Origin of the sequence: Rhodococcus sp. 27YEA15 (genome assembly GCF_049739425.1) — a bacterium.
In the GTDB taxonomy this organism is placed as follows: Bacteria; Actinomycetota; Actinomycetes; order Mycobacteriales; family Mycobacteriaceae; genus Rhodococcus_F.
In genome coordinates, this window is the sequence record NZ_JBMHHW010000001.1 from 2,668,187 (window position 1) to 2,783,529 (window position 115,343).

The window sequence follows — 115,343 nt, forward strand, 5'->3', positions numbered from 1 at the left end:
CGGACACTGTTTGTTCGGACGTGACTAGATCGGACACCGGGCACCTCCCGCACCGTCGTGATCCCCCGAGTCACCGGTGGTGCTCGCTTCCCTTCGAGCATCACCGGTGCCCGTTGTCGAACATTTGTTCGACCTATTCAATATAACTGCACCCACCGACACATCGTCAAGAGAATGAGGTGAGACCGGTCGATCCGCAGACCGCCTGGACACCGCGCACCGTCGACCTGGACCGTGCGGCATTCACGCATCGACTCCACGAGGCGCTCGCCGTCTACGTCACCGCGATGGACTACCCACGCGGCACCGAGTTCCACCGTGCCCCCATGTGGCAGGAACACTCGAACCGTCCCGGCTGGAAGGCCGTATGCACCCTCGCGGTACCCGACGACCGAGCGGTAACCGACCACCTCGCAGTTCCCGATGCACCTCTCGTCGGCATCGCCTACGGCTACCGCGGCGGCCCCGGGCAGTGGTGGCACCAACAAGTCCTACGTGGCCTGCAACGGGCCGGCCGGCCGCAAGCCGAGATCGACGCGATCATGAGCGACTACTTCGAGCTCACCGAACTGCACGTCCATCCGAGCAGCCAGGGTCATCGGGTCGGGGAAACGCTGCTTCGACGTCTTGTCGCGGATCTGCACGAGCGCTCGGTTCTGCTCTCGACCCCCGAGGTGTTCGAAGAGGGTAATCGCGCGTGGCGACTGTATCGACGCCTCGGATTCCAGGACGTCCTTCGACGATTCCGGTTCGCAGGCGACAACCGCCCCTTCGCCGTTCTCGGCCGCGGACTCCCACTGTGACGGCGGTTCTGGACGCCGTCGTCATCGGAGCGGGACACAATGCGCTGGTAGCCGCCGCGTACCTGGCTCGCGCCGGCCGAACCGTCGAGGTGCTCGAGCGTGACACCGTTCTCGGTGGCGCGGTCTCGACGGTCGAACGGTTTCCCGGATATCGCGTCGATCGCGGATCGTCGGCGCACATCATGATCCGACATACCGGGATCGTCGAGGAGTTGGGACTCGCCGCCCACGGGCTGCGCTACATCGACTGCGATCCGTGGGCATTCGCGCCCCCCGCCCCGGGAACCGACGAACCTGCGATCGTCTTCCACCGCGACCTCGACGCGACCTGTCGATCGATCGAGGCCGCGTGTGGCCGCAGGGACGCCGACGCCTACCGGAACTTCGCCCGTGTCTGGTCCGAGCGCAGCCGACGGGTGATGCGGGCATTCTCCGCGCCGCCGACAGGCCGCAATCTGCTGAGCTCGTTCTGGGGCCTCGACACCGGAGGCGGAGGTAGCGATCTGTCCCGCCAATTCCTGAGCACCGGCGACGGCCTCCTCGACGAGTACTTCGACAGCGAGCGACTCAAAGCGGCACTCGCGTGGTTCGGGGCGCAGTCGGGTCCGCCCATGTCCGAGCCGGGGACGGCGCCGATGGTGGGCTTTGCCGCTCTCATGCACGACCTCCCTCCTGGTCGGGCTGTGGGTGGTAGCGGCGCGTTGAGTGCCGCGCTGGCGTCGAGGATGGCCGTCGACGGTGCCGCGATATCGCTGGGCGACGCGGTCACGGCGATCCGTCGTGACGACCCCGGGTGGTCGGTGACGACAGCGAGCGGCCGCGTCGTGCGGGCACGAAGTGTCGTCGCCGGATGTCACATCCTGACCACCCTCGACCTTCTCGGCGGCGGCGGTTTCGACACCACCACCCTCGACCGCTGGCGGCGGCGCATCCGCGTGGGGCCCGGTATCGGGATGGTGATCCGACTCGCGACGTCGGATCTTCCCCGCTACACCGGGGCGCACAGTTCCGCCGAAAGCACTTCGGGCCTACAGCTTCTCGTCACCGACCGGGCTCATCTGCGCACCGCGCACGGTGCTGCGCTGGGCAGCGAGCTTCCACCGCGGCCGGCAGTCCTGGGAATGAGTTTCAGCGGCATCGACCCGACCATCGCGCCCGCCGGTAAGCACCAGGTGACGTTGTGGTCGCAGTGGCAGCCGTATCACCTCAGCGGTGGCCGGGACTGGGCGTCACTCGCCGACAGCGAAGCGGACCGGATTGTCCGCGAGATGGAGTCGTTCGCGCCGGGCTTCACCGACACGGTTCTGGACCGGCACATTCAGACGCCGCGGGACCTCGAATCGGAGTTGGGGCTGATCGGCGGCAATGTCATGCACGTGGAAATGTCGCTCGATCAGATGATGATGTGGCGGCCTCTTCCCGAACTGTCCGGACATCGTGTTCCCGGCGCGGACGGCCTGTATCTGACAGGTGCGTCGACGCATCCGGGGGGCGGGGTGTCCGGTGCCGCCGGGCGCAGCGCCGCCCGGATCGTCCTCACGGACACCACACCACGAGGGGTCGGACGGCAGCAGATCGAACGGAGACGGCCATGACTCCCCGCGAACGTATTCCGCTGTTCATGGCTCTCGCGGCCGTCGCCGCGCAGATCGTCTACCCCCTCGTCGACGGATCGACGCGAGACGCGGTCACCGTCGCCGTCGTCGGATTCCTCGCGCTGGCGTCCGTCTCCCATGCCGTCATCCACCGGGGGTGGCTGTGGGCGTCGGCGTTACTGGTGGTGACGGCCGGGCTCGGATTCGCCTCGGAAGTGATCGGAACGGGGACCGGCATTCCGTACGGCTGCTATCAGTACAGCGTCGATCGACTGGGTCCGTCACTGGCTGACGTTCCGTTGATCGTCCCGTTCGCGTGGACTGCCGGCTTCTACCCGATCTGGTGTGTGGCCACCCGAATAGTGCGGGACCTCGACTCCGTGCAACGCCGGGTAGCCCGTATCGGACTCGTCACGGTCGGGTTGGTCGGGTGGGACCTGTACCTGGATCCACAGATGGTCGCCGACCGCCAGTGGTCGTGGTGTGTGACCGATGCCGGGCTGCCCGGAATCGAGCACATCCCGCTGACCAACTACCTCGGCTGGTTACTGGTCGGGTTCATCATGGCCACACTCATGGACGCGGTCTCCGCCGCCCGTGAACCGATACGAACTCCGGACGCGGTTCCGTACGGACTGTTCCTGTGGACCTGGCTCGGATCCGCACTCGCGCATACCGTCTTCCTCGATGCTCCCGAACTTCGGTACTCGGCCGGATACGGGTTGGTCGTGATGGGCATCCTGGGGGTTCCTCTACTCGTTACGATTGCCCGAGAACGCACTTCACGCGCCGACACGCCCCCTGCGCGCTGACCGAGAGGGCGCCGGCTGGCACGATGACGGTGTGCAACAGTTCACCGAACGTGCCTCCACATGGTCCAGACGCAAGCGAGTTCTGGCCGTCGTGATTCTCGCGATCATGTCCGTCCCGTTTCTCGCTGGCTGTGTCCGAATCCAGGTCTCGATGGGTGTCTCCGCCAACGACCGAGTCAGTGGTCAAGTGGTCGCCGCAGCCTTGCCCGCGAACGAAGCCGACTCCGGACCACAGCTCACACCGCCCTCGTCGTTGAGCGGCAAGGTACGTGTGCAGGAGTACAAGAAGGACGGCTATGTGGGCACTCAGGCCTTCTTCAGCGATCTGACTTTCGGCGACGTGGCACAGCTCGGCTCCATGTACAGCGAGGGGTCGGGCGCTTTCGAGATCTCACTGACCCGGGCCGGCGACACCGTCGCCCTCGACGGCAAGGCGGACCTGAAATCGCTGCCTACCCAAGGTGCCGACGTCCAGTTCAGTATCGCCTTCCCCGCCAGAATCGCCACCACCAACGGCAATCGGGACGGCGACTCCCGCGTCTCGTGGACCTTGGCCGCCGGCGAGGTGTCCACACTTCGGGCGGAAGTCAGTTACGCCGATCCGAATACCCGTAGTTTTGCCGGCTGGGCGGGGATCATGGGTGGTCTGACCCTCGGTGTCGCTGTCGTCGTCGGTGCGATGGCCTGGTTGGCGCGCGATCGCACACCTGTGGCCCGGCCAACGACGACCGGCACGTCCGCACGGTGAGCCGGGTCGTACTCGGCGTCGTGACGGCAGGCTCGACAGTTGCGCTTGCGAGCTCGCTCGTCGCGGCGGTCAACCGGATCACGACGCCGGCCCTGGGTGTGGCGCCGCTCGTGATCGCCGAGACGGTACACGTCTGTGTTCCCGCACGGGACGAAGAGGATCGGCTTCCCTCGCTGATCGGCGATCTCCGCCGGCAGATCGGGGTCGAGAATCTGCACGTCACGATCTACGACGATCGATCCACTGACCACACGTTCGACTTGGCCGAACGGGCCGTCGACGGTGATCGACGATTCGAGGTCGTCCGCGGCGTGGACGACCCTGAACCGGGGTGGTTGGGGAAATCTGCGGCCTGCGACGCGGCGGTTCACCACGGTACCGCGCCGGATGCCGACGTACTGGTGTTCCTCGACGCCGACGTCCGACTGACGCCGAATGCCCTCAGCGCTGCGGTCACCGAGCTACGACGCGGCGGCGCGGCTCTCCTCACACCGTGGCCGGTGCAGCTCGCCGAATCATGGCCGGAACGGCTTGTTCAGCCGCTACTGAGCTGGTCCTGGTGTTCCACGATGCCGACGAAGATCTCCAATGCCGTCACTGCCGGATCGACTGCCGTCGCCTGCGGACAGTTCCTCGTCTTCGACGCCGAATGCTATCGCCGGATCGACGGTCACCGCGCGGTGGCCGCCACCGTGACGGAAGATCTCGCGCTCGCCCGTGCACTGCGGGGAATCGGGCTGCGAACCACCGTCGCGATGGCGGGTGAGCATGCGCGATGTCGGATGTACACGAATGCGGCAGCCTTACGGGAGGGCTACGGCAAATGGCTGTGGAGCGCGTTCGGCTCCCCGGCCGGTTCCGTCGCGGTTCTCGCCGGCGCCACCGCGGTCTGGACGGTCCCCGCCCTCGCCGCGGCGGTAGCCCGCGGACGCATCCGCTGGATCGGGGTGCTCGGGTACATGGCCGGCGTCGCGTCGCGGCTACTTGCCCGCTCCACCGAAACGCGACGGCCACCGACCGTGCGTGACCTCCTCGACGCTGCCGCGCACCCCGTCTCGGTGGTCGCGGCGGTGGTTCTCACTGCCTCGTCGACCTACGACCGGCGGCGCGGACGCACCACGTGGAAGGGCCGACGGCTCTCCTGATCCGCGCCCCGCTTCGACCGTCCTATACCGCCGCCGCCGCGTCGGCAGGCGATTCGGAGGTCAGCCCGAGGCGTTCCAGGACCTCGCTCGTGGCCCGCGCGAAGTTCAGCGTGATGAAATGCAGACACGGTGCGCCCTCGGCGATCAACCGCTCCCCCATTTCGGTGGCCAGATCGATGCCGAGTTCGCGGACAGCTGCCCGGTTCTCGTCCGGTCCGCTGCCCGCGGCAGCGTCGAAGCGTCGCTCGAGAGCCGGCGGTAACGACGAGCCGGACAGTTCGAGCATGCGGCGGACGGACCGCAGCGACGTCACCGGCATGAGCTCCGGAATGATCGGTTTGGCACCCTGTTCCGCGTCGTAGGCGCTGACGCGGTCGCGCAGACGCAGGTAGTCGTCGACGTCGAAGAACATCTGGGTGATCGAGTACTCGGCGCCTGCGCGCAGCTTCGCGACGAGATACCGGGTGTCGTATGCCAGGTCAGGGGCGCGGTGGTGGCCTTCGGGGAAGGACGCGACACCGACGTGGAAGTCTCCGAGGTCACGAACCATGCGAACGAGTTCCTCGGCGTATTCGACGCCGTCCGGGTGCTTCTTCCATTCGCCCAACGGGTCACCGGGAGGGTCCCCGCGGAGCACCAGAATGTTACTGATCCCACGATCGGCGTACGCGCCGACCATCGAGCGCAGCTCGTCGATACTGTGCGAGACCGCAGTCAGATGCGCCACCGGAAGCAAGGTGGTCTCTTCGGCCAGTTCACCGGTCACGCGCACCGTGCGATCACGCGTCGAGCCGCCCGCACCGTAGGTCATCGACACGAAAGCGGGACCGAGCCGCTCGAACGTGCGTACGGCCCGCCATAGTCGCGCCTCACCGTCCGCGTCGCGTGGTGGCGAGAATTCGACCGAGAACGGAATCCGGCTTCCGGTGGAAGAACTGATCCGATCCACGATCGACGGGGTTCGGGTGGCCCACCCTTGGCTGGCACGTCCCCTGACTGCATCGAATGTCACCGGACAAGCATATGTTTTCCCGGCTCGACAGTAATCATCACCTCGTGGCAAAGTTCCCGAAATCGAAGATCTTGCAGATCACAGGCCACCCGGACCAATGCGGTCCGGCCTACTAAGCTCAGCAGTAGTCGCGGCACGGCAATCCGTCGATCGGCGCGAGACGTAATCGACCTGGGAGGCCATCCTGTCCGCAGGAACACAGCGCGTTGGACAGACCTCGATCGAGCGCCCCTCGCACCCGACGTCGACGCAACTGCCCGCGCTCTTCGAAGAGGCGATTCGAGACTTCTTCGCCTCACGTAGCGATCTCGTCACGGGTATCGGTGGCGGGTACGAAACCGCGGTCGGCGCGCTCGAGAGTTACATTCTCCGTGGTGGCAAACGCGTGCGGCCGGCGTTCGCCTGGACCGGTTGGCTGGGTGCTGGCGGCGACCCCGGCGCCGAGGGTGCGGATGCGGTCGTCCGGGCGTGCGCGGCGCTCGAGTTCGTCCAGGCGTGCGCACTGGTGCACGACGACATCATCGACGCCTCCACGACTCGGCGCGGATCCCCGACGGTGCACGTCGAGTTCGAGGATCTGCATCGACGCAGCGGATGGGCCGGTGATTCGGCGCACTACGGCGAATCGGTCGCCATCCTCCTGGGTGACGTGGCGCTGGCCTGGGCCGACGACATGATCCGTGAATCGGGGATCGACGCCGCCGCGGCGGCGCGGGTGAGCCCGGTGTGGTCCGCGATGCGCACCGAGGTTCTCGGCGGGCAGTTCCTCGACATCGGCAACGAAGCTCGCGGCGACGAAACGGTGGAAGCCGCCACGCGGGTCAACCGGTACAAGACGGCGGCGTACACGATCGAACGCCCGCTGCACCTGGGTGCAGCTCTACAGGGCGCGGACACCGATCTGATCGCCGCGTACCGAACATTCGGGACCGACATCGGTATCGCGTTCCAGTTGCGCGACGATCTACTCGGCGTGTTCGGTGATCCGTCGATCACCGGTAAACCGTCCGGTGACGATCTGATCGCCGGAAAGCGCACGGTCCTCTTCGCGCACTCGCTCGTGCGGGCCGACGAGTCGAACCCGGCAGTGGCCGCCGAACTCCGTGCCGCGATCGGTTCCGAACTCAGCCCCGCCGACGTCGACCACCTGCGAACCGTCATCGTCGAGCTCGGCGCGGTCGACGATGTCGAGTCACAGATCGACACACTGGTCACCTCGGCCACCGTCGCGCTCGAGGCGAGCACCGCCACCGACGACGCCAAGGAACGCCTGACGGCGATGGCGCTGGCCGCGACGAAGCGGACCCACTGACCGTGACCGACCCCCGCCGCACGAAATCGGTACCCGGTCCCACCGATCGAGTGGTGATCGTCGGAGCCGGGCTGGCCGGGCTCTCGGCCGGACTGTATCTACTCGGATCAGGCCGCTCGGTCACCGTCGTCGAACGCGACAGCTCGGTCGGCGGTCGGGTCGGCGCCTACGCCGGAGTCGACTACCGCATCGACAACGGTGCGACGGTCTTGACGATGCCGGAGCTGATCGGGGATGCACTCGCAGCCGTCGGCGCGGCCCCGTCGACGATCGAACCACCGCTGCGAATTCACAAACTCGACCCGTCGTATCACGCACGTTTCGCGGACGGTACGTCGCTGAACGTCCATTCCGACGTCGACGCGATGGCCGCGGAGGTGGCGCGCGTGTGTGGCCCGCAGGAGGCCGAACGCTATCGGGCACTGCGTCGATGGCTGGCGCAGATCTTCGAGGCCGAATTCGACCGATTCATGGACGCGGATTTCGACTCTCCGCTCGGTCTCGTGAACTCTGGCGCGGCGCTGAAGGATCTCGGCAAGTTACTCGCGCTGCGGGGCTTCGGAAAGCTCGGCCGTCAGGTCGACCGGCTGGTCCACGATCAGCGCCTGCGCCGAATCTTCACCTTCCAGGCGCTGTACGCGGGCGTGGCGCCGTCGCGGGCACTGGCGGTCTACGGCGCCATCGCGCACATGGACACCTCGCTCGGGGTGTACTTCCCCGAAGGGGGAATGCGGACGATCGCGGAGTCGATGGCGGCCGCGTTCACCACCGCGGGTGGGGTGCTGGCACTGGGCAGCGGTGTCGAGCGGCTGGGGGTCACCGACGGTCGGGTGACGTCGGTGCACACCGGCAGCGGTACCGTTTTCGACTGCGATGCGGTGGTCCTGACGCCGGACGCGTCCGTCTCCGATCGCCTGCTCGCGCCGCACACCCGGCGGCGGCCGCGGCGTGTGCTGTCGTCGCCGTCCGCTGTGGTGATCCACGGCACGATTGCGACGTCGGTCACGCAGGGCTGGCAGTCGAGGGCCCATCACACCATCGATTTCGGTCAGGCGTGGGAGCGTACGTTCGCGGAGATCACCGCCCGCGGCGGCCGGGGCCAGTTGATGAGCGATCCGTCACTTCTGATCACCAGGGCCGGGGTCTCCGATCCGTCGTCGATCTTCATCCGCGACGGCGTGCACCGAGAACCACTGTCCGTCCTCGCACCGTGCCCGAACCTCGATAGCGCACCGCTCGACTGGGCTGCCCTGAGAGATCCGTACGTCCGCGAAATCACCTCGACCTTGCAGCGACGCGGCTATCACGGACTGGTCGACGGCTTCGACATCGATCACGTCGACACCCCACAAAGTTGGCTCGACAAGGGGATGGCGACCGGCAGTCCGTTCGCCGCCGCACACACGTTCGGTCAAACAGGTCCGTTTCGCCGTAAGAACCTCGTTCCGGGAATCACGAACGTGGTGTTGGCCGGTTCGAGCACCGTACCCGGCGTCGGAGTTCCGACCGTGATGCTCTCCGGCCGACTGGCTGCGGAACGGATCACCGGGCGAGCTGAACCGAGGCTGGGCGGTAGCCACTCCTCCGAGCAACTAAACTGACCCGACGTAACCCACCATTCATCCATGATTCACCGAGGCGGCAGTGACGCCGACCGGATTCACCGAGGCGGCCGCGACGCCTGCCGATCGAAACCGCTCGCCTCGGGGGAGGAACCCGCACCGATGACACCCTCTGCCGCAGCCACGGAACGACCGTGGCACCTCAGAGCCGGCGATTTCCTCCGCACCCCGGAAGGTCACAGCGCGATCCTCGGGTTCGTCGGGGCCGTCTTGATCACTTTCGGTGGCTTCGGGGCGGGCAGTGTCCGACGGCAGGATCCGCTCCTCGAGTCGATGCATCTGTCGTGGCTGCGGTTCGGACACGGCTCGATCATGTCCGCAGCCATCGTGTGGATCGGCGTGTTGTGCATGATCGCCGCCTGGGTCCGACTGGGACGTTCGACGCTACGCGGTGACGTGTCGCTGCGCGGTCTTCGATACATCGTGCCGGTGTGGACGTTCCCGCTGCTGTTCGCCGTCCCCATGTTCAGTCGGGACGCCTACTCGTACCTGGCACAGGGCGCACTGCTCCGCGACGGCTTCGATCCGTACGCGGTAGGACCGGTCGTCAACCCCGGAATCCTGTTGGACAACGTCTCGAACGTATGGACCACGACCACCACTCCGTACGGACCAGTGCATCTTCTCCTCGCCGACGCGATCGTGCGGGTCACCGGGGACAACGTCATCGCGGGCACGATGCTGTTGCGTGTGGCCATGCTGCCCGGACTCGCTCTGCTGATGTGGGGCGTTCCGCATCTGGCCACGAAGTTGGGCGGCAACACTGCCGTCGCGCTGTGGCTGGCGGTCCTCAATCCGCTGGTGCTGATCCACCTGATCGGCGGAGTGCACAACGAGTTGCTCATGGTCGGTCTGATGGTGGCGGGCATCGCCCTCGCCCTCGAACGCAAGCATGCGTTCGGGATCGGACTGATCGCGCTGGCGGTCGCGATCAAGGCCACGGCGGGAGTAGCTCTGCCGTTCGTCGTGTGGATCTGGATGATTCACCAACGTGAGGACGCGGCTGAGAAGAACCTCGCCGAACCGTCGCCGATCGCGTCGTTCGTCAAGACCGCCGGGACCGGTCTGGCGATCTTCGTGGCGGTGCTGGGTTCGACCTCGTTGATCGCGGGTGTGGGTCTCGGCTGGACCACCGCCCTGTCGGGTTCGGCCAAGATCATCAACTGGCTCTCGCTGCCGACGATCGTCGCGCATATCGGCACCATGGCCACCTCGTGGTTCGCGGGCGACCATTTCAACGACATCCTCGGCGTCGCCCGAACTGTTGCCGCCGGCGTTCTGATCGCGATCATCTTGTACGTGTGGTGGCGCTTCCGTAAGACCGAACGCGACGCGGTCATGGGCATCGTGATCGTGATGGTCGCGATCGTGCTGCTCTCCCCCGCCGCGCTGCCCTGGTACTACTCGTGGCCGCTGGCGGTGGCCGCAGGGTTCGCCTCGAGCCCGACCATGCTGGCCGTGCTGACGGGGTTGTCGACATGGTTGATGCTGGTCTTCCAACCGGACGGATCGATCGGCCTCTACACGTTCCCGCACGTCGCTCTCGCCGTCTTCGCCGCAGTGGTAGCGGCGATGTCGCTGCGCACCGAGGATCCGTTGCGGCTGCGCCGGAAGCAGCCGGAGAAGAGCGTCGACGCCACGTCCGGGCGACCGTGACGTCCGCGGCGCTGTTGGCGCAGTCGTATCGTCTGTGTGAGCAGGTGACAGCACAGAACGGGCGTACGTACTTTCTGGCCGCGCGCCTGTTGCCCGCACCCCGGCGCCGCGCCGTTCACGCCTTGTACGCCTTTGCCCGCATCGTCGACGACATCGTGGACGAGCCGGGCGACGACGCGGGCGCCGCGATTTTGGCCGCGGTCGAGGCTACGACGTTCGCGGCCCTCGACGGCCGTCGCGACAGCGCCGACCCGGCACTGCCCGCCGAGCTGATCCGGGTCCTGCCCGCATTCGTGGATTCGGTGACCTCGTTCGACATCCCGCACCCGTACTTCCGGGCGTTCTTCGCGTCGATGAGAATGGACGCCCCCGACAGCCCCGACTATCGGCCGGTGTACTCGACGATGTCGGAGTTGAGCGAGTACACCTACGGCTCGGCGGTCGTGATCGGTCTGCAGTTGTTGCCGGTACTCGGTGTGTCCGGGACCGTCGAAGAGGCTGTCCCGGCGGCATCCGATCTGGGTGACGCTTTTCAACTCACCAATTTCATTCGCGATGTCGGCGAGGATCTCGATCGTGGCAGACTCTACCTACCGAGCCGAGAGTTCTCGGCCTTCGGCGTGGACGTGCCACTTCTCGAGCACGGCCGCCGCACCGAGACGGTCGACATCCGGGTACAGCGCGCCCTGGCACATTTCATTGCTCTCACCCGAGCCCGGTACCGCGCCGCCGAGCCGGGAATCGCATTGTTGGACGCGCGCGTACAGCCGTCGATCAGAACTGCGTTCGTGCTCTACGGCGCGATCCTGGAGCAGGTGGAAGATGCCGGATACCGGATACTGCACCGCAGAGTCACCGTTCCCAGTCCCACCAGACTGCGGGTGGCGATTCCCGGACTCGTGAAGTCGACCACCTACGGACGGATCCTCACCGGACGCACCGACTCTCGAGTCAGAAGGCCATAGCCTGCGCGCGCCGGATGATTTCACGGGCCAGGTCACCGTGCAGGGCGTCGACGGGGCGACCGGGCAACGATTCGTCGGCGCGGAACAGCCAACGCAGTGTTTCGACGTCGGTGTAGCCGCCGTCGCCGAGGACGGCGAGCAGACCGGGCAGCCATTTGACGATGCTGCCGTCGGCGTCGAAGAAGAGTTCGGGTACGCCCAGGACGCCGCGGCGCTTGACGGCGATGATCTTGCGATCGCGCAGCAGTTGGTGCACCTTGGCGAGCGGGAGGCCGAGGTTTTTCGACACGTCGGCCAGCTGGAAGAGGGATACCGAGGAATCCAGGACATCGTCAGAATACGGAATAGCGCTCACCGCGGGAAGTTTATCGGGTCCGCTTTCGAACTCCGGTATCGCCCGGCGGGCTGTCACCTTCCCACGCACACCAACATCTCGGTCGCGCCCCGCTGGAATTCGTAGTCGACGCCGACCACGGCGGTGTCGATACCGGCGGTGTCCAGCCGCCGACGCACGAGGTCGAGTTCGGGGTACGGTGCTGACGAACCCATGGGTACGAGCGGGAAAACACGTACCTCGTTGCCTGCGACTCGCACGAGTTCGCGCAGGTATTCGTCATGAGCGTGCACATCGAGTCGGTCGGCGTAGGTGAACAGCAGGTGCGACGACAGAACCAGGTCGAACGATCCGTCGTCGAACGGCAGCGTCGGCAACGTGGCGGCGACATACGAGTTCGGATGTGCGGCACTGTCTTCGACGAAACGACTGACCGCATGCAGTCGATGTTCGAGATGGTGGGCGGCGTCGCGGAAGAAGGTGTCGCAGTAGTGACCAGCATTCTTCGAGACGTACTCGTTGCCGCGGATCGTCTCCGCTCGAAGCGCGTCGCCGGAGATCTCACCGTCGGCGTATGCACGATCGCACGCCGTCACGCGTGTCCCCCGGCGGCGGGCATCGGCGGTGAAGGCGGACGCCCCCGCCGGGCAATCGAGAATGTTCGACTCCAGATCCGCGTCGTCGAGGGCGAACATCGCGACGTACTCGTCGAACGACCGTGACGAGACGAGCACGGATCCGATGTTTCCTGTGGACATGACAACTCCTGTGAGTGAGACCTCGCGGAGCGGACCACCGGTCCGTCTTCGCTACACGGCGACGGGGGTGTGATCGGTACACCCGTGATCGGCGGCCTCAGGGCGAGGGCCACCACGACGTCACGGATCGACTGCGCACCGGGTCACGGTAGCAAGAGCCGGGTCAGGGCGGGCGGGAGCGGCCGAGGTCCGCCTTCGCCGTGCGCGAATCGAACGCCGGGGCGCTGTGCTGCGGTTCGGTCGGTGTCCCTGGCTACGATGGGCAGGATGCGACGTATCCGTTACTGCGTGTCCGCTGGGACTTCACCCACGCGTCGTGGTGGCCGTCTCGGAACCAACCGAGTCGATCACCGAACACAGATGGTCGTCAGGGAGGTCGAGGGTTGATCGGCGAAATGCTCGAACGCCGCTATCGAGTGGATGCACCGATCGCTCGTGGCGGGATGTCCACCGTGTATCGAGGACTCGACACACGGTTGGATCGGCCGGTCGCGATCAAGGTGATGGATCCGCAGTTCGCCGGTGATCCGGCGTTTCTCACCCGATTCGAGTTCGAGGCCCGGGCGGTGGCCAGACTCAAGCATCCCGCGCTGGTCTCGGTGTACGACCAGGGCAGCGACGGCAACTACGTGTTCCTGGTGATGGAACTGGTGGACGGCGGCACGCTCCGTGAGTTGTTGCGCGAGCGCGGACCCATGCCTCCGCACGCCGTTGCCGCGGTGGTCGCACCGGTACTCGATGCTCTTGCCGTTGCACACCGGGCCGGACTGGTGCATCGAGATGTCAAGCCCGAGAACATCTTGATCTCCGATACCGGCGAAGTGAAGATCGCCGACTTCGGTCTCGTGCGCGCCGCAGCGGCAGCAACCACCACCTCCAACAGTGTCATCCTCGGTACCGCAGCGTATCTTTCGCCGGAACAGGTCACGTCCGGAGTCGCCGACCCGCGCAGCGACGTGTACTCCACCGGCGTGTTGATGTTCGAGTTACTCACCGGCACAACCCCGTTCACCGGGGACACGTCATTGTCCATTGCCTACCAGCGGATACACGACGACGTCCCACGCCCCGGTTCACGGATCCCCGGGGTGCCGGCACAGTTCGATCGACTCGTTGCCGAGGCCACTTACCGCGAGCCGTCACATCGGTTCGCCGATGCAGGCGAGATGGCGGCGGCGTTGCGTGCGGTATGCGAACAACTCGAGCTGCCCACCTACCGCGTTCCGGCGCCGCGCCGTTCGGCGCAGCATCTCAGTGCGCTCGCCGTGGCTGCAGTTCCGCCGCCACAGGCAGTGCCGTCGGTCGCCGCGCCGCCGGCAGCGACCACCGCGCTCCGCTCCCCGGCCGACAATCCGGTACAGCACACACGCGCAGTCACCGGGCAGACGTCGCGGCCCGCAGTCGTCGACGACGACGAGATGGACAGCGATAAGGACGAACCGGACGATCCGCGCGCGCATTTCACCGACAATCGCCGTCGGTCACGGCGAGCGAGCCTGATCTGGCTGCTGGTGATCGTGCTGTTGGCGCTCGCCGTCGGAGTCGGCGGTTGGTGGATGGGTTCAGGTCGCTACACCGCGGTCCCGTCGCTCGACGGGCTCACCAAGGACACCGCGGTGTCCGCCATCCAGGACGCCGGGCTCACCCCGTCACTGACGGGTCGATACTCCGACTCCGCGCCGATCGATGCCGTCGTCGGCACGGATCCGGCGACGGGCTCGAGAATCACACGCGGGTCGACGGTTGCGCTGTTGACCTCCTTGGGCCGCCCGACGGTCCCACTCGTGCCGGCCGGTGGGGACGTCTCCGCCACCAGATCTCAGCTGGCCGAGCGCACACTCGTTCCGGTCGACGGCGGCGACACCTTCAGCTCGAAGGTTCCCGTCGGGGGCGTCGCGGCACTCGATCCGGCGCCGGGCACCGAGGTCGGAGTCGGATCGTCGGTCAAGGTCATCACCTCCAAAGGCTCTCCCCCCGTCGATGTTCCGAACGTGAAGGGCATGTCGGAGAGTGCTGCCCGCGCCGCTCTGGACAAGGTGGGCATCTCGGTCAGCACCACCAGAACTACTTTCGACGGGTCGGTGGAGGGCGGTGACGTCATCGGCACCGACCCGGCTGTCGGCTCCCCCGTCAATGCCGGCACCTCCGTCGTGCTGCTGGTATCGGATTCCGTCAAGGTACCGTCGCTCATCGGTCGGTCGGTCGGCTCGGCTCGCGAAGAACTCACCAGGCTCGGCCTGCGCATCAATGTGCGCCAACTCACGCAGAACGAGAGTTCCGTCATCATCAGCCAGTCGGTACGCAACGATCTGGTGGCGAAGGACACCGAGATCAGCGTCGTCGCCATTCCCTAGGCGACTGACCTATTCTTCGCTGATGACTACCACGTGGGATCACCGAGCATCGGGAGTCCTGGAACTGCCGTCCGGCCGAAAGGTCCGCGGTCGAGGTCTCCGTCATGCCGTACCGGACGGGCCGTCAGCCACCTTCGACGTGTATCTGACCGGCCGGACACCGCCCCCTACACCGTGGGAGGCGCGCTGGATCCGGTGGCGGGATTTCTGGCTGCCGTCGGATCGGACAGCGTTCGGACGCGCAGTCGAGGACATCCATGCTCGTGCCGAGCGCGAGCGGGTCGAGATCGCATGTGGCGGCGGATTCGGACGTACCGGTACGGCGTTGGCCTGTCTCGCCGTGGCGGACGGCGTCTCGGGAAACGACGCCGTCGCGTACGTGCGTGAGCACTACTCGCCCCGTGCCGTCGAAATGCCGTGGCAGCGTTGCTTTGTCACCGACTTCGCGAGAAGACGAACGCCCCCTGCCGTGAGGTAGAGGGCGTCCGTAACCGGGGTCGTCTCAGCCGCGCAGCATTTCGGCGACCAGGAAGGCGAGTTCCAGCGACTGCTGGGTGTTCAGTCGCGGATCGCACGCCGTCTCGTACCGACCGGCCAGGTCGAGGTCGGAGATGTCCTGTGCGCCGCCCAGGCACTCGGTGACGTTCTCCCCGGTCAGCTCGACGTGGATGCCGCCCGGATGCGTGCCGAGTCCGTTGTGGACCTCGAAGAAGCCCTGCACCTCGTCCACGATGCGATCGAAGTGGCGCGTCTTGTATCCGGTGGACGCCTCGTGGGTGTTGCCGTGCATCGGATCACACTGCCAGATGACCTGATGGCCGGTGGCCTGGACCTTCTCGATGATGGCCGGCAACAGGTCGCGGACCTTGCCGTTGCCCATCCGCGAGATCAGGGTCAGGCGGCCCGGCTTGTTGGTGGGGTCGAGACGTTCGACGTATTCGACGGCCATCTCCGGCGTCGTGCTGGGGCCGATCTTCAGACCGATCGGGTTGGACACCAGTTCCGCGAAGGCGATGTGCGCACCGTCGAGCTGACGGGTGCGGTCACCGATCCACAGGAAATGTGCCGACAGATCGTAGAGCTTCGGATGATCGCTGTCGTTGTCCAACCGCAACATCGCACGCTCGTAGTCGAGCACCAGCGCTTCGTGGCTCGCGAAGATCTGTGCCTGTTGCAGACTGGGATCGGTTACGCCACAAGCGTTCATGAACTGCAGGCCACGATCGATCTCCGATGCGAGCGCCTCGTACCGCGCACCGGCAGGCGACGCTGCAACGAATTCACGGTTCCAGTCGTGCACTCGGTGCAGATCGGCCATACCCGCACCGGTGAGCGCCCGAACGAGGTTCATGGCTGCACTGGCGTTGGCGTAGGCGCGCACGAGCCGTGAGGGATCGTGGGCGCGTACGGCTTCATCGGCCACCAGCGAATTGACCATGTCGCCCCGGTACGACTTCAACCCCAGCGAGTCGACGTCCGCGGAGCGCGGTTTGGCGTACTGTCCGGCGATGCGAGCGACCTTGACCACCGGCATCGAGGAGCCGTACGTGAGTACGACGGCCATCTGCAGCAGGGTGCGGATGTTGCCCTTGATGTGCGGCTCGGTGTTGTCGGCGAACGTCTCGGCGCAGTCACCGCCCTGTAGGAGGAACGCTTCGCCGCGGGCTACCTGGGCGAGACGGTCGGACAGCGCTTCGACCTCGCTGGCCACCGTGATGGGCGGCACGCTCTCGAGCACGGTGCGCATCGCCGCAGCCTGGTCGGCAGGCCACGAAGGCTGCTGGGCGGCAGGCTTGGCGAGTGCTTCGTCGAGCCGCTTACGCAGATCGGACGGCAGCGGTGGAAGCTCGGGCAGGCGATCGATCGGCACGTCCACGGTCCAGTTCACCGCTCAAGGATATTCGGTCCTTCACCTCGACGTCACCCGGGCCGCCCGTCCGGGCGATGTCGAGTCGCATCCGATGGCGTCCATGCAGGTCAGCGCAATGAGCGGGCAGCGGCTATCGCATCGAACTTCACCAGGTTGTGGCGGGCGTCCGCAAGCGCGTCGTGCGCGTCCGACGGTGCGGCGGGCAGAGCCGGACTGCCGTTGTCCTCCCAGAACTGTTTGAGCTCACGGGTGTAGCGCGGCATCGACTGTGGGAGTTCGGTCATGTTCCCCCACAGCTGGCACAGGGCGACGTGATCGTAGGCGGCCACCCACGCCCACAGCTCCGGCACCACCATCGGGCGCGGAACGAAGAACTTCAGCAGGTCGTCGCGGATCCGGTCGCGGGGCTTCCACAACGGCGACGACGGCTGGGGCAGCTTCGGGAGAACGTTCTTACGCACCCAACTACCTGCCCGGCTGTCGTCGAACTCGGTGGAGACCGCGTAGTACTCACGGCCGTCCTCGCACACCACGCCGATCGACACGAGGTCGATGGTTCGACCGTCTTCGATGAATTCGCAATCGTAGAAGTAACGCACGTGCGGAAACTATGCCGCACTCGCGCCTGCGGAAGCTAACTCGCCTGGGTGTCCGGCACCACCGTGTCGGTGTCGGCGCTGTCGGTGCCGAGTCTCGCAACGGCCGCATCGTCCTTCGCCGACGCCTTGTCCGCCGAAGGAGTCTTCTTCAGACTCGCAGCGTAGATGTCGACGTACTCCTGGCCGGAGAGCTTCATGAGCTTGTACATGACCTCGTCGGTGACCGCCCGTTCGACGAAACGGTTACCGCCCCATTCCCTCGAAACGAGAGAAGTCGATGGGTTCACCCACCACCACGGTCACCTTGGCGGGTCGCCACACCCGTGAACCGATCGGGTTCATCTTGTCGGTACCCACCATCGCGACCGGGATGACCTTCACGCCGGACTCGAGGGCGAGGCGCGCCATGCCGGTCTTGCCCTTGTAGAGTCGGCCGTCCGGCGAGCGAGTGCCCTCCGGGTAAATTCCGAGAAGACTTCCGGACCCCAACACCTTCAGACCGGCATGCAAGGCATCCTGTGCGGCATCGGCTCCGGTTCGGTCGATCGGAACCTGCCCCACTGCGGTGAAGAACCACTTCTGGAAAGCACCTTTGAGACCCGAACCGGTGAAGTACTCACTCTTGGCGAGAAACGTGATCCGACGATTGACACGGAGCGGCAGGAAGAACGAATCCAGGACAGCTTGATGATTACTGGCCAGGATGGCCGCGCCGTCGGCGGGAATGTTCTCGTGGCCCTTCACGGTCGGACGACCCAGCAGCCACAGAATCGGCCCCAACAACACATATTTGAAGAGCCAATACCACACGGTGTTCCTCCTGATCACAACCGAATTGCCTCTGTACGACCATACTGCGCACCAGTTACCGTCGCTACACTTGCCCCACCCACGTCTGCCCCGTCACAGGGCGACCGACCCGGCCCGGACAACCCGAAACCGGACAATCCCGAGCCGGGCTGCCCGCGAGCCGAACTACCCGCGATCGGGGACCACCTCACGGGCCAGTGACGCAGCACCGACCATTCCCGCTGCCTCACCGAGTTGGGCGACTCGTATCCGGGCAAGCGGCCGATGCCGCGCCCCGGTCAGCAGGGTGGCGTACTGATCACGAGCGTCGTCGAGGAACAGCGGTGCCGAACTCGCCACGCCGCCGGCTATCACGACGAGATCGGGATCGTAGACGTCACCGACCATGGCCAACCCGACGGCCAACCATCGAGTGAATTCCGCGAGAGTGGCCAGAGCGAGGGGATCACCGTCCTGGGCGGCGTTGGCGATCCGACGACCGGTCAACGCGCCCGGATCCACGGCCACCTCCCGAGCGAGCAACGTGGACGCCGTCGGATCGGCGGCGAGAAGTTCGATCGCCGTGTCGACCAGTGCGGTTCCGCTGCAGTATCGCTCCCAGCAGCCACGTTTGCCGCAGGCGCAGGCCCGGCCATCCGGCACCACCTGAATGTGCCCGAGTTCCGGGGCGACGCCGTGACTGCCACGATAGAGTTCGCCGTCGATGAGAAGTGCCCCACCGATTCCCGTCCCGATGGCGACCATCACCACGTTACGACCGCCTGCCGCCGCGCCGAAGCGATGTTCGGCGAACGCTGCCGCGTTCGCGTCGTGTTCGAGCACTACCGGAAGTCCGAGCCTGGCGCTGAGATCGCTACCGACCGGGGCGTCCACCCACGGCAGGTGCGGCGCGAACCGTACCGACGTGCGATCGGACGTGATGAACCCGGCTACCGCCAATCCGACCGCATCCACCCGATGTCGGCTCACCAGTGTGCGAACCACTCGGTCCAGTCCGTCCTCGAGCGCGCGCGCCGAGTTGGGCGTCGGAGCCTGGACCACGTCGAGTACTTGCCCGTCGACGTCCACGACGGCAGCGCGAATGCTCGTCCCACCCACGTCGATACCGATCGTGAGAATCCCGTCGGCCTCGTTGCCGGTGGCGCTACGCCCGCGGCGCCCGCTCATGTCAGCACTGCCTGCTGTCGGTGACCATTGTGACGATTGTGCTCGGCGACGACGGTTCTGCGCACTCGGGGTACCTGCTCAACGCTTGACGGTCACCGCGATCGGGACGAAGGTCCCGGTGCGCGAACTGCCGGCGGCGTTGGAGTCCGCCGGACCAGGCGGCGTCGAATCCGGCTCCGGACCTCGTCGCGAACTCGCCGGGCCGAGGTATTCGTCGAGGAATCGGCGAAGCGCGGCGAGCACGATGCGCACCTGGTCGGCGAGGAAGGCCAGCAGCTCGTGATTCTCACCGCGCACCAGGGCGGCCACAGCACAGACCGGACACCAGCTGCATCCGGTGAACTCCTTCGAGTCGTCGCCGACAGCGGAACCGTGTGCACTCGGCGCTCCGGCGGCGCTCTGCAGCATCGGTTCGATACGCATCATCACCGACTCCGCCAGCTCGCGGAACTCGGCGAGCAGACGGTCGTGTTCCTCACTCATGCCGGCCACACCGCCGGATCAGGTTCGAATCGGATGATCAGGTCGTTTCCGGTCAACTCTGCCCCACTCACGATGCACCGACGCAACACCGAGGCCAGTCGGACGCGACGACGCACCCCGTCCGCTCCCACCAGCACATCGTCCTCCACCCGACCCAACGACAACGACGACGGATCCACGAGCGGAAGATACATCCGCAACACGTAGACCGACTCGACCCCGGAACCCGATTCCAGCCTCACGCTCGCACGCGTCGAATCGTCACCGGCATCGGCCCCCACACCGAAGTCACCAGTCAGGGCTTCTGCTATCTCTCGTAGCCGGTCCAACCCTACCGGCTCGAGCGCGGTCTGCTCGACGGTCACGACCGGAACGCAGCCCACGTTCTCCCGCAAGGCGTCGACGATACCGAGTTGACGCGCTCGGATCGACGCCGTCCACTGATCCGCCGCCGATGGCAAGGAACCCGAATCGAACTGCGGGACAACGCCGTTGACTGCAATTGCACCGACTCGAAGACCCGAAAGCGACAAGGCAGACAGCGTCATACGGGTCGCGGTTGCCGCCACACCCTCGGCAGAGGTGATCAGGCGGACGGACGTCGTCGCACGATCGGTCAGCAATGCCGCTGTTCGTTCGACAGCCACCACGATCCGCTCCACCACCGACACGAGCACCATCAGTCGCACGTCCGCGCCACCGAGCGCCACCATTCTGCGATGCCGCGGCCAGAGTCGTTCGAGGTACTGCGCGGTCATCGCCGGTGCCGCCAGAACGGACAACGCCTGCCCGGCGGCCGAACAGTCCACGATCACGACGTCGTAGTCGCCCGACGTCGTGACCCGCTCGATCTCGGCCAGTCCCAGGATGTCCTGGATTCCCAGCGATCCGGTGAGCTCTTCGGGCTCCAACGACTCGAATTGCGCGCCGTGTTCGTGAACACCGGCGGCACCGATCAGATCGGACCACCCCCGGTAACCGTTCTCCAGGAGAGCGAGTGTGTCGATCTGCCAGGCCTCGAGGTTGTTCCCGATCGCGGTGACCTGTTCCAGCGGTCCGACCCCGAGAACGCCGGCCAGTGTGCGTAGCGGATCAGTCGAGACCAGCAGTACCCGCTCCCGCTCCGCCGCCGCCACAGCAGCTGCCGCGGCGATCGTGGTCGTGCCCGAACCGCCCTTGCCGACGAACAGGAGCAGGCGCGAGCGTCCTACGTGGTCGGTGGCGCTCAGCCCTCGACTCGCTTCTTCAGTTCTTTCAGGGCGGTGTCGGTGATGATCTTCTCGGCCTTGCGCTTGAACAGCCCGATCATGGGGATCGTGAGGTCGACCGTCAATTGATACGTGACCTTCGTTGCCCCCTTGGCATCCGGTTCCAGTGTGTACGAACCGGATTGAGCTTTCTGAATCTCACCGGAGACCAGTTCCCACGACACGGCGTTGCCGTCCGCCGCCCACGAGTACCGGAGCTCGTACGTGTCCTTCACCATCCCGGCGTCGAGCACGAATCGCACTCGTTCGGCGCGGCCGTCGGCGTCGACGGCCAACACCGACACCGATTTGGCGGCGGACACCCACTGCGGGTACGCCTCGAAGTCGGCGATCACACTCATCACTGCATCGGCTGGTGCGTCGATGCTGATCAAGCCCTTGGTCTTCTCGGCCATCCGACTACGTGTCCTTCCCTCGTGAACTTCCGGTTCCCATCACACACGATCGACACGGCAATACACAATGTCGACACTGCTGTTGCGGCGACGTTCAGGCCGGCGCGACGCCGGCTTCGCGTCCGGCTTCGAGTTCCCGCTTGAGTTCGAAGGACATCGCCTTACCCCCGACCCGACGTCGACGGTTCGCCGCCACCAGATCGAGATTCGATCCGGCGGGCGGCTCGGCGTGCAGGAAGTAATGCGCGACAGTCCCGTCCATGACCGGCTCGAGCCACACCTCCATGGTGCCGTCCAACGCGCCGCCCACTCCCCAGCGAATGCCGGCCTCCCCGCGGTTCTCACGAACGTCGAGTCGGAGATCGGGCCACCACCGCCGCCATTTGAGGGGCGGGGCCAACAGTTCGGCCACCCGCTCGGGCGACGCCGCGATGAATGTCTGGTCTGCGACCTGAATACTGCTCACGTCGATAGCTTCACATACTCGGCGTCGGCGGCGGCGATCGGTTGCCGGTCAGTGGCGGAGCTATCGAATTCTCGATCGGACTGTAAGCCCGGCCACACCGAGGCCTCGGTTCCGGCTACAGTGAGTGCAGTCAAAACCTACTCGCCAGTATTTCGCAGTGTCGGGAGGTATTCAGTGCCTGAGTACAGCGCACCCAAGACGTTCACCATTTCCGAAGACGAGTCGGCAGTCGACTCCGTCTTCGCCCACGCGAGAACGAAGCCCGCTGCTGTCGTCTACACCCGTCGGGTCGGATCCGGGTGGCTCGACGTCACCGCCGGCGAATTCGCAGCAAGCGTTACCTCGGTAGCGAAGGGGCTGATAGCCATCGGTGTCCAACAGGGTGATCGTGTGGCCCTGATGTCGGCCACTCGATACGAGTGGCCGCTCGTCGACTACGCCATCTGGGCGGCAGGCGGCGTCACCGTCCCGATCTACGAGACGTCGGCGGCCGAGCAGGTTCGCTGGATACTCGAGGACTCCGACGCCGCAATTCTGATCGTCGAGAACGACAAACATGCCGCAACGGTCAAGGACGTCGCCGACGCCGCCCCGTCGCTGCGCACCGTCTACCAGATCGATGCGTCGCCGGGCGGGCACGGTGTGATCGACGAATTGACCGCACTGGGCACGGACGTTCCCGACGAGGAGGTACAGGCCAGGGTCGCGGCCCTGAAGGCCTCCGATCCGGCTACGTTGATCTACACCTCGGGAACCACCGGCCGCCCCAAGGGCTGCCAGTTGACTCACTCGAACCTCATCGCCGAATCGAAGGGCATCCTCGAGTCGAACCTCGGCACACTGCTGGCCAGCCCGGGCGTGCGCTCCCTGATGTTCTTGCCCATGGCCCACGTGCTGGCCCGAGCAGTGAGCGTCGCGTCGTTCGACGCCGGTGCCGTGCTCGGTCACACCAGCGACATCCCGAACCTGGTTCCCACGTTCGCGGAGTTCAAGCCGGACTTCATCCTGTCCGTGCCACGCGTGTTCGAGAAGGTGTACAACAGTGCGCAGGCCAAGGCGCACGGCGACGGCAAGGGCAAGATCTTCGACGCCGCCGCCGACGCCGCCGTGGCATGGAGCCAGGCCCAGGACACCGGCGGCGCCGGCCTCCTGCTCAAGGCCAAGCACGCCCTCTTCGACAAGCTCGTCTACTCGAAATTGCGAGCAGCGCTCGGCGGCCAGTGCCAACTCGCGATCTCCGGTGGCGCTCCACTCGGTCCTCGCCTCGGTCATTTCTTCCGCGGCATCGGCATCACCATTTACGAGGGCTACGGGCTCACCGAGACATCGGCTGCCTTCGCCGTCAACACCATCGGCGCCCAGAAGATCGGAACCGTCGGAAAGCCGTTGGCAGGTAACTCCGTTCGGATCGCCGACGACGGTGAAATCCTGCTGTCCGGTCCGGTCGTCTTCGCCGAGTACTGGCGTAACGAGAAGGCCAGCGCCGAATCCATTCGGTCCGGGTGGTTTCACACCGGTGACCTCGGCTCGGTCGACAGCGAGGGCTACATCTCGATCACCGGTCGCAAGAAGGAAATCATCGTCACCGCAGGCGGAAAGAACGTCTCACCCGCACAGCTCGAGGATTCACTGCGCGCGCACCCGTTGATCAGTCAGGCCATCGTGGTCGGTGATCAGAAACCGTTCATCGGCGCACTGATCACCATCGACGCCGACGCGTTACCGGCATGGAACGAGCGCCACGGCAAGCCTTCCGGAACCACCGCGGCCGATCTGGTCACCGACGGAGACTTGGTGGGCGACATCCAGGACGCCATCGACAAGGCGAACACACTGGTCTCGCATGCGGAGTCGATCAAGAAGTTCAGAATTCTTCCGGTCGACTTCACCGAGGAGACAGGCGAACTCACGCCGACGCTCAAGCTCAAGCGCAACGTCGTGCACACCAGTTTCGCGGGGGACATCGAGAAGATCTACGCCAACTAGGCAGCTACCCCGAACAGAGCAGGCCCGGTACCGAATTCGGTACCGGGCCTGGTTGTCGATCGAGGCACCCACCTCAGCCGAGCAGAACCTGCAGCTTCGCCGCCAGGGTATCCCACTTCCAGTCGGCTCCGACCCACTCCCGACCTGCCGCACCCATCGCGGCAGCACGATCACGATCGGAGAGAATCTCGATGACGGACGCGGCAACGTCGGTAACCGACGTTCCGTCGACCACGAGGCCGGTCTTGTTCTGCTGCACGGTTTCCGGAGCGCCTCCGCTACGTCCGGCGATCACCGGGACACCGGTGGCCGACGCCTCCAGATACACGATTCCGAGTCCTTCGACATCGAGTCCGCCACCGCGAGTACGGCACGGCATGGCGAAGACGTCGGCGATGGTGTGATGGCTCGCCAGTTCCGCGGCCGGCACGGTTCCGGTGAACACCACGTGATCGGACATGCCGGTCTTGACCACCAACTCCTTCAGGCGGTCCTCGAACGGCCCGCCCCCGACGATCACGAGAACGGCACCGTCGATACTGTCGCGGATCTTCGGAAGAGCCTTGATCAACATGTCCTGGCCCTTGCGTGGCACCAGCCGGGAAAGACACAGGATCGTGGGCCGCTCCCCCAGGCCGTATCGGCGCCGCAGTTCCTCGCGGGCAGCGGAATCCGGATGGAACACATCGGTGTCGACGCCCGACGGTAGATGCTCGAGCGCGGCCTGCGCACCGAAGGCAGCCGCGAATCGGCCTCGGGTGTACTTGCTGACGAAAGTGACGGTGTCGGTGTGGTCGCCGATGAACCGTAAGGACTGCCGCGCCCCGGGAATCATCGACCACCCCACTTCGTGCCCGTGCGTGCTCGCTATCACGCGACTCGCGCCGGCACGCCGGACAGCGGGCGCCATCACTGCCAAGGGCGCAGCTGCACCGAACCACACCGACTCACAGTCGCGTTTTTTCACCAGCTTCGCCGCCTTACGTGCGACGAGCGGCGTCGGAAGCATCAACGTCGTCGGATGCCGAACGATTTCGAACGGCTGGGCCGCGTCGAACTTCTTGTGCGAGTCGCCACGCCAGCGAGGCGCGTAGACGACGAGTTTGTCGGCCGGTAAATGCTTCGCGAACGTGTGGAGGTAGGACTGGATACCGCCCGGCCTGGGCGGGAAGTCATTGGTAACCAAGAGGGTCCGACGCATCCGTCCACCGTAGGGCACGGGCGAGATGCACCCGAGGGAAGGTCGGTTCAACCCAGATGGCTGTTCATCCAGTCGATCCACCCCAGCCTGACGTCGTCGATACCCACCCCGAGTACCGCGCGCGTGCGACGGTCGACTTCCGCGTCGGTAGAGGGGCCGGTGGCCAGCGCCCGGTACAGATCCGCCAGGCGCGCCTGGCCGAATCGGTCTGCAACGGACGCGTTGATCGACCACGCCGCCTCGTACGCGAGTGAGCTGACCACCGGTACCCCGGAGAACTTCGAATCCGACGGGAAGGCAGTCGGCGGATCCGACTCACGCACGGTGGCCGCCAGGGTGGGCGCGATCTCGCTCGAGGCCCGACCCGAACCACGATTGCCGCCGTACTCGGCGAATCCTTCCAAGACCCACATCGGAGATCCGTCGCTCGTCTGCGAGCGGGCTGCCACGTGCACCAACTCGTGCCGCAGCACAGCTTTTCCGCGTCACCGACGTCAGTCGGGATGCGGCCGCGGGCGAGAACACCACCCGCTGCCCGCTGACCTCGCCGGACCCCGGCGTCACAGCGTCGGAGACCGACACCGCAGCTATCGACGCCCCGTCGTGATGCTGACCCACCAGCGCCGTGAACTCCTCGGCGGAGCCGGCCACCATCACCACCACGCGTTCCGACCACCACGGACCCCAGAGTTCGGTCGTGTTGGCGATTGCCTCGTCCAGGTCCGCTGCCAGTGCTTCGACGAAGTTCTTCTCGGCCGGGTGGCCGATCACCAGGGCGTGGCCCGTCGAGTTCCGCGCCGTCACCACGGTCCCGAACTCCCAGGGCCCGTGCCACGACTCACCGGGCGTACGGGCCGCGTCCAGGCCCACCGTCGCACCGTTCACCAGCAGAAGCCAGGTGTCGCCGCTGCGACTGAACACCATCGACACAGGTTTGCGCGTCGGGCTGGAATCGACATCGGCGAGGGCGTACCGCAGCAGTACCCGGGCGTGCCATATCTCCTCGTCTGCGGCGGGCGCCCCCGTGGCCGGCTCCTGTGTCAGAGCACCCGCCGGTACGTCGTAGCCCCAGTCCGAGAACTTCAGTTGTGCCAACGCCGTCATACGACGTGTCTCGGCCTCGAGCACACCCGGCACGGCTCCCGGATCGACCAGCGCCGCCATCGCGTCCTGGTCGTTCGACGTCTGCGCGACGGCGAGCGAGTTCAGAAAAGTCCGAACCTGTGCTTCGCGGTGCGCCTGCTCTGCGGCGGCGTCCGAGGACCGGTCGGAATTGGCCATCACGAAAGTCAGACCCAGTACCAGAGCTACGGCGACGCCGAGAGCGACCAGTGCCGGATACTCCCACCTACGCCTGCTGCCGGCGCCGACTCCGTCTGTGGTTTCGAGGTCCGCCGGCACGTCGCCGAGTCTAGGAGAGTCGGTGCCCGGTAGTTGCGGCGGACCGGCTCCCGGGCCCCGCGTCCGTCCTCCGCCGGTCCGGATCACTCGTCAGTAACGCCTGGCGGTGGAAAACTGCATGCCTTCCATCGACTGCACCTTGACCGGCACACCGAACGTGGAGGCGTGCAGGATGTTTCCGTCGCCGGCATAGATGCCGACGTGCGAGTTGTCGCTGTAGAAGGTCACGACGTCACCGGGCTGTAACTGGTCACGGGGAACCGGTATTCCACCCTGAGCCTGGGCTTGACTCGAACGCGGGAGCGTCTTGCCGATCTGCTGGTACGCCCAGACCACCAAACCCGAGCAGTCGAACTGATTCGGGCCGGTGGCGCCCCACACGTAGGGATCACCGATGCGTGTCAGTCCGGCCTGGAGCGCAGCGGCGCCGGAGCCCGGCGTCAAGTTAGCTAGAATTTTGCTGAGATCGGTGCCCGGCGGAAAGGACGAATCGTTCAGCTGCGAGCGTTCGGCGTCCGTCAAGTTCTCGAACGCGCGGGTGACATCGGCTATCTGCGTCTGCAATTCACTCTGCTTACGCTGGAGGTCGTCGCTGACGACCCTGGCCTGCTCCGCGGCGACCCTGGCCTCCTCCGCCGATCGCGCCGACGCCTCGGCGGCTGCCTGTGCATCGGCGGTGGCCCGCGTGAATTGTGCTACCTGCGTTGCGGCGTCATTCGAGATCACGTCCAGCGCCGACATCTGATCGAGTAGCTGCTGAGGCGAGTCACTGATCATCAGGGCGAACAGACGGTTGGTGCGGGCACCTTTGTAGTTGGCAGTCGCAATACGATTTACCGCCGGCGCGACGGCCGCCACCTGCTCGGACGCCTGAGCCAGTCTCGCGGAGTCCGCCCCGGCCCGGTCTTCTGCGTCCGCCAGAGCCGCCTGCCTGGCATCGAGATCGATCTGAGCGTTGTGTAACGCCTCGTTCGTCTGCTCCGAGGCGCGCGAGAGTTCCCCGAGCCGATCGAGCGCCTCCGTCGGAGTGGAAAATGTCGGGTCCGCCCCGGCGGGAATCGAGGGGAACACCACAAGTCCGAGAGCGAGGGCACCCACCCCCACCACGGCACGTAGACGACTGTTCTTCTTCGGTGAAACCACGGAATGCAACTCTCGGTCTCGGCGGAACGATGCCGACCACGAACAGGTCGACCCTCTGTTAGCTGGCTGTCAACTAACTACAGTACCTGTCTGCCCCAGGCAATGTCTCGATAAGATTACGGAAGGGCCACCATATCGTGTCTACTCGCGGGTAGGTGTCTCGGGGTGAGCTCGAGGACGGATGTTCGATCAATACGAAAGTGGGCCTCGAATCCATGATTCGAGGCCCACTTGGCACGAAGATCCGGAGCTCCCCCCGAGCTCCACCGCCATTGGCGGCAGATGGTGACGGCCGGTGTCACCGAACCGTTACCGCATGTACAACAGCTCAGAAGCGACGCGCGCCGTCGTACGGCATCGACGACACCGGCGCCAACTTCACCGGCTGTCCGGCGGTGGAGGCATGAATGACGTTTCCGTTTCCGGCGTAGATTCCCGAGTGCGATCCGCCGTAGAAGGAAATCACGTCACCGACCCGAAGGTCCGACTGCGCAACCGGAACACCGGCAGCAGCCTGGTCGTAACTGGTGCGCGGCAAGTTCAGACCGGCCTGCTTGTACGCCCACTGAACGAGCCCGGAGCAGTCGAATGCGTCGGGGCCGGCAGCGCCGTAGACGTACGGTGCGCCCAGCTTGGTCTGAGCGGCCTGCACGGCCCGCTCGCCGAGCGAGGACGTGATCGGTGCGACCGGCGCGGCCGGGCCGGCCGAGTTGACGCCGGGAATGTTGTCGGTGACACCCGGAATGAAGGGAATCTGCGACGCTGAAACGCCCGGGATGTCGAAAGTGCCCACACCGGGGATGGTGATGGGGTCTGCCGAGGCAGGTGCTGCCGTTGCCGCGAAGGCTCCGACTGCGAGCGCTCCGGCAACTGCCAGCTGCGCGGAACGCTTCAAATTCTGTGACGCCACGTTGAGGGGTGCTCCATTTCTTCCATTCATCCGCCGACCGAGTTAGCTGACGGGTTCGGGCTGGGAAGATCAGCCCTACCCGAGTGGTTCACGGCGATGGTGCGGCCGCGCCCCAAACGGGATTCACCCCAGTGGAAACTTGGGTTCCCGGTTCGAGTTCCTCACGGAGATCTCGATTAGGCGGTTCCTGACGATGCCGATCCTGTTTGGTCCGGCAAGACTTCGTTAGGTCTCAGGAAGGTTACGAAATCGTCGCGGCAATGTCGACTGCAGCCGCTCGCTCGGGCCGGATTTGGTGGAATTCGCCTCCGCCGCGCCCGAGTACGCCTCAACGGTCACAGCTCGATAACGGCAGGTTTGTTACCGGCTGGTCACATGCGGTCGACCCGACAACCTCCGGCGTACCCACAGTGTCGACAAAATAGGACATTCCACGCCTTGTTGCTGTTCAGCGAGATCCTTCCGACTGCTAATGACCTGCAGGTCCGAATCCGGAGTCGCGCACCGGATCCCCGCAAACCCGGCCGATGGCGGGCGCGGCAGAGTAGTTGAGTGGGCAACCAATGAACCCGGTTCCCGAATCCGATGTGATCCTCGTCTCTTCGACGATGATCGGCTCGGATTGTCGGTTTCACTCGCCGCAGTCGATTACGAAATCTGTCGGACCCACTCGTTAACGTGCGCGCTGTGAAACCAGCGTCGGCCGGCGACTACCCGTCACCCCATCCGTTCACGACCGGCGCCCTCGAGGCCGTGGGCCGGCAGTTGACATTCGACGAGTTGGACACCCCACTGAGCGAGACCACGTTCGTCGTCGTCGACCTCGAAACCACCGGGGGAAGCGCCGAGCAGGACTCGATCACCGAAATCGGTGCGGTCAAGATTCGAGGCGGCGTGGTCCTGGGTGAAATGGCCACCCTGGTCGATCCGGGGCGGCCGATCCCGCCCTACATCGTCGAGCTCACCGGCATCACCACCGCCATGTTGATCGGGGCGCCTCGGATGGAGCGGGTACTGCCAGCTTTCCTCGAGTTCGCCGACGGCGCGGTACTGGTGGCCCACAATGCCGGATTCGACATCGGATTCCTCAAGGCGGCAGCTGCACGCAGTGCCCGCCCGTGGCCGTCGTTCCGGGTGCTGTGCACCGTCAAACTCGCCCGGCGAGTCCTCACACGCGACGAGGCACCGTCGGTCAAACTTTCGGCCCTGGCCCAGCTCTTCCGGGTATCCACACAACCGACACACCGTGCTCTCGACGACGCACGGGCCACCGTGGACGTTCTGCACGGTCTCATCGACCGTGTGGGTAATCAGGGTGTGCACAGCTACAGCGAACTCGTCGACTACCTCCCCGACGTCTCCTCGCACCAGCGAGCAAAGAGATCTTTCGCCGCCGGCCTGCCTCGAACGCCCGGCGTCTACATCTTCCGAGGACCGTCGGACGAGGCGCTCTACATCGGCACGGCCGTCGATCTACGCCGACGCGTCCGCAACTACTTCACCGGCTCGGAAACCCGCGGCCGCATGAAGGAGATGGTCGCCCTGGCCACCCGGGTCGATCATGTCGAGTGCGCGCACGCGCTCGAGGCAGGCGTGCGTGAGCTTCGGCTACTCGTCGCCCACGCACCGCCGTACAACCGGCGATCGAAGTTCCCCAAACGCGGGTGGTGGATAACGCTCACCGACGAGGCATTTCCACGCCTGTCCGTCGTGCGGACGGCCTCGTCGACCTCCGTCGGCCCGTTCACCTCCCGCACCGATGCGGCGGAAGTCGCCGATACCGTCGCCCAGTTCACCGGTCTACGCACGTGCACCAAGCGGATCCCGCGCGGCTCCGTACACGGGCCCAGGTGCCCTTCTCGGGAGCTGGGGGCATGTCCGGCATTACGCGGTGGGGACGTCACCGAAACCGAGTACGAGCCGATCGTCGACGACGTCCGTGGTTTCTTTCACGGACGCCACGACGGGCCACTCCGGCGAATGCAGGATCGGATCACCGAACTGGCCGAGGCCGCGCTCTTCGAGACCGCCGCGCGGCTCCGCGACCGAACCGCGGCAGTAGGAACCTCGGTCCGGCGGACCCAACGACTCGCGGCACTGGCGTCCATCGACGAACTTGTCGCTGCCCGCCCCTCGGAGGACGGTGGTTGGGAACTGGCCGTCATCCGATCCGGGCGCCTGGCCTCCGCCGGGATCGCTCGCCGCGGGACACACCCGATGCCGGTGGTCGACGCCATCACGGCCGCAGCCGAAACCGTCTTCCCGGACGCCACCCCGTTTCGCGGGGCACCGCCCGAGGAACTCGGATTGACCGCCAGGTGGCTCGCATCCGACGGAGTTCGAATCGTGCAGACGACCTCCGGCTACGGCGAACCGTCCAACGGCGTCGGCCGCTGGGAGGACTGGTGTCGACTCGCCCGGGCCGGAAGCCGATCGGAACATCAGTGACAGGCGCCGCACTCTCCTACGCCTAAGCTCGTTTTCCAGATGCCCGGAAAACGAGGAGAGAAATGATCAACGCCATTGTCATGATCGATGCCGAATCCGCACGGATACCGGAGACCGCACAGGCCGTTGCCGACCTTCCCGGGGTCACCGAGGTCTACTCCTGCGCGGGCGACGTCGATCTGATCGCCATCGTCAAGGTCCGAGACCACGCTCAGATCGCCGACGTGGTCACCGGCGGAATCAACAAGGTGCCCGGCGTCGTCAAGACGGCTACGCACATCGCCTTCCAGTCGTTCTCCAGCGCAGACGTCGAAGCCGGATTCTCGCTCGGCGAATAGCCACCCCGTCAGGAACCTTCAGCGCCCCGTCGAGAACCTTCGGTCAGGGTCGCGGTCAACGCAGACCACCGGTGAAGGAGACCGGCCGCGGCCCCGCTGTCGATGGCGGCAGCGGCGGTCGCGATCCCGGCGGCGATCGCCTCTTCGAGGTTGTCCCCCACACCGTTGAACGCCGCGACAGCCGCGCCCGCGTTGAGCAGCACCGCATCGCGTACCGGTCCCGACTGTCCGGAGAGCAGCGTCCGCGCCACGGCCGCGTTCGCCTCGGCGTCGCCGCCACGGAGCTCCTCGAGCGGAACGCGGGCGATACCCACATCCCGTGGATCCAGCGTGACCGTCCGGATCGTTCCGCCGGCGACGATGTGGACCGTCGAGGTGGTCGAGGTGGTCAGCTCGTCGAGCCCGTCGTCACCGCGAACGACCAGAGCCGAATTGCCCCGCTCGGCAAGCACTCCTGCCACCACCGAGATGAGCTTCGGGAATGCGCACCCGATGAGTCCGGCGCGGGGCCGTGCCGGGTTGGTGAGCGGTCCCAGGACGTTGAACGCCGTCGGGATTCCGATCTCCTTTCGGGGCACTGCCGCGAAGCGCAGCGCGGGATGGAAGACGGGTGCAAAGCAGAAACCGATCCCGACCTCCTCGACGCAACGAGCCACCTGCTCGGGACCGAGGTTGATGCGCACGCCCAACGCTTCGAGGACGTCGGCGCCGCCGCTCTTGGAAGACGCTGCCCGGTTTCCGTGTTTGACCACACGAATACCCGCCGCGGCCACCACGATCGAGGCCATCGTCGAGATATTGACCGTGTTGGAACGATCGCCACCGGTGCCGACGATGTCGACGACGTCGGAGTCGATCGGAACGGGCCGTGAATGCGCGAGCATCGCGGCGGCCAAACCCGCCAGCTCGGCCGAAGTCTCACCCTTCATCTTCAACCCGACACCGAAGGCCGCGATCTGCGCGGAACTTGCGTTGTCGGACATGATCTCGCGCATCGCCCACTGCGAGTCGGCCGACGAGAGGTCGACACCGTCGGTCAGGCGCCCGAGAATCATCGGCCAGGACCGCACCACGTCGCTCGCGTCGGTGTTCACGGCGGTGGTTGCGTCGGTGCCGGCCATCGTCCCTCGGTCCCCTTTTCGGTGGGTCGTGCTGATTGGGTAGAGCTGAATCTGACATTCGCAGCCTAGTCAGTGCGCAGCCGGCGTCGCCGAATCGACCCTGTTCACCGATCCCGGCGGTCGCGGCGGCCGGAAGGGCCGCCGTCGCTGGGCAACTGCAATGCGTCCCACCCTGACACCGAACCGCCCAGCCGCTGCGCCAGACCCGCCATCCGGGACCGCTCCTGCGAGCAGTGCAAGGCGTCGAGAATCTGCACCCGCTCGAAGATCACCCGCACCGAATCACCCGCCCCCGCTACGACGTCGACTGTCACCGAGCGTGCGTATCCGTCCTGCGCCACTGTCCGCTCGGCGTCCAGCACGGCGGCAGCCGGCAGGTCGAGATGGTGGCGCAGTACGACTTGCGCGCTCGCCTGCCAACGCGGCTCCCCGGACTCGGCGCGCTCGAGCGCGGACGAGCACGATTCCACGTCGTCGAAACCCGACGCGACAATCTCGAGATCCGATCGACTGCGATCGAGGGGCGGCGGACGCCTGGTGCCGAAAATTCTCAGGAACCACGGTCTACTCTGGTGTGCAGCTGCCATCGCGTCAGCATATTCCCGACGACGCCACCAGCGCATTCGCCGCTCCGACGCGAGAACTCGGGACGAACGACGCGCCGATGACGGACCCGAGTGGCCGTCTCTTACGACGAAGCGTCATACTTCTGTCTGTGACGAGCGCAGTAGGGACTTCAGGATCGGCAATCACCCAACGCGTGCACTCGCTGAACCGGCCGAATATGGTCAGCGTTGGCACCATCGTGTGGTTGTCAAGTGAGCTCATGTTCTTCGCAGGGCTCTTTGCCATGTACTTCGTGGCACGAGCCCAGGCGAATGGGGTTTGGCCGCCGGAGCCAACCGAATTGAACCTGTATCTGGCGGTGCCGGTGACCTTGGTGCTGATCGCATCGTCGTTCACCTGCCAGATGGGTGTTTTCGCGGCTGAGCGCGGCGATGTCTTCGGACTTCGCCGCTGGTACCTCATCACTTTGGCCATGGGCACGTTCTTCGTGTTCGGCCAGGGCTACGAGTACTACCACCTGGTGCACACCGGTACCACCTTCTCCTCGAGCGTGTACGGATCGGTGTTCTACATGACCACCGGCTTCCACGGTCTGCACGTGATCGGCGGCCTGATCGCCTTCGTCTTCCTGATCGCACGTACCAGGGTCAGCAAGTTCACTCCCGCCCAGGCCACCGCAGCGATCGTGGTCTCGTACTACTGGCACTTCGTCGACATCGTGTGGATCGCGCTGTTTGCCACGATTTATTTCATCCGTTAATCAGCTGTACGCCACAGGCAGCCCCTGACGTCCAGTTCCGTCCCGACATACCAAAGGGATACAGATGAGTTCATCCCCCCCTCCCACATCCGATACAACGGCAGCAGCCGCGAAGACGCGTCGCCAGCGGAAGGTTCGCAGGCGCGTCACCGGTGCGCTCGTTCTGATGATGGGACTGCTCAGCGCAGGTTTCCTCGCTTCGGCGTTGACCCCGGCTCCACAGGTTGCGACCGCCAGCGACGATTCTGCAGCGCTGATCCGAGAAGGCAAGCAGCTGTACGACACTTCCTGCATCACGTGCCACGGCGCGAACCTGCAGGGCGTGAAGGACCGCGGTCCCAGCCTCATCGGCGTCGGCGAAGCTGCCGTGTACTTCCAGGTCTCCTCCGGTCGTATGCCCGCAGCGCGTAACGAAGCCCAGGCTCAGCGCAAGGATCCCAAGTTCGACGCCGCGCAGACCGACGCTCTGGGTGCCTTCATCCAGGCGAACGGCGGCGGCCCGACCGTGATTCGCGACGAGGACGGCAACATCTCCCAGTCCTCGCTGCGTGGCGGTGACATCGCACGAGGCAGCGAGCTGTTCCGCCTCAACTGCGCGTCCTGCCACAACTTCACCGGTCGCGGTGGCGCACTGTCCTCGGGCAAGTTCGCTCCGGTTCTCGATCCGGCCAACGAGCAGCAGATCTACGCCGCCATGGTCACCGGACCGCAGAACATGCCGAAGTTCTCCGATCGTCAGCTGACGATCGAGGAGAAGAAGGACATCATCGCCTACGTCAAGTCGTCGGGCGAGTCGAAGGACCCCGGTGGGTACGGCCTCGGTGGCCTCGGTCCTGCCTCCGAGGGCCTGTTCATGTGGGCTGTCGGAATCGTCGCTGTAGTCGGTGCAGCATTGTGGATCGGAGCAAGGTCATGAGCGACGCTGGCCAGCATGGCGGCGATACGCCAAAGAAGTACACAGATGAAGAGCTCGACGCGATGTCACGCGACGAACTGGTCAAGCTGGGTACCAATCTCGACGGTGTCGACGTCGTCTACCGCCGTGATCGTTGGGCTGTAGAAGGAACGAAGGCCGAGAAGCGAGCTGAGCGGAACGTCGCGTTCTGGTTCGCGCTCGCCGGCATTTCCGCGATCGCCTTCATCGTGATCTACCTCTTCTGGCCGTGGCAGTACGCCGGCGCCGGTGAGGAGAACTACGGCAAGTACAGCTTGTACACGCCGCTGATCGGTCTGACCATGGGCCTGGCCATCCTCGGCCTCGGTATCGGCGCCGTTCAGTTCACCAAGAAGTTCATCCCCGAAGAGGTGTCCATCCAGGATCGCCACGACGGTGGATCGGCCGAGGTGGACCGGCGCACGATCGTGGCGCAGTTGGGCGATTCCCTCGAAACCTCGACACTTCCCCGCCGCAAGGCGATCAAGCGCAGCTTGATCTTCGGTGGCGGTGCGCTCGGCGTCATGATGATCATGCCGCTCGGTGGTCTCATCAAGAACCCGTGGGCCAAGGGCGACAAGTCCGACCTGTGGGTCTCGGGTTGGACCCCGAACTTCAAGGGCGAAACCATCTACCTGCGCCGTGACACGGGTCGCCCCGAGGACGTCGTTCTCGTTCGTCCCGAGGATCTGGACGCCGGCTCCATGGAAACGGTGTTCCCCTTCCGCGAGACCGACCGTGGTGACGACCATGCACTGCTCGCCTCGCTGCGCGGTATCCGCAACTCGGTGATGCTCATCCGTCTCCGCACCGAAGACATGGAGAACGTGACCAAGCGCAAGGGCCAGGAAAGCTTCAACTACGGCGACTACTTCGCCTACTCGAAGATCTGCACCCACCTGGGTTGCCCCACCTCGCTCTACGAACAGCAGAGCAACCGCATCTTGTGCCCCTGCCACCAGTCGCAGTTCGACGCGCTGACCTACGGCAAGCCGATTTTCGGTCCCGCTGCTCGCGCACTTCCGCAGTTGCCTATTACAGTGAACGAAGAGGGCTTTCTGGTCGCCGACGGTGACTTCATCGAAGCACTCGGCCCGGCATTTTGGGAGCGTCGACCGTGACCACTACAACAACGAAACCGTCGAAGATCAGCGCTGCCGCAGCTGGTCAAGCGGAAGCGATGGACTCGCGCTATCACCTCGCCGCAGGTATGCGTCGTCAGATCAACAAGGTCTTCCCGACCCACTGGTCTTTCATGCTCGGCGAGATCGCGCTCTACAGCTTCTTGATCCTGCTGATCTCCGGTGTGTTCCTGACGCTGTTCTTCGATCCGTCGATGGCCCACGTCGTCTACGACGGCGCATACCAGCCCCTCCGTGGCGTGACCATGTCGCGTGCATACGAAACCACCCTGAACATCTCCTTCGAGGTGCGCGGTGGTCTCTTCGTCCGACAGATCCACCACTGGGCCGCATTGATGTTCGCCGCGTCGATCATCGTGCACCTCGCTCGTATCTTCTTCACCGGCGCCTTCCGTCGCCCGCGTGAAGCGAACTGGGTCATCGGCTGCCTGCTGCTGATCCTGGCCATGTTCGAAGGCTTCTTCGGCTACACCATCCCGGACGATCTGCTTTCCGGAACCGGCCTGCGCGCCGCATTCGGTGGTATCACGATGAGTATCCCGATCGTCGGCACCTGGGTGCACTGGATGATCTTCGACGGCGACTTCCCGGGTGATCTGATCATCCCGCGTCTGTACGTCGCTCACGTGTTGCTCTTCCCGGGCATCATCCTGGCTCTGATCGCCGGCCACCTCGCGTTGGTCTGGTACCAGAAGCACACGCAGTTCCCCGGCCCCGGCCGCACGGAGCAGAACGTCGTCGGTGTTCGCATCCTCCCGGTCTTCGCCATGAAGGGTGGTGCTTTCTTCGCCGTCACGTTCGGTGTGCTGGCTCTGCTCGGCGGTCTGTTCCAGATCAACCCGGTGTGGAATATCGGCCCGTACAACCCGTCTCAGGTCTCGGCCGGTTCGCAGCCCGATATCTACATGATGTGGACGGACGGCCTCGCTCGACTGTGGCCTGCCTGGGAGATCTACCTGTTCGGTCGCTACACGATCCCTGCGGTGTTCGCCGTCGCCCTGATCATGGGTCTGGTATTCGCACTCCTCATCGCGTACCCGTGGATCGAGAAGCGCCTGACCAAGGACGATGCACACCACAACATCCTGCAGCGTCCGCGCGACGTTCCGGTCCGTACCGCAATCGGTGCCATGGCCATCGCGTTCTACGCCGTGCTGACCATCTCGTGCATCAACGACATCATTGCGTACCACCTGCACATCTCGTTGAACGCCATGACCTGGATCGGTCGCATCGGAATGGTGCTGCTGCCGCCCATCGCGTACTTCGTGACGTACCGGTTCTGCATCGGCCTGCAGCGCAGTGACCGTGCAGTCCTCGAGCACGGCATCGAGACCGGCATCATCAAGCGGATGCCGAACGGCCAGTACATCGAAATCCACCAGCCGCTCGGACCCGTCGACGAGCACGGTCACCCGATCCCCCTCGAGTACCAGGGTGCAGCTGTTCCGAAGAAGATGAACAAGCTCGGTGTTGCCGGTAAGCCCGGCTCCGGCAGCTTGATCACCGCTGATCCGGTCGAGGAGAGCGCAGCACTCGAAGCCGCACACCACGAAGGTGAGCACGAGCAGCTTCGCATCCTGCGCGAATACCAGGACAAGATCAACGGCAAGACCAACGGTTCCAGTGGAGAGCTCCACTAGAACCTCATACAGACGAGTGGGGCCCCGCACCGATTTCGGTGCGGGGCCCCACTCGTGCGCTCGGACCCACTCCCCCGTTACGGGACGAGTCGTCGCATGGCCGGCAACGGTTGATCGAGCGGTCAGCGCATCGTCTCGTAGAGTGCAGACCAGTTCCTGACAAGTTCACGGGCTGTCTTCCGCTCGACGTCCGTGGCAGATTCCGCGGTGGGCGTGCCGCACGCCGCGAGCGCCAGGAATGCGGCTCCACCGGCCCCTGCCAGAAATCCGCGACGGGTCAATGCCGATTCGATTGCATGCCAGTCGCTCTCGAAGACGAGGGCGACATCTCTGCGCGGGTCGATCAAGGTCGAGGTCACAGGGGAACTCCATTCTGTGGATCGGATACCCGAATATCAGGTGAGCCGAACCAAATATTGTTCTCTACCTTCACTCGACGGAGCCCACTTCCGCGACGGATTCGTAGTGCTCGACTACCGGAAACGGGTCGTAGAAATGATGGAGAAGTCGGCGCCAGCGCTCGTAGCCGACGGACTCCCGAAATCCGACGGTATGGGCCTCGAGGTTCTCCCATTCGACCAGCAGCAGGTACTGCCCCCGCACCTCCATGCACTGCGAGAGCTGCAGGCGAATGAACCCCGGTACTGCGGCGACGATGGCACGAGCGGTATCGAATACCTCCTCGAACTCCGCTGATCGGTTCGGATCCACCTGCAGCACGGCATGTTCGAGAATCATGTCGTCATCATGCACGACTCACTTCCTGCAGTGCGGTACGCGGGACCTGAGTCCGGTGCGGAATCGTCGACCTGTCGGTCGGTCGTGCCACCATCGTGTTCGTCGCTCCACCACATGGCCGGACCACGAGGAGTTGTGTGAATCACCGGGAAACGAACCTCACCGACGGCAGCGGCGACTCCGAATCGGCATTCGCACCGCCGGCCGCATGGATTCCGATGAAGCTCCCACGACGCGGCGGCTTCACCGCGGATGTCGATCCCGTCGACAGCGGCGCAGGTACCGCACTCGAACAGGCCGTCGAGACGAACGAGGCGTACCTGAAGTGGGTGAGCTGGGAGTTGGTGAACGACCCCGAACCCAACGCACTCGTCACTGCTGCCAGAAGCTATCTGGCGGGAGACGTATCGGCGATCGGAGCCGCTGCCTTCCACGCGCTGATCGCACAATTCCTCGCGCCTGGAGACGGCCGCCTCGTCGTGGACGGATGGGTCGCCCGCCACGGCATGCCTTTCGCAGTCGAAGCGTTGCTCCTGTCCTCGGACCTGCGGAAAGTGCATATCAGAGTGGAGAAAATCGAAAACTCCTCGACATGGGAAAGGAGGGCCGTGCTCGAGTTCGCCGACTCGCCGGTCGTCGAGGGCGACGTTTACGAAGCGGATGCCACACGTTACACATACGTCGAGCAACTCGTGCGGTACGAGAATCTACATGATCAGCTGACCGGCACTCCCCGAGAACACATGCTCGAGCGGATGCGAGCGCTCCTGGCCACCGCGTCCGACGACGAGTACGCCGATGCGTTCGCAGTTGCGTCCACGTTGCGCACCGGCACCACTCGCCGTCTGACCGCGTCGTTTCTCTTTCCTACCGAACGTCGGTGGTCCGAAGACTTGATCACCGGATTCGACGAGGTCCCCTATCACTGGCACACCCAGCTCATCGCGTCGTCGAACACTGCCATCGAGCTTCAGCGGTCGTCCGGTTCGTACGGACGCCTCACCTGGATCGACGACGAAGACGTGCTGGCCGCAGCAGTGGACGGGGTCGGGATCGACATCGTCCCTCTGCTCACCGACGCATTCGACTCGCCGAATCACTACACCACTGCCGAGAACGACACCGTTCGGCTACGCGTCCTGGACGCACTGTCGGCGATACCCTCGGACTGCGCTTTCACAGCTTTGGTCGAACGGGCACACACGAAGAACGCGTTGCCTGCGATGACGCGCGCGAGCGCGCACTTCCCACGACGCGCGTTCCGCATTCTGGCACAAACGAATTCAGAGTTACTCGACCGGCACATTCGAAAATATCCGGACCTCGCCGCCCAACTGGCCCACACGCTGCCTCAGCGAGCCCGCCGTCGGATCGAGGAGTTGGCGACGATCATTCCGGAGGCGACGGACCTTCCGACCGTCCTCGCCGATCCGCCGTGGTCGAGCCGAAAGCAGGTGGTGCGCACACAGCCCGTCGAGGGACTCCGCACCGCACCCGTCTCTCGGCTGGACTGGCTGCCAGGTGAACTCGAAGAACTTCGGAACACCCCCCACGAGTATTCGTATACCGAGTGGGAGCAATACCGGCAGTACATCCGCGACCATGCAGCGAGTGGATTGAACGAGTGGCAGGCGTGGGTGATCTTCCTGATCGCTCCTGACGACGTGGCGCGCCCGCTGCTGACGCAGTGGCCGGGTGATTCACTCAAGGCGCCGCTGCGTGTAGTGGCCCGTTTCGGGATGGATGCCCTTCCGCTGATGCTGCAATTCGCCCGCGCTCGTCCCGGAGCGGCAGCACCCTACCTGATGCCGTTTGTCGATCTCGACGTGGCACGACTACAGGCCACCACGTTCGCAACCAGGAAGAATCTTCGCAAGTCGGCGCTGTCGTGGTTGATTCGCCACGCAGCCGACGCCGTCACATTGTTGGTTCCCGATGCGGTAGGGCCGATCGGGAGCAGGCGCGATCATGCCGAAGCTGCGCTCCGGGCCCTGTCCAGAGCCACGTCCAGGAAGATCGTGGTCGGCGGTGCCGCACAGTACGGCAGCGCCACGGCGGATGCCGTCGCCCAACTCGTGGACCTGGATCCGCTCGAGGTACTGCCCAAGCGTGTGCCCAAGATTCCGACCTGGGCAGACCTCGAGTCTCTTCCTCGAATTCTGACAGCGGATCGATCTGCCGTGCTGCCTGTTCGAGCGGTGTCGAGCATTCTCACGATGTGCGCCGTCAGCACCGCGGACGCCCCCTATGCCGGGCTCGAGATCACGTCGGCGTTCTGTGACCGGCCGACGCTTGCCGCTGCCGCGTGGGAACTGTTCGAACGGTGGTGGGGTTCTGGCGCACCGTCCAAGGACAACTGGGTGATCCTCGCACTCGGCCTGCTCGGCGACGATTCCACCATCGCCAGGCTGGCACCGCTCGTTCGTCGGTGGCCTGGCGAGGGCGGCGCGGTCCGGGCGCAACTCGGGCTCGATGCACTGGCCGCGTCGGGGTCTGCGCGGGCCTTGACCGAACTCGACCACATTTCTCGGAAGGTGAAGTTCGCATCGTTGAGAAACGGTGCCAGGCAGCGTGTCACCGAGATCGCCGATACTCTCGGACTAGATCTCGAACAGCTCGCGGACCGTACTGTTCCCGATCTCGACCTCGCACCCGACGGGACGACGACGTTCGATTTCGGACCGCGCAGCTTCACGGTCGGCTTCACCGAAACCCTTGTCCCGTTCGTGCGTGACGAGGCAGGCAAGAAGACCGCGGGACTACCCAAACCCATCGCCACGGACGACCCCGAGCTGGCCGACGCTGCGCGGAAGCGCTTCGCCGGCCTCAAACGCGAAGCCAAAGCTGTTGCCGCTGAACAGATCAAACGCTTCAATCGGTCGATGGTGATCGGGCGTCGCTGGTCCGGGGACGAGTTCACCGAATTCGTTCTCCGACATCCGCTCCTGATCCACATCGCACGACGGCTGCTGTGGGCGGCGTTCGACGGAAATTCCCGACCCACCGTCGTTTTCCGGGTGACGGAGGACGATACGTTCGTCGACGTCGACGGCAACACCGTCGAGTTGCCTGACAGACCCATCGGCCTCGTGCATCCGGCACACATTCCGGACACCATTGGTGCGTGGTCCGAATTGTTCTCCGATTGCGCTGTTCTGCAACCATTTCCGCAACTCGACCGGCCCGTTCATCACCTACTTCCCGGCGATGTGGACGGAAGTGGCTTGGTCCGATTCACCGGGGTGACCGCGACCGCGAGCCAGGCTCTGCGCTTGACGTTCCGGGGTTGGGAACCGGTGTGGGAGAACCCGGCTTCGTGGGGTCAGGGTCTTCGCTACCAGCTCACCGATACCGTGTCGGTACTTCTCGGCCTCGAACCGGGCATGGGGACCGGCGACCCGTACCACGGATACCCCGACCAGACACTCGTGTCCGTGCAGTTGCGCGGCGGAACTCTCGACGACGTCGACCCTGCGACAGCATCGGAACTCGTCGCGGATCTGGCCGGATTCGCGTCGTGACCGACCGGCTCCACCGAGCACCGTCCTGGATGTGGTTCACCGACGGTGTACGCGCGGTTCGTCACGATGGAGCTGACGTCACTGTAGAGATAGCTGTCCGAGCCGGAACTGATCTCATCAGGAACAACCCACTCCCCCTCTCCGTACCTCGACGTCGTCGCGACGGCAGTCCCCACGATAAACGGGGCAGGAAACGCAGCGAAGGCGCTGTACCCACGAGGGGTACAGCGCCTTCGCTGCGAGTTCGGAAATCGACGACTCAGTGCTTCTCGGGTCCGACGTAGTACTCGAACACGAGGCCGGCAGCTGCGGCCAGAACACAGACGACAGCAACGGCGATGAGCCAGGGCTGGAAGTAAGCCAGCGACACAGCGGCCAACGCAGCGGCAGCGGCAAGCAGGATCGGCCAGAAGCTACCCGGGCTGAAGAAGCCCAGTTCGCCGGAACCGTCCGAGATCTCGGCGTCGTCGTAGTCTTCGGGACGGGTGTCCAGTCGACGTGCGACGAAGCGGAAATAGGTTCCCACGATGAGCGTCAGTCCTGCGGAGAGAACGATGGCGGTCAGGCCGGCCCATTCGATGCCGGTGCGGGAGAATGCGGTGAACACTCCGTAGATGATCGCGACGAGAATGAAGAACATCGTCAGGATCTCGAAGAGCTTGGCTTCGATCTTCATATCAGCACTTGTCCTTGTTCAGTGAGCAGGCCGGCCGGCTCAGTTGCCTGCTGTGGTGGCGACGGTTGCCTGACGGTATTCGCGGTCGGTGTTGAACGGCGTGGTCGAGGTGGCGACCGGCGACTGACCGATGGCCGAGAGCGCCTCGGCGGTCGTGAGACCACCGTTGCCCTGCTCGTCACCCTTACGCAATTCGATGTACTTGGCGAAGTCCTCCGGCGATACTGCCCGGACCTCGAAGTTCATCATTGCGTGGAAGGTGCCACACATTTCGGCACAACGTCCGACGAATGCGCCTTCCTTCTCGATCTCACTGATCTGGAAGATGTTGTCGGAGTGGTTCTCCTTGGGGTTCGGGAGAACGTCGCGCTTGAACAGGAACTCCGGCACCCAGAAGGCGTGAATCACGTCGGAGGACGCGAGCTCGAACTGGATTCGCTTACCGGTCGGCAGGACGAGGATCGGAATCTCACTGCTGGTTCCGACGGTCTCGATCTTGTCGTAGCGCAGGTAGCTCAGATCCTGGACGCTGTTGCCGTGGATCGGGCCCGGAATTTCCTTGCCGTGCTCGTCGATGGTGGTCGCGTCGGTCTCGGCCGCAGCCTGGGCGTCGGCATCGATTCCGTTGTACGGGGCTGATCCGTCCTTCAGGTCGATGGTCCGGTACCCGAACTTCCAGTTCCACTGGAACGCCGTCACGTCGACGACGACATCGGGATTCTCAGTCCGCTCCAGAACGTGGTTCTGGACGATGACGGTGAAGTAGAAGAGAACCGCGATGATCACGAACGGAACCGCCGTGTATCCGAGTTCGAGCGGCACGTTGTACGCCGTCTGCCGCGGGAACTCCGGTGAGTCCTTCTTCTTACGGTGGAAGATGACGGTCCAGAAGACCAGCCCCCACACGATGACACCCATGGCGAGGGCAGCGATGACCGACCACGTCCACAGTTCACGCATGCGCGTCGCCTGCGGAGTGATGCCCGAGGGCCATCCGAAACGAAGCACCTTGTTGTCGATGGAGCAACCCGACAGAAGCAAGGCAGCAATGCCCAGAGATACTGCCAGCCCTGCTCGCCGAAGGATCCGACCTTGCGCCACGTTCACGCCTTCCTGATCGCCGCAAAATTCAACTAGGGCACGCCCGAAGGGAAGGCCCAATTACTACGCAGCGTAGACCAAAGCCGGCCATGATCCATCCTCGGGTCCTTGCCCGTGTCGCGTCTGACGTCACACACGTCTCTCAGGTGCAGCTCAGGAACTGCTCAGCGCGATTTGTGGACGTACATCACAGCGATTCGTTCCGCGCCGATCGGCCGGCGGCCGGATCTGCGGCATACTTTCGACAAGAGTTCGTAGACCTCTCCCGGCGGTCATGCGCGGGAGCCTGCTGATCAAGATAATCCTGAATCGAGGAACCGGACACTGTGTGTGGACTGCTCGGGTTACTGACTTCCCACGGGACCAACGACGATGCCGTCGCGAAGGTCGATCATGCGATGCACTGCCTTCGTCACCGCGGGCCGGACGAACACGGCACATGGCACGACGACGACGTGGTGTTCGGCTTCAACCGTCTCGCGATCATCGACATCGCTCACTCTCAGCAACCGTTGCGATGGGGCCCGCCGGAGGACCCGCAGCGGTACGCGCTGACGTTCAACGGCGAGATCTACAACTATCTGGAGGTCCGCGCGGAGCTCGCGAAGGACCACGAGGCGCAGTTCCGCACCGAGGGCGATTCCGAGGCGATAGTCGCGGCGTTCCACTACTGGGGCGAGGACGCGGTCCGTCGACTACGCGGAATGTTCGCGTTCGCAATCTGGGACACGAAGACGCGTGAGCTGTTCATCGCTCGTGATCAGTTCGGTATCAAGCCGCTGTTCATCGCGTCAGGTACCGGCGGCACGGCATTCGGCAGCGAGAAGAAGAGCCTGCTCGAGCTGGTCGATCTGATCGGAATCGGTACGGATCTCGACCCGCGCGCGATCGAGCACTACACCGTCCTGCAGTACGTTCCGGAGCCGGAATCGCTACACAAGGACATCCGGCGGCTCGAGTCCGGAAGTTTTGCGCGCATCCGGCCGGGTGAAACGCCGAAGATCACGCGGTACTTCACGCCCAAGTTCCCGGCGAAGCCGTTCGCGGCGGGCAGCGAGAAGGCCCGGTACCAGGAAATCGCCGAAGCCCTCGAGGATTCCGTCGCCAAGCACATGCGCGCAGACGTCACCGTCGGCTCGTTCCTCTCCGGTGGTATCGATTCCACCGCCATCGCGGCCCTGGCCATCCGCCACAACCCGAATCTGATCACCTTCACCACCGGTTTCGAGCGTGAAGGCTATTCCGAGGTGGACGTGGCTGCGGAGTCCGCCCAGGCAATCGGCGCCAAGCACGTCGTCAAGGTGGTCTCCCCGGCCGAGTTCGTCGCCGCGATTCCCGAGATCGTCTGGTACCTCGACGATCCGGTGGCGGATCCGTCGTTGATTCCGCTCTGGTACGTCGCCAAGGAAGCCCGCAAACACGTCAAGGTCGTTCTGTCGGGCGAGGGCGCGGACGAGTTGTTCGGTGGTTACACCATCTACCGCGAGCCGCTCTCGCTCAAGCCGTTCGAGTACCTTCCCGGACCGCTGCGTCGAGCGGCCGGCAAACTCTCCGAGCGCATCCCCGACGGCACCCGTGGCAAGAGTCTGCTCAACCGTGGTTCGTTGACCCTCGAGGAGCGCTACTACGGAAACGCCCGCAGCTTCAACGACGCACAGTTGCGCGCCGTGCTGCGTGATTTCCGCCCCGAATGGACCCATCAGGACGTGACGGCCCCGATCTACGCTCAGTCTCGTGACTGGGATCCGGTGGCACGGATGCAGCACTTGGATCTGTTCACCTGGCTGCGCGGTGACATCCTTGTCAAGGCCGACAAGATGACGATGGCCAATTCGCTGGAATTGCGGGTGCCGTTCCTCGATTCCGAGGTCTTCGACGTCGCCTCGCGGGTTCCGCTGGATCAGAAGATCACCAAGGATACGACCAAATATGCACTGCGGCAGGCACTGGAAGGCATAGTGCCGCATCATGTTCTACATCGAGCGAAGCTGGGCTTCCCGGTTCCGCTACGTCATTGGCTACGCGGCACCGAACTCTTCGACTGGGCGCATCTACAGATCGAAGAATCCGGCACCGATCACATCTTCGACAAGGCCGCGGTTGCGAAGATGCTCGACGACCACCGCGCCGGCGTGTCCGATCACAGCCGCCGGTTGTGGACGGTGCTGATCTTCATGGTCTGGCACGGCATCTTCGTCGAGAAGCGGATCGTTCCCGTGATCCAGGAACCGGCATATCCGATCAACCTCTAGGGACACAGCCCCTGTGCGCCTGTTCCGGTAGTCGGAACTGCCGGAAAGGCGCACAGGGAGCTACGCCGCCAGAATTGTCGCGATTTCCCCTGCCGCTTCCGGCCCGTAGGCGGCGGCGAGGCGCTCGAGTGCCTTCTCACGATCGAAGACCCATTCTTGGGTGCCGACGGTCTCGAGGACCAGAACGGCGACCAGAGAGCCCAGCTGCGCAGCGCGCTCGACGCTCAGGCCGGCACCGTGTGCGAGGAGGAAACCCGCGCGGAACGCGTCGCCGACGCCCGTCGGATCGACCTTGCCGTTCTCGGGGACCACGTCGACATGCACCAGGTTTGCCTCGGCATCGACGATGTCGACCCCCTTGGAACCGAGGGTCGTGACACGAATGCCGACCTGACCACGGATTTCTTCTTCCGTCAGACCGGTCTTCTGCTGAAGCAGCCCCCATTCGTATTCGTTGGTGAAGAGGTACTCGGCACCGTGAATGAGCTCTTTCGCTTCGTCGCCGGACAGTCGAGCGAGTTGCTGCGACGGGTCGGCCGCGAACGGGATACCGAGTGTGCGGGACTCCTCCGTGTGCCGCGCCATGGCGGCGGGGTCGTTCGCGCCGATCAGCACGAGGTCGATGTTCCCGGCTTCGGCCAGGGCCGCCAGGCTGATGTCGCGGGCCTCACTCATCGCTCCGGGGTAGAACGAGGCGATCTGGGCCATGTCCTCGTCGGTGGTGCAGACGAAACGGGCGGTGTGTGCGGTGTCGGAGACCCGCACGCCGGAGCTGTCGACGCCGTTGTCTTCCAGCCAGGCACGGTATTCGGCGAAGTCGGCGCCGACGGCACCGACGAGGAGCGGTGATCCGCCGAGGACACCCATCGCGTAGGCGATGTTGCCGCCGACACCGCCGCGACGGATGACCAGATCGTCCACCAGGAAGCTGAGCGAGATGTTGGCGAGCTGGTCGGCGACGATCTGGTCGGCGAAGCGGCCGGGGAAGCGCATCAGGTGGTCAGTGGCGATGGAACCGGTTACCGCAATAGTCACGGATCGAGGCCTTTCAGCTAAGGGTGAGTAGTGCCGAAAAAGTTCACGTTACCGCCTGTCGCGCCAGGTTCGGTGCCGAGCCCGGACACACTACTGGCGCGGAACCGCATTACGGTTCCGCGCCAGTGGCGACGGTGTTTACGTGCTGATCGACCGACTCAGTTGAACGAATCGCCGCAGGCGCAGGAACCCGTTGCGTTCGGGTTGTCGATCGAGAAGCCCTGCTGTTCGATGGTGTCGAGGAAGTCGATGGACGCGCCTTCGACATACGGTGCGCTCATCCGGTCCACGACAAGATTGACGCCGTTGAAGTCGACGGACAGGTCGCCGTCCAACGTGCGGTCGTCGAAGAAAAGCTGATACTTCAGGCCGGCGCAGCCACCGGGCTGCACGGCGATGCGCAGCGCGAGATCGTCGCGGCCTTCCTGATCGAAGAGCGCCTTCGCTTTGGCGGATGCGGCTTCGGTCATCTTGACGCCGTGGACGGCAGTCTCGTTCTGTACAGTCATGGGCTCTCCCTAGTGTTCGTGCCAACCCGTGAACGCTTCAACGGTACGCCGCTGCCGACTTATTCCCGCCAGTCCTACCGAGTGCAGTTCTTCTTCATACTATCCGCTCGGGCTCGGCCGGCAACGGTGCGGCGGTTGCATGTTTCACTCCGGGCCTTTGCCTCCATGTAGACGTCGGCGCGCCGCCTACCTCGGCGATCGTGGTGCCGGTGGTGCTGGTGGTTCGCGATCTTCGGGAAATACCGAGGTCGGTTTCCAGAACACCGAGTTATCCCATAGCCTGGGGGGGTGAAATTGCTACGCCGCGGTGACTCAGACAACTCCGATAAAAGTGACGTCGAGGTCACTGAGGCGTCTGCTGCCTCCGAAGCAGCACCTGTCGATCAGGTAGGGAAGGGGCGCCCGACGCCCAAGCGCCGTGATGCCGAAGCCAAGCGTCGCGGTCCGGTGGCACCGGCCCCACTGACCGCCAAGGAAGCGCGCGCCCGCCGTAAGGCCACCCGCGGCTCCAAGGAGGAACGCAAGGCAGACGCGGCCGAGCGCCGCGCCAATGCGGCCGACCGGCGCGCCCGAATGCTGGCGGGCGAGGACAAATACCTCCTCCCCCGTGACAAGGGGCCGGTGCGCGCCTACGTTCGTGATTTCGTGGACGCACGTCGGAACCTGGTCGGACTGTTCATGCCGTTGGCCCTCGTGCTGATCATGACGATGTTCGTCACGCCCGCACTTCAACAGATCGTCACTCTCGCCATGCTCGTGATGATGCTGTTCATGGTCGGAGAAGGAATCTGGCTCGGCCGCATGATCAACAATCGTGTCGTCGAACGCTTCCCCGACACCACCGACGGTGGGTTCAAACTCGGTTGGTACGCCTTCGTTCGCGCATCGCAGATCCGCAAGTTGCGGGCGCCCAAACCTCGCGTGGGCCCCGGCGACGCAATCTGAGCGTGAGAAACACGTGTCGAATCCTCGTCCTCGGCGGTGCGCGGTCCGGTAAGTCCGCGCACGCCGAGGATTTGGTTTGTGCGGGTCGACCGTCCGACGAGTCCGCATCGGTCCGATATCTCGCAACGGCCAGGCACGATGTCGCCGACGCCGACTGGGAGAGCCGGATAGATCAGCACCGCCGTCGGCGCCCTGATCACTGGTCGACCGTCGAGACGGCCACCCACGGCGACCTCGCAGCGCAGCTCGGCGACGATCCACACACCGCAACGTTGGTCGACGATCTCGGAACCTGGTTGACCACCGAACTCGATCGCGAGAACGCGTGGGATGCACCGCGTGGAACCGTCGCGCCCGCGACGAACAGCCTCGTCTCCAGTGTCGAGAAGTTCCAGGGCCGGCTGGTGCTGGTGAGCCCCGAGGTGGGTTTGGCCGTGATACCCGAAACACGATCCGGACGATTGTTCCGCGACGAAATCGGCTCCCTCAACGCCCGTATCGCCGCCGTGTGCGATCGCGTCGTGTTGGTGGTGGCCGGCTTGCCGCTCGTCTTGAAAGATTCTGCTGCACAACCGGAAGGCACGACGTGAGCACCGAAGAGACCTCGACCGGCAGTGTCCACTTCGCCGTGGTGACACCGCCGGACCGGGATGCCCGCACGCAGGCCGACGCCCGCCAGCGGAACCTGACCAAGCCGGCCGGATCGTTGGGCCGGCTCGAGGAATTGGCGGCGTGGGCCGCCGCCTGCCAGGGCGAGTGTCCTCCACACGCGTTCGCCAGGCCTCGCGTGGTGGTTTTCGCCGGCGATCACGGTATCGCCCGCAACGGCGTCTCCGCCTATCCGCCGGAGGTGACCGCGCAGATGGTCGCGAACTTCCTCGCCGGTGGAGCCGCGGTCAACGTCCTGGCCGAGGTGGCAGGCGCAAGCGTCCGGGTGGTCGATATTGCCGTCGACGGGGACACGGATCCGTCCGTCTCCCAGCACAAGGTCCGCAAGTCGTCTGGATCCATCGACCGCGAGGACGCCCTCACCGAGGAGGAAACCCTACGCGCGGTCGCCGCGGGGCGAGCGATCGCCGACGAGGAAATCGACAGTGGCGCAGACCTTCTCATCGCCGGTGACATGGGAATCGGAAATACCACTCCGGCAACGGTTTTGATCGCGTCGTTGACGGACAGCGAACCGGTGGTGGTCGTCGGCCGCGGTACCGGCATCGACGACGCCGGGTGGATCCGAAAGACTGCAGCCATTCGCGATGCGCTACGACGCTCTCGCCCCCACGCCCGTGATGCGGTCGCATTGTTGCGCACGTCGGCGGGTGCGGACATTGCCGCCATGGCGGGATTCCTGGCCCAGGCGGCGTCGCGTCGTACTCCGGTGATTCTCGACGGTGTCGTCGTCACGGCGGCGGCGATGGTCGCCGACGAGTTGGCTTTCGGCGCCCGTGAATGGTGGGTGGCCGGGCACCGTTCCACCGAGCCGGCACATTCGATCGCACTGACCCGAATGGGGCTCGAGCCGATCGTCGAGTTCGACATGCGTCTCGGTGAAGGTTCCGGGGCCGTGACGGCGCTGCCGATCCTGCAGGGTGCCGTGGCGATCCTGGGCAAGATGGCGACGTTCGGCGAGGCCGGAGTGAGTACTCAGGGTTCGGCCGTGGGCACCGAGTCCGACGTCCCGTCTCTCGATCTCACCGAACCCGACCCGGCACACTGATCGTGTCGGGTCCGCTGTCCGGTGTGCCACTGGCCTTCTCCTGGTTGACGGTACTGCCGGTTCGGGGCCCGTCCGACATCGACCGAACTTCAGGACGACGCGCGATCTCGGCAGCACCGCTGACCGGAATCGCGCTCGGCGCAGTGGCGTCCGCGATCTTGTGGGTGAGCACGGGCATCGGACTCGATCCGCACCTGGCAGGTTTGCTGACCGTCGGCGCATTGGCACTGCTGACTCGGGGCATGCATGTCGACGGTCTGGCCGACACGGTGGACGGACTCGGATGTTACGGACCGCCCGAACGTGCGCGTGAAGTCATGCACAGTGGTGGAGCGGGCCCGTTCGGTGTTGCCGCACTGCTGATCTGCCTCGGCCTGCAAGCGGTCGCGTTCGCCACCCTCGCTGCTGCCGACTCGCCCTCCGCGTGGTGGGCGGTCCTGTTCGCCGTGGCTGCCGGTCGGGTTGCCGTCGTACTCGCGTGTCGACGAGGCGTCGTCGCCGCAAGCCCGTCGGGTTTCGGTGCGCTGGTGGCAGATTCGCAGCGTTGGTCGATCACCGGGGCCTGGATTCTCGTCCTCGTCACGGCGTCGGTGGTTGTCACACCGTCGTGGTGGCTCGGTCCACTCGTCGTCGCCACGACCTTGCCGGTCGTCGCCGCGTGTGTGAACCACTGCGTGAAGCGGTTCGGCGGAATCAGTGGCGACGTATTGGGATTCGCCCTGGAGTCGACGGTGACGATCGTCGCGGTCGGGTTGACCCTCGGCTTCTGAGTGCACGGCCGGTGCGGCGTTGCGGATCGGGCTTCTCGCCTACCCCGACTGTCCGGTGGCAGCAGATCTCCTGTTCACCGATCAGGTGCCGACCCGCAGATGCGCGGGCCGGCACCGAACCATGCTTGGTCCACCTCGAAGGGACACCGGAGCAGCCGCCGGCCCGAGTTCGGGCGGCCGACGGTTTGCCATCGGAATCAGACCGCCGACCACTTCCTGAGTCGTTTGACCACGTAGTTCAGTGAAGTTTGGTCATCCAGCCGTGGGTGTCGGCGAAGGTGCCGCGCTGAATACCGGTGAGGGTGTCCCGCAACGCCAGGGTTACCTCGCCCGGCTCGCCGTCACCGATCACGAACTCACCTTCCGCGGACTTCACTCGGCCGACCGGTGTGATGACCGCAGCCGTACCGCAGGCGAACACCTCGGTGATCTCACCGCTGATACAACCGCTGCGCCATTCGTCCGTGCTGATCTTGCGTTCCTCGACGGAGAAGCCGGAGTCCGCGGCGAGCGTGAGCAGCGAGTCGCGAGTGATACCGGGCAGCAACGAACCGGACAGCGACGGCGTCACGAGACGGGCATCCGGACCGGAGCCGAAGACGAAGAACAGGTTCATACCACCCATCTCCTCGACGTACGTCCGCTCGATGGCGTCGAGCCACACCACCTGATCGCAACCCTCGTCCGCGGCCTGCGCCTGAGCGAGTAGGGATGCGGCGTAGTTGCCCGCGAACTTGGCAGCTCCGGTACCGCCGGGAGCGGCGCGCACGTACTCGGTGGACAGCCACACACTGACCGGCTTGACTCCGCGCGGGAAGTAAGCTCCGGCCGGTGAGGCGATGAGCAGATACCGATACTCGGCTGCCGGCCGGACGCCGAGGCTTCCTTCGGTGGAGAACATGTACGGACGCAAGTACAGAGCGTCCTCGCCACCGGCGGCCGGTACCCAGTCCAGGTCCACGTCGATCAGCTCCGTGATCGAGTCGATGAACAACTCCGGGGGAAGTTCGGGCATCGCGATCCGTCGCGCGGACTCACCGAAACGCTTCGCGTTGTCCGCGACTCGGAACGAGCTGATCTCGCCGCCCGGCTGCCGGTACGCCTTCAATCCCTCGAAGATGGCCTGTCCGTAGTGCAGGACCATCGCAGCGGGATCGAGCTCGATCTTCCCGTACGGCAGTACCTGGGCGTTGTGCCAGCCCGCGTCGGGCTTGTAGTCGACGGAGACCATGTGGTCGGTGAAATATCGTCCGAAGCCGGGTGCCGCCAAAATGTCACGACGCTCGGCATCGGACCTCGGTGACGGATTCTGGATGCGAGCGAACTCGGCGGCACTTGTCATGGCGGCAATCCTAGCGAACTCGGGAATACCCGTTACTTGGTATGGGTGTCCACGAAGGGCGGTGCCACGACGACGCATCGCAGTGCACGACCTCGAACATCGACCTCGACCTCGTCGCCGGGCGACACTGCAGCATCGGAATCGAGCAATGCCAACGCAATTCCCACCTTGAGGGTGGGCGAGAAGGTGCCCGAGGTCGTCTCTCCGACGGCTGCACCGTCACGAAGAACGCTCAAACCGGCGCGCAGCACTCCGCGGTCGAGGGCCTTGATCCCCCAGAGCTTCCGAGCCGAGCCTGCCGACTTCTCCTCGACCAAAGCCTCTTTGCCCCAAAAGGTCGGTTTCTTCCATCCGACGGCCCACCCACAGCGCGCTTCCAGAGGCGAAATATCGAGCGAGAGTTCGTGCCCGTGCAGGGGGTATCCCATTTCGGTTCGCAGCGTGTCCCGGGCGCCGAGCCCGGCAGCCTGCCCACCCTCGGCCCGTACCACCTCGAGCAGCGATCGGAACACCGATTCACTGTCGCTCCAGCGGGGCAGGAGTTCGTAACCGACCTCACCGGTGTAGCCGGTGCGACACACCCGGATCGGAAGTCCGCCGAGTTCGGAGTCCTCGAACGCCATGTACTCGATCTCCGTCGGCAGGCCGAGCGCCCTCAGCACCGCCCCTGATCGTGGACCCTGCACTGCCAGCACACCGAACTCGCGATGCTGGTTCTCCACGACGACTCCCGCAGGCGCACGAGCGACCAGAGCAGCGACCACATCAGCGGTGTTGGCCGCATTGGGCACCAGGAACACCTCGTCGTCGCTGACGAAGTACGCGATCAGGTCGTCGATCACACCCCCGGACTCGTTGCAGCACAGCGTGTACTGTGCCTTTCCCGAACCGACCTTGCCGAGGTCGTTGGTCAGCGCCGAGTTCACGAACTCCGCCGCGCCCTCACCTCGCACCGATGCCTTACCGAGGTGGCTCACGTCGAACAGCCCGACATTCTCGCGTACCGAAGTGTGCTCGGCCACCACACCCGCGTACGACACCGGCATCTGCCAACCACCGAAAGGCGCGAAGGTGGCACCGAGTTCGACGTGAACGGCGTGAATCGGTCCTTGCAACAGTTGTTCGTCGGTCATAGGCGACAACATATCCGACTCACGCCACCGAAACATGTCGGCCGGGAACTCCTGACGCCCCAGGTATCGCCTGCTGCGGATTCGGGCACCGGGCCTACCATCGACTCAGGCACTTGCCGAAAGATCCGCGAACCCCCTCACATCTGCAGGAGATATCTTGAGCACTCGTACAGCCCGATCATCGGTACCCGATCTGGTACTCGCGGCAGCCTTGGGCAAGCGCGCCGAGGTACTGGTCGTCGGACTGACGTCGAGCCCGGACGGCCCCGAGATCACTCTCGGTGACGGCATCGTCGACGAAGACGTACTGGACGAGATCCTCGAAAGCCTCATCGCCGTCGGAGCGAGCGGCAAGCCAGAGCAGCTGACCCGGGTGCCCGCACCGGCGTCGTTGGCCGTGACCTATGTCCTCGCGGTCGGCCTCGGCTCGGCGGACAAGCTCGACAGCGAGCAGATCCGTAAGTCGTCCGGTGCCGCAGCACGGTCACTGGTCGGGGTCAAAACCGCAGCCACGACACTCTCCGCCCTCGATCTCGCCGCCACGGCCGAAGGGTTCGCGCTCGGCGCCTACAGCTTCACCGAGTTCAAGTCGGTCAAGACCGCCCCGGCCGCCGAAGCCGCTCCACTGGCGCGGGTCGAACTGCTGGTGACCGCACCACGCACCAAAGACACGAAGGCGACGTTGGCCCGCTCCGTCGCGATCGCCGAAGCCGTCGCCGGTGCTCGCGAATTCGTCAACACCCCGCCGAGTCACCTGTTCCCGGCCGAGTTCGCCGCACGGGCCAAGGCACTGGGCGTCGAGGCCGGACTCACCGTGCAGATCCTCGACGAGAAGGCTCTCGAAAAGGGTGGTTACGGCGGAATCGTCGGCGTCGGCAAGGGCTCGTCCCGCCCGCCCCGTCTGGTCCGCCTCGAATACGCGTCGAAGAAGCGTGGCGCCCGCAAGGTCGCCCTGGTCGGCAAGGGCATCACGTTCGACACCGGCGGAATCTCCATCAAGCCTGCGGCCGGCATGGAGAACATGACCTCCGACATGGGTGGCGCTGCCGCGGTGATCACCACCGTCGTACTGGCGGCAAAGCTCGGACTGCCCGTCAACGTCGTCGCCTACGTGCCGATGGCCGAGAACATGCCGTCGGCTACCGCGCAGCGCCCCGGCGACGTCCTGACCCAGTACGGCGGAACCACCATCGAGGTGATCAACACCGACGCCGAGGGCCGCCTGGTCCTGGCCGACGCGATGGTTCGCGCCGGCGAGGACAAGCTCGACTACCTCATCGACACCGCCACCCTCACCGGCGCGCAGATGGTTGCACTCGGCACCCGCACCCCCGGTGTCATGGGCACCGACGAGTTCCGCGATCGCGTCGCATCCATTTCCCAGAGTGTGGGCGAGAACGGCTGGGCGATGCCGCTACCGGAGGAACTGCGCGCCGACCTCGCCTCCAAGGTGGCCGACATGGCCAACGTGACCCCGCACCGCTGGGGCGGCATGCTCGCCGCCGCTCACTACCTGAAGGAATTCGTTCCCGAAGGCGTGCAGTGGGCGCACATCGACGTCGCGGGGCCGGCCTACAACACCGGCGGGCCGTGGGGCTACACCGGCAAGGGCGGAACGGGTGTTCCGGTCCGCACCATGATCGCCGTCCTCGAGGACATCGCGGTCAACGGCTGACCAGTTGCTGTGCGCCTTTGTCAACCGCCGGCGGTTGACAAAGGCGCACAGCAACTCACGCCCCGTCCCTCAGCTCCCGTTCGCGGGCGCGCTTACGCTCGATCCGAGCACGCTCGTCGTGATCGCGCATGCGCTGCGGATACCCGGTCTTGCGAACGTCGTAGACGGGAATCTTCAGATCTTCGCCGAGTTTGCGTGCGCCGCGTTCGCCACCTACCCGACGACGGGTCCACTCGCCGTCCTTCGCGACCAGCACGACTGTGATCTCCGTAACCGTCGTCTCAGGTTCTACGTAGGCCTCCACACCTTCGTGGGCGTGCGCCCAATTGGCCAGATGCTCGGCGTCTCCCTTCGCAGCCGCTACCGACGCGCGCGACGGACGCCTGAATCTGTCGAACAGTCCCATGCTCGTACCTCCTCCAACCGAAGCCGCGGCCATGCCTGGGCGTTGACAAAAGTTTGCCAGGCCGATGTCCGTTACGCCCGCGTTGGACCTACCGTTTGGTTCACTTGACGCGTTACAGACATTCAACCGTTCCTTACTACTAGCGAGTAGACGTCACTCTCGACGCGGGTGACGTCCCCCTCGTCGGACACGCCCGGCGTATCAATGGAAAGATGAACGACGGTGACGCCGCGCCTGCGCGTCGACATCGGCATAAGAACACGACGTAGCCGCACGTCGCGCGCAACACACGAGCAGTACGCTTTGCGACCACAAGTCGACAAGAACTCAACAAACCCGAACACAACTGTCGAGGAGTCAAAAGACATGGCCTTCTCCGTCCAGATGCCAGCCCTAGGTGAGAGCGTCACCGAGGGAACTGTCACACGGTGGCTCAAGCAGGAAGGAGACACGGTCGAAGTCGACGAACCCTTGCTCGAAGTCTCCACGGACAAGGTCGACACCGAGATTCCGTCTCCCGTCGCCGGTGTCCTGACCAAGATCGTCGCGCAGGAAGACGACACCGTGGACATCGGCGGCGAACTCGCCGTGATCGGTGAAGCCGGTGAGGCGCCCGCCGCAGCCGAGGAAGCATCCGCTCCCGCGGCCGAAGCCGCACCCGAGCCCGAAGCTGAACCCGAACCGGTCGCCGAGGAACCTGCGGCCGAGGAGGCACCGGCAGCGTCCGGCGGTTCCGCCGACGGCACCGCAGTCACCATGCCCGCGCTGGGTGAGTCCGTCACCGAAGGCACCGTCACCCGCTGGCTCAAGGCTGTTGGTGACGAGGTTGCCGTGGACGAGCCTCTTCTCGAGGTCTCGACCGACAAGGTCGACACCGAGATTCCGTCTCCCGTCGCCGGCGTTCTGCTCGAGATCAACGCGCAGGAAGACGACACCGTCGAGATCGGCGGCCAGTTGGCCGTCGTCGGCTCGGGCGCACCCGCCGCCGCTGCCCCGGCAGCACCTGCGCCCAAGGCGGAGGCACCGAAGGCAGAAGCCCCGAAGGCTGCTCCCGCTCCCAAGGCAGAAGCTCCCAAGGCAGAAGCTCCCAAGGCAGAAGCTCCCAAGGCTCCGGCTCCGAAGGCCGCACCGCCGGCCTCCGCACCGGCCGCGGAAGCACCGAAGCCTTCCGGTGACAGCAGCCCGTACGTGACCCCGCTCGTTCGCAAGCTCGCCACCGACAACAACGTCGACCTGTCGACGGTCACCGGCACCGGCGTCGGTGGACGCATCCGTAAGCAGGATGTGCTCGCCGCCGCCGAGGCGCAGAAGGCTCCGGCAGCCGCACCCGCCGCACCTGCACCCGCTGCCGCAGCACCGGCGGCAGCACCCGCCGCCACAGCCGGAGTTCGACCTGAACTGGCACACTTGCGCGGAACCACGCAGAAGGCCAACCGGATCCGTCAGATCACGGCCAAGAAGACCCGCGAATCGCTGCAGACCACCGCGCAGCTCACGCAGACCTTCGAGGTCGACGTCACCAAGATCGTCGCATTGCGGGCACGTGCCAAGGCCGGGTTCATCGAGCGTGAAGGCGTCAATCTGACGTTCCTCCCGTTCTTCGCCAAGGCTGTCGTCGAGGCGCTCAAGTCGCACCCCAACGTCAACGCCAGCTACGACGAGGACGCCAAGCAGATCACCTACTACGACGCCGAGCACCTGGGCATCGCAGTGGACACCGATCAGGGTCTGCTCTCCCCCGTCATCCACAAACGCCGGCGACCTCGGCCTGGCCGGTCTGGCTCGCGCCATCGCCGACCTCGCCAAGCGCGCCCGCTCGGGTGGCCTGAAGCCGGACGAGCTGTCCGGTGGCACGTTCACGATCACGAACATCGGCAGCCAGGGCGCGCTGTTCGACACCCCGATCCTGGTACCGCCGCAGGCGGCTATGCTCGGAACCGGAGCGATCGTGAAGCGGCCGATGGTCGTCACCGACGAGAACGGTAACGAGTCGATCGGTGTCCGGTCGATGATCTACTTGCCTCTGACGTACGATCACCGCCTGGTGGACGGCGCCGACGCCGGTCGATTCCTCACCACGGTGAAGCAGCGGCTGGAAGAGGCCTCGTTCGAGGCAGATCTGGGTCTGTAGCCACAAGAGCACGTCGGCGAGGGCACCGTCTCCACTGGGAGACGGTGCCCTTTCCGCTTTCATGCACGTCGTCATCGAGGAGGCTGTCGGAATGCGTATTGTCATCGCCGGTTCATCGGGTTTGATCGGAACGGCCTTGGTGGCCTCGCTGCGCGCGGACGGCCACGAGGTGGTGCGTCTGGTTCGCCGGCCGCCGTCCGGCCAGGGCGAGTCGCAATGGGACCCCGATCACGCGCACCTCGACGCGTCGGTTCTGGACAGCACTGATGCTGTCGTGAATCTGTGTGGCGTCGGAATCGGCGACAAGCGGTGGTCCGGTTCGTACAAGCAAGCCATCCGCGACAGCCGGATCGTGGCAACCGACGTGCTCACCGCAGCGGTGGTGCGCGCCGGCGTTCCGGTCCTCGTCAATGCCGGCGCCGTCGGCTACTACGGCGACACCGGAGACACCGTCGTCGACGAAGACGCCCCGCCCGGAACGGACTTCCTCGCGACGGTATGCCGCGACTGGGAAGCGGCGACGAAACCCGCTGCGGACGGCGGTGCCCGCGTGGTCAATCTGCGCTCCGGCGTCGTGATTTCCGGTCACGGTGGAATCATCGGTCGGTTACGGCCGCTGTACTCCTTCGCTCTGGGTGGGCGCCTGGGTAACGGGCGTCAGTACTTTCCGTGGATCTCCCTCGACGACGAAGTAGCGGCGATCACGTTCGCGCTCACCACCGACACCGTGTCGGGGCCGGTCAATCTGACGGGGCCGGCGCCGGTCACCAATGCCCAGTTCAACCGCGCGATGGCGCGCGTGCTGCACCGTCCGGCCCCATGGGTGGTTCCAGGGTTCGTCTTGGAGGCGGTCGTCGGCGAGTTCGCGAAATCAGGTATTCTCGCGGGCCAACGAGCGGTTCCCGCTGTGCTCGAGAGCGCTGGATTCACGTTCCGTCACAACACGATCGGCGAGGCCCTGCACGCCTCACTGGGTCGGTGACGACGCGCGGTGTCGAACAGGTAGCGGATCGGGCGTAACCTCTGATGTCATGAGTAGCGCTGCAGTTTCGGCCAGGTCCTCGCAACTCCCGATCGTCGTCGAGGACCTCGGAACGATCGAGTACACGGCCGCCTGGGACCGTCAACGCGACCTGGCCGACGCTCGGGCGCAGGAGATCGGGCAGGACACGCTGCTGTTGCTCGAACATCCAGCCGTGTACACCGCGGGCCGTCGAACCGAGCCGGAAGACCGTCCGGTCGACGGCACTCCCGTGATCGACGTCGACCGAGGCGGCAAGATCACCTGGCACGGACCGGGCCAACTTGTCGGATATCCCATCGTCAAGCTCGCCGAGCCGGTCGACGTGGTGCGATACGTGCGACGGATCGAGGAGGCACTCATCACGGTCTGCACCGCGCTGGGGTTGACCTGCGGCCGCGTCGAGGGCCGGTCGGGAGTGTGGCTTCCGGCTCGGCAGACCGACGGGCAGTGGCTGCCCGAGCGGAAGGTGTCCGCGATCGGCGTGCGAGTGCAGCGCGGCGTCGCCCTGCACGGGTTCTCGTTGAACTGCAATTCCGAACTGACCGGCTTCGACAACATCATTCCCTGCGGCATCCGAGATGCCGGAGTTACTTCTCTGTCAAGGGAATTGGGTCGCGACGTTACCGTCGAGGAAGTCACCCCGGCAGTCACCGAGGCCGTCATCGCCGCCCTCGACGGGAAGCTCGAGGTCACAGAACGAAATATAGAACGTGTCGCGTTCGAGGCCCTCGCCACGACACCGACGTTCACTACTGTTCAGTACAGCTGAGAGGCCTTCCCCGGCCCGGGCCTCCCCATGCGACGAGCGTACGATCGACGTCGTGACTATCGCCCCAGAAGGTCGTAAGCTGCTCCGCCTCGAGATCCGAAACGCGGAGACTCCGATCGAGCGCAAGCCCAACTGGATCAAGACCCGCGCCAAAATGGGACCGGAGTACTCCGAACTCAAGGGCCTGGTCAAACGCGAAGGCCTGCACACCGTCTGCGAAGAGGCCGGCTGCCCCAACATCTACGAATGCTGGGAAGACCGAGAAGCCACCTTCCTCATCGGCGGCGAGCAGTGCACCCGCCGCTGCGACTTCTGCCAGATCGACACCGGCAAACCCGAGGCCCTCGACCGCGACGAACCCCGCCGCGTCGCCGAATCCGTTCAGGCCATGGGTCTGCGGTACTCCACCATCACCGGCGTCGCCCGCGACGATCTCCCCGACGGTGGCGCCTGGCTCTACGCCGAGACGGTCCGCAAGATTCACGAACTCAATCCCGGGACCGGCGTCGAGAATCTGGTTCCCGACTTCAACGGCAAGCCCGAACTCCTCGACGAGGTCTTCGCCTCGCGGCCCGAGGTCCTCGCCCACAACCTCGAAACCGTGCCTCGCATCTTCAAGCGGATCCGGCCCGCGTTCCGCTACCAGCGCAGCCTCGACGTCATCACCGCTGCCCGCGAGTACGGGCTGGTCACCAAGTCCAATCTGATCCTCGGCATGGGCGAAACCCCCGAAGAGGTCACCGAGGCAATGGCCGACCTGCACGCAGCCGGCTGCGACATCCTCACCATCACCCAGTACCTGCGCCCCTCACCGCGGCACCATCCCGTCGAGCGGTGGGTCAAGCCCGAAGAGTTCGTCGCGCACTCCAAGACCGCCGAGGAAATGGGCTTTGCCGGCGTCATGGCCGGTCCACTGGTCCGCTCCTCGTACCGCGCCGGACGCCTTTACGCCCAGGCCATGGCCCATCACGGCCGTGAACTCCCCGAGGCCCAACGCCACCTCACCGAAGGCGGCGACGCTTCCCAGGAAGCCAGCTCGCTGATGGCACGCCTGGCTCGCTGATCGTTTTTCTGCCGTGCGCCTTTATTAACCCTGGGCGGTTAATAAAGGCGCAGAGCAGTGGACGTATCCTGGCACCATGGCGAACGGCAGTAAATCCGGTAAGGGCAAGCCCACCAAAGAAGCGAAGGCTGCAGCGAAGGCTGCCCGCAAGCAGGCTTCCAAGGAGCGCAGGTCACAGCTCTGGCAGGCGTTCCAGATGCAGCGCAAGGACGACAAGCTCCTTCTGCCGCTGATGATCGGCACCCTCGTCGGTGTCTCGCTCGTGATGTTCCTGCTCGGCCTTGTCTGGGGTCTGCAGTGGTTCTTGCTGCCGATCGGTATCGTTTTCGGCTTGCTCGGTGCGTTCATCATCTTCGGACGCCGCGTGCAGAAATCGGTGTACAAGAAAGCCGAGGGACAGGCCGGTGCCGCTGCGTGGGCGCTGGACAACATGCGTGGCGCGTGGCGGGTCACCAATGCCGTTGCCGGCACCACCCAGCTCGACGCCGTTCACCGCGTGATCGGCCGCCCGGGTGTCATTCTGGTGGCCGAGGGTGCACCGCAGCGCGTCAAGGCTCTCCTGGCGCAGGAAAAGAAGAAGACCGCCCGCCTCATCGGCGACACCCCGATCTACGACATCGTCATCGGTAACGACGACGGGCAGATTCCGCTCTCGAAGCTGCAACGTCACCTGACGAAGTTGCCGCGCAACATCGATACCAAGCGAATGGACAATATCGAAGGTCGCCTGGCAGCGATCAGCTCGCGTGGAGGTGGAGCAGCCCTCCCCAAGGGTCCGATGCCTGGTGGCGCGAAGATGAAGGGTATGCAGCGCACCATCCGGCGCCGCTGACACATCTGTGTACGACGAAAGGCCCGAGTCCAACCGGACTCGGGCCTTTCGTCATTGTCAGTACCGCGTCAGCGGGATCGGACGAGGAGGGTCCCCGTAGCCCGATCCTGCATGCCACGACCGTCGATGTCGGTGATCGTTCCCGGAATGACGAACACCAAAAGGGCTTGCCGACCGAGTGCACGCAGGAATCCGACGCGGATCGGTCCTTCGATTCGCGCCACCTGCAATCCCGCGACGAACTGGCCGGGAGTGAAGTTGAACAGTGACACGGTGACGACACCGACTGCGAACCAAACCATGAGGGTGATGGTGGAGGTCTTGCCGTCGAAGAAATCACCGGTGATGAGCGCGGAAACTCCTACGGCCATCAACCAGTCCAGTAGCAGAGCGAAGAGCCGACGACCCGACCCGACGAGCGATCCCGGACCTTCCTGCGGGAAACCGAGCAATTCGCCGCGGTAGGACTGCTCGCGTCCGTCGGCGGACTTCGGCAGAGCTGCTTCAGGCCCAGAGAGCCAAGATCCGGTGATACGTGCCATGCTGTCAAGGATAGGCGTCGCGGCACAGTAGTCCAGATTGCTGACATTTCCGTGTGTGGCCAGTCACATCTATCCCGGAAATCCCCAGGATGCCTCGACACGTAACACTGGCGAAACAAAGGGTTGACGAGCGGGCAACACCAGATCCCTACCGTCTGCCTCGACGGATTCAACCGACATCACTTGGCTGAAGCGACTTAAGGAGCACAAGCGTGGCGTTCACCACGGCCGAAGAGGTCATCAAGTACATCGCGGACGAGAACATCGAGTACGTCGACATTCGGTTCAGCGACCTGCCCGGCGTTCAGCAGCACTTCTCCATTCCCGCGTCTGCTTTCAACCAGGACGTCTTCGAGGACGGTCTCGCGTTCGACGGTTCGTCCGTCCGCGGCTTCCAGTCGATCCACGAGTCGGACATGATGTTGCTTCCCGACGTCACCACCGCACAGATCGATCCTTTCCGTAAGGCGAAGACGCTCAACATCAATTTCTTCGTCCACGACCCGTTCACCCGGGAGTCCTACAGCCGCGACCCGCGTAACGTCGCCCGCAAGGCCGAGGAGTACTTGGTCAGCACCGGCATCGCGGATACCGCATTCTTCGGCGCCGAGGCCGAGTTCTACATCTTCGACTCGGTTCGCTACGACTCCGGCATGAACTCCGCGTTCTACGAGCTGGACTCGGTGTCCGGTTCCTGGAACACCGGCGCCGAGACCAACGCCGACGGTTCCCCGAACCTCGGCTACAAGGTCCGCGCCAAGGGCGGCTACTTCCCCGTCGCACCGTACGACCACTACGTGGATCTGCGCGACGAGATCTCCACCAACCTGACCAACGCCGGCTTCGAGCTCGAGCGCGGCCACCACGAGGTCGGCACCGGCGGACAGCAGGAGATCAACTACAAGTTCAACACGCTGCTCGCCGCAGCGGACGACCTGCAGCTGTTCAAGTACATCGTCAAGAACACCGCGTGGCAGCACGGCAAGTCGGCCACCTTCATGCCGAAGCCGCTCTTCGGTGACAACGGCTCGGGCATGCACGTGCACCAGTCGCTGTGGAAGGACGGCAAGCCGCTCTTCCACGACGAGTCCGGCTACGCAGGCCTGTCCGACATGGCCCGCCACTACATCGGCGGCATCCTGCACCATGCCCCGTCGCTGCTGGCGTTCACCAACCCGACGATCAACTCGTACCACCGTCTGGTGCCGGGCTACGAAGCCCCCATCAACCTCGTCTACAGTCAGCGCAACCGCTCGGCGGCCGTCCGAATCCCGATCACGGGCAACAACCCCAAGGCCAAGCGTCTCGAGTTCCGCGCACCTGATTCCTCGGGTAACCCGTACCTCAACTTCGCCGCGCAGATGATGGCCGGCCTGGACGGCATCAAGAACAAGATCGAGCCCCTCGCTCCCGTCGACAAGGATCTCTACGAGCTCCCGCCGGAGGAGGCACGCAACATCCCGCAGGCTCCGACCAACCTCGAGACGGTCATCAACAACCTCGAGAAGGATCACGAGTACCTGACCGAGGGTGGCGTCTTCACCTCCGACCTGATCGAGACCTGGATCTCCATCAAGCGCGAGCAGGAAATCGCTCCTGTCAACCTGCGTCCGCACCCGTACGAGTTCGAGCTCTACTACGACGTGTGATCCGCACTTGACATCTGTCGAGCTCCGTTAGCCCGAAGCCGCCCGGCCCGCATCTGTGGGTCGGGCGGCGTCGTCTGGGTCGGGTCACCTCTCCCCCGGCGACACCGACAATGGGCACCTCGACACCGGCGGACGACGGATCGGGTCTCCGCGTGCCCGGAAGCCCACACCGGCTCCGCAGCGCACCGTCCGCGGCCCGGGTCCGGACGATCGGCGATGACACACCGTGAGTCCGGGCAACGTGCAGACAGGTGCGTGTACCCGACCTGTCGCGTTTACAGTGCCGAACGCCGTCGACCATGTGGTCCAGGCTGCTGGAGAGCGTGACGACATGCGTTCCATCCGGCAACATTTCCGAAAACGGCGGGACTCGACAAGGCGCAGGTTGCGGTCTTCGGGTGCTGCAACCGTGGGATCAGAGCAACCGACATCGACAAGCACCGACTCCGGAACTACCAGAGCATTCTCGCTGGGGACGGCACCGTGGCGGACATCGACGACGTCGCGATGGACGTGTGACGCTACTGTCCGGCGAGCTGCGCGACAACGACACCCTTGCGACGGTCATCTGATGGCCGACTCCGCTCAGTAGTACACCGGCCCGGGGACTCCGCCGCCTACGGCGACGGCATCGCCGGTGATCCCCACACTGCGCGGCGAGGCGAGGAACGTGACTACGTCCGCGACCTCGGCGGCGTCGATGATCCGGTGCAGTGAGTTGGTCGCGATTCCGGCCTCGATCTCCGCTACCGTCTTTCCGGAGTCGATCGCTTCCTTCGCGATCCGGGCGGTCAACCGTTCCGTGCGTGTCACTCCAGGGTGGACGACGGTGACGTTGATTCCCTTGGGCCCCAACTCGTCTGCCAGGTTTTTCGTCAATGCGGACACACTCACGTTGCGAATGGTCTGCGCGATGGACGACGCCTGGCGCGCACCGAGTCCACTGATGTTGATGATCCGCCCCCACCCTTGCTCGACGAGGTACGGCGTCACCGCGCGTGCGGTCCGAAGATAGCCCAGCACTTTCACTTCGATCTGTTCGCGCACGACGTCGTCGGTGGTCGCCGCGAAGTCGGTCGGTGCGCCTGCACTCCAGGGGGTGGCCGCGGAGTTGACGAGGATGTCGACGCCGCCGAACTGGTCGGCGATGCGCGTGACAGCGGACTGGACCGAATCCTCGTCCCGGGTGTCGGCGGAGACGCCCAGCGCGCGGACACCGAACTCCGATGCCAGATCGCGCGCGACGGCTTCCACGGTCTCGGTGGTGCGCGCAAGCACGGCGATGTCGACACCTTCTGCTGCCAGTGCTCTGGCGACGGCCAGCCCGATGCCTTTGCTTGCGCCGGTGACTATCGCGCGTTTACCCGTGAGATGAAGGTCCATGGCTGCGACATTATCCAGCGACGACTACCGCGTCACCGGTTACGACCAGCCTGCTCGAAACGGACACCCCTGGCGGTGGGACGCACCAGGTACCACGGAACCGTCTACTGCACTCGGTATGCGTCACCCTTCAGCGGATCGACGATTGCCTGCATGATGACGTTCCCTCGCTCGGGGTCGGTGTACGGGGGGATGACCATCAAGGCGAGCGCACAGCCCGACGCCGAGTCCAGGTAGACCAGGTCCGAGGGTTGTCCGGGGTACGGGCCCCGAATCTCGATTCCGTCGCCCTCGTCGATTCGTACACGCGTGACACCGACGGTGTCCCACGCGAAAGCGATGCGCGTCACCGAGCCGATTCTCAGCGACACGGCGGCGATCAGGGTCCGAAGTTCGGTCAGTATGTCGGTGTTCCAGGGGTACCACACGCCGTCGATGGCAGATGGAACGGCGCCTTGACCGCGAAGCAGGAATCTCGGGGTACGTGGGGCGGGAATGGGGTCGGGCTTGCTGCGTGCCGACCCGGGCATCACATCGACGACCAGCTTGTGCACCATCACTACATCTCCTCGTGGGAGCGTGCGCGGCTCCGTCAGGTGTCGACGGAGATGATCACTGCGGCGTCGGCGTACGGCGCCTTGCCCTTGCCTTTGCTCAGGTTCTGAACGGTGGCAAAGAATTTCGACAATGGGACGAGCACTCCGTACTTCGCCTTCACTTTCGCGACGACTTCGCCCAACGCCGCCCCTGACGTCACCAACTGCGCGGTGCCACCGACTGGCGAGGCTCCGGCCCTCACCTTCCCTCGGCTGTCACAGGGCACCACCGTGACGTGGGCGTTGTTACGTAGTCGCTTCGCTTTACCCGATGTCGACGACGTCGAGAAACCGACCCGGCCGTCGGCGAGTGGAACGATCCACGTCGCCGTCGCAACACCGTCGCCGTTCTTGTGAAACGTGGTCACCGAGATGGTCTTTTCGTCTCCGAGCCCCATCACCCGAGAGTAGGCCCGTTCGACTGTTCCAGCCACATCCACCGGTGAGCGAACACACTCGATCCGTCTCAATGCGAACAACCGGCCCTTGCAAGATGAACAATTGGTGCCGATTGGCCGAAATATCGAGGAATGCCCACTTTTCGACTCGATGTGCGGCGGGGTGGTGTTGGAACATGACTTCTCGTGAATGCGGAACTCATCGTTCTACTCGTCGTCGTCGTAACCGCTCTGGGGTTCGACTTCACCAACGGTTTTCATGACACCGGCAACGCAATGGCCACGTCGATTGCAACCGGTGCCCTCAAGCCCAAGGTGGCCGTTGCGCTGTCCGGCAGCTTGAACCTGGTCGGAGCTTTCCTCTCGGTCGAGGTTGCTGCCACCGTGGCCAAAGGTGTGGTGAACCTCGGAAATGTGGGTGGCCAAGCGCTACTCACCATCGTTTTTGCCGGCCTGGTTGGCGGCATCATCTGGAATCTCGCGACGTGGTTGCTCGGCATCCCGTCCAGTTCCTCGCACGCATTGTTCGGCGGCCTCATCGGCGCCGCGATCGCCTCACTGGGCATGGGTGGTGTGGCGTGGAGCGGAGTGTTGAGCAAGGTCGTCATCCCGGCACTGCTGGCTCCGATCGTCGCGGGTCTGGTGGCGGCAGTCGGCACCTGGCTCGTCTACCGGATCACCTCCACCGTCGGTGGTGAATCGAAAGAGAAGGGCTTCCGACTCGGCCAGATCGGCTCGGCATCGCTCGTGTCCCTGGCGCACGGCACCAATGACGCGCAGAAGACCATGGGTGTCATCTTCTTGGCCCTGGTTGCCCATGGCACTCTCACACCTGACGCCGAGATGCCGTTCTGGGTGAAGCTGACCTGCGCGCTCGCGATTGCCGCCGGAACGTATCTCGGTGGTTGGCGCGTCATTCGCACCCTCGGCAAGGGTCTCGTCGAGATTTCCGCACCTCAAGGCATGGCAGCCGAAGCGTCGTCGGCCGCCATCATTTTGACCTCGAGCCATCTCGGACTCCCGCTGTCCACCACGCACGTTGCAACCGGCTCGATCATGGGAACCGGATTGGGCCGCAAAGGCGCCGAGGTGCGTTGGGGCGTAGCCGGCCGGATGGCGGTGGCCTGGGTGATCACCCTCCCGTCGGCTGCCGTCGTGGGAGCGCTGTGCTGGGGGCTGGCGAACCTCGTCGGTGGACTTCCCGGCGTGCTGGTCGTATTCGCGGTCCTGATCGCGATGGCTGCCTGGATGTACCTGCGCTCGCGCCAAGCACCGATCGACCCGAACAACGTCAATGCCGATTGGGACGGCGGGTTGACTCCGGCTGAGGTTCCCGGACCCGACGCCCGCTCACACACCGACGTCAAAGCCTGAAAGCGAGAATCGACATGGACATCTTGAAAGACACGGTCGACTCGCTGTGGCAGGTCGTCCTGGTGGGATTGCTCTTGGGGGCCGGGCTACCGGCGATTTTCGCCGTCGGCTTGAAGTTCCTGGACTCGGGTCGCGGTGGAAGCCCGGACGCCACCGGTAGTGCTGTCGCCACTCGCAATCCGGTTGCCGTCACTGCCGGCATTGCCTGCTTCGTCGTGGTCCTCGGCGCTATCGTCACCGGAATCCTGTACATCATGCAGGATTTCCTCAGTCACACCTTCGGTATCACGATCTTCTGATCTTGCGCGGGCATCGCCGCCCACCGGAACGAAAGAGACCCTTGTGACCACTCCCATCCCTTCATTTCCCCAATCGATCCTCGACTGGTTGCGAGCTGGATACCCCGACGGTATCCCGCCGAAGGATCGAATTCCCTTGATCGCGTTGCTGCGGCGCAAGCTCACCGACGCTCAGGTTCACCAGATCGCCGTAGGCGCGGCGTTGGCCGAATTGAACGACGAGACCGGTGATCGGATCATTTCCGCGGACGAGATCAGCGCTCAGATCGCCGACGTGACGGCGCAGAGCCCCTCGGACGACGACATTGCCCGGGTCGCCTCGGTACTCGCCGCGGCGGGATGGCCACTTGCCGACCTCGACGCGATCTGATCAGCGTTCGTGGCTCTTCCACCTCTGCTGGCGTCGATACTCGGTTGGCTCCGAGCCGGGTATCCCAACGGCTTCCCGGAGCAGGACTACGTGCCGCTGATAGCCCTGCTCCGACGTCAGCTGTCCGACGACGAAGTCGCCGAACTGAGTGCCGCTCTGCTGGCGGAGTATCCGATACCGGCAGACCCGATAGACATCGGTGTCCTGATCACGAAGTTCACCGACTCGATGCCGCACGAGGCGGACGTGGCGCGTGTTCGTGAACATCTGATCGAGGGTGGGTGGCCCGTGGACGAGACCTCGGTCCGTGGCCGCTCCGAAGGACATCGCCCGGCGGACGGCGATCCTCCGGTGTCGTGACCACCCGGATTATCGGCATACAACCCGAACCGGACCCGTATGGTCACGAAAAAGTAACGGAAAGGTGTCGCGGAGGGCTCTCAACCTAATGTCGTCCTCAATTCCGCGCCACGGGGGCCGGTGCGAGTTCGGTGGGCAACCACCGAAGGGTGGGGGTACACAGGTGAGAACTGCATGGCACCGGTCAGGTCGCCGACTGAAACGCAAGACAGCCGCCGTACTGGCCGCGGCGTTGGTGCTCCCGCTGACCGCACTCGTCCTCGGCGGTGCCGTCGCCGACGCCGCACCTGCTCGCACTGCACCTGCAGGCGGGTTCGAGGAGGTGTTCGTCGATTCGTCCATGGGACCGATCAAGGTCCAGATCCAGTGGGCGGCGCGCGGAGGAACTGCCGCCCTCTACCTCCTCGACGGACTGCGGGCCCGCGACGATCGCAACGCGTGGAGCTTCGAGACGAATGCTCTCGATCAATACCGCAACGACAATCTCACTCTGGTCATGCCTGTCGGTGGCCAGTCGAGTTTCTACTCCGACTGGTACTCGGCCAGCAATTTCAACAATCAACCGGTCACCTACAGATGGGAGACCTTTCTGACCCGAGAGCTTCCGGCGTACCTTGCCACTCGTGGGGTGTCGCGGACCAACAACGGTGTTCTCGGGTTGTCCATGGGCGGCAGCGCCGCATTGACGCTGGCGGCCTATCACCGTGACCAGTTCAAGTTCGCGGGATCTCTCTCCGGGTACCTCAACGTCTCGGCTCCCGGAATGCGCGAAGCACTGCGGGTAGCCATGATCAGTGCCGGCCGGTACAACGTGGACGCCATGTGGGGGCCGCCGTGGAACCCGGCCTGGCTGCGTAACGATCCGTTCGTATTCGCGCCCGAACTGGCCGGCCTGTCCATGTACATCTCGGCTGCCAGCGGTCTGCCGGGCGAGTTCGACAGACCACGCACGCCCATCGACTACGTCAACACCGGCAGTGCCATCGGCCTCGAAGGTCTCGCGCTTCTCAACACCCGCGCATTTCAGGTTCGGTTGAGCTCACTCGGGATACCCGCCACCTACAGTTTTCCGTCGAACGGCACCCATTCGTGGCCGTACTGGAGTTCCGAGCTGTTCAAGGCGCGCGGTCAGATCCTGGACACGCTGAACGCCTGGTGACCTGCGAGTCAGTGGTGGGGCCGGCACTGATCGGGCTTGGCAGGCTGCACTGATCGGTACGGCACCACCGCTCTCGTCGAGACCTACATCGCGGCAAACAGATCCACGGTGTTTCCGTCGGGATCGAGCAGGACGGCGTACCGCTGTCCCCACACCGCGTCGAACGGCTCCCGGTGACCGGCGTATTCGGCGGTGATCCGTGAATACGCCTCGTCCACCGCGGCGGGCGTACCGAAATCGAATGCCAACGCAACCGGATGCCGACCTTCGACCACGACAAAATCAGGGTCGAAACCGACGATGGTGGAAGTGGCATCCCAGGCAAGGCGCAGTCCGTTGTCGAAGGTGAACTCGACATGCGGACTGTCGGCCGGAACCTGCGGAATATCGAGACCGAGGCTCCGGTAGAAGCCCAGTGAGCGGTCGAGGTCACTGGTGACGATACCGACGAGGTCGAGTTTCGGGGAGACGGGCACGGTATTTCTCCTGTTTTCCGGTAACGAAGCAATTCGATTCGAGATGACATCGGCGGATATGTGACGATTGTTCGATGACCGCCACCGATGCCTTCTCCACTGACGGTAGCCGGGACGGTGCGACGAGTCTTGAACAAAACGGCCATCGATATGCCGAAATCCCGTTCGCCGGGCCAAGAGCGTCGTTTCGAGCGCTCTGGCGCAGTACCACGAGCGCATCTCGGCTTCAGGTGCCCAAGCGAATCCTGCCTGACCTGAGCGCCGATTTCATCGCCGACAGCACCGGGCGGTCCTGGCTGGTCGGTCCGGCCACCACAGCCGATCTCGTCTCCTTCGATCCGGGAACCACCGTGTGGGGGCTTCGGATCTCACCGCCGGCGCTACGGGCCCTGCTCGGAACAGACGCCGACGCCGTTCAAGATCGGAAGGTCGCCTTCGACGACGTGCTCACGTCCAGACAGTCACGTATTCTCGCCGACGCTCTACGCGAAGGATTCGTCGACGACACCCTGCTACGGGCACTGTGGCCGCACCCACGCCACGACGACACCACCGAGCGGGGATTCGCGGCCCTCACCGGTTCTCCCAACAGCCCGGTCCGCACCATCAGCGCTGATCTCGGAGTTTCCGAACGTCAGTTTCGGCGTACGATCTCGGTGACGATCGGACTGTCTCCCAAGATGATTCAGAAGGTACAACGCATGCAGAACGTGCTGAGTTCGAGCCGGGCTCACTCGTCCCCGCTCGCCGAGTTGGCGACGGCGGCCGGGTACGCCGATCAGTCACACCTCGCTCGCGACGTCCGCGCATTGGCCGGTATCACCACGACCCAACTGTTGCGTGAACACCGGTAGCGGCGACGGGTTCTTCGCAACCCTCGATCACCTGACAGCCACGTCCGGTCTGGTGATCGACCGGCCGCGAGGGTTCCCCCACCCTCGATACCCGCACATCGTCTATCCGCTGGACTACGGCTACCTCGAGGGCACCGCCGGCGGCGACGGCGCCGGCATCGACGTGTTCGGATCCGCCGACGGCACGGGAGTCGTCGCGGCCGCCGTCATCGCCGACGCGGTCAAACGTGACGTCGAGATCAAGATCGTCCTCGACTGCACCGCTGCCGACGTCGAGGTGGTCGCCGAATTCCTGCGCAGCACACTCGGATTGGGAACCGCGATCCTCCGGCGTGAGTCGTCACCGCAGCGGTGAGGTCAGTCCAGCGCGTCGAATCGCGGAATCAGGTGCTCCGCGACGTGCTCCGACTCCTCGATCAGCGGCCAACCGGCCAGGATCAGTGCCGTCAGGCCGGTTCGTGACCGCAGCGTTCGCACCGAGTCCGTGATCGAATCGGGATCGCCGACGTAGTAGACGGCGGACGATCCGGTTCCGAAGATGTCCAGCGGAGACCACGCGGTGATCCCGGCGTACAAGCCATCTCCGACGTAGAGGTCATCCGGTTCGGGTAGTTCCCCGGCGGCAATGGTGTCCGCCCACCCTTGCCGCTGTGCGTCGCGAGCGGTGAACGTCTTCAAGTCCTGCGCCCCGTGAGTGCGTCGGCGCACCGCGTTGTCGAGCACGTGCGCGATCTGCTCGACGCCGGTCTTCTCGAACAGTGACCGGAATCGCTCGCGGGCCTCGTCGGCGGTGGGCCGCACGATGACGCCGGTGAGGGCACCGAAATCGGTGAACTCCCGGCCCGCGGCGGTCGCGGCGTCGCGGGCAGCGGCGAACTTATCCTCGATGAAGGACGTTTCCCGCAACATCGCCAGGTAGGTGTCGAGCACCTTCCCCGAATTAGCCAGGCCTGCAGGCGAATCACCGGTTCCCCACAGCGGAACCCGATGTGCGGCAGGCGCATCGATCCGCAGCGGAGTATTGGGGAAGTTGGACTCGGTTCCTTCGCCGTAGAGCCTGCGGAAATCCGCCCAGTACTGCTCGCCCAGTTCGTACCGTTCGTCGTGCGGAACATTCATGTCGTACTTGATCAGAATGTTCTCCCGCCCGTTGACGGAGTTGATCATCAATCGACCGCCACTGAAAGCGTCGAAGGTCAATGCCTTCTCTGCCAGCAGACGCGCCGGCGTCATGTTGGCGTACACCGCCACCAGGAACTTCATCCGAGTGGTGTGCGCCGCCGCCCAGGTAGCCGAGACGAACGGGTCATTGGGCCAGGTGGCCACCAACGCACCCTCGAATCCGCCGTCCTCTACCGCCTTGGCCAGCTCGATCTGCCGGGCACCGCTCACCGGGAACAGACCGCCAGGGCTCCACGGATAGTCGCCGTCCGCCTGGGTGAGATACCAGAATGTCTTGACGCCCATCAGTTCTGCGCACCAGCCGCAAGTGCGAACTGCTCGATCCGGGCACGGGACCGGATGGTGTCGGCATCCACGGAGTACAAGGCGTCGAGGTAGGCGACGGCAAACGACCCTGGCCCGGACGAATTCTCCTCCGCGATCTCCGACGCCACCGCGACGTGAGTGTGCGCGGCAATCAGAGCGTCGAGGGCCGTGTCCGTCACCGCGACGTACGCCGCAACCAGAGCGCCGAGCGAGCAGCCGGTACTCGTGACACGCGGCAACAGGGCGCTGCCCCCGGAGATCCGCACGCCTTCGACCTCGCCCGAGCGTCCACGTCCGACGAGGTAGTCGACCGGGCCGGACGCCGATACGGCGTCGGTGTGCGCGAGAAGAGACAGCGCAGCGGGAACGGCGTCGGCGGAATCGTTCGAGCTGTCGACGCCGCGCGTGTTACCGCCGAGCCCGGCCAGCGCGATGACCTCGGAGCCGTTCGCTCGGATCGCCGTCGGGTGAGACTTCAACAGGTCCAGCGCAATTGAGCTGCGCCATGGCAGTCCGCCGACGCCGACCGGGTCGAGCACCCAGGGGGTTCCGGCAGCGCGGGCGCCCTCGGCAGCGAGAACGAATGCTTCCGCCGTCCCGTCGTCCGGTGTACCGAGGTTGATCAGCACTCCCCCGGCAATCGCAGCGAAACCGGCTGCTTCGTGCACGTTGTCGATGTGCGCATTGCTGGCCCCGGCTGCCAGCAGAACGTTGGTGACGAAGTTGGCCGAAACTATGTTGGTCAGCGACTGGACCAGTGGGACCTGGGCTCGCAATGCGAGCAGAGCATCAGCGGCGGTGTCGGCGTAACGGGTGTCAGACATGAATGTTCCTCAAAGCGAGTGCGTGGATGAAGGTCGGGAGAATCAATTGTCAACGACATCGCTGGTCACCCGCAGCCCCCGAAACGACCAGCGGCGCAGCCATGTCGGCCGTCCATTCCTCGAGTGAACCGTCGTAGATCTTCACGTCGCCGTGACCGTTCGACACCAGAGCGAGCGCCGTCAGACACGCCGAAACTCCACCACCGCAATAGATCACGACGGGGTCCTGCCGGTCCCGGAGTACCGGTTCGGTTCGAGTGGCGACCTCCGGCAACGGTAGCAACCTGCCGTCGTCGTCGAGAAGGCTTTTGGCGGAGATGTTCAGGCTCGTCGGAATGTGACCACGCCGCGAGTATCTGGTGCGCTCGGTTCCCTCGAACTGCTCGGACGACAACGCACACACGAGCGTGCCTACGGCGGCCCCGTTCGATATTGCCGCAACCTGATCCTTGTCCGCCCAGAGTCCGAGATCGGCAGTGTTCCACCGCGTCGAGGCCGGAGCCGGTGCGGCACCGACCCCGGTTTCGACAGGGAGGGCGAGCTGAGCCCAGGCGGCGATCCCGCCGTCGAGCACCTGTGCGTCGATGCCCGCATTGCGCAGTACCCACCACAACCGCGACGCCCAGGTCATCGAACCCTGGTCGTAGACCACGATGGTCGAGCCCGCCTCGACACCGAACTCGGCCAGGTCCGATTGCAGTTGCTCCGCACTCGGACGGGTGAAATGCAGCGCCGCCTGCCGGGCGGACATCGTGCTCATCAGATCGACGTGTCGCGACCCCGGGATGTGCGCATCGAGCCAGCCGCCGTAGCCCGATTCCGGCCGATAGTCACCGTCGAACCTCGGCGCCGGAAAATGCACGGTCGCGTCGAGTACGACGACGCCGTCTGCGCGCAGCAGCTGATGGAGCGCCTGAGCGCCGATCAATGGCGACTTGGTCACGGTGACGTCCCTCCCGACTCGATATTCACCTTCACGAACTTAAGCGAGTACTAGCGTATACGCAAGTACTCGCTTGTCGTCGATGGCATAATCACATCTGCTTCACACAGCGAATGACGAACGGGGACTCATGGGCGCCGAAGACGAGACGAACAGCACCGATCTTCTGGTGCCCGAGGCCGCGCTGGGGCGCTCCGATACGACGTCGAGGCAGTATCTACGCTTACGCGCGGACATCCTGGAGGGAAAGTTCCCCCAGGGTGCGCCACTCCACGAGACCCAGTTGTGCGAGACGTACGGCGCATCCCGGACGCCGATCCGCGAAGCCTTGAACTGGCTCGCCCACGACGGCCTCCTCGAACGCGCAGCGCGGGGGTTCAGAGTCCGGTCGGGTACCCCCGAAGACGTGATCGAAATCTACGCGGCCAGGGTTGCCCTCGAATCGGAAGCGGCAGGCGCTGCCGCTCTCGCGCACAGTGCACTGGACCTCGCCCGGCTCGACGGACTTCACGAATTCTGCTGCGCAGCAACGGAAGGATCACAAATCAGGGCGGCGAACTTCAAATTCCACGAAGCCATGTGGCAGGCAGCTCACAACACGACGATTGCCTCGCTACTGATCCGACTGACCACTCAGCTACGTATCTACGACAGTGGGCCACCGTCGAACTACGGTGAACCCGAATTGCTCAACGCCGAACACCAATGCATTCTCGACGCGATTCGAGCCCGCGACGAGGCGTCGGCTCGGCAGCACATGCGCGAACATCTCGAACGGAGCCGCGATCAGCGAATAGCATTGTTCGCCCGCCGTTGAGGTATTCGCGGCTCGGCGTACGGCCCCGGAAGTCGGCTCGGCGTACCGCCCCGGAAGTCACAGTGGCCCGACACCGATGCTCCGGTGTCGGGCCGTCCGACGGTGACGATCGATCAGTAGTCGGCCTCGGTATAGACGATCATGCCGCGCAGGTTCTTGCCCGCGAGCATGTCCGCATACCCCTCGTTGATCTGTTCCAGCGAGTAGGTGTTGGTCACCAGCTCGTCGAGTTTCAGGGCGCCGCTACGGTAATGATCGAGCAACTTGGGGATCTGCGAACGTGGACCGACACCACCGAAGATGGCACCCTGCAACCGCTTCTGCAGAAGTGTCAGCTCGAACAGACTCAGCGACACCTGCGTGTCCGCGTAGTTTCCCATGCCGACTACTACCACTTGCCCGCCTTTGGCGGTCAGGCTCAGCGCCGGCGCGATCATGTCGCCCTCGATCTCGCCGACGGTGATGATCGTGACGTTGGCCATCCGGCCCCACGTGATCTCGGAGATCGCCGAATGCGCTTGCGCCATCGACGCGTATGTGTGCGTGGCGCCGAGTTCCAACGCTTTCTCACGTTTGAACTCCACCGGATCGATCGCGACGACGTGGCGCGCGCCGGCCGCCGCCGCCCCTTGCACGGAATTGATTCCGACTCCGCCGATTCCGACGATCACCACCGTGTCGCCGACCTTGGTGTCGCCGATCGCCGTGGCCGATCCCCATCCGGTGGCCACACCGCAACCCAGAAGAGCCGCCTTGTCGAGAGGAATGTCCTTCTCGATCTTGATCACGGACGCCTCGTTGACGGTGACGTACGGTGCAAAGGTGCCGAGCAGACACATCTGGACCACCGGATCACCGTCAAGTGTGACGCGTGAAGTTTTGTCCGAGATTGCCTGTCCGGTCAGCAGACCCGCGCCCTCGTCACAGATGTTCTGCAGCCCCTCGGCGCAGGAACGACAGCGCCCGCAGGCCGGGATGAACGCGAGCACCACGTGATCGCCCTCTTCGACACTGGTGACGCCCGATCCCACCTTCGTCACCACTCCGGCACCTTCGTGCCCACCCAGAACCGGGTAGAACGGCAACGGTGTTGCACCGGTCCGCAGATGTTCGTCCGAGTGGCACAACCCCGACGCGGCAAGCCGCACCTGAACCTCACCGTGTACCGGATCTCCGAGTTCCACCTCGTCGATCTCCCACGCCTGACCTGGCGCCTTGATAACCGCTGCCTTGATCTTCACCTGCACTCCTCGAACGTTGTGACGATAAGTGAACGTACGAATGAACGGACGTTGTGATGCCACTCACAACCCCGCTGTCGAGTGTGCCCTACCGCCACCACCTGTGCGCCTTTTTGACGGCGCGGACTACCGAAAAGGCGCCCGGGGCCGCAGGCCCTAACATTGACGCGGTGGCCAAAGGAACCCGCAAGACCAAGACTCGCCTGCCTACGCCCGACGGCCGTGACAGCGGACCCACCGCCGGCACGTTTGCGATCGACACCGGAACGTGCGAGCTCGTTCGCGATCAGTACTCCGACGACAGCTGGATCGTCCAGATCAACGGGGTCCCCAGCTCGCACGTGAACCTGGCCGATCCAACTGTTCTCGATTTCGAGTACATGCGCTGGATCGCCCATCTGGTCGACTCCGAACGCGACACGTCCGAGCGGTTGCGAGTACTGCACCTCGGCGGCGGGGCGTGCTCGATGGCCAGATACTTTGCCGCCGTCTACCCGGACGCTCGTCAAGTGGTCGTCGAAATCGACGGCGCACTGGCCGAATTGGTTCGACGGTGGTTCGATCTTCCCCGGGCGCCTCTTCTGCGCATCCGAGTCGGCGAGGCCCGCGCGGTTCTCGAAACCCTGACCGAGTCGACCCGCGACCTCGTCATCCGCGACGTGTTCGCCGGCAGTACGACGCCGACGCCGCTGACCACCGCCGAGTTCACCGCTCAGGTACGACGCATACTCGCTCCCGGTGGCATCTATCTCGTCAACTGCGGCGACACTCCCGATCTGCGGGGCGCGCGTAGCGAGGCCGCCACCATCGCCGCACAGTTCGAGCATCTGGCGATCATCGCCGATCCCGCGATGCTCAAGGGTCGGCGGTACGGGAACATCATCATCGCCGGCTCCGACGTGCCGATCGGCGAGCAACCGTCGCTGGTCCGTGATCTGCTCGGCGGTGCAGTACCCGCCCACCTCTGGAGAACGGCCGAGGTCCGCACATTTGCCGCACCCGGGACGGTGTTGCAGGACTGAGCCCACTACTCGCCGCCGAACACCCGCTCCACCACAGCCTTCGCTCGACGTGTGATCCGGAGGTAGTTGTCGAGGAACTCACCGGCGTCGTCCCCGTAGCCGGCGATCTGCGCGACCCCCGCGAGAACCCGCCCGGGGCCGGGCAATTGGTCGGTCGGCTTGCCGCGCACCAGAACGAGGCAATTGCGCGCCTTCGTCGCGGTGATCCATGCGTCCCGGAGCAGGTCGACGTCCGCTTCGCTGAGAAGTTCGGCCGCGCCTATCGCGTCGAGGGTTTCGAGCGTCGACGTGTTGTGCAGCGACTGGATCTGATCGGCGTGACGCAGCTGCAACAGCTGGACAGTCCATTCGATGTCGGCGAGCCCGCCGCGACCGAGCTTGGTGTGGGTGGCGGGATCGGCTCCGCGCGGCAGTCTTTCGGAGTCGATTCGTGCCTTGATCCGCCGGATTTCGCGTACGGCGGCGTCACTGACGCCGCCCTCGGGATAGCGGGTCTTGTCGATCATGTGCAGGAAGCGAAGACCCAGATCCGGATCGCCTGCCACGGGATGAGCTCGCAGCAAGGCCTGAATCTCCCACGCCTGTGCCCACTTCTCGTAGTACGCCTCGTAGGAGGCGAGGGTGCGCACCACCGGTCCGTTGCGGCCTTCGGGTCGCAGCCCGGTGTCCACCTCGAGTGGCGGATCGGTACTGGGCGCTCCCAACAGCTTTCGCACTCGGTCGGCGACGGTGTTGGCCCACTTGACCGCGATAATCTCGTCGACACCGTCATAGGGTTCACACACGAACAGCACGTCGGCGTCGGAGCCGTATCCGAGTTCGCCGCCGCCGAGCCGCCCCATACCGATCACCGCGAAACTCGCGGGAGCGGGCGTCCCCAATTCGGCGACACTGGCTTTGATCACCGCGGACAGCGCAGCGTTCAACACCGCCGCCCACACCGACGACAGCGCCTTGCAGACGGCCCGGACGTCGAGCATGCCCAGAATGTCGGCGGAGGCGATCCGGGCCAGTTCGTGTCGGCGCAGCGACCGCGCGGCAGCGATGGCACGTTGCGGATCGTCGTATCGTCCCGACGCGGTCAGAATTCCGCGCGAGACGTCTTCCGGTTGGGGTTCGACCAGTCGCGGCCCGCTCGGCGAATCCGCGAAGAGACGAATGACGTCCGGTGCTTTGATCAGAAGATCGGGCAGATACGCCGACGACCCGAGGACGGTCATCAACCGTTCGGCGACAGCGGCCTCGTCACGCAGAATTCGCAAGAACCAGGTCTTGTCGACGAGCGCGTCGGACAGTCGCCGGTACGCCAGCAGACCCGCATCGGGATCTGGTGTGTCGCCGAGACATTCGAGAAGATTCGGGAGCAGCAGCGCTTGGATGCGGCCCTTGCGAGACGCCCCGCTCGTCAGAGCCGTCAGGTGTCCCAGAGCGTGCTCGGGGGCGGTGTATCCGAGGGCGGCCAGCTGTCGGACCGCAGCCTCCGGTCCCAGGACCAAGGTTTCCTTGTCCATGCGTGCCACGGATTCGAGCAGCGGACGGTAGAACAGTTTCGAATGCAACCGACGAATACGATGCGAGTTCCGCTTGACCTCGGCCCGCAGTACACCGAGTGCATCGAGCCGTCCGTCGGGACGCATGTGCGCGGCGCGGGCCAGCCACCGCAGGGCGTCTTCGTCGTCCGGCGGGGGCAAGGTGTGGGTGCGCTTGAGCTTCTGCAACTGGAGCCGGTGCTCGAGCAGACGCAGGAACTCGTACGACGCCGTCAGATTCGCGGCGTCGTCGCGGCCGACGTAACCACCGGCGGCCAACGCCGTCAGCGCGTCGACAGTGCTCTGAACGTGGAGGGAGTTGTCGGCCCGCCCGTGCACCAATTGCAGGAGCTGGACGGCGAATTCGACATCACGCAGGCTACCGCGACCAAGTTTGAGTTCACGCTCGCGCAGTTCCGGTGGCACCGTCTCCTCCACGCGTCGGCGCATGGCCTGCACTTCGGGAACAAAATCCTCGCGCTCGGACGCGATCCAGACCATCGGGTGCATGGCGTCGGCGTACTGGCGACCCAATTCCATGTCACCGGTCATGGGCCGCGATTTGAGCAACGCCTGGAACTCCCAGGTCTTGGCCCAGCGCTTGTAGTAGGCGATGTGCGAATCGAGGGATCGAACGAGTTCGCCGCGCTTGCCCTCGGGACGCAGCGCCGCATCCACCTCGAAGAATGCGGAAGTGCCGATACGCATCAGCTCGCCTGCCACCCGGCTCGCCATCGCATCGGCGGGTTCGGCGACGAAGACCACGTCGACGTCGGACACGTAATTGAGTTCGCGTGCACCGCATTTGCCCATCGCGATGACGGCCAACCGGATGGGGCAGCTGCCCTCCGGACATACGGTCGCAATCGCGACGGCGAGCGCCGCCGTCAGTGCCGCATCCGCGAGATCCGACAGTAGTTGCCCGATCGTCTGATAGGGCACCACCGGTTCGTTCTCGACGGTGGCCGCCAGATCGGCGGCGGCTACCGACATCAGAAGATCTTTGTACTGCTTGCGCAGTGCGACAACCGCTTCCGGTCCGGTGATCGAGGCGCGATACGTCTGCGATCCCTCCGTTGCGCCCTCGTCGAGGACGGCACCCACCACGTCGAGGAGAGCAGCCGTCGCCTGTTCCTTGGTGGGCAGTTCGGTGCCGTCGAGCAGTCGCCACGACGCCGGGTCTGCGACGAGATGATCACCGAATGCCGCCGAAGCACCGATCAAGCCCAGTAGGCGCCCTCGCAGACTCTTGTTCTTGCGCAGTGCTTGATCGAGCTCGGGCCATCCGGCACCGAGCCCGTCCTTGATCCGCACCAGCGTGCGCAACGCCAGATCGGCGCTGGCGGCACGCGAGAGCGACCACAGCAACTCGATGCTCTCGTCGTCCGACCATCCGAGTTGGCGGAGCTCGTCTGCTGCCGTGGACTCCATCAGGCCGAGTCGACCTGGTCCGGGAACTGCGGAACGCGCAGCGGGCGGCTTCACCGTCACAGACCGAGGTAGGTCTTGAGCTCGAACGGCGTCACGTGGCTGCGGTATTCCTCCCACTCACGACGCTTGTTGCGCAGGAAGAAGTCGAAGACGTGCTCACCGAGTGCCTCGGCGACCAGTTCGGATTTCTCCATCTCGCGTAGGGCCTCGTCGAGGCTGCCGGGCAGCTCTTTGTACCCCATGGCGCGGCGTTCGGCCGAGGTCAGCGACCAGACGTCGTCTTCGGCTTCGGGGGGCAAGGTGTAACCCTTCTCTATTCCGCGTAGGCCGGCGGCCAGCAGTACCGCGAACGTCAGATACGGGTTGCACGCCGAATCAGGGCTGCGGATCTCGACGCGGCGCGAGGACGCCTTGTTGGGGGTGTACATCGGAACCCGGATCAGTGCCGACCGGTTCGACGGGCCCCACGACGCGGCAGTCGGTGCCTCTCCCCCGTGTACGAGCCGTTTGTACGAGTTGACCCACTGGTTGGTGACGGCACTGATCTCGTTGGCGTGCTCGAGGATTCCGGCGATGAACGCCTTGCCGGTCTCCGAGAGCTGCATCGGATCGTCGGGATTGTGGAAGGCGTTGGTATCGCCTTCGAACAGACTCATGTGTGTGTGCATGGCCGAACCGGCTTGGTCGCTGAACGGTTTCGGCATGAAGCTCGCCCGCACCCCCTCTCCGATCGCCACTTCCTTGACGACGTAACGGAACGTCATGACGTTGTCGGCCATGGACAGGGCGTCGGCGTAGCGCAGGTCGATCTCCTGCTGGCCCGGGGCCGCCTCGTGATGGCTGAACTCGACCGAGATGCCCATCGATTCGAGGGCGTCGATCGCGTGCCGACGGAAGTTGGGGGCGGAGTCGTGGACGGCCTGGTCGAAGTATCCGCCGGAGTCGGCCGGAATCGGCGCAGTGCCGTCGATCGGCCCGTTCTCGAGCAGGAAGAACTCGATCTCGGGGTGCACGTAGCAGCTGAAGCCGAGATCGCTGGCCTTGCTCAGCTGCCGACGCAGGACGTGGCGGGGATCGGCCCAGGACGGGGAGCCGTCCGGCATGGTGATGTCGCAGAACATGCGAGCGGAATGCTGTGCACCGTCGTTGTGCGCCCACGGCAGGATCTGGAAGGTCGACGCGTCGGGCCGGGCGACGGTGTCGGCTTCGGAGACTCGGGAGAATCCCTCGATGGCGGAGCCGTCGAAACCGATTCCCTCTTCGAAGGCGCCTTCGAGTTCGGCCGGGGCGATCGCCACCGATTTGAGGTAACCGAGCACATCGGTGAACCACAAGCGGACAAACCGAATGTCGCGCTCTTCGAGGGTACGAAGCACGAATTCTTTTTGGCGATCCATGCCCGCGAGAGTAAGCAAGCCACGTTAAATCTGTGTTACATCACTCGACCGGTTTCGAATCGTTCTCCGATCTCGAGGTATCCGTGCAGCGTACGGGCATCATCGGATCAGCAACGCAGTCCCTCCTCTGGTGACGTCAAGTCCACGAAATAGCCGATTACCGCATCGTCGACACACGAATTGCCGTCCAGAACGACGGTGTGCTGAGTGCCGTCGAAGGTGATCAGCTTTCCGCCGAGTTGAGCGGCGAGGTCGACACCGGCTTGATACGGCGTGGCGGGGTCGGCGGTGGTGGACACCACGACCACTGCCGGTAAGCCCGCCGCCGCCAGCGCCCCCGGATCGAGTTCGTGGGGGCTCGTGGTGTTCGGCACGGGCCAGAAAGCGCACAGATCGAGCGGCGCCCGACCGGTGCCGAGACCGTCGTCGAGGAACGGCGCGGCCTCTCGGTAGCGCGTGTCGGCCAACCCGGCAACCGCGCGATCGGTGTTCGGCGGGTCGTCGACACAGCGAATCGCGTTGAAGGCGTCGTTCAAGTTGGAGTACGTGCCGTCGTTGGCCCGCCCCTGGTACATGTCGGCCAGATAGAGAAGCGAATCACCGGTTCCGTCTGCCAAGCTGGCCAGTCCCCCGCGTAACGGTGTCCACAACGCAGGCGAGTACAGGGCCTGCTGAACACCGGTGACCGCGTCGGTGTAGCTGAGCCCGCGCGGGTCGGTCGTCGCGGCGGGCGTACGGATCAGCGGCTCGAGCAGGGCGGCGAACCTCGCCTGAGCCTGCGCCGGGTCGGTTCCCAACGGACAGTCGGGGCGGGTGACACAGTCGGCGACGAACGCATCGAACGCACCTTGAAATCCCTTACCCTGCAGAATCACTCCCTCCACCGGATCCTGATCCGGATCGAGGGCACCGTCGAGAACCATCGCACGCACGTTCTGCGGGAAGGTCTCGGCGTACATCGCACCGAGACGAGTTCCGTACGAATATCCCAGGAAATTCATCGTCGAATCCCCGAGAACTCCGCGGATGACATCCATGTCCCGCACCACTTCGTACGTTCCGACGTGGGCGAGGAACTCGGCACCGGTGCGCTCGACGCATTTACCGGCGTAGTCCTTGCTGTCCTGCTCGGCATCGGCGATTCCGGTCGCAGACATGTCGATGTGGACCTCGGCCCGCTCGGCATCCGATTCGGTGTCGGTCAGACACCGCACCTGCGGGGTGGACGCGCCGACTCCGCGGGGGTCGAACCCGATCATGTCGAACCGTTCGGCCAGCTCGGTGCCGGCGCCCTGCGTGGCCAAGGCCAATCCGGAGGCACCCGGGCCTCCGGGATTGAGCAGCAACGACCCGATCCGATCACCGGTCGCCTTCGTTCGCGAGATCGCCACCGTCGCGGTATCGCCTTGCGGTTGCGCGTAGTCCACCGGGACGCTCACCCGGGCACAGTCCACACCGCGCCCGAGTGGAGCGGAGCCGTCGTCCGTGAGATCGGCACACGAACCCCAGTCCAGGGACTGGTTGTAGAACAACTCGAGACCCGGCGGAACCGCCGAGGCCGAGGACGCCGCAGCGCCCCCGGATTCCAGAGCGCCGCCACCGCTGTCCGCGGTCGTACAACCGGTCACCAACACGAGCCCTGCGGCGCTTGCGACCAACGCACCGGAGAGACGATCCCACTTCGACATGATCTCGATGGTGCCAGGAACTTCGTGTGCTGAACGATTCCGCAGCGTTCGGACCACCGACGGCGTGTGACCCATTGCACCCCGTGAACTCTTCGCCCGAACCGTTACCGGTGGCAGACTGGGCCACGTCATCACCCACACCCGGGGACCCGCGGGCAATCTCTGCTCAGGGCTTCGAGGCAAGAAAGGGACAACGATGTCCGAATCACCGCTCTACGGTTCCGCGCCCGCATCCACCCCTGCCGTCGCGCCCAAGCGCAAGACGCGCATTCACCACCTCGCCGAGATGAAGCAGAACGGCGAACGCTGGTCGATGCTCACCGCCTACGACTACTCCACCGCCCGTATCTTCGAAGATGCGGGCATCCCGGTACTGCTGGTCGGCGATTCCGCTGCGAATGTCGTGTACGGGTACGACACGACCGTGCCGATCACCGTCGACGAACTACTGCCCCTCGTCCGCGGCGTCGTCCGCGGCGCACCGCACGCCCTCGTCGTGGCCGATCTTCCGTTCGGCACCTACGAGACGTCCGCCGAGCAGGCTGTCACCACTGCAACGCGGTTCATGAAGGAAGGTTTGGCGCACGCCGTCAAGCTCGAGGGTGGCGAGAGAATGGCGAAGCAGATCGCCGCGCTCACTGCCGCCGGAATACCGGTCATGGCTCACGTCGGCTTCACCCCGCAAAGCGTCAACGCCCTCGGCGGATTCCGCGTGCAGGGTCGCGGTGACGGAGCCGAACAGCTTGTGGCCGACGCCATAGCCGTCCAGGAAGCCGGGGCATTCTCGGTGGTGATGGAAATGGTTCCCGCCGACATCGCAGGCCAGGTCAGCCGCAAGCTCACCATCCCCACGATCGGCATCGGCGCGGGCGCCGAATGCGACGCCCAGGTACTGGTGTGGCAGGACATGGCCGGGTACACGAGCGGCAAGACGGCCAAGTTCGTCAAGCGCTTCGGTAACGTCGGTGACGAACTGCGTTCGGCGGCCGCGGCCTACGCGGCGGAAGTGCGCTCGGGTGCCTTCCCTGCCGCCGAGCACAGCTTCTGATCCACCGGACCGGCGAACGCCGCCTGTCTGTCTCCATCAGCCGGGGGTACGTTCCATGATCGGAAACCGTCGAAGTGTCGCTGCGGCCGTAGCAGGAGCCGCCGCGCTCGTCACGGTCCTGAGTGGTTGCGCGGGAGGGTCCACCAACTCTCCCACGCCCACGTCGGTGTCGGCGACGGGTTCGGCGACAACCTCGAATTCGGCTACGCCCACAACGAATTCGACGGCTGTCGTCGCGGGCACGCCCTATACCGAAAGCCAGGTCGCCCAACTGTGCTCGGACTTGGACGGACAGCTGCAGAACTGGCGCACCGTCACCCCCACTCTCGGTAGAGGCGGCCTGAACACCGTCGTGATCACGTGGGCGACTCAGAACGGGATCAACCTGCTCGACCTGGCCCAGAACCGTGCAAGCATCGACGCCGCCACCACCGCGGTGTGTCCGCAAACGCGCGACGGTGCACTGATCGGGCTCGAAATCCCGGATCTCGCGTCGGGGCTCGTGGGCTTCTGATGAGCGAACGTCGCTCGCTGTATCCGGCGCTCGAGCCGTACGCGTCCGGCCGTCTCGACGTCGGCGACGGCCAGAGTATCTACTGGGAGACCAGCGGCAATCCGTCCGGAAAACCCGTGGTGGTCCTGCACGGCGGGCCGGGCGGCGGTACGCACCCGTCGTTGCGGCAGTACTTCGATCCCGAGGCGTATCGCATCGTGCTGCTCGACCAACGCGGATGCGGACAGTCGACGCCGCACGTCGCGGACGGTGCCGATCTGTCGGTCAACACCACCGACAAACTGCTCGGCGACATCGAGACCCTCCGCGAGCATCTGCGCATCGACCGATGGTTGGTGTTCGGCGGTTCCTGGGGTTCCACACTCGCCCTCGCCTACGCCGAAACGTTTCCGACGCGCGTCACCGAATTGGTACTGCGCGGAATCTTCCTCCTCCGCCGCAGCGAGATCGACTGGTACTACAACGGCGGCGCCGGGAACATCTTCCCCGACCGTTGGGACGAGTTCCTTGCTCCGATACCGGACGAGGAACGCGGCGGCGATCTGGTCGCGGCCTACCACCGGTTACTGCACTCCGACGACGAAAGCATCGCAGCCGGAGCAGCCGTCGCCTGGTCTGCCTGGGAAGCATCGACCAGCTACCTGCTCCCCGATCCGGAGAAGGTCGACGAGAATTCCGAGATCCGTTTCGCGTTGGCGTTCGCGCGCATCGAAAACCACTACTTCGTCAACGGCGGTTTCCTCGACGAGAACCAACTTCTGCGTGACGCTCCTCGGATCAGCGGTATCGCCGGAACCATCGTCCAGGGTCGCTACGACGTCGTGTGCCCGGCAACCAGCGCCTGGGCTCTACACAAGGCGTGGCCGTCGTCCACCCTGAACATCGTCGACGACGCCGGACATTCGGCGCTCGAACCCGGAATCATCCACCACCTACTCGAGGCCACCGATCGCTACCGACTGACGTAGACGTCTCACGCCGGGAATGTGAACTCCACGGTGCGCTTGTCGGCGTCGACCGCCGACAGGCGCACTTTCACCCGGGTGCCGTCGTCGGGGGTTCCGAGGCACCGTGCAATGACCGCAACGCTCGGGAGAAACACCTCGGCGGCCCGCTTTCCGTCCTTCGCCCGCATGACGACTGCGTCGAACACCTCACCTGTACGGTCGGCGAGCAGGGTGGTCTCGGTCAGGTCGACGCAGGCGCGATCGACCTTGTTGGCCAGCGAATCCGATCCGCGCATGATCGCCGGCAGATCCGGCAACGCGGTACGCGCCCAATCCGGAACAGCCGTGCCTGCGCTGATCGACAGGCACACCTCGGTGCTGAAACGATCCGACAGTCGACGCAGCGGTGCGGTGACGTGTGCGTAGGGCGCTCCGATTCCCGCGTGGATCGTCAGTTCGGGGAGTTCGCCGTCGAAGGCCGCGTAATCCGCGCCGCGAAGCAGTGACGGGGCCACCGACATCACCGCCATGGTCGAGGGCAGTGTCGGATCCAGACCGGCCAGGATTCGGCCGACGCTCGCACCGGCCGGCCAGTCGATGCCCAACGCCAGTGCCGTTTTTCGAAGAACGTCCACCGCAGATCGCTCGGCCGGTGGCAACGTACGCAGGAGTCCGATTCCCGCCTGCAGCATCATGCGTCCGGCGCACATACCGGTCAGTAGTGACACTTCGGCGTTCCAACCGTCGGCCTCGGTCCGTGGCTCCAACTCGATGCGCCACCCGCCCGCCGACGCCGCGTCCCGAACGACCGACTGCTCCGGCAACTTCAACTCGACAGCGCCCCGCTCGATCGCCGACGCCGTTCGAAGCCGGCCGAATTCTGGAAGTGCCGCGATCGACGGATGCAGTGAGTTGTTGTCCGCGTCCCGTTGAACGGTTGAATAATCAAGCCGTGCAACCGATTTAACCAAAGATCGCGCCACGCCCCACGATGTCGGTTCGCCCCGATCGTCGATTTCGATTCGCCACAGCGCGGCCGGTCGCACCACATCCGGCAACAAACTTGCCGACCCTTCGGAGAGCGTGCGTGGATGTAACGGCACCGAACCGTCCGGTAGATAGAAGGTTTGACCCCGCCGGCGGGTCTCGACGTCGAGGGGACCACCCGGCTCGACCACCGCTCCGACGTCTGCGATCGCGTAGTGAACGACGAACCCGGTCTCGGTCCGCTCGAGGTGTACCGCCTGATCGAGGTCCATGGATCCGGGCGGATCGATGGTCACCAGCGCCAGGTCGGTGGCGTCGACGCGCGACGACGCACAGCGATCGGGCGGGTTCTCGGCGGCCGACCGCGCCGCCGCCGAGAACGCGCCAGGCACATCGAACTCCGTCCGAATAGTCCCGAAATCGATTCCCGGCACTGTCATTCGACTCTCGGGCACAGTTCCTCCGTCATCACGCGGGCAGTGGGGAAACGCCTCAGCGGTTCCAGTCTTCGTCTGCACGGTCGGCGGATTTGTTACGTTCGGCCGCGATCGTCAGAGCCTGTTGTGCAGTAGCCTTGTCAGGGTACGGACCCATCCGCGACGAGGACGACGATTCCTTGCCCTGAGAGACGGAACCGGTGGTCGTGTCGTAGTACCAGAGGTGATCTTCATCAGTCATACGCCCAGTGTGACATCGCAACGAGATACGCGCTTGTAGTTCGCGCTCGGACTGATATCCTCTGTCCTGGCCTGGCAGGTGAAAACCGGAATCACATCGGCGATTTCTGCTTGAACGCCCAATGACGAGTGACGAAACAGAAAATGGAGTGCGCATGTCCGCAATTCTTTACGATTACCTCTTCCCGCTCGTGGGCCACGACGCGGCTACGTACTGGGCGACCTTGTTGGTCATCAAGCCGATCTGATCCACATACTCCGAAACACAGTGACCCCCGCCGATCCTCGGTGGGGGTCACTGTCATTCGATCCCGGCGAACCGGTCTAATCACGTAAAGCAGACGAGTCGGCGTGTAAGCCGGATCCTGTCCTCGACACCGAGGTGTCGAGTGGCGACCATCCATCTGGGCACACCGTCACCGGGTACCTCGAGCGGTTCACCCGCAGACTCGGGCGAGCAGCCCTCGGACATCTGCGCAGCCGCACCGCACGCGATGCGACCTTCAACCTTGCTCCGGGCGGGGTTTACCTAGCCACCCCGGTCACCCGGGGTGCTGGTGCGCTCTTACCGCACCGTTTCACCCTTACCTGCCCCGAAGGGCAGGCGGTCTGTTTTCTGTGGCACTGTCCCGCGAGTCACCTCGGGTTGCCGTTAACAACCGCCCTGCTCTGTGGAGTCCGGACTTTCCTCGACTCCAGGCCTGTGCACTCACGCGCCGGTCCCAGAAGCCGCGGCCGCCCGGCCAACTCGTCTGCCTGAACAGATTACCGGGTGGTACTACCCGCCCCGCAGGCGGTACCTGGCACTAGGGTTTCGGTATGACTCGGTACGTGGCCCTTCTCCGCGGAATCAACGTCGGCGCCGTCAACATCAAAATGGTCGACCTGACGCGGGTGTTCACCGACCTCGGGTTCGAGCGGGTCGAGACGGTACTCGCGTCGGGCAATGTGCTCTTCGACAGCGACACGACCGAACCGTCGGCGCTCAAAACCGACATCGAGAGCGCGCTGACTCGCGAGTTCCACTACGAGGCTTGGGTATTCGTCCTCGAAAAGTCGGAACTGCAGAACATCGTGGACAACTTTCCATTCGTCGTCGCAAACCCGGACCGACATTCCTACGTCATGGTCGCGGCCGATCCCGCCGTGCTCACCGAACTCGGCGCACTGTCCGGCGGCCTCGACCCGCTCGTGGAGCAGGTTGCCGTCGGCGACGGTGTCCTCTACTGGGAGGTCGAGAAGGGAATGACTGTCACCGGCGCCTTCGGCCGCCACACCGGCAAGACACGCTACAAGGCCCACACCACCACGCGGAACATCAACACGCTTCACAAAATCCTGAAATGACCGCTCTCACCGCACCTGGATCGCGCCGTTGACACTGCTTCCGATCCTGCTGGTAGCCGCCGTACTCGCCTTCGCGGTGATACGCCCACGCGATCTTCCCGAGATCGTGGTGGCCGCACCCGCTGCCGCGCTCGCGCTGCTCACCGGCACGGTAACTCTCGACGCGGCGCGCACCGAAGTGATCACCATGGCGCCGACCGTCGTGTTTCTGATCGCGATACTCGTACTCGCCCACGCGGCCGATGCACTCGGCGTGTTCACCTGGGTCAGTCGAATCCTGCAACGCGGATCACGGGCCGATCCACGCCGACTGCTGACATACGTCTTCGCCGCCGCTGCCGTCACCACCGCGATTCTCAGCCTCGACGCCACCGTGGTGCTGCTCACTCCGGCGGTGATCGTGGCTGCCAGGTCCATCGGTACGAGTACGCGCCCCCACTCGTACGCCACCGCACATCTGTCGAATTCGGCGTCGACGCTGCTGCCGGTCTCCAACCTCACCAATCTGATCGCATTCTCGGCAACAGGACTGACGTTTCTTCACTTCACCGCGCTCATGGCGCTGCCGTGGCTGGTGACGATCGGTATCGAGTATCTGATCTTCCGACTGTTCTTCCGATCCGATCTGGGCACCCCCGACGCCGGTCCGCCGCCGCACGTCCACACCGGCACGGCACCGATGCTCGCTCTCGGTGTCATCGCCACGACCCTCCTCGGATTCGCCGTCTCCGGATTCGTCGGCGTCGAACCAGCGTGGGTGGCCGTCGCCGGCTCCCTGACGCTGTCCGGTATCGCGGTCACCGGTCGCCGGACCGACCTCCGACGCCTGCTCCACGCTGCCGATCTGCGATTCTGCGCGTTCGTCCTGGCGCTCTCGGTTCTGGTCACCGCAGTCACCGACGGGCCGATCGGCGACAAGATCACCGATCTACTCCCGACCGACACCGGATATCTCGCATTGCTTTTCGTCGCCGTCGCCGCAGCCGTCGCATCCAACCTCGTCAACAATCTGCCTGCGACGCTCCTGATGCTCGCTGCGCTGGGCAGCCATGCGCCTCCAGCTCTGATTCTGGCGATGCTGATCGGTGTCAATCTCGGCCCGAACCTGACATACGTGGGTTCGCTGGCCACCATGCTGTGGCGGCGAGTCGCCACCAGCGCCGACGCGCCGCCGACGCTGGCAACTTTCACGCTCCTCGGGGCGATCACCACACCACTGACGCTGATCGGAGCGGTGAGCGCCCTGTGGCTGGTGCTGTGACTCAGCCCAAATGCGACGTGTCGTTGACCAATCGCACCGATGCTCCACCGTCCGGATAGAAGTCGGCGATGCTCAGCGACGCGAGATCGAGGTGCATGCGATACAGCACGGACGGGCCGGCATCGAGAGCGAGCTGCACCAGCGTCTTGATCGGCGTCACATGCGAGACCACCAACAGAGTGGCTCCGGCGTACGTGGCGATCAGATCGTCACGGACGGCGACGATACGCTCGTGTACCTCGTCGAAACTCTCCCCGCCGGGTGGCCTGACGGAGGTGTCACCTCGCCAGCGCGCGTGGAGCTCCGGATCACGTTCGGCCGCTTCGCTGAATGTCAGGCCGTCCCATTCGCCGAAGTTCGTCTCGATGAGACCTTCGTGCACGATGACCGGCAAACCGAGTACCCGCGCCGACGCTTCCGCTGTTTCGCGGGTTCGGCCGAGCGGTGAGCAGACGACGACGTCGACGCCGCCTCGTCCACCGATCCGCGCGGCAGCGCCCGCCGCCTGTGCCCGACCGAGCTGCGTCAACGCCGGGTTTCCGCGGCCGGAGTAGCGGCGATCCACCGACATCGCGGTCTGCCCGTGACGCAGCAGAAGCATTCGCGTCGGCTTCCCGACGGTGGCCTGCCACCCGGTGGAACCCTTCTGTTCCCCAACGGATTCCCTCACTGCGGGTTCGGATTCCACTGCCGTTCCGGGCGCCACTGCGGGTTCGGATTCCACTGCCGGGGAGTCGATGTCGATGCCCGCCGCCGCGTCCATGGCCTCGTTGGCGAGCCGGTCGGCGTGGGAGTTCTCGGCACGCGGAATCCACGTGTACGAGACCGACGAGAACTTCGCGGCCAATTCGGCAGCCCGGCGCTGCAGCGGAATCATGTCCGGGTGCTTGACCTTCCAGCGGCCCGACATCTGCTCGACGACCAGTTTCGAATCCATCCGCACGTCGATCGAGGACGCACCGAGTTCACCGGCCGCCGTCAGACCCGCTATCAGCCCGCTGTACTCGGCGACGTTGTTGGTGGCGATCCCGATGCTCTCCTTACGTTCGGCGAGCACCTCCCGCGCCGTATCGAACACCACTGCCCCGTAGCCGGCCGGACCCGGATTGCCCCGAGACCCGCCGTCCGCCTCGACGACGACGCGAGTCACAGGCCGGATTCCTTGGTGCGCACCATGATCGCACCACATTCCGGGCAGCGGACCACTACGTCGGAGGCAGTTCCGGCGATCCGTGAGATCTCGCCGCGATCGATTTCGATGCGGCATGCACCGCACCTGCGGGCCTGCAGCAGTGCCGCACCCGGTCCACCCAGACCGCGCTGCTTGTCGTAGACGGCAAGGAAATCGGCCGGGAACTCCCCGACCAGACGTTCACGATCCGCGGCGCAGCGTTCCTGGGCCTTGTCCAGATCGGCGACAGCGTCGTCGCGTCGACGCTTGGCATCGATCAGTTCGTCCTCGGCTTGTGAGAGCTGGGCGCCGGCATGATCGTGATCGGCCTGCAGGGCCTCGCGCTGTTCCATCACCTCGAGCAGTTCGTCCTCGAGTAGACCCTGGCGGCGGACGAGGCTACCGAGTTCGTGTTCGAGTTCGGTGAGCTGTTTGGCGCCGACGCTGCCGCTCTGCAACAGCGTGCGGTCACGATCCTCACGCCGACGTACCGCGTCGACCTCGCCTTCGAGCTTACGAATGTCGCGGTCGATGTCGTCGATCTGGATCTCGACGGCCACCGATGCGTCCTTGCGGGTGACACGCTCGGCGTCGAGGCGTTCCACTTCCTTCTGTTCGGGAAGGGCATTGCGTCGGTAGGCGATCCGGGTGAGCTCCGCATCCACGCCGGCGAGGTCGAGTAGCTTGGCTTGCACCTGTGGTTGGACGTTCACGCTCTGTAACTCCTGCTGTATGTGCGGGGTCGACTCTTGACTTGTTCGTGCAACCGTACCTTGAGCAGGTGCTGCCCAAGACCCACTGCTGTGCGCCTTTATCAACCCCGGGCGGTTGACAAAGGCGCACAGCAGTCAGTGGGCACTGACACACCAAGGATCGGTGCGGAGCGTCGACACTCGACTCTCCCAGCCGGGATTCGCCGCGAAGGCCGAGTCGAGAACGGCTTTCGCCTGCGCACACCAGGGATACTCACTCGCCCAGTGCGCTACGTCGACCAGTGCGGGGCCACCGGCGCGGAGATGCTCGTCGGCCGGATGATGGCGGATATCGGAGGTGACGTAGACGTCGACCCCCAGGGCGGCCACCGCGTCCAGGAAGGAGTCGCCGGCACCGCCGCACACGGCGACGGTGCGTACGAGAGCGTCGGGGTCCCCGGCGGCGCGCACTCCCCACTCCGTGGCGGGCAGGGCAGCGGCGACTCGCGCCGTGAATTCACGCAGTGTCTGCGCCTCGGCGAGCACGCCTACCCGTCCGAGCCCCAGTGAGCTGGGGAACGCCGCCAGTTCGAAAACGTCGAATGCCGGTTCCTCGTACGGATGTGCCGCACGAAGTGCATCGAGCACGGCGCGTCGAATACCTCGCGGCGCGACGACTTCGACGCGGGCCTCACTGACCAGCTCGAGTTCCCCGATCCGACCGAGACTGGGGTTCGCTCCGTCCGACGCAAGGAATTGGCCGGTGCCGGTGACCTGCCAACTGCAGTGGCGGTAGTGGCCGATCGTTCCCGCTCCGGCCGCGAACAATGCTTGCTGTACGGATTCGACGTCGTCCACCGGAACCGTCACGACCCACTTGTCGAGGGGATCGACCGGCTTGGGCTCGATCGGACGCGACACCGTCACTCCCAGGGCTGCGGCAAGCGCGTCGGACACACCGGGATCGGCGGAGTCGGCGTTGGTGTGCGCCGAGTACAGCGCGCATCCGGCCTTGATCAGCTTGTGCACCAGAGCGCCCTTGGGTGTGTGCGCACCGACGGTGTCCACGCCGCGTAGGAGCAGCGGGTGATGTACGACCAGCAGGTCGGCGCCCGAGGCGATGGCGTCCTCGACAACGGCGGCGGTGGGGTCGACCGCGAAGACCACCGTCGACACCGGGTCTGCCGGGTCACCGCACACCAGGCCCACCGAATCCCAGGACTCCGCCAACGCCGGTGGGTACGCCGATTCGAGCGCCGCGACGACGTCGGCCAAGCTGGGGGTGTTCACAAGATCTCCTTCAATGCGTCGGTCAGTATCGAAACCTGTTCGGCGGGTCGCACCGCCAGGCGAATGTGGTTCGGCCCGAGTCCGGGGAAGGTGTCGCACCGGCGGACGGCGATACTGCGGGCACGCAGCAGTCGTCGTACCTGCTCTCCGTCCGGGACCTCGATCAACAGGAACGGACCGGCCGCCGCGTCGTCGATCTCCATTCCGATCCGACGCAACTCACGGCACATCGCGTCCCGATCCGAGCCGATGGATACCGCCTTGATCCTGGCCTGCTCGACGGCGTACGGCTCGCAGCAGGCCGTGATCGCCTCGAGTTGCAGACTCCCCAGCGGCCAGTGTGCGCGACCGTACGCCAACTGCGCGAGAATGTCGGGCGAACCGAGGGCATACCCGCAGCGCAGTCCGGCCAGTGCCCAGGTCTTGGTCAGGCTCCGCAGCACGAGGATGTTCGGATCAGGTTGATCGGCAACACTTTCCGTCTCGTTCGGCAGGGCGTCGGCGAAGGCTTCGTCCACGACCAGCAGACGACCGGGACGACCCAAGGCCAGGACGTCGTCGCGCGGATGCAGCACCGACGTCGGATTGGTCGGGTTGCCCAACACCACCATGTCCGCCGACTCCGGAACCCGGGCGTCGCGAAGTGCGTACGGCGCACGGAGTATCACCTGCGTGACCGGTACGGCAGCTTCACGCAGCGCCAACTCCGGTTCGGTGAAGGACGGGTGGATCAGTGCTGCCTCGCGCGGGCGCAACCGGGGCAGCATCGCAAAACCCTCGGCACCGCCGGAGAGCAGCAGCACCTCGGCCGGATCGCGTCCGTGCCGTCTGGCAACGGTTTCTCGGGCTCGACGCTCGGCCGATGCAGACGGGTAGGAGCCCAGCGTCGGCAGCTGCGTGGCCAACCGCTCACGCAACCAGTCCGGCGGCCCCGATCCCTGCACGTTGACCGCAAAATCGAGCAATCCAGGTTCGGCGTCGACGTCCCCGTGATGACGCAATCCGGCGAGGTCGCCCGCTCCATTACTCACCACTTCACCCTACGGTCGAGCCCGGCACACGGACACCGCGGCCGTCGTCCAGGACAATGGTGGTGTGACGACACCTCCCCACGACCGTTTTCCGGTAGTGCTGTTCGATCTCGACGGCACCATCACCGATTCCGCACCCGGTATCCACAACGGATTCCGGCACGCGCTCGCCGCCGTCGGGGCGCCCGAGCCGTCCGAGACGTTACTCGGCGCTGTCGTCGGACCACCGATGGTCGACACGTTCCGCTCACTGGGCTTCACCCCCGATCAGGTCGAGACCGCGATCGCCGCCTACTTCGACTACTACGACGCCACCGGATGGAGCGAGAACACCGTCTTCGACGGCATGCCGGAGGTCCTGGCGAAGACACAAGCCAACGGCACTCGCCTCGCGGTCGCAACATCGAAGTCGGAGCGGTTCGCGGTCCGAATCCTCGATCATTTCGGGTTGTCCGAGAACTTCGAGTTCATCGGCGCGGCCAGCAACGACGGTTCGCGTCGAGCCAAGGCTGACGTGATCGCGCACTCGCTGAGCGCCCTCGGAATCACTCCCAGCGCCGATACCGCCGGCGTCCTGATGGTCGGCGACCGCGACCACGACGTTCTGGGCGCAGCGCAGTTCGGTATCCCTGCCGTCTTCGTCGACTGGGGTTACGGCAGCGACGCCGAAGCGAGAGGTTCCTATCGCCGAGTCGAGACCGCCGCAGAGTTGGAAGGGCTGCTCGATGGCAACCAGTGAGCCACTGCACGTGACATTCGTGTGTACCGGAAACATCTGCCGCTCGCCCATGGCCGAGAAGATTCTCCTCGGGCATCTCGAGCGGGCCGGTCTCGCCGACCGGGTCCGGGTCACCAGCGCAGGCACCGAGGGATATCACACCGGCGACGACGCCGACGAGCGCACGAATATCGTGCTGCGCGCTCGGAACTACCCGACCGGGCACAGCGCGGCGCAGGTGAACGAGGATCACACGAGTGCCGATCTGGTCGTGGCTCTCGACACCGGTCACGACCGTGAGCTTGCTCATCTCGGTGTCCCCACCGAGCGTCGGCGCCTGCTGCGCTCGTTCGATCCCGATGCCGACGGCGATTGCGTTCCGGACCCGTACTACGGGGATCAACGTGATTTCGAGTTGGTCGGGGACCAGATCGAGGCCGCGATTCCCGGCATTCTGGATTGGGTCCGCGAACAACTCTGATCGGGCGGCGAAATTCACTCCTGCGCGGCAAACCGATACCGTGGGGGTCGTGCGAAGACTGAGATTTCTGTTGCGGCCCGGTTGGTTGGTACTGGCGGCCGTGGTCGGACTCTTCGCCTACCTGTGTTTCACAGTGCTGGCGCCGTGGCAGCTGGGCAAGAATTCCAAGACCGAGTACCGCAACGATCTGATCTCCAATTCGATTCATGCGGAGACGGTTCCGCTCGGCGAGGTGATCTCCGCCGACACCGTGGCCGCGGAGGACGAATGGCGCAACATCACCGCATCGGGAAGGTACACGCCCGACGCCACCATTCTCGTCCGCCTTCAGTCCATCGACGGCGCACCGTCGTACGAGGTGTTGAACCCGTTCGTGCTGGAGGACGGCCGAACAATTCTCGTGAACCGGGGGTACGTGCGCCCGGTCACCGGCGCCGAAGCGCCGCCGATCGCGGCGCCGCCGGACGATACGGTCACCCTCAACGGCCGGGTGCGTCTGTCCGAGGGAACCGCTCCCGGGCGAGACCCGATGTTCGAGAACGGCGCAAATCAGGTGTACTCGATCGACGCCGGTCCGATCGGCGCGTTCATCGGTACGGATCTGGTCAACGCGTACATCCAACTCGAACCGGAGCAGCCTGGTGGACTCGGCGTCATTCCGCTGCCTCAACTCGACGCGGGACCGTACCTGTCGTACGGCTTCCAGTGGTTGGCCTTCGGGATCATGGCCCCGCTCGGTCTCGCCTACTTCGTGCGTGCGGAGTGGCGTGAACGACGCAAGGAGACGCCGACGGCGCAATCGTCCGTCGAGCCCGAGCCCGATTCGCCCGACGTGCCCGCGGTAGCCCGAGAATCGACCGTCACCGCGGCGGATCGATCGTTCGGCCGTCGAAAGAAGCCCGAACCGGAATCAGTGCCGTTGACGGCGACGCAGGCGAAGATGGCCGATCGTTACGGCAACAGCCGCTGATACCGTTGCGGCCCCGACCTGCACTCGAACCGACAACATCGACGCCCGCCGCAAGTCGTCCGGCCCCGGTGCCGCTCCGCGCCCGAGTACCGGCCGCAATTCCACTCCGTGCGCGTACTGCGTACGGCCGCCGAGTGAAACGCCGAGCGCCCCGGCCGCCGACGCTTCGGCAACACCGGCGTTGGGACTCGGATGCGCGCCGGCGTCGCGCCGCCACGCGCCGAGCGATTCGCTGGTCGATCCGCCGACCAGTGGGGCGCAGGCCGCGGTGATCACTCCGGTGAGCCTGGCCGGTAGCACATTGAGTAGGTCGTCGAACCTGGCGGCGGCCCACCCGAAGTTACGGTATTTCTCGGATCGGTAACCGATCATCGCGTCGAGTGTGTTGGCCGCGCGGTAGACGAACAGTCCGGGGATTCCCGCGACCGCGCCCCACAAGAGCGCGCCCACCGCGGCATCGGAGGTGTTTTCCGCGACGGATTCGAGCGCGGCCCGCGTCAACCCTTCGCCGTCGAGCACCGACGGATCGCGGCCGCACAGTGACGGTAGCAACGCCCGCGCCGAATCCAGAGTGCCGCCGTCGGCAGTGGCCGAATCCAGTCGTGCTGCCATCGCGTCGCCGGTCCGCGCCAGCGATGTTCCACCGAGCACCGCCCAGGTGCCGACGGCGGTTGTCAGGACGGTCGCCGCGCGTCGCCGAGACGAGCGCTCGACCAGTACGCCCAGGGCTGCGGATCCACCGAGCAGCACGGCGACGTGCACCACCCCGGCACCTCTGGAGTCACGATAGGTGCGTTTCTGCAGCGCGATCGCCGCGGTGCCGAATCCCGCGACTGGATGGAACCGAGCCGGGTCGGCGAACAGACGATCGGCAGCGAAGCCGAGTGCGAGGCCCACCGCCCGAGCATACGGTCCGGCGGTATTCGTTCTCGGAGATTCAGCCACCCGGTATTTCTATCAAGGGCTCTCGACGGGCCCGGTCGACGGGCACCACCGACGTGCTCTCGTCTTCGTCGTCCTCGTCCCATTCGACGTTCAGATACACCATCTCGTGTCGGTGGTTGATTTCCCACACACGGGCAACTCCACCCGGGCCCACCGCCCCGCGTCGGCGAACTCGAAGTAGTTGGCCGGCGATCACCGTCGTACTGACGTCGGACGTCTCCACGACGTGCAGATGCGGACGAGTGGGGTGCACCCGCCCTCGCTCTACGACGACACTTCCCACAAACTCGAGCATCTGTCCAGATTGGTCGTCGCGCAGCGATCCGGTGCGGACCGGCACGGGTGAATCCACGGGTGAAGCTCGACGGCGGTGACCATTCACGCTCGCGTCGGGTCGGAGCTTTCCCTGATCGACAACGTCGGCATCAGGCGCACCGACTCGACGTCGACGCCGTTGATCCGATCGGTGAGCAGTTCCATCGCTCGCACACCCATCTCGTGCATCGGTGATCGTACCGACGTCAACGGCACGGGTAGCTGGCCGGCGAGCGGAGTGTCGTTGTATCCGACAACCGCGACATCACTTCCGACCCGAAGCTGCGCCGCCCGAATCGCACCCAGCGCACCGATCGCCGCGAAGTCGTTGACCGCGAAGATTCCCGTCGGCGGGTGCTGCGCGGACAACAGTCGGTCCGTCGCCGTTCGGCCGCCGGCTACGTCGAACGGACAGCGTACGATCCGGCTCTCCGGAATCGGGTGTCCGGCAGCGGCGTACACCTCGAGAAAGCCGCCACCTCGATCGACGGACGTGCTCGCGTACGGCTCACCTGCGACCAGACCGACTTCGGTGTGCCCGAGTTCGAGTAGATGTCGCGCGGCCAGGCGTCCGCCCTCGTTGTCGTCGCAGGTAACGCTCGGATGCGTCCCCGAACGCCGACTGACCAGGACGAACGGCAGATCTCGCTTCTCCAGGGCGTGCGCGAGTGCGTCGTCGTCGACCACCGCATCACCGACGACCAGACCGTCGACGCGCCGCGCGAGCAGCATGTCGACGGCGTCGTCTCGTAGTTGTTGTTCGTCGTGAGTATTGGTGACCACCGTCTGATATCCCTGGGCGCGCGCCGATTCGCTGATTCCCTCGTAGATGGTGGCGAGAACGATGTCCGTCAGACGAGGCACCAGAACGCCCACGAGGTTGCTACGGCTCGTGCGTAGGCCGGCGGCATGGGGGTTCTTGGTGAAGTCGAGATCGCGCGCGATCTTCCTGATCTTCTCGGTGGTCTTCGCCGACGCGACCCGGACGCCGGGGGCGAGCGATGGCGACAGGACACGGGAGACGGTCGAGACGTGCACCCCGGCGATGTAGGCGATGGTCCGCAAGGTCGGCCTACCGGCGTCGTCGAGATGGGGAAGTACATCTGGGTCGGTCAAGACATCGTCCTTGCTCTGGATCGCGACGTGCACGCTTTTCACACCATTATCCAGCAGACGATTGCGATACCGCAGAGCGTTCGCTAGATTAGCCCAAACGATTGGCGCAAACGATTGGGCACGATGAAAACTGTGGTTGTAGTCACTACCGGTGGCACCATCGCCAGCACCGCGAACTCGCGGGGCGTCAAGGTGGCATCGGTGTCGGGTGCAGACCTGCTCGCGGGCACCCGTGTCCCGGACACCGTCGCGCTCCGTCTGGTGGACATCGCCTCGGTCAACAGTTTCGCCATGGATTTCGGCGACATGGACCGAATCCACGACGCGATACGCGCTGCTCTCGACGAGCCCGATACCTGCGGCGTCGTGGTCACCCACGGCACCGACACCTTGGAAGAGACCGCGATGTTGGTCGACGTCTTCCACTGCGACCCACGACCGGTCGTCTTCACCGGCGCACAGCGCAGCGCGGACGATCCCGACACCGACGGTCCGCGCAATTTTCACGATGCCGTGCTTGTCGCCGCATCGGACGCGGCCCGCGACCACGGTGTCCTGATCAGCTTCGACGGCACCGTCCACGCCGCTCGCGGAACGCGGAAAGTGCACACGAACGCGCCGGCGGCATTCTCCGACCCCGATCACGGTCCCGTCGGAACGGTCGACGGCGAGGTCGCGTTCCGATCTCGCCGTCGACGTCGACCGAGGAGGCGCCCGGCAGCGATCGGTGGGATCCGAGTGGACACGATCGCGTTCTACCCGGGCGCCGATCGCATCGCGATGGACGCGTGCGTAGCCGCCGGCGCTCACGGTCTCGTACTGGAAGGTACCGGCTACGGCAACGCGAACGCCGACATCGTCGCCGCGGTCGACGAGCACACCGCGTCGGGTATCCCCGTCGTACTGTCCTCGCGCGTACACGCCGGAGCGGTGCGCGCCGTGTACGGAGGTGGGGGCGGCGGTGTCGATCTCGTCGACGCCGGCGCAATCCTCGCCGGACACCTACGGCCCGGCCAAGCCCGCGTCCTTCTCGCCGCATCGATCGCCGCGGGCGCAGATCGAACCGCCGTCGCTCACGCGTTCGCCACACCCACGCACTCCATTGACCTCCTCACCGCCAACCCAGGAAAGTAGAAACCATGAGATCGACAACCTCTCCCGCCGTCAGTGCCGTCAAAGTTGCCGCAGTGCAGTTCGACATGCAGGTCGGCGTCGAGAACAAGGACGCGAACCTCGCTGCGACGGTGCGCCACATCCGGGATGCCGCGGCAGCGGGTGCCCGACTGATCGTTCTTCCGGAATTGGCAAGCACCGGTTACTCGTTCGACACGCGTGACGAGGCGTACGCCCATGCCGAGCCGGTGCCGGACGGACCTACCTGCCAGGCGTGGATCGCCGTGGCCGCAGAGTTGGACGTCTATGTCGTCGCCGGTATCGCCGAATTGGACGGCGTGCAGATGTACGACACCGCCGTCCTGATCGGCCCCGACGGTTACGTCGGTCGATACCGCAAGACTCATCTGTGGAACCGCGAGAAGCTGATCTTCTCCACCGGGGACGAGTATCCGGTCTTCGAAACGCGCATCGGCCGCATCGGCCTGCTGATCTGCTGGGACATCTGGTTCCCCGAGGTTGCCCGGATTCTCACGGCGCAGGGCGCCGACATCATCTGTTCCGTCAACAACTGGGTCTGGACGCCGCCGCCGCTGTTCGACGACGCCGGAAACTGCATGGCGTCGTACCTGACGATGTCCGCATCGCACGTGAACAACGTTCCCATCGTCGCAGCAGACCGGGTCGGTGAGGAACGCGGCGGCAAGTTCCTCGGTTGCTCCCTGATCACCGGAACCAACGGCTGGCCGATCGGCGGCATCGCCGACGCGGAAGCCGAGGCAGTCCTGTACGCGGACATCGACATCGTCGCCACCCGCTCCGCACCGATCTGGAACCAACTCAACGACCTCCCCCGCGATCGCCGCACCGACCTGTACGACCCGCTACTGGGCTACACCGGCGGTAAGCCGCTGGCCCGGTGACGCGCCCGGACCGCAGCAGCACTCACCTCGTGTCCGCAACGGAACCGTCACTCGCCCAGTCGCAACCACTCTCGACCCGCCGCGAATTGAGCCTGCCAGGACTGATTCTCGGCGCGGTCGTCGTGGTCGGGGCGTTCGGCGCACTCGCAGGTGGTCTGGTGGCTCTCGCCGGGCATCTCTCCGGCATCGGACCCACGTACTCCGACTGGTTCGGACAGGTGGGAAGTGATTCGGCCCTCGCCCGCGCCCAATGGGCTCTCGGCGACATCACCGAGCCGCAGTTCTACAAGTCGTGGCTCGCGTCGATCGGTCTGCTGATCGGCGCGGCGCTCGCCTGGTGGGCCGGGACCCGCAAGAAACGGTGGGCCGGAACGCCCATCTCCTACGGCAGCGGACTGTGGCCGTGGATTCTCGGGTCGTCGGCACTGAGCCTCGTGCTGTCCAACCTGGCTTTCGGTTGGAACCTCGACGAGGGATGGCAGCCCACGTTCATCCCGTTCGTCTGCGTGGCCACGTCGTTGGTCCTCGTCTACGGCTCGGGATGGCCGGTGTTCTTCACCGGTGCCGTCATGGGCGCGATCACCACCACACCGGTGGCGGAACTGCTCATCGCGCACGTCACCGAGCCGCTGGACCTGCCGTCCGTCGTCGCCAACACCACGGCGATGTCGTTCGGTTCGGCGCTCACGTTCGTCGTGAGCAGATATCTGCCGTGGATGCATCTGCCGGCGCCCGTGGCGCAGTCCGAACCGGCTACGGCCGTCACCACGATCCGCGGTGTACCCAGCCTTGCCAAGGATGCGATCTGGACCGTGCGGCGGATTATCACCGATTTCACCGAGACACAGTTCTACGCCAACGAATTGGCGAGTATCGGTGTCATCGCCGGTGTGACGGTCGCCTTTGTGCTCAATCCGTTGTTCCCCTCGTTCGGAACCGCGCTCCTGCCACACATCCTGTTCGCTCAGGCGCTGACCTCGGCGATCGGTATCGTCGTCTGGCGCAGGCTGTATCGAGGCGGAGGCTGGGCGCCGACGTACATCTCCGTCGTGTCCGTGGCTCCGGCAACGGTATTGGCATTCGGCGGCAGTGCGGTCTCGATTCTCGTCGGCGCTGTCGCGGGTGCGTTACTCTGCCCGGTGATCGCTCGCCCGATCTCGTCGAGGTTACCGAAGGACTTCCACCCGTTCATCGGTAACACCATCTCGATGGCAGTGGCGACGGCACTCGTCGTCACCGTCGCCGCACACGTACCCGGAATCTGACAGCAGATGTTGTGGTTCGGGGCAGCACCTGCTGTCCCGAACCACACCACTCACACCGCGTGGAAGAGCATCGTCTCGGCCGTCAAACCCGGTCCGAATGCCATTGCGCAGCCGGCCTTTCCGCTGTGCTCACCGTTCTTGTTCTGCTCCATCATCTCGGCCAACACAAAAAGCACAGTGGCCGACGACATGTTCCCGTAGTCGTTGAGAACCTTCCTCGACGCGCTCAGATCGTCGGGCGCGAGCTCGAGTGCACCTTCCACGGCGTCGAGGATCGAACGCCCACCGGGGTGGACAGCCCACAGATCGATCTCGCTCTTGTCCGCCCCCGACAGGATGAGTTTCACGTTCTCGTCGGTCAGCGCTCGCGACAACGTGCCGGGGACCTTGCCCGAAAGCACCATGTCGAACCCGATGTCACCGATTCGCCAGGTGATCAGTTCCGGGCTGTCCGGCACCATCAGCGCCTTGAAGGAATCAAGCGCGAGACCCTCCGGCTCGCCGGTCACGAGAACCGCTGCACAGCCGTCACCGAAGACGAGGAACGAGAGCATCGTCTCGAGCTCTTCGGATTGCTGAAGGTGGAGCGAACACAACTCGGTACTGACCACCAGAACGCGCGCATCCGGCTCCGAACGGACTATGTGATGAGCAAGTTTGAGTCCGTTGATTCCGGCGAAGCAGCCCATGAACCCGATTTGAGTTCGCTCGACGGACGGGTTGATCCCACATTTCTTGATGATCTCGAAGTCGATTCCCGGAGAAACGAAACCGGTACAGCTGATCACGATCAGATGTGTGATCTCGCCGGCCCGGTCGCCGAGTTCGAGGCCGTCCACGGCGCGGACGGCCAATGCCGGAGCGGTGCGTTCGAACTCGATCATCCGGGTTTCGGTGTTGACGCTGTTGGGATTTCCGCCGTAGAACGATGCGACGGAATCGATACCGGAATAGCGGTGCGAAATCTGTGAGCGTTCGGCCATCCTTCGAAACAGAAGTTGTTTGCGGCGCACACTGAACGAATTGTCGGCGAACTCCACGAACGCGTCGTGTATGTCATGCTCAGGCACGACCGTAGATACCTTGTTGATGTAGGCGGTAGTCATGTCGAGCCTCCGAGGCAAATATGATTGAAGCTTCTACTTCGTGTAGAAGATTGATGAAACCACACGCAGCGACAGAATTGGGAGCTACGTATACCGCGTACCGGTCGGTCTCACAAATTCAGTCCCGCAATACAATCCAAAAGCGCCGAGCCTGAACACGATGCCGCGAAGGAGACCGATGAGTTCGATACTGCTCTGCAGTGCGCCCTTGACCGGACATGTCGGGCCGATGCTCGCCGTGGGAAAAAAGTTGCGCGAAAAAGGGCACACGGTTTCCATTCTGACCGGGCGAAAATTCGAGAAACGCGCCGCCGCGGTAGGTATCGAACACATACCCCTTCCCGTTGACTGCGAATTCGACGAACACGACATGGAATCCGCTTTTCCCGGACGATCCCGAAAACGCGGTCCACTTCGTGCACGATTCGATCTGGAGAAAATCTTCATCGCAGCGATGACCGCACAATTCACGGCCGTCTCGAACATCATCGCGGACCGCCCCGTGGACGCCATCGCCGCCGAAAACCTGTTCATGGGACTCATTCCCATGCTAGGCCGATCCCCTGACTCCCGTCCACCGCTGTTCGCGATCTGCACGTCACCGTTGATGTGCACATCCGTGGACACCGCCCCGTTCGGCCCGGGGTTCAAGCCTTCGGCCACTGCCACCGGGCGGATCCGCAACACGATCCTCAACGCCGCGTTCGAGCACGGGATCCTTCGGGCCGCCCAGTCCTCGGCAAACAGCCAGCATCGATCGCTGACCGGTGAGCCCATCCCCGACTTCGCATTGAACTGGCCACTACTCGCCGACGAGGTATTCGTACTGACAACCCCGGAATTCGAGTATCCACGCAGCGACCGAGATCGCCGACTGACCTTCGCCGGACCGATACTCGAGTCGGCGGGTCGAGAATTCGTACCGCCGATCTGGTGGACCGACCTCGACGACGATCGGCCGGTAGTGCTCGTCACGCAGGGGACGTTGGACAACGGGGACCTGAATCGATTGATCGAACCGACAATTCGAGGCCTGGCAGATCAGGACGTTCTCGTCGTGGCGACCACCGGCGGTCGCCCTGTCACCGACGTCGTCACCGAATCCGCCAATCTCCGACTCGCCGAGTTCCTGCCCTATGATCGACTACTACCGAAAGTCGACGTCATGGTCACCAACGGCGGCTGGGGTGGAGTTCACTACGCTCTCGCACACGGCGTTCCCCTCGTGGTCTCCGGTACCACCGAGGACAAAGCCGAAATCTGCCGTCGGGTGGAAATCTCCGGTACCGGAATCAACCTACGACGGAGCGTCCCGCGATCCACCGCCGTCGCCGGAGCAGTGCGCCGCGTACTCGACGACACCTCGTTTCGTGATCGAGCGCGCACACTCGAACGCTCGCTCGCACATCTGTCTGCCGCGTCGACCATCGCGACCACCATCGCCGCGCGCGCGAACTAGCGTCGGCGCAACGTAGCACCCCAATCTACTCGACAGGTGCATTACTGTTCGTCCTCATGAAGAAGCGCTGGTGGTGGGTGATCGGCTCCGTGGTGGCGGTAGCCGTCGTCGTTGTTCTCGTCGGGCCGTGGTTTTACGCGAAGTTCCTTCACGGCGATCAACCTGAAGCACTGGGCCTGAGCGACTCGGCCGCCCCCGCTGATGCTTCGGTGGAGATCGACGGAGCGTGGACGGTCGGAACCGGATCGAAGGCCGGCTACGAAGTATGGGAAACACTGCAAGGCCAACGGGTGTTCGTCCGCGGGCAGACCGAGAAAGTTTCCGGAAACGCCACCATCGAGTCCGGAAAGCTCACTGCGGGAACCGTAGACGTGTCGGTGGCCGCTATCGCCACCGATGACGGTCGACGTGACTTCCAGTTCAGCAATACCGTCATGGAGTCCGCCAAGTTCCCCAACGCCACGTTCACCGTCACCGATCCGGTCGACCTGAGCGCGCTCTCCGCCGATGGTGCCATCCTGACCGTCCCGATCTCGGGCGAACTCACTCTCAAGAGTGAAACCAGACCGGTAACAGCAGATTTCAAGATTCGCCGCGCAGGTGAAGGCATCGAAGCCGCCGGTGCGATCGACGTCACCTGGAGCGACTACCAGATCGAGAAGCCGACCATGTTCGCCAACATCATCGTCGAAGATGCCGGGCAGATTCAGTTCTCGGTAGTCCTGTCGAAGCAGTAACGCGGGTTTACCGTCGTATCAGCGGCCACGCCCAGTCGGAACCACGTTCACGCGAGGTTCCGACTGCGGAGTAGTCGGCAACCACCCGATCCGGACGCACCAGCACCGCACTTGCCCGGTGGCGGTCCATCCACGAGGACAGCGCCCGCCCGTAATCATCTTCTCCGACAAGCACTTCCGATGCTCCGAGCGCAGCGGCAAGTTTCCTCACACGCCCGTCTACGTCGCCTCGGAACACGAGAGCGAATCCAGCACCGAGGCGGTCGTCGTCGAAGGGGCGAGGTTGCGGAACCATCAATCCCACCGGATGCCGTCGCAGTACCGGGCGGGCGGCGGACAGACCACGCGCGAGCCTGGGAGAAATCGATTTCATCGCCGGACCCGAGAACCCGGGTATGCGGCACACCGTCGACAGAATTCGCGCACGCACCTCGGCGACGACGCCCTTTCCCCCTGCCATGATCCACCCGATTGCCACTGCGGCCCGGATTACCTGAGTGACGTGCGGCTTCCGCTCTTGCTGGTAGCTGTCGAGTATCGAGCGGTGCGCCGTTTTGTCCAGCACCGCCGCCAGTTTCCAGGCAATGTTCGCGGCGTCGCGCAGTCCGGCCCCGAGTCCCTGACCGATGAACGGCGGGGTCAGGTGCGCCGCGTCGCCCAACAGGTAGACACCGTCACTACCCCAGTCGTCGGCCACCGCTGCCCGAAACGTGTAGCCGACGCGGCGCAGAACCTCGGCACTCCCCCACGGGACGTCGTGGAACCACGGTTCGAGTAACGCCTGTATCGATGCGTCCGAGGAGAGTTCGTCGACATTCTCACCCGGGTTGACTCGGAACTCCCACCGGTATCGGTCCGGACCGATCTGCATGAACGTCGAGGGACGTACCGGGTCACACACCTGGTGAACGCCGGGCCAGAGTTCCAGCGACTGTCCACACCTGACGTCGACTACCAGCCACGGCTCTTCGAAATGCAGATTTGCCATCTTCGCGTCGAGGAACTCGCGGACCCCGCTGTTCGCCCCGTCGCAGCCCAGAACGAAATCCGCCGTCACAACGGTTCTTTCCGTGGAGTCCCGTTTCGTGAGAACGGCTTCGACGATCGCACGGTCACCGTCTCGAACTCGACGAAGCTCGCCGACGCTCGTCCCGCTGACCAACCTGGCCGCCGGGTATCGTGCCAGGTTCTTTCTGAGCAGGAACTCGAGGTCTGGCTGGTCGAACATGTTCGCCTGTGGCCAGCCGTGTGTTCCGACGCCGTCGCGTCGCAGTTCCAGGAGCGTGGCGAGGTTCGCATCCACCAACCGCATCCCCTTCGCGGGAGTGCTGACCGAGTCGAATTCCTCTGCTACTCCTAGATTCTGGAGAATCCGGTAGACCTCGTCGTCGAGGTGTACCGCGCGTGGCAGCGCGAACATGTCGTGATGACGTTCGACGATCAAGGTCTCGATGCCACGCCGAGCCAGCAGGGTCGCGACGGACATGCCGGTGGGACCGGCACCGACTACGAGGACAGGAACATGTGTGGCGTGCGTTCGCACCGAGACTCCAGAGTTCGACGTACAGAATCTCGATCATCTGTCTGCGAACACGCCGAGTCAAGGGCTTCGTGGTCGCCGACGGCCGGGCCGATCGATCCGCCTACGCGGCAGCCGGCTTGCGAACGAAGAACGCCGCGAGCACCGACAGTAGCGAAAGCACTGCTGCACAGAGGAATGCGACGTGGATACCGGCGCGGCTCGCATCGATCTCGCCACTGCCGTCCACGATGCGGGACGCGGCGGTGTTCGCCATCACGGTCACGAACAATGCGGCTCCCGCTGCGCCCGCCAGTTGCTGCACGGTGCTGAAGATCGCACTTCCGTGGGAATAGAGGTCTTTGGGAAGTGATCCGAGTGACGACGTCATCAGCGGAGTCATCACCAGTGCGAGACCGACCATCAACAGCGCATGAATCCCCACTACCATCGGCAACGGGAAGTCCCCGTCCAGAAGCGTCATCAACCACAACGCCGCACTGACCACCACCGTGCCGGGTATCACCAACGGACGCGGGCCGATCCGGTCGAAGGCCCACCCGACGATCGGCGACATCACACCCATCGCCAAACCACCGGGCAGCAGCATCAATCCCGTTGTCAGTGTGTCCAACCCGCGAACGTTCTGCAGGTAGATCGGCAGCAGGATGATCGCGCCGAACATCGCCATCATGCTGATTGCCTGCAACCCGAGACCGACGCTGAAGGTCGGCGTGGTGAACGGACGGAGGTCGAGCAGGGCCCGGCCCTGCGCCTGCCGTGACACCTGACGGGTCACGAACAGCACCAACGCCGCACCGCCGACGACGAGCGGCACCCATACCGGGACACTCGAGTCTTCGGACGAGTGCCCGATGCTGCTCAGTCCGTACACGATCCCGCCGAACGCCAGGGCCGACAGAATTACCGACAGCACGTCCAACGGAACGCGCTTGATGGCGGTGACGTTCTTGACCAGGCCCGCGCCGATCGCGAACGTGACCAGCGCGATGGGCAGGACGATCCAGAACATCCATCGCCAGTCCAGCGCGTTGAGGATGACACCGGAGAGGGTGGGTCCGACTGCGGGCGCGACGGCGATGACGATCGAGATGACACCCATCATGCGGCCACGCTTGTGGGTCGGCACCAGACTGAGCACGGTGGTCATGAGGAGCGGAATCATGATCGCGGTTCCGCACGCTTGGATCACTCGCCCGACCAAGAGCAATTCGAAGCCAGGCGCCGAGGCGGCGAGCAGCGTTCCAGCGCTGAAGAGCGTCATGGACGCGGTGAACACCTGCCGAAGGGTGAACCGCTGGAAGAGGTAACCCGTGATCGGAATGACCACTGCCATGGTGAGCAGGAAGCCCGTGGTCAACCACTGCGCCGTGGTGGCGGTGATGTCCAGGTCGGTCATCAACCGTGGCAGCGCGACACTCATGACGGTCTCGTTGAGGATCATCACGAAGGCCGCGACGACCAGCACTCCGATCAGCAGCTTGCCGGCCGGCGTCAACTCGTCGTCGGCGACAGGTCCGGTGTGGACCTCGATGTCTTGCGTCTGCATGTGAGTCTTTCTCTGCGAGGGTCCCCGGACTGCGATTCACTGTCGCCATGACAGCTTCAACCATGGTGATAGTGACTGTCAATTTGATTTCTGCTGGTAACTTGGCCGCTGTGACGGAAGATACGTGCAATGGGTGAACCATCGGTGCCGGGCAACAGCGCCAAGGCAGTCCCCGACCTACGGGAGCGACGCCGTCTCGATACTCGGCGTGAGATCACCGCAGCGGCCCTCGATCTGTTCGAGGACCGCGGCACCGCCGCAACCACCGTCGAGGAAATCGCCCGTCGTGCAGGGGTATCCCAGAGCACCTTCTTTCGCTGCTTCGCCACCAAGGAGGAATCGGTCCTCGGCACCGACGCCGAGTTCGAATCCGCTGTTGCCACCTGGCTGGAATCCACAGCCCCCGAGGACATCACCCTGAGCGGTGTCGAAAAGATCTACGAGCGTTCCGTCGAGCGTGTGGCCTGCGCCACCGACGAGGACATCGAGCGTGTACTGCGGATACGACGCCTGATCATCGCCGATTCCCACCTCTGCACGGTGGCCGTGGCCGCCGACTCGGTGACGCTCGCCAGAGTCACCGACATCGTGGCCCGAGCGCTGGCGGGCACCCGACCACGTTCCTACGCGCGCCTACTGGTCGAAAGCGCGGGCATGACCATGCGTGTCGCGTTCGACACCTGGGCCGAGCGAGTCGACAGCGGTCAGGAGGACGCCGATCTGGCCGAGATCTACCGGGCAACACGGGATCAGCTTCGCCACGTCACCTCCCGTCCGTCCGATGCGCGGCAGTGACCGGTCGTCCATGTCCGCCCTGGGCGCCGTGAACATGTCGTCGTAGTACAGCGCCGCCCGAGCCGAATCGTCGACATCGACCGAAAGGCCGTCGACCGAAAGACCGGGGTCCATAGCCTGATCGCCGTGCACAACGACGAATTTCCTTTCGACGCCGAGGATCTTCACCTGCATCCGTCCGACGGGGACGAGTCGACCGGATACTCGCCGCCCTGGGGTAGCCGGATCGCCGGCGCGAAGCCGGATCGCCGGCGCGATGCGCTCGACTTGGTGCGGATTCTCGACTTCCGACTCGCAATCCTGGGTTCGATCGACTGATCCGATGCAACCGATCGTGTGATGCCCTCGCTTCCCGACGTCTACGATCGGCACATGGAGCGCTACGTGAGACAGGAACCGGTCCCGGACGGATCTCGGCTTGTCCTGACAAGAACACGCTCCCGGCTCGAACGTCTACAGGCCGCGCTGCGGTGCCTGCATCCCGGCAACTTGTTACGCGACCGGAAAGCAAGTGAGTACTCCTCGCTCACTCCCCGCCACCCCGACGGTTCTCGCACCGAGATCATGCCGTTCAACGGAAGCGGCCACGGCAGATGAACGACGACTCGGCCGGTGCCGCGCCCTGATACCGACCTGCCGAGGAACACGGCCGATGTACGCGGGCCACGTAGCAGCACCACATACCGCCGAGTTCGACGCCACCGGTGTGATCCGGAAGCCACGACGCCGCGGCCGCGAGTGCCATACCGGCGGGCCGAAGCGACACGCGGATCACACCCAGCGCGACGACCGTACATCGAAAAGCCCCGATCCGTATCGCGATACGGATCGGGGCATTCGGCGGTCAGTGCCGCGGAGCCTGCGTGTCAGTTCAGTTCGGCCAAGAAACGATTGACGTTTTCGGCGATCTCCTTCGACCTGGTGTGATGCAGGTAGTGATCCCCGTCGAGGAGGATCAGCTCACCGTGCTCGACCGAGGCCGCCTGCGCTTCGTGCAGCGGCGTCCAACCTTCGACATCGGAGTTCGTCACGGCGAACAGCAGGATGGGCAGATCCGCCGGGAAGGTCTTGCCGATCGACGCCGCGAAGTTCGTGGAGAGATGGTCCATCTCGTTGAGGTACGTGTCGCCGAAGTTGTTCTTCGCGACCAGTCGGCGCAGTTCGTCCTGCGCCCCTTCATCGAGCGAGGTGTCCGTACCGTCGTTGCCCTCGAGCATTGCCAGCTGGTCGGAGAAACCCAACTTCTTTGCAACTCTGAAGAGTTCGATCGGGAACTTGATGTCCATGTTCGGCTGTCCCGGAACGCTGCTGTCGATCCCGACGAAGGCGGTGACCTCGTCGCGGTACTTCGCGGTGTAGTCCAGCGCGTAGATGCCTGCGACCGAATGGCCCATCAGGACGTATTTCTCGATACCGAGCGACTGCACGGCGGCGTGCACCTCCTCGACGATGTTCTCGGTCGTGCGATCCTTGTCGGTACCGTCGCTGTATCCGTAACCGAACGGTTCGACGGTGACCACCCGGAAGTTGGGTACGAGTTCGTCGACCAGCGGCTTGAAATCGATTATCGGTGCGGACGTCCCGAACCCGGGAAGCAACACGATGGTCTGATCACCGTCACCACGAATCTCGACGTGCATGTTCTTTCCGTCGACGGATACGAACCTTCCACCGCCCTCGCCGTCGAGGACCTGCCCACTGCTGGGGACCTCCGCCTTGGCGGAACCGATGTTGAACCCCAACGCCACAGAGACAAGCGCAACCAGAACAACGGTCACCGCAGTGAGCGCTGTCAGCGGTATGGATCGAACCTTCTTCATTTTCATCCTCATCTTGATCGTTGCCACAGCCGCCGGGCGACCGGCCCTGAGACCATCCGCGGCGTACTCCCTCCCCCCCGACACAGGCAGCACCCCAGGTCGAGATGCGTCGCCCGACGCCTTCTGGCACGGCGGTTCGCAAGTACGACGACCGCGTTCGGTCGTCCGGCCCAGGTGTCCGTCCCCGCTCGCGGTCTACGTCGAGAGTGGATCCTCGGACGTGGGTCGGGCACTACCCGGCAGTCCGCGTCGAAGTAGCGCCTTGCGCTACGGGCCCTGTCGTTTCTCCGACGTCGAGTCCGCTACACCGCACGTGCGAAGGGAGCGAACGTGGAGACGACGAAGCCATCTGATGATCATCTCGAGATCTCGCGGCCGCGTTCTGGTCGATAGACACCGAACCGGTGTCCGAAAGTGGTGAGATCCGACGAGTCCGATGTCACGACGTAGCGCAACGGCTCTCAGCGGCTCAGCACAAAGTACTTGTGGGCGGCATGTGGTGAAAAGACGGAATTCTGCACGCAGCGCAGACGCAAAAAAGCCCTGAAATGCACTGAGATGCATTTCAGGGCCCAATTTCTCGGTGGGCGCGGAGGGTTTCGAACCCCCGACCGCTGGTGTGTAAAACCAGAGCTCTACCACTGAGCTACACGCCCGAACTCCCGGTGAGAACCTCACCGGGAGCGCTCTAAGACTCTAGCGCGGCGAGCGCGTTTGCCCAAAGCGCCTGGTCACGGGCCTCACCGGGGCCGTTCATTTCGGCGAAACGGACGATGCCGTCTTTGTCGATCACGAAGGTGCCCCGATTGGCGAAGCCCAATTTGTCGTTGAAGACGCCGTACTGCTGTGCGACTTCGCCGTGCGGCCAGAAGTCGGACAGCAGCGGAAAGGTGTAGCCCTGCTCGGCAGACCAGATCTTGTGGGTCGGCGACGCACCCACGGAGATGGCGAGTATTGCGGTGTCGTCGTTCTCGAACTTGGGGAGCTCGTCACGTACCTTGCACAGCTCTCCCTGACACGTTCCTGTGAAGGCCAAGGGATAGAAGACCAGCAGGACGTTTTTCTTGCCCTGGAAGTCCACGAGGGACACGTCCTGGTTGTTCTGATCCTTGAGGGTGAATTCAGGTGCCTTGGCACCAACTTCGAGCGGCATTGTCATCCTTGACTGAAATGGCTCATCGGACGGTCGGTGTGAGCCGAACGTCCGATGAGCGACAACGTGATGGGGCGAACTGAAATCAGCGCTTGTTCACCGGACGAGACTTCGGTTGAACGAGCCGGCTTCCCGACCAGTCGCCGAGATTGGCAGCCGAGGTCTGGGTCAGTCCGGCTGTAGGTGCCGATTCTGCGATCTCGCTGGGCTCGACGTGTCCGTCGAGACCGGTCTTGGGGGTGAGTACCCAGACGAAGCCATCGTCGGCCAGCGGCCCGATCGCATCCATCAAGGCATCGACCAGGTCACCGTCTTCGTCGCGCCACCACAGCAGCACGACGTCGATGACCTCGTCGGAATCCTCGTCGAGCATCTCCCCGCCGATGGTTTCCTCAACCGCGGCACGAATGCCGTCGTCGGTATCCTCATCCCAGCCCAGTTCCTGTACCACCATGTCGGTGGTGATTCCGAGTTTCTGAGCGTAGTTCTGGGCATCCGCCGCGGCGACCACGGTGGGGTCCTCCTTTTGTTGATGGTGTGCGGCGACCCCGCACACCTACCGTTTGACGTTCGATTAGGGAAAGCGAACATGGTCTGAGCCGTTAGCGCAAGCCGACCACGCCGAAATTTTCGGACTTTTAGCCACCCGGTCTTCGTCTTGGCGCAGAATCGACAAGATACCTGCAGGTCACAGTGTTTCGCATTCGTCCCAGATCGAGTCACGAAGAGAATTATTGGTGTCGGTGATCGAGTTGATTTCGGTGGCGGAGTGATCGCGTTCGATCACACGAGCCGAGGCAGTCATGCTGACGGACAGGTCGGTGAACAAACCGGCGAGTGTCGCCGGAAGATCCCCGGAGACCGATTCCAACCACGCTGCCATCTCGTGGGCAGACGCTGCGGCGGCGCGGCCCTTGGCCGCCTCGTCTCCGGTTCCGTTGTTCCCCGCGTCGATGTAGTCGTTGAAGACGGCGACATCCTTCTTCGATCTGCCGCCCACCTCTTCACAGAGGGACAGCGCTCGCTCCCGGGCGCCCGCGGCCGCTTTCGACGATGACGCGGCAGCCGCCGACGAGGTCACTTCGGCCGCGTAGGCGACGGCTTGGTCATGGTTGACCACAGGCGTTCCGGACACCGATCTCGAACAGCTTGCAATGACCACCACGCCGACGACGATCGCACCGATTCCGACGACGAGTCCACCAGGTGGACACCGCGTCGAGTTGATTTGGTTACTTATTTCGCCACCCCCGAAAGCCTGAGAACCCGGCCCAGACGCCTGTGACTACGGCGAACCATCTCGGCCGCCCCTAATCGGGAAAGAGACTACCCGAGAGTAACCAGAGGCGAGGTGCGCCGGGCCGACCGAGATGGGGAAAGATGAGGTACGCGCCATATTCATCATGGAAGTGCGTCGGGCCTAACAAGGCTTCGATCACCTGCCGAGGACGCCCCACCGCGCGTCCCGAACCCCAATGAGGAGCACACGTTGTCTGACCTGATCCAGGGTCCAGCATCCGGGCCTGACGCCGAATCCGGCGATCCCCGGGTGACCGGGTCGCCGTCGCCGAACTCGGCGGCGGGAACCGATGGGCGCGTTCGCGTCATTCGGGAGGGTGTCGCGTCGTATCTGCCGGATATAGATCCGGACGAGACCACCGAATGGCTGGAGTCCTTCGACGGTCTGCTGGATCGATCCGGTCCCACCCGCGCCCGCTACCTGATGCTGCGGATGCTCGAACGCGCAGGCGAGAAGCATGTTGCGCTGCCTGCACTGACGTCGACCGACTACGTCAACACCATTCCCACCGAAAACGAGCCGTGGTTCCCCGGTGACGAAGAAGTCGAGCGCCGCTACCGTGCCTGGATCCGCTGGAATGCGGCCATCATGGTGCATCGCGCGCAGCGACCGGGCGTCGGAGTCGGCGGCCACATCTCGACGTACGCGTCCTCCGCCGCTCTGTACGAAGTCGGTTTCAACCACTTCTTCCGCGGAAAGGATCATCCCGGCGGCGGAGACCACATCTTCATCCAGGGTCACGCCTCCCCCGGCATCTACGCCCGAGCCTTCCTCGAAGGCCGAATCCCGGCAGAACAACTGGACGGTTTCCGTCAGGAGAAGTCGCACGCCGAGGACGGCGGCGCGCTGCCGTCGTACCCGCACCCGCGCCTGATGCCGGACTTCTGGGAGTTCCCGACGGTCTCGATGGGTCTCGGCCCGATGAACGCCATCTACCAGGCACGGTTCAACCACTACCTGAACGATCGCGGCATCAAGGACACCTCCGACCAGCACGTGTGGGCGTTCCTCGGCGACGGCGAGATGGACGAGCCGGAGTCGCGTGGTCTCGCACACGTCGCGGCTACCGAAGGCCTCGACAATCTGACGTTCGTCGTCAACTGCAACCTGCAGCGCCTCGACGGCCCGGTGCGCGGTAACGGCAAGATCATCCAGGAGCTCGAGTCGTTCTTCCGCGGTGCGGGCTGGAACGTCATCAAGGTCGTGTGGGGCCGCGAGTGGGACACCCTGCTGCACGCCGACCGCGACGGTGCCCTGGTCAACCTGATGAACACCACGCCGGACGGCGATTTCCAGACCTACAAGGCCAACGACGGCGCTTTCGTGCGCGATCACTTCTTCGGCCGCGATCCGCGGACGAAGGAACTGGTCAAGGATCTGACCGACGCGGAGATCTGGAACCTCAAGCGTGGCGGTCACGACTACCGCAAGATCCACGCCGCCTACGCGGCGGCGATGGCGCACAAGGGGCAGCCGACGGTCATCCTCGCGCACACGATCAAGGGCTACACCCTCGGTAAGCACTTCGAGGGCCGCAATGCCACGCACCAGATGAAGAAGCTCACGCTCGACGATCTGAAGGCGTTCCGCGATATCCAGCGCATCCCGATCTCCGACGCCGAACTCGAGAAGGACCCCTACCTTCCCCCGTACTACCATCCCGGTGCCGACGCTCCGGAGATCAAGTACATGCTCGACCGTCGCAAGGCGCTCGGCGGTTTCCTGCCGTCGCGCAACACCGACGTCGCACCACTGAAGCTGCCCGAGGACAAGACGTACGACGTCATCCGCAAGGGTTCGGGCAAGCAGGAGGTCGCCACCACCAT

At 64.7% G+C, this 115,343-nt stretch carries 111 protein-coding genes, 1 tRNA gene, 1 other RNA gene, 2 pseudogenes and 1 riboswitch (2 of these 116 running past the window's edge); of the genes and pseudogenes, 57 read left to right on the forward strand and 58 right to left on the reverse strand.

Annotated elements, in window-relative coordinates; all coding sequences use genetic code 11:
- Window positions 1-37 carry the 5' portion of an SAV_6107 family HEPN domain-containing protein gene (locus ABH922_RS12310; RefSeq protein ID WP_424807188.1) on the reverse strand. Its footprint begins 560 nt before the window's first position, so 37 of the gene's 597 nt are visible here — the first part of the coding sequence; it begins with the start codon at window positions 35-37; its stop codon lies off the left edge, out of view.
- Between the two features lie 142 nt (window positions 38-179).
- On the opposite strand from ABH922_RS12310, the gene ABH922_RS12315 reads away from it, so the two are divergent.
- The 5 genes from ABH922_RS12315 (at window position 180) to ABH922_RS12335 (ending at window position 5,103) form a co-directional block, all read left to right on the forward strand.
- Entirely contained in the window at window positions 180-803 is a 624-nt protein-coding gene (locus ABH922_RS12315; RefSeq protein WP_424807189.1) for a GNAT family N-acetyltransferase, read from the forward strand.
- On the forward strand, window positions 800-2,398 hold the full coding sequence (locus ABH922_RS12320) for a phytoene desaturase family protein (RefSeq protein ID WP_424807190.1): 1,599 nt from the start codon (window positions 800-802) through the stop codon (window positions 2,396-2,398). The genes ABH922_RS12315 and ABH922_RS12320 overlap by 4 nt, the downstream gene beginning before the upstream one ends.
- On the forward strand, window positions 2,395-3,210 hold the full coding sequence (locus tag ABH922_RS12325; RefSeq protein WP_424807191.1) for a carotenoid biosynthesis protein: 816 nt from the start codon (window positions 2,395-2,397) through the stop codon (window positions 3,208-3,210). The genes ABH922_RS12320 and ABH922_RS12325 overlap by 4 nt, the downstream gene beginning before the upstream one ends.
- A gap of 106 nt (window positions 3,211-3,316) precedes the next feature.
- Entirely contained in the window at window positions 3,317-3,958 is a 642-nt protein-coding gene (locus tag ABH922_RS12330) for an LppM family (lipo)protein (RefSeq protein ID WP_424809654.1), read from the forward strand.
- Window positions 3,955-5,103, forward strand: a complete 1,149-nt coding sequence (locus tag ABH922_RS12335) for a glycosyltransferase (RefSeq protein ID WP_424807192.1) — start codon at window positions 3,955-3,957, stop codon at window positions 5,101-5,103. The genes ABH922_RS12330 and ABH922_RS12335 overlap by 4 nt, the downstream gene beginning before the upstream one ends.
- Before the next feature lie 22 nt (window positions 5,104-5,125).
- Here the strand turns inward: ABH922_RS12335 and ABH922_RS12340 are convergent, their stop codons facing one another.
- Window positions 5,126-6,115, reverse strand: coding sequence for a methylenetetrahydrofolate reductase (locus ABH922_RS12340; RefSeq protein ID WP_424807193.1), 990 nt, complete (start codon window positions 6,113-6,115; stop codon window positions 5,126-5,128).
- Window positions 6,116-6,335: 220 nt separating this feature from the next.
- Between ABH922_RS12340 and ABH922_RS12345 the strand changes: the two genes are divergently transcribed.
- From ABH922_RS12345 to ABH922_RS12360, 4 genes are all read left to right on the forward strand, one after another.
- On the forward strand, window positions 6,336-7,427 hold the full coding sequence (locus tag ABH922_RS12345; protein ID WP_424809655.1) for a polyprenyl synthetase family protein: 1,092 nt from the start codon (window positions 6,336-6,338) through the stop codon (window positions 7,425-7,427).
- Window positions 7,428-7,429: 2 nt separating this feature from the next.
- Window positions 7,430-9,028, forward strand: coding sequence for a phytoene desaturase family protein (gene crtI, locus ABH922_RS12350; protein ID WP_424807194.1), 1,599 nt, complete (start codon window positions 7,430-7,432; stop codon window positions 9,026-9,028).
- A 123-nt stretch (window positions 9,029-9,151) separates the two neighbouring features.
- Window positions 9,152-10,705: an alpha-(1->6)-mannopyranosyltransferase A gene (locus ABH922_RS12355; protein WP_424807195.1), complete on the forward strand. Its 1,554-nt coding sequence runs from the start codon at window positions 9,152-9,154 to the stop codon at window positions 10,703-10,705.
- A 44-nt stretch (window positions 10,706-10,749) separates the two neighbouring features.
- Window positions 10,750-11,670 carry a phytoene/squalene synthase family protein gene (locus tag ABH922_RS12360; protein ID WP_424807196.1) on the forward strand — a complete coding sequence of 307 codons (921 nt, stop codon included), beginning with the start codon at window positions 10,750-10,752 and terminating at the stop codon, window positions 11,668-11,670.
- On the opposite strand, the gene ABH922_RS12365 is transcribed toward ABH922_RS12360, so the two are convergent.
- Together ABH922_RS12365 and ABH922_RS12370 are read right to left on the reverse strand one after the other, a co-directional pair.
- Window positions 11,657-12,025, reverse strand: coding sequence for an Rv2175c family DNA-binding protein (locus ABH922_RS12365; RefSeq protein WP_424807197.1), 369 nt, complete (start codon window positions 12,023-12,025; stop codon window positions 11,657-11,659). The genes ABH922_RS12360 and ABH922_RS12365 overlap by 14 nt on opposite strands.
- A gap of 53 nt (window positions 12,026-12,078) precedes the next feature.
- Window positions 12,079-12,762: a methyltransferase domain-containing protein gene (locus tag ABH922_RS12370; protein WP_424807198.1), complete on the reverse strand. Its 684-nt coding sequence runs from the start codon at window positions 12,760-12,762 to the stop codon at window positions 12,079-12,081.
- A 383-nt stretch (window positions 12,763-13,145) separates the two neighbouring features.
- Here ABH922_RS12370 and pknB point away from each other — a divergent pair, with 383 nt between their 5' ends.
- Together pknB and ABH922_RS12380 are read left to right on the forward strand one after the other, a co-directional pair.
- Entirely contained in the window at window positions 13,146-15,116 is a 1,971-nt protein-coding gene (gene pknB, locus ABH922_RS12375) for a Stk1 family PASTA domain-containing Ser/Thr kinase (protein WP_424807199.1), read from the forward strand.
- 22 nt (window positions 15,117-15,138) lie between these two features.
- On the forward strand, window positions 15,139-15,594 hold the full coding sequence (locus ABH922_RS12380; RefSeq protein WP_424807200.1) for a protein-tyrosine phosphatase family protein: 456 nt from the start codon (window positions 15,139-15,141) through the stop codon (window positions 15,592-15,594).
- A 24-nt stretch (window positions 15,595-15,618) separates the two neighbouring features.
- Here the strand turns inward: ABH922_RS12380 and ABH922_RS12385 are convergent, their stop codons facing one another.
- The 8 genes and pseudogenes from ABH922_RS12385 to ABH922_RS12420 form a co-directional block, all read right to left on the reverse strand.
- Complete coding sequence (locus ABH922_RS12385; RefSeq protein WP_424807201.1) at window positions 15,619-17,004, reverse strand: class II 3-deoxy-7-phosphoheptulonate synthase; 1,386 nt, start codon at window positions 17,002-17,004, stop codon at window positions 15,619-15,621.
- Window positions 17,005-17,093: 89 nt separating this feature from the next.
- A complete protein-coding gene (locus tag ABH922_RS12390; RefSeq protein WP_424807202.1) occupies window positions 17,094-17,585 on the reverse strand; it encodes a polyadenylate-specific 3'-exoribonuclease AS in 492 nt (163 codons plus the stop codon).
- A gap of 35 nt (window positions 17,586-17,620) precedes the next feature.
- Window positions 17,621-18,395, reverse strand: a pseudogene (locus ABH922_RS12395) (lysophospholipid acyltransferase family protein).
- 165 nt (window positions 18,396-18,560) lie between these two features.
- The gene (locus ABH922_RS12400; RefSeq protein WP_424807203.1) at window positions 18,561-19,562 is read right to left on the reverse strand and encodes an ROK family protein; all 1,002 of its coding nucleotides are present in this window, start codon (window positions 19,560-19,562) and stop codon (window positions 18,561-18,563) included.
- A 78-nt stretch (window positions 19,563-19,640) separates the two neighbouring features.
- Window positions 19,641-20,045 (reverse strand): hypothetical protein, encoded by a 405-nt coding sequence (locus tag ABH922_RS12405; protein ID WP_424807204.1) that lies wholly within the window; start codon window positions 20,043-20,045, stop codon window positions 19,641-19,643.
- Window positions 20,042-21,274: an ArsA family ATPase gene (locus ABH922_RS12410; RefSeq protein ID WP_424809656.1), complete on the reverse strand. Its 1,233-nt coding sequence runs from the start codon at window positions 21,272-21,274 to the stop codon at window positions 20,042-20,044. Before ABH922_RS12410 ends, ABH922_RS12405 begins: the two co-directional genes overlap by 4 nt.
- A complete protein-coding gene (locus ABH922_RS12415) occupies window positions 21,271-21,708 on the reverse strand; it encodes an SRPBCC family protein (RefSeq protein ID WP_424807205.1) in 438 nt (145 codons plus the stop codon). The genes ABH922_RS12410 and ABH922_RS12415 overlap by 4 nt, the downstream gene beginning before the upstream one ends.
- 94 nt (window positions 21,709-21,802) lie before the next feature.
- Window positions 21,803-22,174: a polyketide cyclase / dehydrase and lipid transport gene (locus ABH922_RS12420; RefSeq protein ID WP_424807206.1), complete on the reverse strand. Its 372-nt coding sequence runs from the start codon at window positions 22,172-22,174 to the stop codon at window positions 21,803-21,805.
- A gap of 174 nt (window positions 22,175-22,348) precedes the next feature.
- On the opposite strand from ABH922_RS12420, the gene ABH922_RS12425 reads away from it, so the two are divergent.
- Window positions 22,349-24,160, forward strand: a complete 1,812-nt coding sequence (locus ABH922_RS12425) for an AMP-dependent synthetase/ligase (protein WP_424807207.1) — start codon at window positions 22,349-22,351, stop codon at window positions 24,158-24,160.
- A gap of 73 nt (window positions 24,161-24,233) precedes the next feature.
- Here ABH922_RS12425 and ABH922_RS12430 read toward each other — a convergent pair whose 3' ends face one another.
- The 5 genes from ABH922_RS12430 to ABH922_RS12450 all read right to left on the reverse strand — a co-directional run bounded on the left by ABH922_RS12430 (window position 24,234) and on the right by ABH922_RS12450 (window position 28,815).
- The gene (locus ABH922_RS12430; RefSeq protein WP_424807208.1) at window positions 24,234-25,361 is read right to left on the reverse strand and encodes a glycosyltransferase family 4 protein; all 1,128 of its coding nucleotides are present in this window, start codon (window positions 25,359-25,361) and stop codon (window positions 24,234-24,236) included.
- A 47-nt stretch (window positions 25,362-25,408) separates the two neighbouring features.
- The gene (locus ABH922_RS12435) at window positions 25,409-25,684 is read right to left on the reverse strand and encodes a hypothetical protein (protein WP_424807209.1); all 276 of its coding nucleotides are present in this window, start codon (window positions 25,682-25,684) and stop codon (window positions 25,409-25,411) included.
- Window positions 25,677-26,762, reverse strand: a complete 1,086-nt coding sequence (locus ABH922_RS12440) for a hypothetical protein (RefSeq protein WP_424807210.1) — start codon at window positions 26,760-26,762, stop codon at window positions 25,677-25,679. The genes ABH922_RS12435 and ABH922_RS12440 overlap by 8 nt, the downstream gene beginning before the upstream one ends.
- A gap of 90 nt (window positions 26,763-26,852) precedes the next feature.
- The gene (locus tag ABH922_RS12445; RefSeq protein ID WP_424807211.1) at window positions 26,853-27,905 is read right to left on the reverse strand and encodes an NlpC/P60 family protein; all 1,053 of its coding nucleotides are present in this window, start codon (window positions 27,903-27,905) and stop codon (window positions 26,853-26,855) included.
- A 328-nt stretch (window positions 27,906-28,233) separates the two neighbouring features.
- A complete protein-coding gene (locus ABH922_RS12450; RefSeq protein ID WP_424807212.1) occupies window positions 28,234-28,815 on the reverse strand; it encodes a C40 family peptidase in 582 nt (193 codons plus the stop codon).
- 15 nt (window positions 28,816-28,830) lie between these two features.
- A riboswitch (cyclic di-AMP (ydaO/yuaA leader) is annotated at window positions 28,831-29,008 on the reverse strand.
- 560 nt (window positions 29,009-29,568) lie between these two features.
- On the opposite strand from ABH922_RS12450, the gene ABH922_RS12455 reads away from it, so the two are divergent.
- Together ABH922_RS12455 and ABH922_RS12460 are read left to right on the forward strand one after the other, a co-directional pair.
- Complete coding sequence (locus tag ABH922_RS12455) at window positions 29,569-31,263, forward strand: DEDD exonuclease domain-containing protein (RefSeq protein ID WP_424809657.1); 1,695 nt, start codon at window positions 29,569-29,571, stop codon at window positions 31,261-31,263.
- Between the two features lie 62 nt (window positions 31,264-31,325).
- Window positions 31,326-31,601 carry an Lrp/AsnC family transcriptional regulator gene (locus ABH922_RS12460; RefSeq protein WP_424807213.1) on the forward strand — a complete coding sequence of 92 codons (276 nt, stop codon included), beginning with the start codon at window positions 31,326-31,328 and terminating at the stop codon, window positions 31,599-31,601.
- Between the two features lie 8 nt (window positions 31,602-31,609).
- Here ABH922_RS12460 and trpD read toward each other — a convergent pair whose 3' ends face one another.
- Together trpD and ABH922_RS12470 are read right to left on the reverse strand one after the other, a co-directional pair.
- On the reverse strand, window positions 31,610-32,722 hold the full coding sequence (gene trpD, locus ABH922_RS12465; protein WP_424807214.1) for an anthranilate phosphoribosyltransferase: 1,113 nt from the start codon (window positions 32,720-32,722) through the stop codon (window positions 31,610-31,612).
- Between the two features lie 104 nt (window positions 32,723-32,826).
- On the reverse strand, window positions 32,827-33,309 hold the full coding sequence (locus tag ABH922_RS12470) for a hypothetical protein (RefSeq protein ID WP_424807215.1): 483 nt from the start codon (window positions 33,307-33,309) through the stop codon (window positions 32,827-32,829).
- A 128-nt stretch (window positions 33,310-33,437) separates the two neighbouring features.
- Here ABH922_RS12470 and ABH922_RS12475 point away from each other — a divergent pair, with 128 nt between their 5' ends.
- The 4 genes from ABH922_RS12475 (at window position 33,438) to ABH922_RS12490 (ending at window position 37,768) form a co-directional block, all read left to right on the forward strand.
- Window positions 33,438-34,049, forward strand: a complete 612-nt coding sequence (locus tag ABH922_RS12475) for a cytochrome c oxidase subunit 3 (protein ID WP_424807216.1) — start codon at window positions 33,438-33,440, stop codon at window positions 34,047-34,049.
- A gap of 64 nt (window positions 34,050-34,113) precedes the next feature.
- A complete protein-coding gene (locus ABH922_RS12480; RefSeq protein WP_424807217.1) occupies window positions 34,114-34,965 on the forward strand; it encodes a c-type cytochrome in 852 nt (283 codons plus the stop codon).
- Window positions 34,962-36,104, forward strand: coding sequence for a ubiquinol-cytochrome c reductase iron-sulfur subunit (locus ABH922_RS12485; RefSeq protein ID WP_424807218.1), 1,143 nt, complete (start codon window positions 34,962-34,964; stop codon window positions 36,102-36,104). The genes ABH922_RS12480 and ABH922_RS12485 overlap by 4 nt, the downstream gene beginning before the upstream one ends.
- Window positions 36,101-37,768 (forward strand): cytochrome b, encoded by a 1,668-nt coding sequence (locus ABH922_RS12490; RefSeq protein ID WP_424807219.1) that lies wholly within the window; start codon window positions 36,101-36,103, stop codon window positions 37,766-37,768. Before ABH922_RS12485 ends, ABH922_RS12490 begins: the two co-directional genes overlap by 4 nt.
- Window positions 37,769-37,890: 122 nt before the next feature.
- Here ABH922_RS12490 and ABH922_RS12495 read toward each other — a convergent pair whose 3' ends face one another.
- Both ABH922_RS12495 and ABH922_RS12500 read right to left on the reverse strand, forming a co-directional pair.
- Window positions 37,891-38,127 carry a hypothetical protein gene (locus ABH922_RS12495; RefSeq protein WP_424807220.1) on the reverse strand — a complete coding sequence of 79 codons (237 nt, stop codon included), beginning with the start codon at window positions 38,125-38,127 and terminating at the stop codon, window positions 37,891-37,893.
- Between the two features lie 70 nt (window positions 38,128-38,197).
- A complete protein-coding gene (locus tag ABH922_RS12500; protein ID WP_424809658.1) occupies window positions 38,198-38,506 on the reverse strand; it encodes an antibiotic biosynthesis monooxygenase family protein in 309 nt (102 codons plus the stop codon).
- A 137-nt stretch (window positions 38,507-38,643) separates the two neighbouring features.
- Here ABH922_RS12500 and ABH922_RS12505 point away from each other — a divergent pair, with 137 nt between their 5' ends.
- Window positions 38,644-42,027 (forward strand): DUF4132 domain-containing protein, encoded by a 3,384-nt coding sequence (locus ABH922_RS12505; RefSeq protein ID WP_424807221.1) that lies wholly within the window; start codon window positions 38,644-38,646, stop codon window positions 42,025-42,027.
- A 259-nt stretch (window positions 42,028-42,286) separates the two neighbouring features.
- On the opposite strand, the gene ABH922_RS12510 is transcribed toward ABH922_RS12505, so the two are convergent.
- Window positions 42,287-42,703 (reverse strand): cytochrome c oxidase subunit 4, encoded by a 417-nt coding sequence (locus ABH922_RS12510; protein ID WP_424807222.1) that lies wholly within the window; start codon window positions 42,701-42,703, stop codon window positions 42,287-42,289.
- Window positions 42,704-42,742: 39 nt separating this feature from the next.
- Complete coding sequence (locus ABH922_RS12515; RefSeq protein WP_424807223.1) at window positions 42,743-43,810, reverse strand: cytochrome c oxidase subunit II; 1,068 nt, start codon at window positions 43,808-43,810, stop codon at window positions 42,743-42,745.
- A 320-nt stretch (window positions 43,811-44,130) separates the two neighbouring features.
- Here ABH922_RS12515 and asnB point away from each other — a divergent pair, with 320 nt between their 5' ends.
- Window positions 44,131-46,056 (forward strand): asparagine synthase (glutamine-hydrolyzing), encoded by a 1,926-nt coding sequence (gene asnB, locus ABH922_RS12520; protein WP_424807224.1) that lies wholly within the window; start codon window positions 44,131-44,133, stop codon window positions 46,054-46,056.
- A gap of 60 nt (window positions 46,057-46,116) precedes the next feature.
- Here the strand turns inward: asnB and ABH922_RS12525 are convergent, their stop codons facing one another.
- Both ABH922_RS12525 and ABH922_RS12530 read right to left on the reverse strand, forming a co-directional pair.
- Complete coding sequence (locus ABH922_RS12525) at window positions 46,117-47,091, reverse strand: carbohydrate kinase family protein (RefSeq protein ID WP_424807225.1); 975 nt, start codon at window positions 47,089-47,091, stop codon at window positions 46,117-46,119.
- Window positions 47,092-47,249: 158 nt separating this feature from the next.
- Window positions 47,250-47,600, reverse strand: a complete 351-nt coding sequence (locus ABH922_RS12530; RefSeq protein ID WP_424807226.1) for a HesB/IscA family protein — start codon at window positions 47,598-47,600, stop codon at window positions 47,250-47,252.
- Window positions 47,601-47,888: 288 nt separating this feature from the next.
- On the opposite strand from ABH922_RS12530, the gene ABH922_RS12535 reads away from it, so the two are divergent.
- The 4 genes from ABH922_RS12535 to ABH922_RS12550 are packed head-to-tail and all read left to right on the forward strand — an operon-like array spanning window position 47,889 to window position 51,032.
- On the forward strand, window positions 47,889-48,545 hold the full coding sequence (locus ABH922_RS12535; RefSeq protein WP_424807227.1) for a DUF3043 domain-containing protein: 657 nt from the start codon (window positions 47,889-47,891) through the stop codon (window positions 48,543-48,545).
- 2 nt (window positions 48,546-48,547) lie between these two features.
- Window positions 48,548-49,135 carry a bifunctional adenosylcobinamide kinase/adenosylcobinamide-phosphate guanylyltransferase gene (gene cobU, locus ABH922_RS12540; protein ID WP_424807228.1) on the forward strand — a complete coding sequence of 196 codons (588 nt, stop codon included), beginning with the start codon at window positions 48,548-48,550 and terminating at the stop codon, window positions 49,133-49,135.
- Window positions 49,132-50,262 (forward strand): nicotinate-nucleotide--dimethylbenzimidazole phosphoribosyltransferase, encoded by a 1,131-nt coding sequence (gene cobT / locus ABH922_RS12545; protein ID WP_424807229.1) that lies wholly within the window; start codon window positions 49,132-49,134, stop codon window positions 50,260-50,262. Before cobU ends, cobT begins: the two co-directional genes overlap by 4 nt.
- Window positions 50,263-50,264: 2 nt before the next feature.
- Entirely contained in the window at window positions 50,265-51,032 is a 768-nt protein-coding gene (locus ABH922_RS12550; protein ID WP_424807230.1) for an adenosylcobinamide-GDP ribazoletransferase, read from the forward strand.
- 238 nt (window positions 51,033-51,270) lie between these two features.
- Here the strand turns inward: ABH922_RS12550 and ABH922_RS12555 are convergent, their stop codons facing one another.
- Both ABH922_RS12555 and gcvT read right to left on the reverse strand, forming a co-directional pair.
- The gene (locus tag ABH922_RS12555) at window positions 51,271-52,374 is read right to left on the reverse strand and encodes a branched-chain amino acid aminotransferase (protein WP_424807231.1); all 1,104 of its coding nucleotides are present in this window, start codon (window positions 52,372-52,374) and stop codon (window positions 51,271-51,273) included.
- Window positions 52,375-52,406: 32 nt separating this feature from the next.
- The gene (gcvT, locus tag ABH922_RS12560) at window positions 52,407-53,507 is read right to left on the reverse strand and encodes a glycine cleavage system aminomethyltransferase GcvT (protein ID WP_424807232.1); all 1,101 of its coding nucleotides are present in this window, start codon (window positions 53,505-53,507) and stop codon (window positions 52,407-52,409) included.
- 157 nt (window positions 53,508-53,664) lie between these two features.
- Here gcvT and ABH922_RS12565 point away from each other — a divergent pair, with 157 nt between their 5' ends.
- On the forward strand, window positions 53,665-55,182 hold the full coding sequence (locus tag ABH922_RS12565) for a leucyl aminopeptidase (protein ID WP_424807233.1): 1,518 nt from the start codon (window positions 53,665-53,667) through the stop codon (window positions 55,180-55,182).
- A 55-nt stretch (window positions 55,183-55,237) separates the two neighbouring features.
- Here the strand turns inward: ABH922_RS12565 and ABH922_RS12570 are convergent, their stop codons facing one another.
- Entirely contained in the window at window positions 55,238-55,588 is a 351-nt protein-coding gene (locus ABH922_RS12570) for an oxidoreductase (protein ID WP_424807234.1), read from the reverse strand.
- Between the two features lie 366 nt (window positions 55,589-55,954).
- On the opposite strand from ABH922_RS12570, the pseudogene sucB reads away from it, so the two are divergent.
- The 5 genes and pseudogenes from sucB (at window position 55,955) to ABH922_RS12595 (ending at window position 61,407) form a co-directional block, all read left to right on the forward strand.
- Window positions 55,955-57,719 (forward strand): annotated as a pseudogene (sucB, locus tag ABH922_RS12575) (2-oxoglutarate dehydrogenase, E2 component, dihydrolipoamide succinyltransferase).
- Between the two features lie 91 nt (window positions 57,720-57,810).
- Window positions 57,811-58,701 (forward strand): TIGR01777 family oxidoreductase, encoded by an 891-nt coding sequence (locus tag ABH922_RS12580; protein WP_424807235.1) that lies wholly within the window; start codon window positions 57,811-57,813, stop codon window positions 58,699-58,701.
- 49 nt (window positions 58,702-58,750) lie between these two features.
- Window positions 58,751-59,512: a lipoyl(octanoyl) transferase LipB gene (gene lipB / locus ABH922_RS12585; protein WP_424807236.1), complete on the forward strand. Its 762-nt coding sequence runs from the start codon at window positions 58,751-58,753 to the stop codon at window positions 59,510-59,512.
- A gap of 52 nt (window positions 59,513-59,564) precedes the next feature.
- Window positions 59,565-60,575, forward strand: a complete 1,011-nt coding sequence (gene lipA, locus ABH922_RS12590; RefSeq protein WP_424807237.1) for a lipoyl synthase — start codon at window positions 59,565-59,567, stop codon at window positions 60,573-60,575.
- A gap of 76 nt (window positions 60,576-60,651) precedes the next feature.
- On the forward strand, window positions 60,652-61,407 hold the full coding sequence (locus tag ABH922_RS12595) for a DUF4191 domain-containing protein (RefSeq protein WP_424807238.1): 756 nt from the start codon (window positions 60,652-60,654) through the stop codon (window positions 61,405-61,407).
- 68 nt (window positions 61,408-61,475) lie between these two features.
- Here the strand turns inward: ABH922_RS12595 and ABH922_RS12600 are convergent, their stop codons facing one another.
- Entirely contained in the window at window positions 61,476-61,949 is a 474-nt protein-coding gene (locus ABH922_RS12600) for an RDD family protein (RefSeq protein WP_424807239.1), read from the reverse strand.
- Between the two features lie 212 nt (window positions 61,950-62,161).
- On the opposite strand from ABH922_RS12600, the gene glnA reads away from it, so the two are divergent.
- Complete coding sequence (gene glnA, locus ABH922_RS12605; RefSeq protein WP_424807240.1) at window positions 62,162-63,598, forward strand: type I glutamate--ammonia ligase; 1,437 nt, start codon at window positions 62,162-62,164, stop codon at window positions 63,596-63,598.
- Window positions 63,599-64,183: 585 nt separating this feature from the next.
- Here the strand turns inward: glnA and ABH922_RS12610 are convergent.
- The 3 genes from ABH922_RS12610 to ABH922_RS12620 form a co-directional block, all read right to left on the reverse strand.
- Window positions 64,184-64,981, reverse strand: coding sequence for an SDR family NAD(P)-dependent oxidoreductase (locus ABH922_RS12610; protein WP_424807241.1), 798 nt, complete (start codon window positions 64,979-64,981; stop codon window positions 64,184-64,186).
- A gap of 104 nt (window positions 64,982-65,085) precedes the next feature.
- A complete protein-coding gene (locus tag ABH922_RS12615; protein ID WP_424809659.1) occupies window positions 65,086-65,538 on the reverse strand; it encodes a DUF5994 family protein in 453 nt (150 codons plus the stop codon).
- 35 nt (window positions 65,539-65,573) lie between these two features.
- Complete coding sequence (locus ABH922_RS12620) at window positions 65,574-65,975, reverse strand: pyridoxamine 5'-phosphate oxidase family protein (protein WP_424807242.1); 402 nt, start codon at window positions 65,973-65,975, stop codon at window positions 65,574-65,576.
- A 186-nt stretch (window positions 65,976-66,161) separates the two neighbouring features.
- On the opposite strand from ABH922_RS12620, the gene ABH922_RS12625 reads away from it, so the two are divergent.
- The 5 genes from ABH922_RS12625 (at window position 66,162) to ABH922_RS12645 (ending at window position 69,537) form a co-directional block, all read left to right on the forward strand.
- Window positions 66,162-67,349 (forward strand): anion permease, encoded by a 1,188-nt coding sequence (locus tag ABH922_RS12625; protein ID WP_424807243.1) that lies wholly within the window; start codon window positions 66,162-66,164, stop codon window positions 67,347-67,349.
- A 14-nt stretch (window positions 67,350-67,363) separates the two neighbouring features.
- Window positions 67,364-67,648 carry a hypothetical protein gene (locus ABH922_RS12630; protein ID WP_424807244.1) on the forward strand — a complete coding sequence of 95 codons (285 nt, stop codon included), beginning with the start codon at window positions 67,364-67,366 and terminating at the stop codon, window positions 67,646-67,648.
- Window positions 67,649-67,691: 43 nt separating this feature from the next.
- On the forward strand, window positions 67,692-68,018 hold the full coding sequence (locus ABH922_RS12635) for a DUF3349 domain-containing protein (RefSeq protein ID WP_424807245.1): 327 nt from the start codon (window positions 67,692-67,694) through the stop codon (window positions 68,016-68,018).
- A gap of 9 nt (window positions 68,019-68,027) precedes the next feature.
- The gene (locus tag ABH922_RS12640; RefSeq protein ID WP_424807246.1) at window positions 68,028-68,378 is read left to right on the forward strand and encodes a DUF3349 domain-containing protein; all 351 of its coding nucleotides are present in this window, start codon (window positions 68,028-68,030) and stop codon (window positions 68,376-68,378) included.
- Between the two features lie 163 nt (window positions 68,379-68,541).
- On the forward strand, window positions 68,542-69,537 hold the full coding sequence (locus ABH922_RS12645) for an alpha/beta hydrolase (RefSeq protein ID WP_424807247.1): 996 nt from the start codon (window positions 68,542-68,544) through the stop codon (window positions 69,535-69,537).
- An 83-nt stretch (window positions 69,538-69,620) separates the two neighbouring features.
- Here the strand turns inward: ABH922_RS12645 and ABH922_RS12650 are convergent, their stop codons facing one another.
- On the reverse strand, window positions 69,621-70,013 hold the full coding sequence (locus ABH922_RS12650) for a VOC family protein (protein WP_424807248.1): 393 nt from the start codon (window positions 70,011-70,013) through the stop codon (window positions 69,621-69,623).
- A gap of 74 nt (window positions 70,014-70,087) precedes the next feature.
- On the opposite strand from ABH922_RS12650, the gene ABH922_RS12655 reads away from it, so the two are divergent.
- The gene (locus ABH922_RS12655) at window positions 70,088-70,867 is read left to right on the forward strand and encodes a helix-turn-helix domain-containing protein (RefSeq protein WP_424807249.1); all 780 of its coding nucleotides are present in this window, start codon (window positions 70,088-70,090) and stop codon (window positions 70,865-70,867) included.
- Window positions 70,854-71,222 (forward strand): inorganic pyrophosphatase, encoded by a 369-nt coding sequence (locus ABH922_RS12660; protein ID WP_424807250.1) that lies wholly within the window; start codon window positions 70,854-70,856, stop codon window positions 71,220-71,222. The genes ABH922_RS12655 and ABH922_RS12660 overlap by 14 nt, the downstream gene beginning before the upstream one ends.
- 2 nt (window positions 71,223-71,224) lie before the next feature.
- On the opposite strand, the gene ABH922_RS12665 is transcribed toward ABH922_RS12660, so the two are convergent.
- Genes ABH922_RS12665 through ABH922_RS12675 form a run of 3 tightly spaced genes read right to left on the reverse strand, consistent with a single transcriptional unit; the run spans window position 71,225 to window position 74,122 of the window.
- Window positions 71,225-72,334 (reverse strand): LLM class flavin-dependent oxidoreductase, encoded by a 1,110-nt coding sequence (locus ABH922_RS12665; RefSeq protein WP_424807251.1) that lies wholly within the window; start codon window positions 72,332-72,334, stop codon window positions 71,225-71,227.
- Window positions 72,334-73,179, reverse strand: coding sequence for a hydroxyethylthiazole kinase (thiM, locus tag ABH922_RS12670; RefSeq protein ID WP_424807252.1), 846 nt, complete (start codon window positions 73,177-73,179; stop codon window positions 72,334-72,336). The genes ABH922_RS12665 and thiM overlap by 1 nt, the downstream gene beginning before the upstream one ends.
- A gap of 49 nt (window positions 73,180-73,228) precedes the next feature.
- Complete coding sequence (locus ABH922_RS12675; RefSeq protein ID WP_424807253.1) at window positions 73,229-74,122, reverse strand: sulfurtransferase; 894 nt, start codon at window positions 74,120-74,122, stop codon at window positions 73,229-73,231.
- Window positions 74,123-74,252: 130 nt separating this feature from the next.
- Here ABH922_RS12675 and ABH922_RS12680 point away from each other — a divergent pair, with 130 nt between their 5' ends.
- A complete protein-coding gene (locus tag ABH922_RS12680; RefSeq protein WP_424807254.1) occupies window positions 74,253-74,939 on the forward strand; it encodes a GntR family transcriptional regulator in 687 nt (228 codons plus the stop codon).
- 113 nt (window positions 74,940-75,052) lie between these two features.
- Here the strand turns inward: ABH922_RS12680 and ABH922_RS12685 are convergent, their stop codons facing one another.
- A complete protein-coding gene (locus ABH922_RS12685; protein WP_424807255.1) occupies window positions 75,053-76,180 on the reverse strand; it encodes an NDMA-dependent alcohol dehydrogenase in 1,128 nt (375 codons plus the stop codon).
- A 170-nt stretch (window positions 76,181-76,350) separates the two neighbouring features.
- Between ABH922_RS12685 and ABH922_RS12690 the strand changes: the two genes are divergently transcribed.
- Window positions 76,351-77,202 (forward strand): spermidine synthase, encoded by an 852-nt coding sequence (locus ABH922_RS12690; RefSeq protein ID WP_424807256.1) that lies wholly within the window; start codon window positions 76,351-76,353, stop codon window positions 77,200-77,202.
- Window positions 77,203-77,207: 5 nt separating this feature from the next.
- Here ABH922_RS12690 and ABH922_RS12695 read toward each other — a convergent pair whose 3' ends face one another.
- The 3 genes from ABH922_RS12695 to ABH922_RS12705 all read right to left on the reverse strand — a co-directional run bounded on the left by ABH922_RS12695 (window position 77,208) and on the right by ABH922_RS12705 (window position 83,247).
- Entirely contained in the window at window positions 77,208-80,162 is a 2,955-nt protein-coding gene (locus tag ABH922_RS12695; RefSeq protein WP_424809660.1) for a bifunctional [glutamine synthetase] adenylyltransferase/[glutamine synthetase]-adenylyl-L-tyrosine phosphorylase, read from the reverse strand.
- Window positions 80,163-80,218: 56 nt separating this feature from the next.
- Window positions 80,219-81,559: a glutamine synthetase family protein gene (locus tag ABH922_RS12700; protein WP_424807257.1), complete on the reverse strand. Its 1,341-nt coding sequence runs from the start codon at window positions 81,557-81,559 to the stop codon at window positions 80,219-80,221.
- Window positions 81,560-81,666: 107 nt separating this feature from the next.
- Window positions 81,667-83,247 (reverse strand): alpha/beta hydrolase, encoded by a 1,581-nt coding sequence (locus ABH922_RS12705; RefSeq protein ID WP_424807258.1) that lies wholly within the window; start codon window positions 83,245-83,247, stop codon window positions 81,667-81,669.
- 196 nt (window positions 83,248-83,443) lie between these two features.
- On the opposite strand from ABH922_RS12705, the gene panB reads away from it, so the two are divergent.
- The 3 genes from panB to pip are packed head-to-tail and all read left to right on the forward strand — an operon-like array spanning window position 83,444 to window position 85,777.
- Entirely contained in the window at window positions 83,444-84,295 is an 852-nt protein-coding gene (gene panB, locus ABH922_RS12710; RefSeq protein WP_424807259.1) for a 3-methyl-2-oxobutanoate hydroxymethyltransferase, read from the forward strand.
- A 55-nt stretch (window positions 84,296-84,350) separates the two neighbouring features.
- Window positions 84,351-84,809, forward strand: coding sequence for a hypothetical protein (locus ABH922_RS12715; RefSeq protein ID WP_424807260.1), 459 nt, complete (start codon window positions 84,351-84,353; stop codon window positions 84,807-84,809).
- Window positions 84,809-85,777: a prolyl aminopeptidase gene (gene pip / locus ABH922_RS12720; protein ID WP_424807261.1), complete on the forward strand. Its 969-nt coding sequence runs from the start codon at window positions 84,809-84,811 to the stop codon at window positions 85,775-85,777. The genes ABH922_RS12715 and pip overlap by 1 nt, the downstream gene beginning before the upstream one ends.
- Before the next feature lie 5 nt (window positions 85,778-85,782).
- On the opposite strand, the gene ABH922_RS12725 is transcribed toward pip, so the two are convergent.
- The 3 genes from ABH922_RS12725 to rnpB form a co-directional block, all read right to left on the reverse strand.
- Entirely contained in the window at window positions 85,783-87,183 is a 1,401-nt protein-coding gene (locus ABH922_RS12725) for an RNB domain-containing ribonuclease (RefSeq protein WP_424809661.1), read from the reverse strand.
- A 52-nt stretch (window positions 87,184-87,235) separates the two neighbouring features.
- Window positions 87,236-87,421, reverse strand: a complete 186-nt coding sequence (locus ABH922_RS12730; protein ID WP_424807262.1) for a hypothetical protein — start codon at window positions 87,419-87,421, stop codon at window positions 87,236-87,238.
- Window positions 87,422-87,758: 337 nt separating this feature from the next.
- An RNA gene (gene rnpB / locus ABH922_RS12735) (RNase P RNA component class A) lies at window positions 87,759-88,171 on the reverse strand.
- A 68-nt stretch (window positions 88,172-88,239) separates the two neighbouring features.
- Between rnpB and ABH922_RS12740 the strand changes: the two genes are divergently transcribed.
- Entirely contained in the window at window positions 88,240-88,767 is a 528-nt protein-coding gene (locus tag ABH922_RS12740) for a DUF1697 domain-containing protein (RefSeq protein ID WP_424807263.1), read from the forward strand.
- A gap of 28 nt (window positions 88,768-88,795) precedes the next feature.
- Entirely contained in the window at window positions 88,796-90,028 is a 1,233-nt protein-coding gene (locus ABH922_RS12745; RefSeq protein WP_424807264.1) for an SLC13 family permease, read from the forward strand.
- A 1-nt stretch (window position 90,029) separates the two neighbouring features.
- Here the strand turns inward: ABH922_RS12745 and ABH922_RS12750 are convergent, their stop codons facing one another.
- The 4 genes from ABH922_RS12750 to cobC form a co-directional block, all read right to left on the reverse strand.
- Window positions 90,030-91,178 carry a bifunctional RNase H/acid phosphatase gene (locus ABH922_RS12750; RefSeq protein WP_424807265.1) on the reverse strand — a complete coding sequence of 383 codons (1,149 nt, stop codon included), beginning with the start codon at window positions 91,176-91,178 and terminating at the stop codon, window positions 90,030-90,032.
- Window positions 91,175-91,912, reverse strand: a complete 738-nt coding sequence (locus ABH922_RS12755) for a zinc ribbon domain-containing protein (RefSeq protein WP_424807266.1) — start codon at window positions 91,910-91,912, stop codon at window positions 91,175-91,177. Before ABH922_RS12755 ends, ABH922_RS12750 begins: the two co-directional genes overlap by 4 nt.
- A gap of 135 nt (window positions 91,913-92,047) precedes the next feature.
- Window positions 92,048-93,181, reverse strand: coding sequence for a Nif3-like dinuclear metal center hexameric protein (locus ABH922_RS12760; protein ID WP_424807267.1), 1,134 nt, complete (start codon window positions 93,179-93,181; stop codon window positions 92,048-92,050).
- Complete coding sequence (cobC, locus tag ABH922_RS12765) at window positions 93,178-94,212, reverse strand: Rv2231c family pyridoxal phosphate-dependent protein CobC (RefSeq protein WP_424807268.1); 1,035 nt, start codon at window positions 94,210-94,212, stop codon at window positions 93,178-93,180. The genes ABH922_RS12760 and cobC overlap by 4 nt, the downstream gene beginning before the upstream one ends.
- A 64-nt stretch (window positions 94,213-94,276) precedes the next feature.
- Here cobC and ABH922_RS12770 point away from each other — a divergent pair, with 64 nt between their 5' ends.
- The 3 genes from ABH922_RS12770 to ABH922_RS12780 are packed head-to-tail and all read left to right on the forward strand — an operon-like array spanning window position 94,277 to window position 96,381.
- Window positions 94,277-94,951 (forward strand): HAD hydrolase-like protein, encoded by a 675-nt coding sequence (locus tag ABH922_RS12770; RefSeq protein ID WP_424807269.1) that lies wholly within the window; start codon window positions 94,277-94,279, stop codon window positions 94,949-94,951.
- Window positions 94,938-95,411: a low molecular weight protein-tyrosine-phosphatase gene (locus tag ABH922_RS12775; protein WP_424807270.1), complete on the forward strand. Its 474-nt coding sequence runs from the start codon at window positions 94,938-94,940 to the stop codon at window positions 95,409-95,411. The genes ABH922_RS12770 and ABH922_RS12775 overlap by 14 nt, the downstream gene beginning before the upstream one ends.
- Window positions 95,412-95,460: 49 nt before the next feature.
- Window positions 95,461-96,381, forward strand: a complete 921-nt coding sequence (locus tag ABH922_RS12780) for an SURF1 family protein (protein WP_424807271.1) — start codon at window positions 95,461-95,463, stop codon at window positions 96,379-96,381.
- Here the strand turns inward: ABH922_RS12780 and ABH922_RS12785 are convergent.
- The 3 genes from ABH922_RS12785 to ABH922_RS12795 all read right to left on the reverse strand — a co-directional run bounded on the left by ABH922_RS12785 (window position 96,322) and on the right by ABH922_RS12795 (window position 98,757).
- A complete protein-coding gene (locus tag ABH922_RS12785) occupies window positions 96,322-97,326 on the reverse strand; it encodes a cobalamin biosynthesis protein (RefSeq protein ID WP_424807272.1) in 1,005 nt (334 codons plus the stop codon). The genes ABH922_RS12780 and ABH922_RS12785 overlap by 60 nt on opposite strands.
- Window positions 97,319-97,621, reverse strand: coding sequence for a hypothetical protein (locus ABH922_RS12790; RefSeq protein WP_424807273.1), 303 nt, complete (start codon window positions 97,619-97,621; stop codon window positions 97,319-97,321). The genes ABH922_RS12785 and ABH922_RS12790 overlap by 8 nt, the downstream gene beginning before the upstream one ends.
- 83 nt (window positions 97,622-97,704) lie before the next feature.
- The gene (locus ABH922_RS12795; RefSeq protein WP_424807274.1) at window positions 97,705-98,757 is read right to left on the reverse strand and encodes a LacI family DNA-binding transcriptional regulator; all 1,053 of its coding nucleotides are present in this window, start codon (window positions 98,755-98,757) and stop codon (window positions 97,705-97,707) included.
- Window positions 98,758-98,880: 123 nt separating this feature from the next.
- Between ABH922_RS12795 and ABH922_RS12800 the strand changes: the two genes are divergently transcribed.
- Genes ABH922_RS12800 through ABH922_RS12810 form a run of 3 tightly spaced genes read left to right on the forward strand, consistent with a single transcriptional unit; the run spans window position 98,881 to window position 102,058 of the window.
- Window positions 98,881-99,891, forward strand: a complete 1,011-nt coding sequence (locus ABH922_RS12800; protein WP_424807275.1) for an asparaginase — start codon at window positions 98,881-98,883, stop codon at window positions 99,889-99,891.
- Window positions 99,892-99,896: 5 nt separating this feature from the next.
- On the forward strand, window positions 99,897-100,793 hold the full coding sequence (locus tag ABH922_RS12805) for a nitrilase family protein (RefSeq protein ID WP_424807276.1): 897 nt from the start codon (window positions 99,897-99,899) through the stop codon (window positions 100,791-100,793).
- Window positions 100,790-102,058, forward strand: coding sequence for a hypothetical protein (locus ABH922_RS12810; RefSeq protein ID WP_424807277.1), 1,269 nt, complete (start codon window positions 100,790-100,792; stop codon window positions 102,056-102,058). The genes ABH922_RS12805 and ABH922_RS12810 overlap by 4 nt, the downstream gene beginning before the upstream one ends.
- A gap of 50 nt (window positions 102,059-102,108) precedes the next feature.
- Here the strand turns inward: ABH922_RS12810 and ABH922_RS12815 are convergent, their stop codons facing one another.
- Window positions 102,109-103,164, reverse strand: coding sequence for a type III polyketide synthase (locus ABH922_RS12815; RefSeq protein ID WP_424807278.1), 1,056 nt, complete (start codon window positions 103,162-103,164; stop codon window positions 102,109-102,111).
- A gap of 178 nt (window positions 103,165-103,342) precedes the next feature.
- Here ABH922_RS12815 and ABH922_RS12820 point away from each other — a divergent pair, with 178 nt between their 5' ends.
- Both ABH922_RS12820 and ABH922_RS12825 read left to right on the forward strand, forming a co-directional pair.
- Window positions 103,343-104,623, forward strand: a complete 1,281-nt coding sequence (locus tag ABH922_RS12820; protein WP_424807279.1) for a glycosyltransferase — start codon at window positions 103,343-103,345, stop codon at window positions 104,621-104,623.
- A 56-nt stretch (window positions 104,624-104,679) separates the two neighbouring features.
- Window positions 104,680-105,360, forward strand: coding sequence for a YceI family protein (locus ABH922_RS12825; RefSeq protein ID WP_424807280.1), 681 nt, complete (start codon window positions 104,680-104,682; stop codon window positions 105,358-105,360).
- Window positions 105,361-105,367: 7 nt separating this feature from the next.
- Here the strand turns inward: ABH922_RS12825 and ABH922_RS12830 are convergent, their stop codons facing one another.
- Together ABH922_RS12830 and ABH922_RS12835 are read right to left on the reverse strand one after the other, a co-directional pair.
- The gene (locus tag ABH922_RS12830; protein ID WP_424807281.1) at window positions 105,368-106,903 is read right to left on the reverse strand and encodes a bifunctional 3-(3-hydroxy-phenyl)propionate/3-hydroxycinnamic acid hydroxylase; all 1,536 of its coding nucleotides are present in this window, start codon (window positions 106,901-106,903) and stop codon (window positions 105,368-105,370) included.
- A 100-nt stretch (window positions 106,904-107,003) separates the two neighbouring features.
- Window positions 107,004-108,449 carry a DHA2 family efflux MFS transporter permease subunit gene (locus ABH922_RS12835; RefSeq protein ID WP_424807282.1) on the reverse strand — a complete coding sequence of 482 codons (1,446 nt, stop codon included), beginning with the start codon at window positions 108,447-108,449 and terminating at the stop codon, window positions 107,004-107,006.
- Window positions 108,450-108,578: 129 nt separating this feature from the next.
- On the opposite strand from ABH922_RS12835, the gene ABH922_RS12840 reads away from it, so the two are divergent.
- From ABH922_RS12840 to ABH922_RS12850, 3 genes are all read left to right on the forward strand, one after another.
- A complete protein-coding gene (locus ABH922_RS12840) occupies window positions 108,579-109,244 on the forward strand; it encodes a helix-turn-helix domain-containing protein (protein ID WP_424807283.1) in 666 nt (221 codons plus the stop codon).
- Between the two features lie 126 nt (window positions 109,245-109,370).
- Window positions 109,371-109,562: a hypothetical protein gene (locus ABH922_RS12845; RefSeq protein ID WP_424807284.1), complete on the forward strand. Its 192-nt coding sequence runs from the start codon at window positions 109,371-109,373 to the stop codon at window positions 109,560-109,562.
- Window positions 109,563-109,616: 54 nt separating this feature from the next.
- Window positions 109,617-109,841 (forward strand): hypothetical protein, encoded by a 225-nt coding sequence (locus ABH922_RS12850; protein ID WP_424807285.1) that lies wholly within the window; start codon window positions 109,617-109,619, stop codon window positions 109,839-109,841.
- Window positions 109,842-110,110: 269 nt separating this feature from the next.
- Here the strand turns inward: ABH922_RS12850 and ABH922_RS12855 are convergent, their stop codons facing one another.
- From ABH922_RS12855 to ABH922_RS12875, 5 genes are all read right to left on the reverse strand, one after another.
- Window positions 110,111-111,064 (reverse strand): alpha/beta fold hydrolase, encoded by a 954-nt coding sequence (locus ABH922_RS12855; protein WP_424807286.1) that lies wholly within the window; start codon window positions 111,062-111,064, stop codon window positions 110,111-110,113.
- A 584-nt stretch (window positions 111,065-111,648) separates the two neighbouring features.
- Window positions 111,649-111,720: transfer RNA gene (locus ABH922_RS12860), tRNA-Val, on the reverse strand.
- Window positions 111,721-111,752: 32 nt separating this feature from the next.
- Window positions 111,753-112,217, reverse strand: a complete 465-nt coding sequence (locus ABH922_RS12865) for a peroxiredoxin (RefSeq protein WP_424807287.1) — start codon at window positions 112,215-112,217, stop codon at window positions 111,753-111,755.
- A gap of 85 nt (window positions 112,218-112,302) precedes the next feature.
- Complete coding sequence (locus ABH922_RS12870; RefSeq protein ID WP_424807288.1) at window positions 112,303-112,728, reverse strand: DUF3052 domain-containing protein; 426 nt, start codon at window positions 112,726-112,728, stop codon at window positions 112,303-112,305.
- Window positions 112,729-112,905: 177 nt separating this feature from the next.
- Window positions 112,906-113,337, reverse strand: coding sequence for a hypothetical protein (locus tag ABH922_RS12875; RefSeq protein ID WP_424807289.1), 432 nt, complete (start codon window positions 113,335-113,337; stop codon window positions 112,906-112,908).
- Window positions 113,338-113,706: 369 nt separating this feature from the next.
- Between ABH922_RS12875 and aceE the strand changes: the two genes are divergently transcribed.
- Window positions 113,707-115,343, forward strand: the 5' portion of a protein-coding gene (gene aceE, locus ABH922_RS12880) for a pyruvate dehydrogenase (acetyl-transferring), homodimeric type (RefSeq protein WP_424807290.1). Its footprint extends 1,219 nt past the window's final position; the window shows 1,637 of its 2,856 coding nt (coding positions 1-1,637); its start codon is at window positions 113,707-113,709; the stop codon falls past the right edge of the window.

Excerpts from the sequence above, each read along its gene's own strand:
- ABH922_RS12325 (WP_424807191.1), top strand. The coding sequence starts at position 2,395 with ATGACTCCCCGCGAACGTATTCCGCTGTTCATGGCTCTCGCGGCCGTC.
- ABH922_RS12330 (WP_424809654.1), top strand. The coding sequence starts at position 3,317 with ATGTCCGTCCCGTTTCTCGCTGGCTGTGTCCGAATCCAGGTCTCGATG.
- ABH922_RS12355 (WP_424807195.1), top strand. The coding sequence starts at position 9,152 with ATGACACCCTCTGCCGCAGCCACGGAACGACCGTGGCACCTCAGAGCC.
- ABH922_RS12370 (WP_424807198.1), bottom strand. The coding sequence starts at position 12,762 with ATGTCCACAGGAAACATCGGATCCGTGCTCGTCTCGTCACGGTCGTTC.
- ABH922_RS12380 (WP_424807200.1), top strand. The coding sequence starts at position 15,139 with ATGACTACCACGTGGGATCACCGAGCATCGGGAGTCCTGGAACTGCCG.
- ABH922_RS12400 (WP_424807203.1), bottom strand. The coding sequence starts at position 19,562 with ATGAGCGGGCGCCGCGGGCGTAGCGCCACCGGCAACGAGGCCGACGGG.
- ABH922_RS12405 (WP_424807204.1), bottom strand. The coding sequence starts at position 20,045 with ATGAGTGAGGAACACGACCGTCTGCTCGCCGAGTTCCGCGAGCTGGCG.
- ABH922_RS12415 (WP_424807205.1), bottom strand. The coding sequence starts at position 21,708 with ATGGCCGAGAAGACCAAGGGCTTGATCAGCATCGACGCACCAGCCGAT.
- ABH922_RS12430 (WP_424807208.1), bottom strand. The coding sequence starts at position 25,361 with ATGCGTCGGACCCTCTTGGTTACCAATGACTTCCCGCCCAGGCCGGGC.
- ABH922_RS12460 (WP_424807213.1), top strand. The coding sequence starts at position 31,326 with ATGATCAACGCCATTGTCATGATCGATGCCGAATCCGCACGGATACCG.
- trpD (WP_424807214.1), bottom strand. The coding sequence starts at position 32,722 with ATGGCCGGCACCGACGCAACCACCGCCGTGAACACCGACGCGAGCGAC.
- ABH922_RS12470 (WP_424807215.1), bottom strand. The coding sequence starts at position 33,309 with ATGGCAGCTGCACACCAGAGTAGACCGTGGTTCCTGAGAATTTTCGGC.
- ABH922_RS12480 (WP_424807217.1), top strand. The coding sequence starts at position 34,114 with ATGAGTTCATCCCCCCCTCCCACATCCGATACAACGGCAGCAGCCGCG.
- ABH922_RS12485 (WP_424807218.1), top strand. The coding sequence starts at position 34,962 with ATGAGCGACGCTGGCCAGCATGGCGGCGATACGCCAAAGAAGTACACA.
- ABH922_RS12500 (WP_424809658.1), bottom strand. The coding sequence starts at position 38,506 with ATGATTCTCGAACATGCCGTGCTGCAGGTGGATCCGAACCGATCAGCG.
- ABH922_RS12510 (WP_424807222.1), bottom strand. The coding sequence starts at position 42,703 with ATGAAGATCGAAGCCAAGCTCTTCGAGATCCTGACGATGTTCTTCATT.
- ABH922_RS12530 (WP_424807226.1), bottom strand. The coding sequence starts at position 47,600 with ATGACTGTACAGAACGAGACTGCCGTCCACGGCGTCAAGATGACCGAA.
- ABH922_RS12555 (WP_424807231.1), bottom strand. The coding sequence starts at position 52,374 with ATGACAAGTGCCGCCGAGTTCGCTCGCATCCAGAATCCGTCACCGAGG.
- gcvT (WP_424807232.1), bottom strand. The coding sequence starts at position 53,507 with ATGACCGACGAACAACTGTTGCAAGGACCGATTCACGCCGTTCACGTC.
- ABH922_RS12570 (WP_424807234.1), bottom strand. The coding sequence starts at position 55,588 with ATGGGACTGTTCGACAGATTCAGGCGTCCGTCGCGCGCGTCGGTAGCG.
- ABH922_RS12580 (WP_424807235.1), top strand. The coding sequence starts at position 57,811 with ATGCGTATTGTCATCGCCGGTTCATCGGGTTTGATCGGAACGGCCTTG.
- lipB (WP_424807236.1), top strand. The coding sequence starts at position 58,751 with ATGAGTAGCGCTGCAGTTTCGGCCAGGTCCTCGCAACTCCCGATCGTC.
- ABH922_RS12595 (WP_424807238.1), top strand. The coding sequence starts at position 60,652 with ATGGCGAACGGCAGTAAATCCGGTAAGGGCAAGCCCACCAAAGAAGCG.
- ABH922_RS12600 (WP_424807239.1), bottom strand. The coding sequence starts at position 61,949 with ATGGCACGTATCACCGGATCTTGGCTCTCTGGGCCTGAAGCAGCTCTG.
- ABH922_RS12610 (WP_424807241.1), bottom strand. The coding sequence starts at position 64,981 with ATGGACCTTCATCTCACGGGTAAACGCGCGATAGTCACCGGCGCAAGC.
- ABH922_RS12615 (WP_424809659.1), bottom strand. The coding sequence starts at position 65,538 with ATGGTGCACAAGCTGGTCGTCGATGTGATGCCCGGGTCGGCACGCAGC.
- ABH922_RS12620 (WP_424807242.1), bottom strand. The coding sequence starts at position 65,975 with ATGGGGCTCGGAGACGAAAAGACCATCTCGGTGACCACGTTTCACAAG.
- ABH922_RS12630 (WP_424807244.1), top strand. The coding sequence starts at position 67,364 with ATGGACATCTTGAAAGACACGGTCGACTCGCTGTGGCAGGTCGTCCTG.
- ABH922_RS12655 (WP_424807249.1), top strand. The coding sequence starts at position 70,088 with ATGACCGCCACCGATGCCTTCTCCACTGACGGTAGCCGGGACGGTGCG.
- ABH922_RS12665 (WP_424807251.1), bottom strand. The coding sequence starts at position 72,334 with ATGGGCGTCAAGACATTCTGGTATCTCACCCAGGCGGACGGCGACTAT.
- thiM (WP_424807252.1), bottom strand. The coding sequence starts at position 73,179 with ATGTCTGACACCCGTTACGCCGACACCGCCGCTGATGCTCTGCTCGCA.
- ABH922_RS12680 (WP_424807254.1), top strand. The coding sequence starts at position 74,253 with ATGGGCGCCGAAGACGAGACGAACAGCACCGATCTTCTGGTGCCCGAG.
- ABH922_RS12695 (WP_424809660.1), bottom strand. The coding sequence starts at position 80,162 with ATGGAGTCCACGGCAGCAGACGAGCTCCGCCAACTCGGATGGTCGGAC.
- ABH922_RS12700 (WP_424807257.1), bottom strand. The coding sequence starts at position 81,559 with ATGGATCGCCAAAAAGAATTCGTGCTTCGTACCCTCGAAGAGCGCGAC.
- ABH922_RS12705 (WP_424807258.1), bottom strand. The coding sequence starts at position 83,247 with ATGTCGAAGTGGGATCGTCTCTCCGGTGCGTTGGTCGCAAGCGCCGCA.
- panB (WP_424807259.1), top strand. The coding sequence starts at position 83,444 with ATGTCCGAATCACCGCTCTACGGTTCCGCGCCCGCATCCACCCCTGCC.
- ABH922_RS12715 (WP_424807260.1), top strand. The coding sequence starts at position 84,351 with ATGATCGGAAACCGTCGAAGTGTCGCTGCGGCCGTAGCAGGAGCCGCC.
- pip (WP_424807261.1), top strand. The coding sequence starts at position 84,809 with ATGAGCGAACGTCGCTCGCTGTATCCGGCGCTCGAGCCGTACGCGTCC.
- ABH922_RS12725 (WP_424809661.1), bottom strand. The coding sequence starts at position 87,183 with ATGACAGTGCCGGGAATCGATTTCGGGACTATTCGGACGGAGTTCGAT.
- ABH922_RS12730 (WP_424807262.1), bottom strand. The coding sequence starts at position 87,421 with ATGACTGATGAAGATCACCTCTGGTACTACGACACGACCACCGGTTCC.
- ABH922_RS12740 (WP_424807263.1), top strand. The coding sequence starts at position 88,240 with ATGACTCGGTACGTGGCCCTTCTCCGCGGAATCAACGTCGGCGCCGTC.
- ABH922_RS12775 (WP_424807270.1), top strand. The coding sequence starts at position 94,938 with ATGGCAACCAGTGAGCCACTGCACGTGACATTCGTGTGTACCGGAAAC.
- ABH922_RS12790 (WP_424807273.1), bottom strand. The coding sequence starts at position 97,621 with ATGCTCGAGTTTGTGGGAAGTGTCGTCGTAGAGCGAGGGCGGGTGCAC.
- ABH922_RS12800 (WP_424807275.1), top strand. The coding sequence starts at position 98,881 with ATGAAAACTGTGGTTGTAGTCACTACCGGTGGCACCATCGCCAGCACC.
- ABH922_RS12805 (WP_424807276.1), top strand. The coding sequence starts at position 99,897 with ATGAGATCGACAACCTCTCCCGCCGTCAGTGCCGTCAAAGTTGCCGCA.
- ABH922_RS12815 (WP_424807278.1), bottom strand. The coding sequence starts at position 103,164 with ATGACTACCGCCTACATCAACAAGGTATCTACGGTCGTGCCTGAGCAT.
- ABH922_RS12820 (WP_424807279.1), top strand. The coding sequence starts at position 103,343 with ATGAGTTCGATACTGCTCTGCAGTGCGCCCTTGACCGGACATGTCGGG.
- ABH922_RS12825 (WP_424807280.1), top strand. The coding sequence starts at position 104,680 with ATGAAGAAGCGCTGGTGGTGGGTGATCGGCTCCGTGGTGGCGGTAGCC.
- ABH922_RS12835 (WP_424807282.1), bottom strand. The coding sequence starts at position 108,449 with ATGCAGACGCAAGACATCGAGGTCCACACCGGACCTGTCGCCGACGAC.
- ABH922_RS12840 (WP_424807283.1), top strand. The coding sequence starts at position 108,579 with ATGGGTGAACCATCGGTGCCGGGCAACAGCGCCAAGGCAGTCCCCGAC.
- ABH922_RS12850 (WP_424807285.1), top strand. The coding sequence starts at position 109,617 with ATGGAGCGCTACGTGAGACAGGAACCGGTCCCGGACGGATCTCGGCTT.
- ABH922_RS12855 (WP_424807286.1), bottom strand. The coding sequence starts at position 111,064 with ATGAAGAAGGTTCGATCCATACCGCTGACAGCGCTCACTGCGGTGACC.
- ABH922_RS12865 (WP_424807287.1), bottom strand. The coding sequence starts at position 112,217 with ATGCCGCTCGAAGTTGGTGCCAAGGCACCTGAATTCACCCTCAAGGAT.